Annotated in this window: 111 protein-coding genes (1 of these 111 running past the window's edge); 78 read left to right on the forward strand and 33 right to left on the reverse strand. The window is 69.9% G+C overall.

Annotated features, from left to right (window positions below; genetic code table 11):
• From rpoB to PKF00_RS25540, 42 genes are all read left to right on the forward strand, one after another.
• The coding region (rpoB, locus tag PKF00_RS25335; protein WP_271220137.1) for a DNA-directed RNA polymerase subunit beta at positions 1–1,694 on the forward strand (1,694 nt) is incomplete at its 5' end.
• Positions 1,695–1,721: 27 nt separating this feature from the next.
• On the forward strand, positions 1,722–5,609 hold the full coding sequence (locus PKF00_RS25340) for a DNA-directed RNA polymerase subunit beta' (RefSeq protein WP_271220138.1): 3,888 nt from the start codon (positions 1,722–1,724) through the stop codon (positions 5,607–5,609).
• Positions 5,610–6,177: 568 nt separating this feature from the next.
• Positions 6,178–6,549, forward strand: coding sequence for a 30S ribosomal protein S12 (rpsL, locus tag PKF00_RS25345; RefSeq protein WP_012887826.1), 372 nt, complete (start codon positions 6,178–6,180; stop codon positions 6,547–6,549).
• A 2-nt stretch (positions 6,550–6,551) separates the two neighbouring features.
• Positions 6,552–7,022, forward strand: a complete 471-nt coding sequence (rpsG, locus tag PKF00_RS25350) for a 30S ribosomal protein S7 (RefSeq protein ID WP_179819699.1) — start codon at positions 6,552–6,554, stop codon at positions 7,020–7,022.
• Between the two features lie 87 nt (positions 7,023–7,109).
• Positions 7,110–9,158, forward strand: coding sequence for an elongation factor G (gene fusA, locus PKF00_RS25355; RefSeq protein ID WP_425582354.1), 2,049 nt, complete (start codon positions 7,110–7,112; stop codon positions 9,156–9,158).
• Between the two features lie 229 nt (positions 9,159–9,387).
• Positions 9,388–10,581 (forward strand): elongation factor Tu, encoded by a 1,194-nt coding sequence (tuf, locus tag PKF00_RS25360; protein WP_271220140.1) that lies wholly within the window; start codon positions 9,388–9,390, stop codon positions 10,579–10,581.
• Positions 10,582–10,832: 251 nt separating this feature from the next.
• Complete coding sequence (gene rpsJ, locus PKF00_RS25365; RefSeq protein ID WP_012887830.1) at positions 10,833–11,141, forward strand: 30S ribosomal protein S10; 309 nt, start codon at positions 10,833–10,835, stop codon at positions 11,139–11,141.
• A gap of 14 nt (positions 11,142–11,155) precedes the next feature.
• Positions 11,156–11,809, forward strand: coding sequence for a 50S ribosomal protein L3 (gene rplC / locus PKF00_RS25370; protein ID WP_271220141.1), 654 nt, complete (start codon positions 11,156–11,158; stop codon positions 11,807–11,809).
• Positions 11,806–12,453 (forward strand): 50S ribosomal protein L4, encoded by a 648-nt coding sequence (gene rplD / locus PKF00_RS25375; RefSeq protein ID WP_271220142.1) that lies wholly within the window; start codon positions 11,806–11,808, stop codon positions 12,451–12,453. The genes rplC and rplD overlap by 4 nt, the downstream gene beginning before the upstream one ends.
• Entirely contained in the window at positions 12,453–12,755 is a 303-nt protein-coding gene (rplW, locus tag PKF00_RS25380) for a 50S ribosomal protein L23 (RefSeq protein WP_271220143.1), read from the forward strand. Before rplD ends, rplW begins: the two co-directional genes overlap by 1 nt.
• A 93-nt stretch (positions 12,756–12,848) precedes the next feature.
• Entirely contained in the window at positions 12,849–13,685 is an 837-nt protein-coding gene (gene rplB / locus PKF00_RS25385) for a 50S ribosomal protein L2 (protein ID WP_271220144.1), read from the forward strand.
• Positions 13,686–13,696: 11 nt separating this feature from the next.
• On the forward strand, positions 13,697–13,975 hold the full coding sequence (gene rpsS / locus PKF00_RS25390; protein WP_012887835.1) for a 30S ribosomal protein S19: 279 nt from the start codon (positions 13,697–13,699) through the stop codon (positions 13,973–13,975).
• A gap of 99 nt (positions 13,976–14,074) precedes the next feature.
• Positions 14,075–14,428, forward strand: a complete 354-nt coding sequence (rplV, locus tag PKF00_RS25395; RefSeq protein WP_012887836.1) for a 50S ribosomal protein L22 — start codon at positions 14,075–14,077, stop codon at positions 14,426–14,428.
• Complete coding sequence (rpsC, locus tag PKF00_RS25400) at positions 14,428–15,288, forward strand: 30S ribosomal protein S3 (protein ID WP_271220145.1); 861 nt, start codon at positions 14,428–14,430, stop codon at positions 15,286–15,288. The genes rplV and rpsC overlap by 1 nt, the downstream gene beginning before the upstream one ends.
• 2 nt (positions 15,289–15,290) lie before the next feature.
• Positions 15,291–15,710: a 50S ribosomal protein L16 gene (rplP, locus tag PKF00_RS25405; protein ID WP_184538242.1), complete on the forward strand. Its 420-nt coding sequence runs from the start codon at positions 15,291–15,293 to the stop codon at positions 15,708–15,710.
• Positions 15,710–15,946, forward strand: a complete 237-nt coding sequence (gene rpmC, locus PKF00_RS25410; protein ID WP_012887839.1) for a 50S ribosomal protein L29 — start codon at positions 15,710–15,712, stop codon at positions 15,944–15,946. The genes rplP and rpmC overlap by 1 nt, the downstream gene beginning before the upstream one ends.
• Complete coding sequence (gene rpsQ / locus PKF00_RS25415; protein WP_271220146.1) at positions 15,939–16,220, forward strand: 30S ribosomal protein S17; 282 nt, start codon at positions 15,939–15,941, stop codon at positions 16,218–16,220. Before rpmC ends, rpsQ begins: the two co-directional genes overlap by 8 nt.
• 267 nt (positions 16,221–16,487) lie before the next feature.
• Positions 16,488–16,856, forward strand: coding sequence for a 50S ribosomal protein L14 (rplN, locus tag PKF00_RS25420; RefSeq protein WP_012887841.1), 369 nt, complete (start codon positions 16,488–16,490; stop codon positions 16,854–16,856).
• Between the two features lie 8 nt (positions 16,857–16,864).
• Positions 16,865–17,161 carry a 50S ribosomal protein L24 gene (gene rplX, locus PKF00_RS25425; protein WP_271220331.1) on the forward strand — a complete coding sequence of 99 codons (297 nt, stop codon included), beginning with the start codon at positions 16,865–16,867 and terminating at the stop codon, positions 17,159–17,161.
• Complete coding sequence (gene rplE / locus PKF00_RS25430; RefSeq protein ID WP_271220147.1) at positions 17,161–17,742, forward strand: 50S ribosomal protein L5; 582 nt, start codon at positions 17,161–17,163, stop codon at positions 17,740–17,742. Before rplX ends, rplE begins: the two co-directional genes overlap by 1 nt.
• A 2-nt stretch (positions 17,743–17,744) precedes the next feature.
• Positions 17,745–17,930: a type Z 30S ribosomal protein S14 gene (locus tag PKF00_RS25435; RefSeq protein ID WP_012887844.1), complete on the forward strand. Its 186-nt coding sequence runs from the start codon at positions 17,745–17,747 to the stop codon at positions 17,928–17,930.
• 151 nt (positions 17,931–18,081) lie between these two features.
• Positions 18,082–18,480, forward strand: coding sequence for a 30S ribosomal protein S8 (gene rpsH, locus PKF00_RS25440; RefSeq protein WP_012887845.1), 399 nt, complete (start codon positions 18,082–18,084; stop codon positions 18,478–18,480).
• A gap of 17 nt (positions 18,481–18,497) precedes the next feature.
• Complete coding sequence (gene rplF / locus PKF00_RS25445; protein ID WP_271220148.1) at positions 18,498–19,040, forward strand: 50S ribosomal protein L6; 543 nt, start codon at positions 18,498–18,500, stop codon at positions 19,038–19,040.
• Positions 19,041–19,042: 2 nt separating this feature from the next.
• The gene (gene rplR / locus PKF00_RS25450; protein WP_271220149.1) at positions 19,043–19,426 is read left to right on the forward strand and encodes a 50S ribosomal protein L18; all 384 of its coding nucleotides are present in this window, start codon (positions 19,043–19,045) and stop codon (positions 19,424–19,426) included.
• 40 nt (positions 19,427–19,466) lie between these two features.
• A complete protein-coding gene (gene rpsE / locus PKF00_RS25455) occupies positions 19,467–20,099 on the forward strand; it encodes a 30S ribosomal protein S5 (RefSeq protein ID WP_271220150.1) in 633 nt (210 codons plus the stop codon).
• Positions 20,100–20,102: 3 nt separating this feature from the next.
• The gene (rpmD, locus tag PKF00_RS25460; protein WP_012887849.1) at positions 20,103–20,285 is read left to right on the forward strand and encodes a 50S ribosomal protein L30; all 183 of its coding nucleotides are present in this window, start codon (positions 20,103–20,105) and stop codon (positions 20,283–20,285) included.
• A 2-nt stretch (positions 20,286–20,287) separates the two neighbouring features.
• Positions 20,288–20,743, forward strand: a complete 456-nt coding sequence (gene rplO / locus PKF00_RS25465; RefSeq protein WP_271220151.1) for a 50S ribosomal protein L15 — start codon at positions 20,288–20,290, stop codon at positions 20,741–20,743.
• A gap of 194 nt (positions 20,744–20,937) precedes the next feature.
• Positions 20,938–22,254 (forward strand): preprotein translocase subunit SecY, encoded by a 1,317-nt coding sequence (gene secY / locus PKF00_RS25470; protein ID WP_271220152.1) that lies wholly within the window; start codon positions 20,938–20,940, stop codon positions 22,252–22,254.
• The gene (locus PKF00_RS25475) at positions 22,254–22,904 is read left to right on the forward strand and encodes an adenylate kinase (RefSeq protein ID WP_271220153.1); all 651 of its coding nucleotides are present in this window, start codon (positions 22,254–22,256) and stop codon (positions 22,902–22,904) included. The genes secY and PKF00_RS25475 overlap by 1 nt, the downstream gene beginning before the upstream one ends.
• A gap of 124 nt (positions 22,905–23,028) precedes the next feature.
• Positions 23,029–23,847, forward strand: a complete 819-nt coding sequence (map, locus tag PKF00_RS25480) for a type I methionyl aminopeptidase (protein ID WP_271220154.1) — start codon at positions 23,029–23,031, stop codon at positions 23,845–23,847.
• A gap of 36 nt (positions 23,848–23,883) precedes the next feature.
• The gene (locus PKF00_RS25485) at positions 23,884–24,330 is read left to right on the forward strand and encodes a DUF1707 SHOCT-like domain-containing protein (RefSeq protein WP_271220155.1); all 447 of its coding nucleotides are present in this window, start codon (positions 23,884–23,886) and stop codon (positions 24,328–24,330) included.
• Positions 24,331–24,436: 106 nt separating this feature from the next.
• Positions 24,437–24,913 (forward strand): hypothetical protein, encoded by a 477-nt coding sequence (locus tag PKF00_RS25490; RefSeq protein ID WP_271220156.1) that lies wholly within the window; start codon positions 24,437–24,439, stop codon positions 24,911–24,913.
• Positions 24,914–25,322: 409 nt separating this feature from the next.
• Positions 25,323–25,829 (forward strand): hypothetical protein, encoded by a 507-nt coding sequence (locus tag PKF00_RS25495; protein WP_271220157.1) that lies wholly within the window; start codon positions 25,323–25,325, stop codon positions 25,827–25,829.
• Positions 25,830–26,007: 178 nt separating this feature from the next.
• Positions 26,008–26,574: a class F sortase gene (locus PKF00_RS25500; protein ID WP_271220158.1), complete on the forward strand. Its 567-nt coding sequence runs from the start codon at positions 26,008–26,010 to the stop codon at positions 26,572–26,574.
• Between the two features lie 185 nt (positions 26,575–26,759).
• Positions 26,760–26,981 carry a translation initiation factor IF-1 gene (gene infA / locus PKF00_RS25505; protein WP_012887858.1) on the forward strand — a complete coding sequence of 74 codons (222 nt, stop codon included), beginning with the start codon at positions 26,760–26,762 and terminating at the stop codon, positions 26,979–26,981.
• 24 nt (positions 26,982–27,005) lie between these two features.
• Positions 27,006–27,119, forward strand: a complete 114-nt coding sequence (rpmJ, locus tag PKF00_RS25510; RefSeq protein WP_003956441.1) for a 50S ribosomal protein L36 — start codon at positions 27,006–27,008, stop codon at positions 27,117–27,119.
• Between the two features lie 210 nt (positions 27,120–27,329).
• Positions 27,330–27,710 carry a 30S ribosomal protein S13 gene (gene rpsM, locus PKF00_RS25515; RefSeq protein ID WP_271220159.1) on the forward strand — a complete coding sequence of 127 codons (381 nt, stop codon included), beginning with the start codon at positions 27,330–27,332 and terminating at the stop codon, positions 27,708–27,710.
• A 45-nt stretch (positions 27,711–27,755) separates the two neighbouring features.
• Positions 27,756–28,160: a 30S ribosomal protein S11 gene (gene rpsK / locus PKF00_RS25520; RefSeq protein ID WP_020542285.1), complete on the forward strand. Its 405-nt coding sequence runs from the start codon at positions 27,756–27,758 to the stop codon at positions 28,158–28,160.
• A 20-nt stretch (positions 28,161–28,180) separates the two neighbouring features.
• A complete protein-coding gene (gene rpsD, locus PKF00_RS25525; protein WP_030912875.1) occupies positions 28,181–28,807 on the forward strand; it encodes a 30S ribosomal protein S4 in 627 nt (208 codons plus the stop codon).
• 98 nt (positions 28,808–28,905) lie between these two features.
• Complete coding sequence (locus PKF00_RS25530; RefSeq protein WP_271220160.1) at positions 28,906–29,922, forward strand: DNA-directed RNA polymerase subunit alpha; 1,017 nt, start codon at positions 28,906–28,908, stop codon at positions 29,920–29,922.
• A gap of 85 nt (positions 29,923–30,007) precedes the next feature.
• Positions 30,008–30,541 (forward strand): 50S ribosomal protein L17, encoded by a 534-nt coding sequence (gene rplQ / locus PKF00_RS25535; protein WP_271220161.1) that lies wholly within the window; start codon positions 30,008–30,010, stop codon positions 30,539–30,541.
• 84 nt (positions 30,542–30,625) lie between these two features.
• Complete coding sequence (locus tag PKF00_RS25540; protein WP_271220162.1) at positions 30,626–31,690, forward strand: tRNA pseudouridine synthase A; 1,065 nt, start codon at positions 30,626–30,628, stop codon at positions 31,688–31,690.
• 133 nt (positions 31,691–31,823) lie between these two features.
• Here the strand turns inward: PKF00_RS25540 and PKF00_RS25545 are convergent, their stop codons facing one another.
• The 3 genes from PKF00_RS25545 to PKF00_RS25555 all read right to left on the reverse strand — a co-directional run bounded on the left by PKF00_RS25545 (position 31,824) and on the right by PKF00_RS25555 (position 37,470).
• Positions 31,824–33,614, reverse strand: a complete 1,791-nt coding sequence (locus PKF00_RS25545) for a hypothetical protein (RefSeq protein WP_271220163.1) — start codon at positions 33,612–33,614, stop codon at positions 31,824–31,826.
• A 1,664-nt stretch (positions 33,615–35,278) separates the two neighbouring features.
• On the reverse strand, positions 35,279–36,409 hold the full coding sequence (locus tag PKF00_RS25550; RefSeq protein WP_271220164.1) for a hypothetical protein: 1,131 nt from the start codon (positions 36,407–36,409) through the stop codon (positions 35,279–35,281).
• 323 nt (positions 36,410–36,732) lie between these two features.
• On the reverse strand, positions 36,733–37,470 hold the full coding sequence (locus PKF00_RS25555; RefSeq protein WP_271220165.1) for a CAP domain-containing protein: 738 nt from the start codon (positions 37,468–37,470) through the stop codon (positions 36,733–36,735).
• 419 nt (positions 37,471–37,889) lie between these two features.
• Here PKF00_RS25555 and rplM point away from each other — a divergent pair, with 419 nt between their 5' ends.
• From rplM to PKF00_RS25585, 6 genes are all read left to right on the forward strand, one after another.
• Positions 37,890–38,333 (forward strand): 50S ribosomal protein L13, encoded by a 444-nt coding sequence (gene rplM / locus PKF00_RS25560; RefSeq protein WP_271220166.1) that lies wholly within the window; start codon positions 37,890–37,892, stop codon positions 38,331–38,333.
• A gap of 69 nt (positions 38,334–38,402) precedes the next feature.
• The gene (gene rpsI, locus PKF00_RS25565; protein ID WP_271220167.1) at positions 38,403–38,924 is read left to right on the forward strand and encodes a 30S ribosomal protein S9; all 522 of its coding nucleotides are present in this window, start codon (positions 38,403–38,405) and stop codon (positions 38,922–38,924) included.
• Position 38,925: 1 nt separating this feature from the next.
• A complete protein-coding gene (glmM, locus tag PKF00_RS25570; protein ID WP_271220168.1) occupies positions 38,926–40,281 on the forward strand; it encodes a phosphoglucosamine mutase in 1,356 nt (451 codons plus the stop codon).
• 173 nt (positions 40,282–40,454) lie between these two features.
• Positions 40,455–41,447, forward strand: a complete 993-nt coding sequence (locus PKF00_RS25575; protein ID WP_271220169.1) for a fimbrial biogenesis chaperone — start codon at positions 40,455–40,457, stop codon at positions 41,445–41,447.
• Complete coding sequence (locus PKF00_RS25580) at positions 41,440–53,202, forward strand: DUF7927 domain-containing protein (RefSeq protein WP_271220170.1); 11,763 nt, start codon at positions 41,440–41,442, stop codon at positions 53,200–53,202. The genes PKF00_RS25575 and PKF00_RS25580 overlap by 8 nt, the downstream gene beginning before the upstream one ends.
• A gap of 109 nt (positions 53,203–53,311) precedes the next feature.
• Positions 53,312–53,977, forward strand: a complete 666-nt coding sequence (locus PKF00_RS25585; RefSeq protein ID WP_271220171.1) for a hypothetical protein — start codon at positions 53,312–53,314, stop codon at positions 53,975–53,977.
• A gap of 45 nt (positions 53,978–54,022) precedes the next feature.
• On the opposite strand, the gene PKF00_RS25590 is transcribed toward PKF00_RS25585, so the two are convergent.
• From PKF00_RS25590 to PKF00_RS25630, 9 genes are all read right to left on the reverse strand, one after another.
• Positions 54,023–54,487, reverse strand: coding sequence for a hypothetical protein (locus PKF00_RS25590; protein ID WP_271220172.1), 465 nt, complete (start codon positions 54,485–54,487; stop codon positions 54,023–54,025).
• Between the two features lie 2 nt (positions 54,488–54,489).
• Positions 54,490–55,842: an AAA family ATPase gene (locus PKF00_RS25595; protein WP_271220173.1), complete on the reverse strand. Its 1,353-nt coding sequence runs from the start codon at positions 55,840–55,842 to the stop codon at positions 54,490–54,492.
• Positions 55,843–55,897: 55 nt separating this feature from the next.
• Entirely contained in the window at positions 55,898–56,614 is a 717-nt protein-coding gene (locus tag PKF00_RS25600; RefSeq protein ID WP_271220174.1) for an ABC transporter permease, read from the reverse strand.
• Positions 56,615–56,617: 3 nt separating this feature from the next.
• Positions 56,618–57,532, reverse strand: coding sequence for an ABC transporter ATP-binding protein (locus PKF00_RS25605; RefSeq protein WP_271220175.1), 915 nt, complete (start codon positions 57,530–57,532; stop codon positions 56,618–56,620).
• A complete protein-coding gene (locus PKF00_RS25610; protein WP_271220176.1) occupies positions 57,529–58,407 on the reverse strand; it encodes an ABC transporter permease in 879 nt (292 codons plus the stop codon). Before PKF00_RS25610 ends, PKF00_RS25605 begins: the two co-directional genes overlap by 4 nt.
• Positions 58,400–59,275 carry an ABC transporter ATP-binding protein gene (locus PKF00_RS25615; RefSeq protein WP_425582348.1) on the reverse strand — a complete coding sequence of 292 codons (876 nt, stop codon included), beginning with the start codon at positions 59,273–59,275 and terminating at the stop codon, positions 58,400–58,402. Before PKF00_RS25615 ends, PKF00_RS25610 begins: the two co-directional genes overlap by 8 nt.
• A 286-nt stretch (positions 59,276–59,561) precedes the next feature.
• Entirely contained in the window at positions 59,562–60,056 is a 495-nt protein-coding gene (locus tag PKF00_RS25620; protein ID WP_271220178.1) for an RICIN domain-containing protein, read from the reverse strand.
• A 295-nt stretch (positions 60,057–60,351) separates the two neighbouring features.
• Positions 60,352–61,341, reverse strand: a complete 990-nt coding sequence (locus PKF00_RS25625; RefSeq protein WP_271220179.1) for a helix-turn-helix domain-containing protein — start codon at positions 61,339–61,341, stop codon at positions 60,352–60,354.
• Between the two features lie 349 nt (positions 61,342–61,690).
• Positions 61,691–62,680, reverse strand: coding sequence for a DUF389 domain-containing protein (locus PKF00_RS25630; protein WP_271220180.1), 990 nt, complete (start codon positions 62,678–62,680; stop codon positions 61,691–61,693).
• A gap of 155 nt (positions 62,681–62,835) precedes the next feature.
• On the opposite strand from PKF00_RS25630, the gene PKF00_RS25635 reads away from it, so the two are divergent.
• Positions 62,836–63,828: an NADP-dependent oxidoreductase gene (locus tag PKF00_RS25635; protein ID WP_271220181.1), complete on the forward strand. Its 993-nt coding sequence runs from the start codon at positions 62,836–62,838 to the stop codon at positions 63,826–63,828.
• A 122-nt stretch (positions 63,829–63,950) separates the two neighbouring features.
• Here the strand turns inward: PKF00_RS25635 and PKF00_RS25640 are convergent, their stop codons facing one another.
• On the reverse strand, positions 63,951–64,331 hold the full coding sequence (locus PKF00_RS25640) for a winged helix-turn-helix transcriptional regulator (RefSeq protein ID WP_271220182.1): 381 nt from the start codon (positions 64,329–64,331) through the stop codon (positions 63,951–63,953).
• A 142-nt stretch (positions 64,332–64,473) separates the two neighbouring features.
• Here PKF00_RS25640 and PKF00_RS25645 point away from each other — a divergent pair, with 142 nt between their 5' ends.
• Positions 64,474–64,881 (forward strand): RidA family protein, encoded by a 408-nt coding sequence (locus tag PKF00_RS25645; RefSeq protein WP_271220183.1) that lies wholly within the window; start codon positions 64,474–64,476, stop codon positions 64,879–64,881.
• 132 nt (positions 64,882–65,013) lie between these two features.
• Here PKF00_RS25645 and PKF00_RS25650 read toward each other — a convergent pair whose 3' ends face one another.
• The gene (locus tag PKF00_RS25650) at positions 65,014–65,748 is read right to left on the reverse strand and encodes a class I SAM-dependent methyltransferase (protein ID WP_271220184.1); all 735 of its coding nucleotides are present in this window, start codon (positions 65,746–65,748) and stop codon (positions 65,014–65,016) included.
• A gap of 303 nt (positions 65,749–66,051) precedes the next feature.
• Between PKF00_RS25650 and PKF00_RS25655 the strand changes: the two genes are divergently transcribed.
• Positions 66,052–66,969 (forward strand): hypothetical protein, encoded by a 918-nt coding sequence (locus tag PKF00_RS25655; RefSeq protein WP_271220185.1) that lies wholly within the window; start codon positions 66,052–66,054, stop codon positions 66,967–66,969.
• A gap of 68 nt (positions 66,970–67,037) precedes the next feature.
• Positions 67,038–67,640, forward strand: a complete 603-nt coding sequence (locus PKF00_RS25660; RefSeq protein WP_271220186.1) for a PadR family transcriptional regulator — start codon at positions 67,038–67,040, stop codon at positions 67,638–67,640.
• 36 nt (positions 67,641–67,676) lie between these two features.
• Here PKF00_RS25660 and coaA read toward each other — a convergent pair whose 3' ends face one another.
• Complete coding sequence (gene coaA, locus PKF00_RS25665; protein WP_271220187.1) at positions 67,677–68,609, reverse strand: type I pantothenate kinase; 933 nt, start codon at positions 68,607–68,609, stop codon at positions 67,677–67,679.
• Positions 68,610–68,751: 142 nt separating this feature from the next.
• On the opposite strand from coaA, the gene glmS reads away from it, so the two are divergent.
• On the forward strand, positions 68,752–70,596 hold the full coding sequence (gene glmS, locus PKF00_RS25670; RefSeq protein WP_271220188.1) for a glutamine--fructose-6-phosphate transaminase (isomerizing): 1,845 nt from the start codon (positions 68,752–68,754) through the stop codon (positions 70,594–70,596).
• Here glmS and PKF00_RS25675 read toward each other — a convergent pair.
• The 4 genes from PKF00_RS25675 to PKF00_RS25690 all read right to left on the reverse strand — a co-directional run bounded on the left by PKF00_RS25675 (position 70,583) and on the right by PKF00_RS25690 (position 74,345).
• A complete protein-coding gene (locus tag PKF00_RS25675) occupies positions 70,583–71,563 on the reverse strand; it encodes a hypothetical protein (RefSeq protein ID WP_271220189.1) in 981 nt (326 codons plus the stop codon). The two genes, glmS and PKF00_RS25675, sit on opposite strands and share 14 nt — an antisense overlap.
• A gap of 365 nt (positions 71,564–71,928) precedes the next feature.
• Complete coding sequence (locus PKF00_RS25680; protein ID WP_271220190.1) at positions 71,929–72,570, reverse strand: hypothetical protein; 642 nt, start codon at positions 72,568–72,570, stop codon at positions 71,929–71,931.
• A gap of 115 nt (positions 72,571–72,685) precedes the next feature.
• Entirely contained in the window at positions 72,686–74,089 is a 1,404-nt protein-coding gene (locus PKF00_RS25685) for a hypothetical protein (protein WP_271220191.1), read from the reverse strand.
• Positions 74,090–74,093: 4 nt separating this feature from the next.
• Positions 74,094–74,345, reverse strand: coding sequence for a hypothetical protein (locus tag PKF00_RS25690; protein ID WP_271220192.1), 252 nt, complete (start codon positions 74,343–74,345; stop codon positions 74,094–74,096).
• Between the two features lie 144 nt (positions 74,346–74,489).
• Here PKF00_RS25690 and PKF00_RS25695 point away from each other — a divergent pair, with 144 nt between their 5' ends.
• From PKF00_RS25695 to tsaD, 11 genes are all read left to right on the forward strand, one after another.
• Complete coding sequence (locus PKF00_RS25695) at positions 74,490–74,840, forward strand: holo-ACP synthase (RefSeq protein ID WP_271220193.1); 351 nt, start codon at positions 74,490–74,492, stop codon at positions 74,838–74,840.
• 303 nt (positions 74,841–75,143) lie between these two features.
• On the forward strand, positions 75,144–76,691 hold the full coding sequence (locus PKF00_RS25700; protein ID WP_271220194.1) for an NAD(P)H-hydrate dehydratase: 1,548 nt from the start codon (positions 75,144–75,146) through the stop codon (positions 76,689–76,691).
• Between the two features lie 84 nt (positions 76,692–76,775).
• Positions 76,776–77,891: an alanine racemase gene (alr, locus tag PKF00_RS25705; protein WP_271220195.1), complete on the forward strand. Its 1,116-nt coding sequence runs from the start codon at positions 76,776–76,778 to the stop codon at positions 77,889–77,891.
• A gap of 20 nt (positions 77,892–77,911) precedes the next feature.
• A complete protein-coding gene (locus tag PKF00_RS25710) occupies positions 77,912–79,078 on the forward strand; it encodes an alpha/beta fold hydrolase (RefSeq protein ID WP_271220196.1) in 1,167 nt (388 codons plus the stop codon).
• Positions 79,079–79,102: 24 nt separating this feature from the next.
• Positions 79,103–79,591, forward strand: a complete 489-nt coding sequence (gene tsaE, locus PKF00_RS25715; protein WP_344930566.1) for a tRNA (adenosine(37)-N6)-threonylcarbamoyltransferase complex ATPase subunit type 1 TsaE — start codon at positions 79,103–79,105, stop codon at positions 79,589–79,591.
• A gap of 169 nt (positions 79,592–79,760) precedes the next feature.
• Positions 79,761–80,423: a hypothetical protein gene (locus tag PKF00_RS25720; RefSeq protein ID WP_271220197.1), complete on the forward strand. Its 663-nt coding sequence runs from the start codon at positions 79,761–79,763 to the stop codon at positions 80,421–80,423.
• A gap of 6 nt (positions 80,424–80,429) precedes the next feature.
• Positions 80,430–80,981 (forward strand): class F sortase, encoded by a 552-nt coding sequence (locus PKF00_RS25725; RefSeq protein WP_271220198.1) that lies wholly within the window; start codon positions 80,430–80,432, stop codon positions 80,979–80,981.
• A 142-nt stretch (positions 80,982–81,123) separates the two neighbouring features.
• Positions 81,124–82,080, forward strand: coding sequence for an aminoglycoside phosphotransferase family protein (locus tag PKF00_RS25730; protein WP_271220199.1), 957 nt, complete (start codon positions 81,124–81,126; stop codon positions 82,078–82,080).
• A 30-nt stretch (positions 82,081–82,110) separates the two neighbouring features.
• Entirely contained in the window at positions 82,111–82,803 is a 693-nt protein-coding gene (gene tsaB / locus PKF00_RS25735) for a tRNA (adenosine(37)-N6)-threonylcarbamoyltransferase complex dimerization subunit type 1 TsaB (protein ID WP_271220200.1), read from the forward strand.
• Positions 82,800–83,252, forward strand: a complete 453-nt coding sequence (rimI, locus tag PKF00_RS25740; RefSeq protein WP_271220201.1) for a ribosomal protein S18-alanine N-acetyltransferase — start codon at positions 82,800–82,802, stop codon at positions 83,250–83,252. Before tsaB ends, rimI begins: the two co-directional genes overlap by 4 nt.
• Entirely contained in the window at positions 83,245–84,276 is a 1,032-nt protein-coding gene (gene tsaD / locus PKF00_RS25745; protein WP_271220202.1) for a tRNA (adenosine(37)-N6)-threonylcarbamoyltransferase complex transferase subunit TsaD, read from the forward strand. Before rimI ends, tsaD begins: the two co-directional genes overlap by 8 nt.
• 34 nt (positions 84,277–84,310) lie before the next feature.
• Here tsaD and PKF00_RS25750 read toward each other — a convergent pair whose 3' ends face one another.
• The gene (locus PKF00_RS25750; RefSeq protein ID WP_271220203.1) at positions 84,311–85,369 is read right to left on the reverse strand and encodes an alkene reductase; all 1,059 of its coding nucleotides are present in this window, start codon (positions 85,367–85,369) and stop codon (positions 84,311–84,313) included.
• A gap of 127 nt (positions 85,370–85,496) precedes the next feature.
• Between PKF00_RS25750 and PKF00_RS25755 the strand changes: the two genes are divergently transcribed.
• On the forward strand, positions 85,497–86,009 hold the full coding sequence (locus PKF00_RS25755) for a MarR family winged helix-turn-helix transcriptional regulator (protein WP_271220204.1): 513 nt from the start codon (positions 85,497–85,499) through the stop codon (positions 86,007–86,009).
• A 196-nt stretch (positions 86,010–86,205) separates the two neighbouring features.
• Here PKF00_RS25755 and PKF00_RS25760 read toward each other — a convergent pair whose 3' ends face one another.
• The 3 genes from PKF00_RS25760 to PKF00_RS25770 form a co-directional block, all read right to left on the reverse strand.
• Positions 86,206–87,564 (reverse strand): hypothetical protein, encoded by a 1,359-nt coding sequence (locus PKF00_RS25760; protein WP_271220205.1) that lies wholly within the window; start codon positions 87,562–87,564, stop codon positions 86,206–86,208.
• 190 nt (positions 87,565–87,754) lie between these two features.
• Positions 87,755–88,921, reverse strand: a complete 1,167-nt coding sequence (locus PKF00_RS25765) for a class I SAM-dependent methyltransferase (RefSeq protein ID WP_271220206.1) — start codon at positions 88,919–88,921, stop codon at positions 87,755–87,757.
• A 432-nt stretch (positions 88,922–89,353) separates the two neighbouring features.
• Positions 89,354–89,560, reverse strand: coding sequence for a hypothetical protein (locus tag PKF00_RS25770; protein ID WP_271220207.1), 207 nt, complete (start codon positions 89,558–89,560; stop codon positions 89,354–89,356).
• 87 nt (positions 89,561–89,647) lie between these two features.
• On the opposite strand from PKF00_RS25770, the gene PKF00_RS25775 reads away from it, so the two are divergent.
• Positions 89,648–89,863 carry a hypothetical protein gene (locus PKF00_RS25775; protein WP_271220208.1) on the forward strand — a complete coding sequence of 72 codons (216 nt, stop codon included), beginning with the start codon at positions 89,648–89,650 and terminating at the stop codon, positions 89,861–89,863.
• 61 nt (positions 89,864–89,924) lie between these two features.
• Here PKF00_RS25775 and PKF00_RS25780 read toward each other — a convergent pair whose 3' ends face one another.
• Complete coding sequence (locus PKF00_RS25780; RefSeq protein ID WP_271220209.1) at positions 89,925–90,563, reverse strand: Uma2 family endonuclease; 639 nt, start codon at positions 90,561–90,563, stop codon at positions 89,925–89,927.
• Between the two features lie 330 nt (positions 90,564–90,893).
• Here PKF00_RS25780 and groES point away from each other — a divergent pair, with 330 nt between their 5' ends.
• From groES to PKF00_RS25800, 4 genes are all read left to right on the forward strand, one after another.
• Positions 90,894–91,205, forward strand: a complete 312-nt coding sequence (groES, locus tag PKF00_RS25785) for a co-chaperone GroES (RefSeq protein WP_184712660.1) — start codon at positions 90,894–90,896, stop codon at positions 91,203–91,205.
• Positions 91,206–91,295: 90 nt separating this feature from the next.
• The gene (gene groL, locus PKF00_RS25790) at positions 91,296–92,921 is read left to right on the forward strand and encodes a chaperonin GroEL (protein ID WP_271220210.1); all 1,626 of its coding nucleotides are present in this window, start codon (positions 91,296–91,298) and stop codon (positions 92,919–92,921) included.
• Between the two features lie 274 nt (positions 92,922–93,195).
• Complete coding sequence (locus tag PKF00_RS25795) at positions 93,196–93,834, forward strand: sigma-70 family RNA polymerase sigma factor (RefSeq protein WP_271220211.1); 639 nt, start codon at positions 93,196–93,198, stop codon at positions 93,832–93,834.
• A 151-nt stretch (positions 93,835–93,985) separates the two neighbouring features.
• Positions 93,986–94,129 (forward strand): hypothetical protein, encoded by a 144-nt coding sequence (locus tag PKF00_RS25800; protein WP_271220212.1) that lies wholly within the window; start codon positions 93,986–93,988, stop codon positions 94,127–94,129.
• On the opposite strand, the gene PKF00_RS25805 is transcribed toward PKF00_RS25800, so the two are convergent.
• A complete protein-coding gene (locus tag PKF00_RS25805; RefSeq protein WP_271220213.1) occupies positions 94,090–94,467 on the reverse strand; it encodes a DUF5319 family protein in 378 nt (125 codons plus the stop codon). The two genes, PKF00_RS25800 and PKF00_RS25805, sit on opposite strands and share 40 nt — an antisense overlap.
• Before the next feature lie 73 nt (positions 94,468–94,540).
• Complete coding sequence (locus tag PKF00_RS25810; protein WP_271220214.1) at positions 94,541–95,542, reverse strand: helix-turn-helix transcriptional regulator; 1,002 nt, start codon at positions 95,540–95,542, stop codon at positions 94,541–94,543.
• A gap of 419 nt (positions 95,543–95,961) precedes the next feature.
• Between PKF00_RS25810 and guaB the strand changes: the two genes are divergently transcribed.
• Together guaB and PKF00_RS25820 are read left to right on the forward strand one after the other, a co-directional pair.
• Positions 95,962–97,443, forward strand: a complete 1,482-nt coding sequence (gene guaB, locus PKF00_RS25815) for an IMP dehydrogenase (RefSeq protein WP_271220215.1) — start codon at positions 95,962–95,964, stop codon at positions 97,441–97,443.
• 166 nt (positions 97,444–97,609) lie between these two features.
• The gene (locus tag PKF00_RS25820) at positions 97,610–98,725 is read left to right on the forward strand and encodes a GuaB3 family IMP dehydrogenase-related protein (RefSeq protein ID WP_271220216.1); all 1,116 of its coding nucleotides are present in this window, start codon (positions 97,610–97,612) and stop codon (positions 98,723–98,725) included.
• Positions 98,726–98,802: 77 nt separating this feature from the next.
• Here the strand turns inward: PKF00_RS25820 and thrS are convergent, their stop codons facing one another.
• The gene (gene thrS / locus PKF00_RS25825) at positions 98,803–100,131 is read right to left on the reverse strand and encodes a threonine--tRNA ligase (protein ID WP_271220217.1); all 1,329 of its coding nucleotides are present in this window, start codon (positions 100,129–100,131) and stop codon (positions 98,803–98,805) included.
• Positions 100,132–100,476: 345 nt separating this feature from the next.
• Between thrS and PKF00_RS25830 the strand changes: the two genes are divergently transcribed.
• A complete protein-coding gene (locus tag PKF00_RS25830; RefSeq protein WP_271220218.1) occupies positions 100,477–101,412 on the forward strand; it encodes a hypothetical protein in 936 nt (311 codons plus the stop codon).
• A gap of 95 nt (positions 101,413–101,507) precedes the next feature.
• Here the strand turns inward: PKF00_RS25830 and PKF00_RS25835 are convergent, their stop codons facing one another.
• From PKF00_RS25835 to PKF00_RS25850, 4 genes are read right to left on the reverse strand one after another with little or no spacing between them, the layout of a single operon-like run.
• Positions 101,508–102,332, reverse strand: coding sequence for a class II fructose-bisphosphate aldolase (locus PKF00_RS25835; protein ID WP_271220219.1), 825 nt, complete (start codon positions 102,330–102,332; stop codon positions 101,508–101,510).
• Positions 102,333–102,388: 56 nt separating this feature from the next.
• Positions 102,389–103,612: a 1-phosphofructokinase family hexose kinase gene (locus PKF00_RS25840; RefSeq protein WP_271220220.1), complete on the reverse strand. Its 1,224-nt coding sequence runs from the start codon at positions 103,610–103,612 to the stop codon at positions 102,389–102,391.
• Entirely contained in the window at positions 103,609–104,745 is a 1,137-nt protein-coding gene (gene nagA, locus PKF00_RS25845; protein WP_271220221.1) for an N-acetylglucosamine-6-phosphate deacetylase, read from the reverse strand. The genes PKF00_RS25840 and nagA overlap by 4 nt, the downstream gene beginning before the upstream one ends.
• A 36-nt stretch (positions 104,746–104,781) precedes the next feature.
• The gene (locus PKF00_RS25850; RefSeq protein ID WP_271220222.1) at positions 104,782–105,663 is read right to left on the reverse strand and encodes an SIS domain-containing protein; all 882 of its coding nucleotides are present in this window, start codon (positions 105,661–105,663) and stop codon (positions 104,782–104,784) included.
• 104 nt (positions 105,664–105,767) lie between these two features.
• Between PKF00_RS25850 and PKF00_RS25855 the strand changes: the two genes are divergently transcribed.
• Positions 105,768–106,538, forward strand: coding sequence for a DeoR/GlpR family DNA-binding transcription regulator (locus PKF00_RS25855; protein WP_271220223.1), 771 nt, complete (start codon positions 105,768–105,770; stop codon positions 106,536–106,538).
• Between the two features lie 73 nt (positions 106,539–106,611).
• Here the strand turns inward: PKF00_RS25855 and PKF00_RS25860 are convergent, their stop codons facing one another.
• Positions 106,612–107,871 (reverse strand): cytochrome P450, encoded by a 1,260-nt coding sequence (locus PKF00_RS25860; protein ID WP_271220224.1) that lies wholly within the window; start codon positions 107,869–107,871, stop codon positions 106,612–106,614.
• 1,064 nt (positions 107,872–108,935) lie between these two features.
• Between PKF00_RS25860 and PKF00_RS25865 the strand changes: the two genes are divergently transcribed.
• The 4 genes from PKF00_RS25865 (at position 108,936) to PKF00_RS25880 (ending at position 113,006) form a co-directional block, all read left to right on the forward strand.
• Entirely contained in the window at positions 108,936–109,463 is a 528-nt protein-coding gene (locus PKF00_RS25865) for a MarR family winged helix-turn-helix transcriptional regulator (RefSeq protein WP_271220225.1), read from the forward strand.
• 223 nt (positions 109,464–109,686) lie between these two features.
• Complete coding sequence (locus PKF00_RS25870; protein ID WP_271220226.1) at positions 109,687–110,466, forward strand: class I SAM-dependent methyltransferase; 780 nt, start codon at positions 109,687–109,689, stop codon at positions 110,464–110,466.
• Positions 110,467–110,666: 200 nt separating this feature from the next.
• Positions 110,667–111,779, forward strand: coding sequence for a hypothetical protein (locus PKF00_RS25875; protein ID WP_271220227.1), 1,113 nt, complete (start codon positions 110,667–110,669; stop codon positions 111,777–111,779).
• A 201-nt stretch (positions 111,780–111,980) separates the two neighbouring features.
• Entirely contained in the window at positions 111,981–113,006 is a 1,026-nt protein-coding gene (locus tag PKF00_RS25880; protein ID WP_271220228.1) for a hypothetical protein, read from the forward strand.
• Positions 113,007–113,317: 311 nt separating this feature from the next.
• On the opposite strand, the gene PKF00_RS25885 is transcribed toward PKF00_RS25880, so the two are convergent.
• Positions 113,318–113,540, reverse strand: partial view of a nuclear transport factor 2 family protein gene (locus tag PKF00_RS25885; protein ID WP_271220229.1) — the 3' portion only. 203 nt of this gene lie beyond the right edge of the window; only the last 223 of its 426 coding nucleotides appear in the window; its start codon lies beyond the right edge, outside the window; it ends in the stop codon at positions 113,318–113,320.

Genomic DNA, 113,540 nt, shown 5'->3' on the forward strand with positions numbered 1-113,540 from the left:
AGCGCCAGTCGGTGCCGCTGCTCAAGAGCGAGTCGCCGCTGGTCGGCACCGGCATGGAGTACCGCGCCGCGACCGACGCCGGTGACGTCATCACCGCCGACAAGGCCGGTGTGGTCGAGGAGGTCTCGGCCGACTACGTCACCGTGATGAACGACGACGGCACCCGCACCACCTACCGGGTGGCGAAGTTCAAGCGCTCCAACCAGGGCACCTGCTTCAACCAGAAGCCGATCGTGGCCGAGGGCGACCGCATCGAGGTCAACCAGGTGGTCGCCGACGGGCCGTGCACCGACAACGGTGAGATGGCGCTGGGCAAGAACCTGCTGGTGGCGTTCATGCCGTGGGAGGGCCACAACTACGAAGACGCGATCATCCTGTCCCAGCGGCTGGTGCAGGACGACGTGCTGTCCTCGATCCACATCGAGGAGCACGAGGTCGACGCCCGTGACACCAAGCTGGGCCCCGAGGAGATCACCCGGGACATCCCGAACGTGTCGGAGGAGGTGCTGGCCGATCTCGACGAGCGCGGCATCATCCGCATCGGCGCCGAGGTGGTGCCCGGCGACATCCTGGTCGGCAAGGTCACCCCGAAGGGCGAGACCGAGCTGACGCCGGAGGAGCGGCTGCTGCGTGCGATCTTCGGGGAGAAGGCCCGTGAGGTGCGCGACACCTCGCTGAAGGTGCCGCACGGCGAGCAGGGCAAGGTCATCGGGGTGCGGGTGTTCTCCCGCGAGGAGGGTGACGAGCTGCCGCCGGGGGTCAACGAGCTGGTGCGCGTGTACGTGGCGCAGAAGCGTAAGATCACCGACGGTGACAAGCTGGCCGGCCGGCACGGCAACAAGGGCGTCATCTCCAAGATCCTGCCGGTGGAGGACATGCCGTTCCTGGAGGACGGCACGCCGGTCGACATCATCCTCAACCCGCTGGGGGTGCCGGGCCGGATGAACGTCGGTCAGGTGCTGGAGACCCATCTGGGCTGGATCGCCGCCCGGGGCTGGGACATCTCCGGCATCGAGGAGGCCTGGGCCGAGCGGCTGCGTGACAAGGGCTTCGCCGAGGTCGACCCGCGCACCAACATGGCCACGCCGGTGTTCGACGGCGCCAACGAGGAAGAGATCATCGGGCTGCTCGACAACACGGTCCCCAACCGTGACGGGGATCGGCTGGTGCAGCGCAGCGGCAAGGCCCGCCTCTTCGACGGGCGCTCCGGTGAGCCGTTCCCGCACCCGATCTCGGTCGGCTACATCTACATCCTGAAGCTGCTCCACCTGGTCGACGACAAGATCCACGCTCGTTCGACCGGCCCGTACTCCATGATCACCCAGCAGCCGCTCGGCGGTAAGGCCCAGTTCGGCGGCCAGCGCTTCGGTGAGATGGAGGTGTGGGCGCTGGAGGCCTACGGCGCCGCCTACGCCCTCCAGGAGCTGCTGACGATCAAGTCCGACGACGTGCTGGGCCGGGTGAAGGTCTACGAGGCGATCGTCAAGGGCGAGAACATCCCCGAGCCGGGCATTCCCGAGTCCTTCAAGGTGCTCATCAAGGAAATGCAGTCGCTGTGCCTGAACGTCGAGGTGCTCTCCAGCGACGGCATGTCCATCGAGATGCGCGACACCGACGAGGACGTCTTCCGCGCCGCGGAGGAGCTCGGCATCGACCTGTCCCGGCGCGAGCCGAGCAGCGTCGAAGAGGTCTGATCTAGAAGCTGAGGAGGGGAATAACAAGTGCTGGACGTCAACTTCTTCGACGAGCTTCGGATCGGCCTCGCGACGGCTGACGACATCCGCCAGTGGTCGCACGGTGAGGTCAAGAAGCCCGAGACCATCAACTACCGGACCCTCAAGCCCGAGAAGGACGGACTCTTCTGCGAGAAGATCTTCGGTCCGACCCGGGACTGGGAGTGCTACTGCGGCAAGTACAAGCGCGTCCGCTTCAAGGGCATCATCTGTGAGCGCTGTGGCGTCGAGGTGACCCGCGCCAAGGTGCGTCGTGAGCGGATGGGCCACATCGAGCTGGCCGCGCCCGTCACGCACATCTGGTACTTCAAGGGCGTCCCGTCCCGTCTGGGATACCTGCTCGACCTGGCCCCGAAGGACCTCGAGAAGGTCATCTACTTCGCGGCCTACATGATCACGCACGTCGACAAGGAAATGCGCGAGCGTGACCTGCCGTCGCTCGAGGCGAAGATCTCGGTCGAGCGCCAGCACGTCGAGCAGCGCCGCGACGCCGACATCGAGGCCAGGCAGAAGAAGCTCGAGACCGACCTGGCCGAGCTCGAGGCCGCGGGCGCCAAGGGCGACCAGCGCCGCAAGGTCCGGGAGGGCGCCGAGCGCGAGATGCGTCAGCTCCGCGACCGGGCCCAGCGTGAGCTGGACCGCCTCGACGAGGTCTGGAGCCGCTTCAAGAACCTCAAGGTCCAGGACCTCGAGGGCGACGAGCTGCTCTACCGCGAGATGCGCGACCGCTTCGGCCGCTACTTCCGCGGCGGCATGGGCGCCCAGGCCATCCAGGAGCGTCTGACCAACTTCGACCTCGACCTCGAGGCCGAGAACCTCCGCGAGACGATCCGCAGCGGCAAGGGCCAGAAGAAGGCCCGCGCGCTCAAGCGTCTCAAGGTCGTCTCCGCGTTCCTGAACACCCGCAACTCGCCCAACGGCATGGTGCTGGACTGCATCCCGGTCATCCCGCCGGACCTGCGCCCCATGGTGCAGCTCGACGGTGGCCGGTTCGCGACCTCCGACCTGAACGACCTGTACCGCCGGGTGATCAACCGGAACAACCGCCTCAAGCGTCTTCTCGACCTCGGCGCGCCCGAGATCATCGTGAACAACGAGAAGCGGATGCTCCAGGAGGCCGTCGACGCCCTGTTCGACAACGGCCGCCGCGGCCGTCCGGTCACGGGCCCCGGCAACCGTCCCCTGAAGTCCCTCAGCGACATGCTGAAGGGCAAGCAGGGCCGGTTCCGCCAGAACCTCCTGGGCAAGCGAGTCGACTACTCCGGCCGTTCGGTCATCGTCGTCGGCCCGCAGCTGAAGCTGCACCAGTGCGGTCTGCCCAAGCAGATGGCGCTGGAGCTGTTCAAGCCGTTCGTGATGAAGCGCCTGGTCGACCTGAACCACGCGCAGAACATCAAGTCGGCCAAGCGGATGGTCGAGCGCGCGCGCCCGGTCGTGTGGGACGTCCTCGAAGAGGTCATCACCGAGCACCCCGTGCTGCTCAACCGCGCGCCGACGCTGCACCGCCTGGGCATCCAGGCCTTCGAGCCGCAGCTGGTCGAGGGCAAGGCCATCCAGATCCACCCGCTCGTCTGCACCGCGTTCAACGCGGACTTCGACGGTGACCAGATGGCCGTGCACCTGCCGCTGTCGGCGGAGGCGCAGGCCGAGGCCCGCATCCTGATGCTGTCGACCAACAACATCCTGAAGCCGGCCGACGGCAAGCCGGTGACCATGCCCACCCAGGACATGATCATCGGTCTGTACTCCCTGACCACCCTCAAGGACGACGACGAGAACGCCCCGGGTCAGGGCAGGGTCTTCGGCTCGGTCTCCGAGGCGCTCATGGCCTACGACCGGCGCGAGCTGGACATCCAGGCCAAGATCCAGATCCGGATGAAGGGCGACGTCCCGCCGCCTCGCGGCTGGGAGGGTCCCGAGGGCTGGGAGCAGGGCGACAGCTACCGGCTGGAGACCACGCTCGGCCGCTGCCTGTTCAATCAGACGCTGCCGGCGAACTACCCGTACGTGAACTCGCAGGTCGGCAAGAAGCAGCTGTCGGCCATCGTCAACGAGCTCGCCGAGAAGTACCCCAAGGTCGAGGTCGCGGCCGCGCTCGACGCCCTCAAGGACGCCGGCTTCTACTGGGCGACCAGGGCCGGTGTGACGATCTCCATCGAGGACGTCATCTCGCCGCCGAACAAGGCCACGATCATGGAGACGTACGAGCGCAGGGCCGACAAGGTCCAGCGCGAGTACGAGCGCGGTCTCATCACCGACGAGGAGCGCCGTCAGGAGCTCATCGAGATCTGGACGCACGCGACCAGTGACGTGACCGACGACATGCAGAAGGCGTTCCCGAAGACCAACCCGGTCTGGATGATGGTCCAGTCGGGCGCCCGAGGAAACCTGATGCAGGTCCGTCAGATCTCCGGCATCCGCGGTCTGGTGTCCAACACCAAGGGTGAGACGATCCCGCGTCCGATCAAGGCCTCGTTCCGCGAGGGCCTGTCGGTGCTGGAGTACTTCATCTCCACCCACGGACAGCGGAAGGGTCTGGCCGACACCGCGCTGCGGACCGCCGACTCGGGTTACCTGACCCGTCGTCTGGTGGACGTCGCGCAGGACGTCATCGTCCGCGAGATCGACTGCGGCACCGACCGCGCGGTCCCGCTGCACGTCGGCGAGCGCGACGCCCAGGGCAACCTGGTCAAGGCGGAGAACGCCGAGAGCAACGTGCACGGCCGCATCCTGGCCGAGGACGTCGAGGTGGACGGCAAGGTCATCGCGAGCTCGGGTGTCGACATCAGCGACATCCACGTCACCGCGCTGGTCGAGGCCGGGATCGAGACCGTCAGGACCCGCAGCGCCCTTGTCTGCGAGGCCAAGATCGGTGTCTGCGCCACCTGCTACGGCCGTTCGCTGGCGACCGGCAAGCTCGTGGACGTCGGCGAGGCGGTCGGCATCATCGCCGCCCAGTCGATCGGCGAGCCCGGCACCCAGCTGACGATGCGCACCTTCCACACCGGTGGTGTGGCGGGCGCGGACATCACCCACGGTCTGCCCCGTGTCCAGGAGCTCTTCGAGGCGCGCGTCCCCAAGGGCGTCGCCCCGATCAGCGAGGCCGAGGGCCGGGTGCGCATCGACGAGACCGACAAGACCCGGAAGATCGTGATCGTTCCGGACGACGGTTCCGAGGAGATCGCCTACCCGGTGTCCATGCGCTCGCGCATGCTGGTCTCCGATGGGCAGCGCGTCACGGTCGGCCAGCAGCTGATCGCCGGCGCCGTCAACCCCAACGAGGTGCTGCGCATCCTCGGCCCCAGGGCCGTGCAGCTGCACCTGGTGGCCGAGGTCCAGCAGGTCTACCGCTCGCAGGGTGTGTCGATCCACGACAAGCACATTGAGATCATCGTCAGGCAGATGCTCAAGCGCGTGAACGTGCTGGAGTCCGGCGACGCCGACATGCTGCCCGGTGAGCTCGTCGAGCGGCCGCGCTTCGAGCGGATCAACCGCGAGTGCGTGGCCGAGGGCGGCACCCCGGCCTCCGGTCGTCCGGTGCTGATGGGCATCACCAAGGCGTCGCTCGCCACCGAGTCCTGGCTGTCGGCGGCGTCCTTCCAGGAGACGACGCGAGTCCTCACCGACGCGGCGATCCACGCCAAGTCGGACTCGCTGCTCGGCCTCAAGGAGAACGTCATCATCGGAAAGCTCATCCCGGCCGGTACCGGCATGCCGCAGTACCGCAACATCCGGGTCGAGCCGACCGAGGAGGCGAAGGCCGCGATGTACACCGTCGGCGGTTACGACGGCTCCGCGGCCGACTACACCTTCGGCTCGGGCTCCGGCGAGGCCGTGCCGCTGGAGGAGTACGACTTCGGCCAGTACAACCGGTAGACGCCCGGCGAAGGTCGGCTGAACGACGAAGCCGGCCGGACAGGCACGACGACGGCGCCCGGTCTCCCGCGAGGGGGACCGGGCGCCGCCGTGTTCGGAGTTCTTTCCGCCGATCTTTCTTGACCGGAACGTTGCGGGGAAAGCCGCACGTCTATGCCGGGAACGGCCTGAGAAGTCCCTGAAGACGGGTAAACTCGTGCTGGACCCAACAGCGGTCGGCTGGAAATCGGCCGCGGAGTCGCGACACGAACACGGGCGCTCGCAACGGCGGCCCGAGAGCGCAACCGTTTTGACGTGTTGCGTTGGACTGGGTAATCTTTCCGTTCGTGCCCGTGGCTTCATGGGCTCTCATGCGTGCGTGCCGACAGGTTTCCCATCGGGGAGTTGGCAGGGGCGCCGCATGGCTTCCTCCACCGGAGCGGCCTGGCGGGGAGAGTGGCGCGACAAGTGCGCGACACGCCCGAGCGCGTGGGTCGGAGTGGATGGAAAAACCGCAGGTCATGACACCGGCAGCGCCTGCAAAAGCAACAAAATTTCGAATTACCGGCAAAGCACGAACGGAGACGCGGTGCCTACGATTCAGCAGCTGGTCCGCAAGGGCCGCCAGGACAAGGTCACCAAGACCAAGACCCCGGCGCTCAAGGCCAGCCCCCAGCGACGCGGCACCTGCATGCGCGTTTACACCACGACGCCCAAGAAGCCGAACTCCGCCCTCCGCAAGGTCGCGCGTGTCCGGCTCACCAACGGCATCGAGGTCACGGCCTACATCCCCGGTGTCGGCCACAACCTCCAGGAGCACTCCATCGTGCTCGTCCGCGGTGGTCGTGTGAAGGACCTGCCGGGTGTTCGCTACAAGATCATCCGTGGCTCGCTGGACACCCAGGGTGTCCGCAACCGCAAGCAGGCCCGTAGCCGTTACGGCGCGAAGAAGGAGAAGTAAGAATGCCTCGCAAGGGTTCTCCTGGCCGTCGTCAGCTCATGGCTGACCCGGTCCACAACTCGCCCCTGGTCACCGCGCTCATCAACAAGGTGCTCCTGGACGGCAAGCGCTCCATCGCCCAGTCCATCGTGTACGGCGCGCTCGAGGGCGCCAGGGAGAAGACCGGCAACGACCCGGTCGTCACCCTGAAGCGGGCCCTGGACAACGTCAAGCCGACCCTTGAGGTCCGCAGCCGCCGTGTCGGTGGCGCGACCTACCAGGTCCCGGTCGAGGTGCGCGCCGCGCGCAGCACCACCCTGGCCCTGCGTTGGCTGGTGCAGTACTCCCGCGCCCGCCGCGAGAAGACCATGACCGAGCGCCTCATGAACGAGCTGCTCGACGCCAGCAACGGCCTCGGCGCCAGCGTCAAGAAGCGCGAGGACACCCACAAGATGGCCGAGTCCAACAAGGCCTTCGCCCACTACCGCTGGTAACAGCGGGTTCGACGAGACGACGAGGACGCGAGAGAAGTGGCCACCACGACCGCTCTTGACCTGGCCAAGGTCCGAAACATCGGCATCATGGCCCACATCGACGCGGGCAAGACCACGACGACCGAGCGCATCCTGTTCTACACCGGTATCAACTACAAGATCGGTGAAGTCCACGAGGGCGCAGCCACGATGGACTGGATGGAGCAGGAGCAGGAGCGTGGTATCACCATCACCTCCGCTGCTACGACCTGCGAGTGGCTCGGCCACACGATCAACATCATCGACACCCCGGGTCACGTGGACTTCACGATCGAGGTGGAGCGCTCGCTCCGCGTCCTCGACGGTGCCGTCGCCGTGTTCGACGGCGTCGCCGGTGTGGAGCCCCAGTCCGAGACGGTGTGGCGTCAGGCCGACCGTTACGGCGTGCCCCGCATCTGCTTCGTCAACAAGATGGACCGTGTCGGCGCGGAGTTCCACCGCTGCGTCGACATGATGGTCAGCCGCCTGCACGCGACCCCCGCGGTCGTTCAGCTTCCCTGGGGCGTCGAGGCCGACTTCAAGGGCGTCATCGACCTGGTGAAGATGAAGGGCCTGCTCTGGAGCGCCGAGGCGGCCAAGGGCGAGATGTACGAGACCGTGGACATCCCGGCCGAGCACGCCGAGGCTGCCCGCGAGTGGCGTGACAAGCTCGTCGAGACCGTCGCGGAGAACGACGACGAGCTGATGGAGCTCTTCCTCGAGGGCGTCGAGCCCACCGAGGAGCAGCTGGTCGCGGCCATCCGCCGCGCGACGCTGGCCAGCGCCATCAACCCGGTCCTGACCGGCACCGCGTTCAAGAACAAGGGCGTTCAGCCCCTGCTCGACGCGATCGTGGCCTACCTCCCCGCCCCGACCGACATCCCGGCCTTCAAGGGTCACGCGGTCAACAACGAGGACGAGGTCATCGAGCGTCACGCGGACGTCAGCGAGCCGTTCGCCGCGCTGGCCTTCAAGATCATGAGCGACCAGCACCTGGGCCGTCTCACCTACATCCGCATCTACTCGGGCACGCTCGAGACCGGCACCGCCGTGGTCAACTCGGTGAAGGGCCGCAAGGAGCGGATCGGCAAGATCTACCAGATGCACGCCAACAAGCGCGAGGAGCGCTCGTCGGCGCACGCCGGTCAGATCGTCGCCGTCATGGGTCTGAAGGACACCACGACCGGTGACACGCTGGCCGACCCGTCCTCCCCGGTGGTCCTGGAGTCGATGAACTTCCCGGCGCCGGTCATCAACGTCGCGATCGAGCCCAAGACCAAGGGCGACCAGGAGAAGCTGGGCACCGCGATCCAGCGTCTGGCCGAGGAGGACCCGTCCTTCCAGGTCCGTCGTGACGAGGAGACCGGGCAGACGGTCATCTGGGGTATGGGCGAGCTCCACCTGGAGATCCTCGTCGACCGGATGCGCCGCGAGTTCAAGGTCGAGGCCAACGTCGGCCGCCCGCAGGTGGCCTACCGCGAGACCATCCGCCGCAAGGTGGAGAAGGTCGACTACGTCCACAAGAAGCAGACCGGTGGATCGGGTCAGTTCGCGAAGGTCATCATCGACATCGAGCCGCTGGGCGAAGGCAACGACGGCTACGAGTTCGAGAACAAGGTCTCCGGTGGCCGCATCCCGAGGGAGTACATCCCCTCGGTCGACGCCGGTGCCCAGGAGGCCGCGGAGTTCGGCGTTCTCGCCGGTTACCCCATGGTCGGGGTCAAGGTCACCCTGCAGGACGGCGCCTACCACGAGGTGGACTCGTCCGAAATGGCCTTCAAGATCGCTGGCTCGATGGCCTTCAAGGAGGCCGCGCGCAAGGCGGACGCCGTAATCCTGGAGCCGATGATGGCCGTCGAGGTCACCACGCCCGAGGACTACATGGGTGATGTCATCGGTGACCTCAACGGTCGCCGCGGGCAGATCCAGTCAATGGACGAGCGCGGTGGAAACCGCGTCGTCAACGCGCTCGTGCCGCTGTCTGAGATGTTCGGCTACGTGGGTGACCTCCGTAGCAAGACGCAGGGACGCGCGAGCTACAGCATGCAGTTCGACTCCTATGCGGAAGTGCCTCAGCACATCGCCAAGGAGATCGTCGCGAAGGTGCGGGGCGAGTAAGTCCGGCATCCGTTTCGGTGCGGGCGGCGAGGACATCGCCGCCCCGTCACCGAGGGGGTGCGGGGCGAGTGAGCCCGCTGTCCCTACCAGGGAGGACGGCGTCGTCGACGCCGTCCCCTCGTCGGAAGGGCGCGGGCGAAGCTGCTCACCGGCCGGTCCTCACGGGGGCCGCCCCCAAGCCCGAGTGAAAAGACGCAAGTCAAGTCAGAATCTCTAAGGAGACAGAGCAGTGGCCAAGGCCAAGTTCGAGCGGACCAAGCCGCACGTAAACATCGGCACCATTGGGCACATCGACCACGGCAAGACCACTCTGACCGCGGCGATCACCAAGGTGCTCCACGAGCGTTACCCGAACCTCAACGAGGCGACCCCGTTCGACAAGATCGACAAGGCGCCCGAGGAGAAGGCTCGTGGTATCACGATCTCCATCGCGCACGTCGAGTACCAGACCGAGCAGCGCCACTACGCCCACGTGGACTGCCCCGGTCACGCCGACTACGTGAAGAACATGATCACCGGTGCGGCTCAGATGGACGGCGCGATCCTCGTGGTCGCCGCCACCGACGGTCCGATGCCGCAGACCAAGGAGCACGTCCTCCTGGCCCGTCAGGTCGGCGTCCCCTACATCGTGGTCGCCCTGAACAAGGCCGACATGGTGGACGACGAGGAGATCCTGGAGCTCGTCGAGCTCGAGGTCCGTGAGCTTCTCTCGGCCCAGGAGTTCCCCGGCGACGACCTGCCGGTCGTTCGCGTCTCGGCGCTGAAGGCGCTCGAGGGCGACGAGAAGTGGGGCGACAGCATCATCGAGCTCATGACCGCGGTGGACGAGAACGTCCCGCAGCCGGCTCGTGAGACCGACAAGCCGTTCCTCATGCCGATCGAGGACGTCTTCTCGATCACCGGTCGTGGCACCGTCGTCACCGGCCGTATCGAGCGCGGTGTCGTCAAGGTCAACGAGACCGTCGACATCATCGGCATCAAGGACACCAAGACCACCACCACGGTCACCGGTGTCGAGATGTTCCGCAAGCTCCTCGACGAGGGCCAGGCCGGTGACAACGTCGGTCTGCTCCTGCGCGGCATCAAGCGTGAGGACGTCGAGCGCGGCCAGTGCATCATCAAGCCGGGCACGACCACCCCGCACACCGAGTTCGAGGCCCAGGTCTACATCCTGAGCAAGGACGAGGGCGGCCGCCACACGCCGTTCTTCAACAACTACCGCCCGCAGTTCTACTTCCGTACGACTGACGTGACCGGTGTTGTGAACCTGCCCGAGGGCACCGAGATGGTCATGCCCGGTGACAACACCGAGATGTCCGTCCAGCTCATCCAGCCCATCGCGATGGAGGACGGTCTCAAGTTCGCCATCCGCGAGGGTGGCCGCACCGTCGGTGCGGGTCGCGTTACCAAGATCATCAAGTAGTACGATCGCGGAGTGGCGGTCGGCCCTCGTCGCAGGGCCGACCGCCGCGCCACGAGGGGGCCGTGCCGTACGGCGCGTCTCCCAGCCCACGAACCGTGATCTCGCAGTTGGTTCGGCCGCACAGTGACCGAACTAACTGCCAGATCACGGAAGAAAGCGCAGATCGACAGCGTCTGCTCCGTGGGACACATATAGCGGCACCCTGCCGCACGTAACTTTTTCAGACGACAGCGAAGGACACCGAGGCCATTATGGCGGGACAGAAGATCCGCATCCGGCTCAAGGCCTATGACCACGAGGTCATCGACAGCTCGGCCAAGAAGATCGTTGAGACGGTCACGCGGACTGGTGCTAAGGTCGCGGGCCCGGTGCCGCTGCCGACCGAGAAGAACGTGTACTGCGTCATCCGCTCGCCGCACAAGTACAAGGACAGCCGCGAGCACTTTGAGATGCGCACGCACAAGCGGCTGATTGACATCATCGACCCGACGCCGAAGACGGTCGACTCGCTCATGCGACTCGACCTCCCCGCCGGCGTTGACATCTCGATCAAGCTCTGAGGGAACGCACTGACATGGCTAAGCAGATCAAGGGCGTCCTGGGCAAGAAGCTCGGCATGACCCAGGTCTTCGACGCGGACAACCGGATGGTCCCGGTGACCGTCGTCGAGGCTGGTCCGTGCGTCGTGACCCGCGTCCGCACTCCCGAGAAGGACGGCTACTCCGCCGTACAGCTCGGCTTCGGGCAGGTCGACCCGCGGAAGGTCAACAAGCCGCTCGGCGACTACCTGCGCAAGCACGACATCACTCCGCGCCGTTACTTCACGGAGATCCGTACCGACGACGCGAGCGACTACACCCTCGGCCAGGAAGTCCTGGCCGACACCTTCGAGGCCGGCCAGTTCGTCGACGTGACGGGCAAGAGCAAGGGCAAGGGCTTCGCCGGTGTCATGAAGCGTCACGGCTTCAAGGGTCTGGGCGCCTCGCACGGTACCCAGCGCAAGCACCGTTCGCCGGGTTCCATCGGTGGCTGCGCCACCCCGGGCCGCGTTTTCAAGGGCCTGCGCATGGCTGGTCGGATGGGTAACGTCCGTACCACCATCCAGAGCCTCAAGGTCCACGCCGTGGACGCCGAGAAGGGCCTCATCCTGATCAAGGGTGCGATCCCCGGCGCCAACGGCAGCCTGGTTCTCGTCCGCACCGCTGCCAAGAAGGGGGCTGCCAAGTGAGCACCATTGACGTCCTCGACGTGAGCGGCGCGAAGACCGGCACGGTCGACCTGCCCGGCGACATCTTCGGCGCCAAGGTCAACATCCCGCTGATCCACCAGGTCGTCGTGGCCCAGCTCGCCGCTCGTCGGCAGGGCACCCACAAGGCCAAGACCCGCGGTGAGATCAGCGGCGGCGGCAAGAAGCCGTACCGCCAGAAGGGCACCGGCCGGGCCCGCCAGGGTTCGACCCGCGCTCCGCAGTTCACCGGCGGTGGCACCGTCCACGGCCCGGTCCCGCGGGACTACAGCCAGAAGACGCCCAAGAAGATGAAGGCCGCCGCCCTGCGCGGCGCCCTGTCCGACAGGGCGAACGGCGGCCGCGTCCACGTGGTCAGCGGCCTGGTCACGGGGGAGACCCCCAGGACCAAGGCGGCTCTGGAGTCGCTGCGCAAGGTCACGCAGGCCCGCAGCGTCCTGGTCGTCGTCGACGAGGGTGACGAGCTCACCTGGATGAGCCTGCGCAACGCTCCCGAGGTCCACCTGCTGGACTCCGGGCAGCTGAACACCTACGACGTGCTCTGCTACGACGACGTCGTCTTCACTCAGGAGGCGTACGACCAGGTCGTCGCGCGTCTGAGCAAGAGCGGGAAGGAAGACGCCTGATGGAGAAGATCGCCGACCCGCGCGACATCATCATCAAGCCGGTTGTCTCCGAGAAGAGCTACGGCCTGATCGACGAGCACAACAAGTACACGTTCCTGGTGCGGAAGAACGCCAACAAGACGCAGGTCAAGATCGCGATTGAGCAGATCTTCGGCGTCAAGGTGGTCAGCGTCAACACCGTCAACCGCCAGGGCAAGCGCAAGCGGACCAAGTTCGGTTACGGCCAGCGCCCCAGCACCAAGCGCGCGATCGTGAGCCTGGTCGAGGGTGACCGTATCGACATCTTCGGCCAGGTTGGCTGACCCGCTCGCTGAAGTAAGTAACAGGGAGAACGCCCCCCGTCGTCAGACGGGGGGCATTCGACCGGATTAACCGACGAAGGATGAACGAAAAAGATGGGCATCCGTAAACTCAAGCCGACGACCCCGGGTCGCCGCGGCGCCAGCGTCTCGGACTTTGCCGAGATCACGCGCAGCACGCCCGAGAAGTCGCTGCTTGCCCCCTTGCACAGCAAGGGAGGGCGCAACGTCCACGGCCGGGTCACCACCCGCCACCAGGGCGGTGGCCACAAGCGCGCCTACCGGATCATCGACTTCCGGCGCCACGACAAGGACGGGATCCCGGCCAAGGTCGCTCACATCGAGTACGACCCCAACCGCACCTCCCGCATCGCTCTGCTGCACTACGCCGACGGGGAGAAGCGCTACATCCTCTGCCCGACCGGCCTCAAGCAGGGCGACAAGATCGAGAACGGCCCCACGGCCGACATCAAGCCGGGTAACTGCCTCCCGCTGCGCAACATCCCGACCGGTACCTTCATCCACGCGGTGGAGCTCCGTCCGGGTGGCGGCGCCAAGCTGGGCCGGTCCGCCGGTGCGCAGATCCAGCTGCTCGCCAAGGAGGGCCAGTACGCCACGCTGCGTATGCCCTCCGGCGAAATGCGCCAGGTCGACGTCCGCTGCCGGGCCTCCATCGGCCAGGTCGGCAACGCCGAGCAGGCCAACATCAACTGGGGTAAGGCCGGCCGTATGCGGTGGAAGGGCAAGCGCCCCACCGTCCGCGGTGTCGCGATGAACCCGGTCGACCACCCGCACGGTGGTGGTGAGGGTAAGACCTCCGGTGGTCGTCACCCCGTCAACCCCAAGGGCAAGCCCGAGGGTCGTACTCGTGCGGCGAACAAGGCCAGCGACCGGCTGATCATCCGTCGTCGGACCAAGCGGAAGAAGCGGTAGGAGCAGCCAAAATGCCACGTAGCCTTAAGAAGGGTCCCTTCGTGGACGACCACCTTCAGAAGAAGGTGGATGTCCAGAACGAGAAGGGCACCAAGAACGTCATCAAGACGTGGTCGCGGCGCTCCATGATCGTTCCCGACATGCTCGGTCACACGATCGCCGTTCACGACGGCCGCAAGCACGTCCCGGTGTTCGTCACCGAGTCGATGATCGGCCACAAGCTCGGTGAGTTCGCGCCCACGCGGACGTTCCGCAGCCACGTCAAGGAAGACCGCCGCAGCCGGCGGTAAGCGCCTTAGGGCGGGGAAGTCGAGCCGGAGACGGCCGGAAACGGTCGCACGGCGAGACGGGCCCGCTCGACACGAAGCAGAAGGTAAGAGGAGTAAGCGATGGAAGCCAGGGCTCAGGTGCGGTTCGCGCGCCACACGCCCATGAAGGCCCGCCGCGTGGTGGACCTCATTCGCGGGCTGCCCGCTTCGGAGGCGCAGGCCGTGCTGCAGTTCGCTCCCCAGTCGGCGAGCGAGACCGTGTACAAGGTGCTGTCCAGCGCCATTGCCAACGCGGAGCACAACTTCAAACTCGACCGCGACACGCTCTTCGTGAGCCGTGCGTGGGTCGACGAGGGCCCGACGCTGAAGCGGTTCCGTCCCCGCGCTCAGGGTCGCGCCTATCGGATCAACAAGCGGACGAGCCACATCACCGTGATCGTGGAGTCCCGCGAGCCGAAGGGGAGGACCCGCTAGTGGGTCAGAAGGTTAACCCGCACGGGTTCCGCCTCGGCATCACGACCGACTTCAAGAGCCGGTGGTACGCCGACAAGCTCTACAAGTCGTACGTCGCCGAGGACGTCGCCATCCGCCGCATGCTCAAGAAGGGCATGGAGCGGGCCGGCATCTCCAAGGTGGAGATCGAGCGGACCACCGACCGGGTTCAGGTCGACATCCACACCGCCCGTCCCGGCATCGTCATCGGCCGCCGCGGCGCCGAGGCCGACCGGATCCGCGGTGACCTCGAGAAGCTGACCAAGAAGCAGGTCCAGCTGAACATCCTCGAGGTCAAGAACCCCGAGATCGACGCTCAGCTCGTCGCCCAGGGCGTCGCCGAGCAGCTGTCCAGCCGTGTGTCGTTCCGTCGCGCCATGCGCAAGGCGATGCAGTCGGCCATGAAGAGCGGCGCCAAGGGCATCCGGGTGCAGTGCTCCGGCCGTCTGGGCGGCGCCGAGATGTCCCGCTCGGAGTTCTACCGCGAGGGCCGCGTGCCCCTGCACACGCTCCGTGCGGACATCGACTACGGCCTCTACGAGGCCCGCACCACCTTCGGCCGCATCGGCGTGAAGGTGTGGATCTACAAGGGTGAGGCCCCGACCAGCCGCGCCGAGCGTGAGGCGGCTGCCGCCGGTGCTCGCGCGGGCCAGCGTCGGGACCGCGACGACCGTCGTGGCGGCGCCGGCGGCGACCGTCCGCGTCGCGGTGGCGGCGCCGGTGGCGACCGTCCGCGTCGTGGCGGCGCAGGCCGTGGCGACCGCGCCCCCAGGAACGAGGCGGCCTCCCAGGCTGCCCCCGAGACCGGCCCGGCTGCGCAGCCGGGTGCTGAAGGGAGCTGACCATGCTGATCCCGCGCAGGGTCAAGCACCGCAAGCAGCACCGGCCCGACCGTCACGGCGCCGCCAAGGGTGGCACCAGGGTCGTGTTCGGAGAGTTCGGCATTCAGGCGCTTGAGCACTCCTACGTGACCAACCGCCAGATCGAGTCGGCTCGTATCGCGATGACCCGCCACATCAAGCGTGGTGGAAAGGTCTGGATCAACATCTACCCGGACCGTCCCCTCACCAAGAAGCCGGCCGAGACCCGCATGGGTTCCGGTAAGGGTTCGCCGGAGTGGTGGATCGCGAACGTCAAGCCCGGTCGCATCATGTTCGAGCTCTCGGGTGTCGCGGAGCCGGTGGCCCGCGAAGCCCTGCGTCGTGCGATGCACAAGCTCCCGATGAAGTGCCGGTTCGTTAAGCGTGAAGTGGGTGAGGCGTGATGGCTAAGGGCCTGACCGCCGGTGAGCTGCGGGTGGAGGACCAGGACACCCTGGTCCAGAAGCTGAAGGAAGCCAAGGAGGAGCTGTTCAACCTCCGCTTCCAGGCCGCGACCGGCCAGTTGGAGAGCCACGGGCGGCTGCGCGCCGTCCGCCGCGAGATCGCCCGTATCTACACCGTGATGCGCGAGCGGGAGCTCGGCATTGTGACGGTTGAGAAGGAGTCGATCGATGGCTGAGACAGCTGAGAGCACGAACAAGGCGCGTAACTACCGCAAGACCCGCGAGGGTCTGGTGGTCAGCGACAAGATGGACAAGACTGTCGTCGTCGCTGTCGAGGACCGCGTCAAGCACCCCCTGTACGGCAAGGTCATCCGTCGGACGACCAAGTACAAGGCGCACGACGAGGCCAACTCGTGCGGCGTCGGCGACCGCGTTCTCCTGATGGAGACCCGGCCGCTGTCGGCCAGCAAGCGCTGGCGGGTCGTCGAGATCCTCGAGCGGGCCAAGTAAGAAACGCGCCTCGTGGGGGGTGACCTGGTCGCCCCCCATGACGGTGTCCAAGGGGGCGGAGTTGATCTCCGCCCCGCCTGCGGCGGCGGTGGTGCGGAAAAGAGGGCCACGTCGGGCGCGGTGGGAGGGCGAGAGCCACGCCACCGGAGCGCGACGGGGAGGACTCGTCCGGACAGGGCTGTCGCCGGAGGAAAAAGACCACATCAGGTTCCGCAAGGCTTACCCGGGAGTCACGGGTGAGAACCGGCGAGACAAACAGGAGTTCAAGTGATTCAGCAGGAGTCGCGACTCAAGGTCGCCGACAACACGGGTGCGAAGGAAGTCCTTTGCATTCGTGTGCTCGGTGGCTCGGGTCGGCGCTACGCGGGAATCGGCGACATCATCGTCGCCACGGTCAAGGACGCCATTCCTGGCGGCACCGTGAAGAAGGGCGACGTCGTCAAGGCGGTCATCGTCCGCACTGTCAAGGAGCGCCGCAGGCCCGACGGCTCCTACATCCGCTTCGACGAGAACGCCGCCGTCATCATCAAGGACAGCGGTGACCCTCGTGGTACGCGTATCTTCGGTCCCGTCGGACGCGAGCTGCGTGACAAGAAGTTCATGCGCATCATCTCGCTCGCGCCGGAGGTGTTGTAATGCCGAAGCTGCATGTCAAGAAGGGCGACCTGGTCCTCGTCATCGCCGGCAAGGACAAGGGCGCCAAGGGTCGTGTGATCGCCGCTCTCCCGCGTGAGGACCGCGTGCTGGTCGAGGGCGTCAACATGATCAAGAAGCACTCCAAGGAGACCCACCAGGGCCCGCGCGGCGCCAAGACCGGCGGTGTGCAGACCATGGAGGCTCCCATCCACGTGAGCAACGTCAAGAAGCTCAAGGATGACGAGAAGCCTGCCAAGAAGGAGTCGGCGAAGGCCGCCTCTGACGAGTCGGGTGAGGACAACTGATGACCGCCAACACCACCGAGGCCGTCGAGACGCGGTCGCTTCCGCGCCTCAAGCAGCGCTACCGCGAAGAGATCGCCGCGAAGCTGCAGGAGCAGTTCGGTTTCGAGAACGTCATGCTGATCCCCACGATCACCAAGATCAAGGTGAACATGGGCGTCGGCGAGGCCGCGCGCGACTCGAAGCTCATCGACGGCGCCGTCCGTGACCTCACCGTGATCACCGGCCAGAAGCCGGCGGTCGTCCGGGCCCGCAAGTCCATCGCCCAGTTCAAGCTGCGTGAGGGCATGCCGATCGGCGCCCACGTCACGCTGCGCGGCGACCGCATGTGGGAGTTCCTCGACCGGCTGCTCTCGCTGGCGCTGCCCCGCATCCGTGACTTCCGCGGCCTGTCGCCCAAGCAGTTCGACGGCAACGGCAACTACACCTTCGGTCTCACCGAGCAGGTCATGTTCCACGAGATCGACCAGGACAAGGTCGACCGCCAGCGTGGCATGGACATCACGGTCGTGACCACCGCTAAGACCGACGACCAGGGCCGGGCGCTGCTCAAGCTTCTCGGCTTCCCCTTCAAGGAGGCCTGATCATGGCGAAGACGTCGCTCAAGGTCAAGGCTGCTCGTAAGGCCAAGTTCGAGGTCCGGGCGTACACTCGGTGCTCGCGCTGTGGTCGTCCCCGCGCCGTCTACAGGAAGTTCGGCCTGTGCCGCATCTGCTTCCGTGAGATGGCGCACCGGGGCGAGCTGCCCGGCATCACCAAGTCGAGCTGGTAGTTCCCCGCGCGGTTCGGTGGACACCTCGTGATCACCGGACCGCGCGGCGCCAGCCGCACACAGATAGTCGTATTCACCGGGCGCTGCCTCAGGCGCCCATGACCACACCGAAGGTCCCTTGTGGAAACCGCGGTGAGGAAGGCCACCGGCCATGACGATGACCGACCCGATCGCAGACATGCTCACGCGTCTGCGAAACGCGAACTCGGCGTACCACGACACCGTGGCCATGCCGTACTCGAAGATCAAGGCGCACATCGCCGAGATCCTCCAGCAGGAGGGTTACATTCAGGCCTGGAGCGTCGAGGACGCCAAGGTCGGAAAGAACCTCGTGGTGGAGCTCAAGTTCGGGCCGAGCCGTGAGCGTTCGCTGGCGGGCCTGCGCCGGGTTTCCAAGCCCGGTCTGCGGGTTTACGCGAAGAAGGACAACCTGCCCCGGGTCCTGGGCGGACTGGGCGTCGCGATCATCTCGACGTCCGGCGGCCTCATGACCGACAAGCAGGCCGGCAAGCGTGGAGTGGGCGGGGAAGTCCTCGCCTTCGTTTGGTAGAAGGGAGAAATCACAGCATGTCACGAATCGGACGGCTGCCCATCCCTGTACCGAACGGCGTGGACGTCGCCATCGACGGCCGGGATGTCACGGTCAAGGGCCCCAAGGGCACGCTCTCACACACGATCGCTGAGCCGATCGACGTCGCCAAGGGCGAGGACGGTGCCGTCACCGTCTCGCGTCCCAACGACGAGAACAAGGTCCGTGCGCTGCACGGGCTGTCCCGCACGCTGATCGCCAACATGGTGACCGGTGTGACCCAGGGCTACTCCAAGACCCTGGAGATCGTGGGCGTCGGTTACCGCGTTCAGGCCAAGAGCCCGACTCAGCTCGAGTTCGCTCTCGGCTTCAGCCACCCGGTGATCGTCAACGCCCCCGAGGGTGTCACCTTCCGCGTCGAGAAGCCGACCCTGTTCCACGTGGACGGCATCGACAAGCAGAAGGTCGGCGAGATCGCCGCGAACATCCGTAAGTTGCGCAAGCCCGACCCGTACAAGGGCAAGGGCGTGCGTTACCAGGGCGAGGTTATCCGCCGCAAGGTCGGAAAGGCTGGTAAGTAGGCATGGCTGGCAAGACTGCGTTCGGCAAGCACACGGCCGCCCGCGCCGTCTCGCGGGCCCGTCGCCACGGCCGAGTCCGCAAGAAGGTGGTCGGCACGACCGAGCGTCCGCGCCTGGTCGTCAACCGCTCCACGCGACACCTGTTCGTGCAGATCGTCGACGACTCCCAGGGCCACACGCTGGTGAGCGCCTCCACCATGGACGCCTCCCTGCGCACCGCGCCGGGCGCCAAGACCGACAAGGCGAAGCAGGTCGGCGAGCTTCTCGCTCAGCGGGCCAAGGCCGCCGGGATCACCGCGGTCGTGTTCGACCGTGGCGGAAACCGCTACGCGGGTCGCCTGGCGGCCCTCGCGGACAGCGCCCGCGAAGGCGGGCTGGAGTTCTGATGGCCCGTCCTAACAAGAGCAACGAGAAGAGGAACCACTGATGGCTGGAGCTCCGCGTCGCGGTGGCGCCGCCGGTGGCGAGCGGCGTGACGGTCGTCGTGACGATCGCCGCGGTGGCAACGCTGACAAGGGCGTCTCGTACATCGAGCGCGTTGTGAAGATCAACCGAGTGGCCAAGGTCGTGAAGGGTGGTCGTCGCTTCAGCTTCACCGCCCTCGTCATCGTCGGTGACGGCAACGGCATGGTCGGCGTCGGCTACGGCAAGGCCAAGGAAGTCCCCGCGGCCATCGCCAAGGGCGTCGAAGAGGCCAAGAAGCACTTCTTCAGGGTGCCCCGCATCCAGGGCACCATCCCGCACATCGTGCAGGGCGAGGAGGCCGCGGGCGTGGTCTTCCTCCGTCCGGCGTCGCCCGGTACCGGTGTCATCGCCGGTGGTCCGGTGCGCGCCGTGCTGGAGTGCGCCGGCATCCACGACGTGCTGTCCAAGTCGCTCGGCTCGGACAACCCGATCAACATCGTGCACGCCACCGTGGCCGCTCTGAAGGGCCTCAGCCGCCCCGAGGAGATCGCGGCCCGTCGTGGCCTGCCGATCGAGGACGTCGCCCCCAAGGCGATGCTCAAGGCTCGCGCCGAGGGTCTCGCCGAGGCCGCGGCCGCCAAGGCGGTGAGCTAACCGATGGCACGCCTGAAGATCACGCAGGTCCGCTCGAAGATCGGCGGCAAGCAGAACCAGCGTGACTCGCTGCGTTCGCTCGGTCTGAAGCGAATCGGCGACGTCGTCGTCAAGGAGGACCGCCCGGAGATCCGCGGCATGGTCACCGTGGTGACGCACCTCGTCACCGTGGAAGAGGTCGACTAGACATGGCAGAAAACACCCCGCTCCGCATCCACCACCTGCGTCCGGCTCCCGGCGCCAACAAGGCCAAGATCCGCAAGGGTCGCGGCGAGGCGTCCAAGGGCAAGACCGCCGGTCGTGGCACCAAGGGCACGACGGCCAGGAACAAGGTTCCCCTCGGTTTCGAGGGTGGCCAGGTTCCGCTCCAGCGCCGCCTGCCCAAGATGAAGGGCTTCTCCAACGCCCTGTTCAAGACGACCTACCAGGTCGTCAACCTGGACAGGCTCGGCGAGCTGTTCCCCGAGGGTGGCGACGTCACCGTCGAGACGCTGGTCGCCAAGGGCGCGGTCCGCAAGAACCAGCTCGTGAAGGTCCTGGGAACCGGTGACATCTCCGTGACGTTGAACGTGCAGGCGCACGCCTTCTCCGCCAGCGCCAAGGAGAAGATCGCCGCCGCCGGGGGCTCCGTCTCCGAGCTGTAGGCGAGAAGCTGTATACACGAATGAAATACGCGGCGCGGGGGCTCATTATGGGCCCCCGCGCCCGTAGTGCGTTAGAGTTCGCTGGACAGTGGGACTAACTCATTTCCGTGAGCTCGCTGACTAGAGATAGCAAAGATGGACCACCCCCGCACCATCGCTGACCGACCTCGCCTTTCAGGCGCGCAGGAGGGACCGTGCTGACCGCGTTTACCCGAGCGTTCCGTACGCCGGACCTGCGCAATAAGTTGCTCTTCACGCTGGGCATCATCGCGCTGTTCCGACTGGGTTCGGTGCTTCCGACCCCGGGTGTGCATACGGAGAACATCAGCCGCTGTCTCAACCAGGCGCAGGCCGGAGACGCGGGCAACATCTATGGAATGGTGCAGCTGTTCAGCGGTGGCGCCCTGCTGAAGCTGTCGGTGTTCGCACTCGGCATCATGCCGTACATCACCGCGAGCATCATTCTTCAGCTCCTGGTCGTGGTGATCCCACGCCTCGAAGCCCTCAAGAAGGAGGGCCAGGCGGGCCAGACCAAGATCACACAGTATACGCGTTACCTGACGATCGGCCTGGCGATCCTCCAGTCGACCGCCTTCATCGCCCTCGCGCGCACCGGGCAGCTGTTCCCGCAGTGCCGTGAGGACATCCTGCTCGACAAGAACAACGTCTTCCTGATCATCACCATGGTGCTCACGATGACCGCGGGCACCGCCGTCATCATGTGGCTGGGCGAGCTCGTCACCGACCGCGGCGTCGGCAACGGCATGTCCATCCTCATCTTCACCCAGGTGATCGCGGTCTTCCCGGTCGAGCTGATGACCATCGCCCGCACCAAGGGCCTGTTCGTCTTCAGTGTGGTAATCATCACAGGAATCGCGATGATCGCCCTGGTCGTCATGGTCGAGCAGGCCCAGCGCCGGGTGCCCGTCCAGTACGCCAAGCGCATGGTCGGACGCCGGATGTACGGCGGCACCTCGACCTACATCCCGCTGAAGGTGAACCAGGCGGGCATCATCCCGGTGATCTTCGCCTCGTCGCTTCTGTACCTTCCGCAGCTGGTCACGACCCTTTTCAGCAACTCCCAGGAGGAGCCGAACGCGGTCGTGCAGTGGATCCAGCAGAACCTGGTCACGGGCGACACCCCGGCCTACATGATCACCTTCTTCCTGTTGATCGTCTTCTTCGCCTACTTCTACGTGTCCATTACCTTCAACCCCGTTGAAGTCGCCGACAACATGAAGAAGTACGGTGGGTTCATCCCGGGCATCCGCCCGGGCCGGCCGACGGCTGAGTACTTGAATTACGTGCTCACGCGACTCACCGCTCCTGGTGCGCTCTATCTGGGGCTGATCTCCATGGTGCCGATCGTCGCGCTCGCCCTCGTCGGCGCGAGTCAGAACTTCCCGTTCGGAGGGACGAGCATTCTCATCATGGTTGGTGTCGGCCTTGACACCGTGAAGCAGATCGAGAGCCAGCTCCAGCAGCGCAACTACGAAGGCTTCCTGAAGTAGTGCGTCTCGTCCTGGTCGGGCCCCCCGGAGCGGGTAAGGGGACACAGGCCCAGTTCATCGCATCGAACCTGTCCATCCCGAAGATTTCGACAGGTGACATCTTCCGTGCCAACGTCTCGGGCGGCACGGAGCTCGGCAAGCTTGCCAAGGAGTACATGGACCGTGGCGACCTCGTGCCCGACGAGGTCACCATCGCGATGGTCCGTGACCGTCTCTCCGAGAGCGACGCGCAGGACGGCTTCCTGCTCGACGGCTTCCCCAGGAACGTGCCCCAGGCCGAGATCCTGAAGAAGATGCTCGAAGAGTTCGGTGTCACGCTGGACATCGTCCTGGAGCTCGTCGTCGACGACGAGGAGGTCGTGCGCAGGCTCGCCGGTCGCAGGACCTGCAGCCAGTGCGGGCGCATCTGGCACGTCGACTTCGACGACAAGAAGGACGACATCTGCGACGCCTGCGGCGGAGCGCTCTACCAGCGCGACGACGACAAGGAAGACACCGTCCGGCACCGCCTCGAGGTCTACCAGGAGCAGACCGCTCCGCTGGTGTCCTTCTACGCCCAGGAGCGCATCCTGGTCGGGGTGGACGCGACCGGTCCCGTGGAAGAGGTGACCCAGCGAGCGATGGAGGCCCTGCGCCCCTTCGCCGGCTAGGGACAGATGTCTTTCCGGCACGCCATCCATGGCATCTCCATGGGTGGCGTGCTGTCGTTTAGGGCACAATCGGGGGAATTGGGGTCCCCATGTTGCCCGTTGAATCACCCCAGGGGGTGCGCACGTGTTCAAGAAGAACAAGCACGGAATCCAGATCAAGACGCCCGAGCAACTGGAGAAGATGCGGGCGGCGGGCCTGGTGGTCGGCCGGACCCTGCAACTGCTCCGCGAGAGCGTGCGGCCGGGCATGACGCCGCTCGACCTCGACGGGATCGCCGAGAAGGCCATCCGGGACGAGGGCGCGATCCCCTCCTTCAAGGGGTACCAGGGTTTCCCCGCGACGATCTGCGCGTCCGTGAACCACGAGGTGGTCCACGGCATTCCGAGCAGCAGGCGCGCGCTGCAGGAGGGCGACGTCATCTCCATCGACTGCGGCGCCATCCTGGACGGCTGGCACGGCGACTCGGCCATCACGGTCCCCGTCGGCGAGGTCGACCCCCGGCTGACCGAGTTGATGCGGGTCACCGAGGAGGCCATGTGGCGGGGCATCGCCGCGCTCACGGTCGGCCGCCACCTGTCCGACATCGGTCACGAGGTGGAGAAGTACGTCCGCTCCCAGGGGCGGTACGGCATCCCCCAGGAGTACGGCGGGCACGGCATCGGCACCGAGATGCACATGGATCCGTGGGTCGCCAACCACGGCAAGCCGGGCAGGGGGCCGCGCTTCGAGCCCGGCATGTGTTTCGCCGTCGAGCCGATGGTGAACCTCGGCACCGACAGGACCAAGGTGCTCGCCGACGAGTGGACGGTCGTCACCGTCGACGGCAAGGCGTCAGCGCACTTCGAGCACAGCGTTGCGGTGACACATAATGGACCTTGGGTACTGACCGCCCTTGATGGGGGTAAAGAGCGGCTTACCGGACTGTTGGGAGACGCGGGCTAGCGCACGCTGCCCGCCGACGAGCGGATGGGGTCGGCGATGGCGCCTGGGCCGGAGATGCGGGCCTCCGACGGAGACCGGGACAAGATCGCGGGGGTCCTGCGAGAGCACTACGCCCAGGGCAGGCTGAACTCCGAGGAGTTCGACGAGCGCCTCGAGCAGCTCTACTCCAGCAAAACCTACGGCGAGTTGGCGAGGCTCACCTCCGACCTTCCCGACGTCGACCTCCGGCGGCTGCCCGAGACCTCGCCCGAGCCCTCCGACTGGCGGATGAAGGGGCGCAGGACGCAGCGCAGGGGCGTGGCGGCGATGTGGGCCACCTGGGCCACGGCCAGCGGCGTCAACTGGGCGATCTGGCTCATCCTCGGCGTCACCGACGGCTTCGACTTCCCCTATCCCTGGCCGCTGTGGGTGATGGGGCCGTGGGGCGTGGTGCTGCTGCTCACCACCTTCGTCACCGGCGTGAGCGACAAGTCGAACCGGTAATAGTGCACTCTGGGCGTTGAGTGTGTATTCCTCCACAGAGGTAAGGGGCGAATCTTCCTAACGTGAGCGGTGTCCGGAACGCCGGACATCCTTACCAGGAGGAAACATGAGCAAGATCCGCACTCTTCTCGTGGGCACCGCTCTCGCCGGTTCGCTCGCCGCGGGCCTCACCGCCACCCCCGCCCAGGCCGCGACCGGAGCCGCGCAGGGGAGCGCGATCTCGGCCCAGGGGGCGCAGGGGTTCACCAAGCACTTCTTCGGCCCCTACTACTCGCGTTTCGGCGGCGGCGAGAGCTTCGGCGGGCGCTCCTCCTTCAAGGGGTACTGGTACAACGACCACGGTCGCTACTGGTTCTTCGGCGACCTGACCGACCGGGACCACGACCGCGAGTACAGCTACGTGTGGTTCAAGTGGCACGACAACTCCGGCAGCCACGTCAAGGTCTACAAGACCTTCGGCGGCCTGCACTTCGACAGGTTCGGCGGCTTCCGCAAGAGCAACGGCTTCGACGACTTCAAGATCCGCGTCTGCGAGGGCGACGGCAAGTTCGACGACTGCGGCTCCTGGGGCGACGCCTTCTGATCGCGCCGCCTTCTGATTGCGCCGCCTGCGGCGTCGCGGGCCCTGCTTATTTGCGACGCCTGGCGGCGTCGCGGGCTTGGGCGCTTTCGGGTCGGTGTCTTCCCTCGTCACTCCGTCGCTTCGCTCCTGCGTTCCTCAGTCCAGACACCGACGCGCCCAAGCCGACAACCAGTCCCACCCGGTGGAGATGAGCCGGGTCCCTGGTAGGACACCGGCGGGGCCGGGGGTGAGGAGCGCAGGCGGGGTCCCGGCGCCGTTCGCGCGTTGTGAGAAGTCCTTCGACGACCAGGTCACAGGTCATCGGAGGGCTTTTCGCGTTGTGTCAGATCTTTACCGTCGGCGCCAGTTGGGGCAGGTGGGGCAGGGTAGATCATCGGTGTCTGGGCACGCCGTGCGGTGGGGGTGGGTGATGGGCCTCAGGCGAGACCCCGTGGCGTCGGCCGGAGTCCTGGCGGGCGTCGCGGCGACGTTCGCGTTCGCGGGTGGAGCCGCCTGGACCGGGGACGTGCGGGTGACGCCGTCGACGGTCCGCCCCGGACAGTCCGTGGACATCTCGGCCGACACCTGCGTCGCCCCGGCGACCGCCTACTCGGCGGCGTTCAGCGCGACCTCGGCGCGGCTGAGGGAACGCGCCGACACGATGCGCGGCACCGCCCGCATCAGCTCCCACGCCGCGCCGGGCACCTACGCCATCACCGTCCGCTGCGTCAGGGGCGGCCCGTACAACGGCACCTTCGTCGTCGACGACCTCCATCCGACGACCGCTCCCGACACCGGGGGAGGCGGCCTCGCGACGGGGGTCTCCGACGGAGCCGCGCGCACGGCCTGGCTCTTCGCGGCGCTGGCCATGGTCGTCACGGCGCTGGGGGCGGGGCTCGCGCTGACACGCGGGCGTCGCGGGTGGGGCGATCACTAGACCTCCGTGCCCGCAGGGGACCGCTCGCGCGGATCATCGGCGGGACCGCGCTTCCTGCGGGCACGGATCCATCCTGTTCGCCCGCGCCCTGGTGTGCCTCACCCTGGTCGCGGGCTGCGGCGCACCGCCCCCGAGGGCGTCAGGAGGCGCTTCCGGCGAGCAGGGGCGAGAACGCCCTGTGGGCGCCGACGCGGGCGTCTCGCCGGACCTCGCGGGACTCGGTGGCCCGGGCTGGCCCGCGCCGCTCTCGCGGGACCTGGGCCGCGCGGAGCCGACGCGTGTCGTGATCCCCCGCATCGGGGTGAACGCCCCGCTCGTGGTGCTCGGGATCGAGGACGACGGCGGGCTCGCCGTGCCGCCCCTCGACCACGCCGACGCCGCGGGCTGGTACGGCCTCGGCCCGACCCCGGGGGAGCGCGGTTCCGCGGTCGTCGTCGGCCACCTCGACACCCGGACGGGGCCCGCGGTCTTCGCCAGGCTCGGCGAGCTCGAGGCGGGGGACTCCGTCGGGGTGGTCCGCGCCGACGGCACCGTGGCCGTCTTCGTGGTCGAGCGTCTTGAGCAGGCTCCCAAGGACCGCTTCCCCGCCGACCGGGTGTACGGTCCGACCGACGGGCGGCGGCTCAGGCTCGTCACCTGTGGCGGCAGCTTCGACCAGGCGAGACGGTCCTACGACGACAACGTGATCGTCCACGCGCTGTACCGGGCGGGGTATCTCGTCTCGGATCTGCGGTATTCTGAGTAGCGGTTGTGTCAAGGTGCCGGCCGTCTGTTTCGCATTCTCTCGCCCGGTGCCGTACACTCCTTCTTCGGTTCACTATGACCATTGCGCATCGGCGGTGTCGCAACCGCCGCTCTCATCGAAGCGCTGGGTCGCGGCTGCTTAGTGTTCCGAAGCCTCAGACGACCGATCAGTGAAACGCGAGGGACATGGCCAAGAAAGACGGCGCCATCGAGATCGAGGGCACTGTGGTTGAGTCGCTCCCGAACGCGATGTTCCGGGTGCAGCTCGATAACGGCCATAAGGTCCTGGCCCACATCAGCGGGCGGATGCGGATGCACTACATCCGAATCCTTCCTGACGACAGGGTTGTCGTCGAACTGAGCCCCTACGACCTCAGTCGTGGGCGGATCGTCTACCGATACAAATAAGCGTCTGAGGGACGAATAAGGACTATGAAGGTCAAGCCGAGCGTCAAGAAGATCTGCGACAAGTGCAAGGTGATCCGCCGGCACGGTCGCGTCATGGTGATCTGCGACAACCTGCGCCACAAGCAGCGTCAGGGCTAGTCACAGCAAACAGGTCCGCAAGGAGTCCGCACATCGGTGGCGGACTCGACCTATGTCGGGCCACAAAGTAATCGCGCTCCACACCTGCGCAGGCGGCCTCGGCCGTACCCCGCAGGAGACCCCCGGTCGGAGGCCGGGGCCCTCACCCCGGGCATGGGGAGGGGACGTGAGGCGTAGGACCTCCGCCACAACGAAGGAGAATGCCCGACCATGGCTCGCCTGGTTGGCGTCGACCTCCCCCGCGACAAGCGGCTGGAGATCGCTCTCACCTACATTTACGGAATCGGCCGCACCCGCGCGCTCGAGACCCTCAAGGCCACCGGCGTGAACGGCGACCTGCGGGTCCACCAGCTCACGGACGAAGAGCTGGTGCCGCTGCGCGACTACATCGAGGCCAACTTCAAGATCGAAGGTGACCTCCGTCGCGAGGTCCAGGCCGACATCCGTCGCAAGATCGAGATTCAGTGCTACCAGGGCATCCGGCACCGCCGTGGCCTTCCCGTGCACGGTCAGCGCACGCAGACCAACGCGCGTACCCGCAAGGGCAAGAAGAAGACCGTGGCCGGCAAGAAGAAGCCCGGTAAGAAGTAGTCCGCGTAGCCGCAGGACCGAAGACCTCAGGAGTGAAGGCAAACAATGCCTCCTAAGAGCCGCCAGGGTGCCCCGAAGAAGGTGCGCCGCAAGGAAAAGAAGAACGTCGCTCACGGGCACGCCCACATCAAGAGCACGTTCAACAACACGATCGTCTCGATCACCGACCCGAACGGGAACGTGATCTCCTGGGCCAGCGCGGGCCACGTCGGGTTCAAGGGCTCCCGTAAGTCCACCCCGTTCGCCGCGCAGATGGCCGCGGAGAACGCCGCCCGCCGCGCCATGGAGCACGGCATGCGCAAGGTCGACGTCTTCGTCAAGGGCCCCGGCTCCGGCCGTGAGACCGCGATCCGTTCGCTTCAGGCGACCGGCCTCGAGGTTGGCTCCATCCAGGATGTCACCCCCGTGCCGCACAACGGCTGCCGTCCGCCCAAGCGCCGTCGCGTCTGACGCCCAGGAGAAGATAGAAAATGGCTCGTTACACGGGTGCGGACTGCAAGCTCTGCCGCAGGGAGAAGACCAAGCTCTTCCTCAAGGGCAAGAAGTGCGAGTCCGCGAAGTGCCCCATCGAGATCCGTCCTTACCCGCCGGGTGAGCACGGCCGCGGCCGTCCCAAGGAGTCTGAGTACCAGCTCCAGCTTCGTGAGAAGCAGAAGACCCGCCGCATCTACGGCGTCCTCGAGAAGCAGTTCCACAACTACTACGAGGAAGCCAACCGCAAGACCGGCAAGACCGGCGAGAACCTCCTCCAGATCCTGGAGAGCCGTCTCGACAACGTGGTCTACCGCGCCGGTTTCGCCGAGTCCCGCGACGCCGCCCGCCAGCAGGTGCGCCACGGCCACATCCTGGTGAACGGCAAGAAGGTCGACATCCCGTCGTACCGCGTGCGCGAGCACGACATCGTCGAGGTCCGCGAGAAGTCGCGCAACCTTCTGCCCTACGAGGTCGCCCGTGCGACCGCGGGTGACAAGACCTACCCGGCGTGGCTGGGTGTCGTCCCCGACGCCCTGCGCGTCCTGGTCCACCAGCTCCCGGTCCGTCAGCAGATCGACACCCAGGTCCAGGAGCAGCTGATCGTCGAGCTCTACTCCAAGTAGTGGCTCTAGCGGGTGCCGTGCGGTTCGCCGTACGGCACCTATGCTGTTGTTCGAGCGACGTCAAATAGCGGGCGTCGCCATGCAATGGGAGATCCCACATGCTGATCGCTCAGCGTCCCACCCTCCTCGAGGAGTCCATCGAGGAGACCCGGTCCAAGTTCATCATCGAGCCGCTGGAGCCGGGCTTCGGCTACACCATCGGCAACTCGCTGCGCCGCACGCTGCTGTCGTCCATTCCGGGCGCGGCGGTGACCAGCATCCGCATCGAGGGTGTGCTGCACGAGTTCTCGACCGTTCCGGGCGTCAAGGAGGATGTCACCGACATCATCCTGAACCTCAAGGAACTGGTCGTCTCCTCCGAGCACGACGAGCCCGTGGTCATGTACCTGCGCAAGCAGGGCCCCGGTGACGTCACCGCCGCCGACATCGCGCCTCCGGCCGGTGTCGAGGTGCACAACCCCGAGCTGCGCATCGCCACGCTGAACGGCAAGGCGAAGCTCGAGATGGAGCTGACCGTCGAGCGCGGTCGCGGTTACGTCTCCGCCGCGCAGAACAAGCAGCCCGGCCAGGAGATCGGCCGTATTCCGATCGACTCCATCTACTCGCCGGTCCTCAAGGTCACCTACAAGGTCGAGGCGACCCGTGTCGAGCAGCGCACCGACTTCGACCGTCTGATCCTGGACGTCGAGACCAAGCCGTGCATGAAGCCCCGCGACGCGGTGGCCTCCGCGGGCAAGACCCTCGTCGAGCTGTTCGGCCTGGCCAGGGAGCTCAACGTCGAGGCCGAGGGCATCGACATCGGCCCGTCGCCGACGGACGCGGCCCTGGCCGCCGACCTGGCGCTGCCGATCGAGGAGCTGAACCTCACCGTCCGCTCCTACAACTGCCTCAAGCGCGAGGGCATCCACACCGTGGGTGAGCTCGTGGCCCGCAGCGAGCAGGACCTTCTCGACATAAGGAACTTCGGCGCGAAGTCCATCGAAGAGGTCAAGCAGAAGCTGCACGAGATGACGCTCGCGCTCAAGGACTCCCCGCCCGGATTCGACCCGAGCGCGGTGGCCGGCGGCGGTTACGACGACGACGACAGCGCCTACGTCGAGACCGAGCAGTACTGATTTTCACTGACGGGGATCCACGGATCCCCGGCCTGACCGCGGTACCTCGTACGGCCGCGGCGGGTTAACTCTCAAGGAGAACGCAATGCCCAGGCCCACCAAGGGTCCCCGCCTCGGCGGCAGCCCGGCTCACGAGCGGCTGATCCTGGCGAACCTCGCCACCCAGCTGTTCCAGCACGGCCGGATCAAGACCACCGAGGCGAAGGCCAAGCGCCTGCGCCCGCTGGCGGAGAAGCTGATCACCAAGGCGAAGAAGGGCGACATGCACAACCGTCGCCAGGTGCTGACGGTCGTCCGTGACAAGGGCGTCGTCCACCACCTCTTCACCGAGATCGCGCCGACCTTCGCCGAGCGTCCCGGTGGCTACACCCGCATCACGAAGATCGGCCTCCGCAAGGGCGACGCCGCCCCCATGGCCGTCATCGAGCTGGTGTCCGAGCCGCTGAACACGGTCACCACCACCCGCCAGGCCCCGGCCGCCGCCGCTCCCGCCGCCACGGAGGAGCCGAAGGCCGAGGAGACCGCGGAGGTCGCCGAGGAGCAGGAGGCCCCCGAGGCCGCCGCCGAGGAGACCACCGAGGTCGCCGAGGAGACCGAGGCCAAGAAGGACAACGCCTGATCTTCTCAGGCCCTGTGAACGGGCCCGGCACCCCTTCGCGGGAGGTGCCGGGCCCGTTCTCGTTCTCTCGGGAGGGACGACATCGTGGTACGGCTGCGCCTTGACCTCGCCTACGACGGCACCGACTTCTCCGGCTGGGCCAAGCAGCCGGGACGCAGAACGGTCCAGGGGGAGATCGAGGAGGCGCTCGGCAAGATCTTCAGGCTTCCGGAACCGCCCGCGCTGACCGTGGCGGGACGGACCGACGCGGGCGTCCACGCCCGGGGCCAGGTGGCCCACGTGGACCTGGAGGCCGACGCGTTCGGCGTGCTGGAGATCAGGCGTCGCAGGGGAGGGTCCCTCGGTCAGGCCCCGGCCGTCGAGACCTCTTACCGTGGGACCTCCGCCGGTGACACCTCCCCCGGCGAGACCTCTTCCCGCGAGGCCTCGGTCGGCGGCACCTCCCTGGGCGAGACCTCTCCCCACGGGGCCTTGGCCGTCGAGGCCCCTCCCGGGGGCGTCCTCGCCGGTGGCCCCGCCGACGCCCCCTCGGAGGCCGGAACGCCGCAGGGCGTCGCCGAGCGCCTTCCGCTCCTTCTCAAACGGCTCGCCGGGATCCTGCCCCCCGACGTCAGGGTCCACCGCGTCACGACGGCCCCCGAGGGCTTCGACGCCCGCTTCTCGGCCATGTCACGGCGGTACGCCTACCGGGTCTGCGACGCGCAGGGCGGGGGCGACCCGCTCCGCCGCCACGAGGTCGTCTGGTATCCCCGTCCGCTCGACCTCGACAGGCTGAACGCGGCCGCCGCCGCGCTGCTGGGCGAGCACGACTTCGCCGCGTTCTGCAAGAAACGCGAGGGCGCGACCACGATCCGCGAGCTTCAGCGGCTCGACTGGGTCAGGGAGGGAGACCTCCTGGTGGCGACGGTGGTGGCCGACGCCTTCTGCCACTCGATGGTCAGGGCGCTCGTCGGGTCGCTGCTCCCGGTCGGGGAGGGCCGTCTGCCGGTGGACTGGCCGGGGCAGGTGCTGACGCGGGCCGTACGGGACTCGGGGGTGCACGTCGCGCCCGCGCACGGCCTCTGTCTGGAGGAGGTGCGCTACCCGGAGGGCGCGGAACTGGCCCGGCGGGCCGCGGAGACCCGCCGGGTGCGCACGCTCGGCGTCTGAGGAGCGCGCTTGCCGGGCGGGACGGTGAGGCCGGGGCCGCCCGCGAGGGCGTTCGGTCCGGCCTGTCGCCGACGCTCGTCCGGGAGGGGCCTCACGTGGCAGGTGTCAGGCCCCCCGGCGCGCGACTCTCGGGTCAGCCCGTCACGCGGCGTTCGACGACCTTGGCGGTCTCGTCCCTGAAGGCGCCGCTGACCTTGCCGAGGGTCTTCTCCTTCGCCGTCGGGGTGTGGCCGTCGCTGAAGGTGGCGTAGCTGAAGACGATGTAGCGGCCCCACACCAGGCCCGCCGCGTAGCCGCCCGCGATGTGGACGCGTTCGGCCCCGCTGCCCGGAGTCCCCTGCAGGCCCCTGAACCACAGGTTGCTGCCCAGGTTCTTGGCCCGGTCGACCTCCACGGCCGACTGCAGGCTGGGCATGACCGCGATTCCCGTGGTCACGGCGTACTTCCGCTTGCTGTCGACGTACGTGGCCCGCAGCACCCTGCGGCAGTCCTGGCCGGTCAGCGTGCTGGCGAACCTGCCCGCGGCCGCCTCGTCGCACTTCTGGGTGACGTCGGTCTTGACCCGGACGAACGTGCCTCCGGCCAGGGTCACCTTCTTGGTGAAGGCGTCCTCCACCGTCATCTTGCCCGGGTCGGTCTTCTCGGAGTTGAGGATCTCCGTGTTGACCGGGTCGGGCTCGGGGAGGCTTCCCGGGTCCTCCGTGGGGTCGATGGCCTCGGAAGTGGGGATCGGGGCCTCCGCGCTGGCCGACCTCTTCGCGCTGAACGACTGGTAGGCGAAGAAGGCGCCGGTGCCGGTGCCGCCGACCACGAGTGTCACCACGGCCGCGATCAGGATGGTGTTGCCCCGCTTACGGGGCGGTGGGGCGGCGGGGGCGGGCGGCAGCTCGTGCACCACCGCCGACGGCGGGGTGAACGGACCACGCGGCACCACCTCGCCGGACGTGGCGGGGGGAGCGGGCAGGGGCTGGGTTCTTCTCCCTACGGCGGGCGGGAACGGTGAGGAGACCACCGGTATGCCTCCGGGCGGGGTCGGCTGGTCGCCCGACTCGGGAAGGGACGAGGGGGCGTCGGGCTCGGCGGGGCGTGAGAGGAAGGCGGGAGGGGCCGGGAGGCGCTGCGTCGTCTCGGAGAGCGGCGCGGAGGCGTGCGTGACCTGCTCGGCGGAGGACGCGGGCGTCGGGGAGGACGCTTCCTGCGCGACAGGCGTGGAGCCGCCCTGCTGGGCGGCCTCCGGCGGGTGTCCCGCGCCCTGCGTGGGCCCTTCGCCCGAGGGGTGACCCGTTCCCGGCGAAGGCGGGGCCGCCGGGCCATGAGGGTGTCCGAGGTCGGGGGAGGAAGCCGGGGCGTGTTCCTGGCCGGCTGACGGCGCGGGGGCCGGGTGGCGCCCCGGGGCGTGCGCCTGCGCCTGCCCGCTCTCCGCGGACGGCACGGGAGCGGGGCCGTACGCGCCCGGTTCCACGGGCGACGTCACGTCGGCGGTGTGCACGGCTCTTTCCGACGGGGGCGCGGACGGGGCGTACCCGGCCGAGGAGGCCGCAGAGGAGGTTGCGGTGTGCGCGCCGGGCTCGGAGGCCCGCGCGAGGTCGGCCCGCTCCTGAGGAGCCGGTACGGCGGGTCCGTTCGCACGGACGTTGACGGTGTTCTCCGCCGGAGCGTCGTCGTGGACCGTGGACGGCGGCCAGACGGGGACGTCGCCGGATTCGCCGGGCCTGCCCGTCGTCTCCTCCCCGTCGGACCAGACCGGTTCCCCGGTGGCCGCGGGCCACTGGGGAGCGCTGTGCGCGTCTGGCCCAGAGGACGGCCACACCTGCATGCCCGCCGCGGCCGCGGTGAAGGCCGGGGGCGGCTGCCACGGCGGCGCCCCCGGGACGATCGGCGCCGTGGACGGCGGGGTGTCGGGCTGGAGGGGGCCTGCGGGCACGGGACGGTCCGCGCCGGTGGACGGGATCGCCCACGGCGGCGTTCCCGAGGGCCCGTCGTGGACGGGCCGGGCTTCCGAGGGGCCGCCGGGAACGGGCGGAGCACCCCACGCCGGTCCTGGCTGCCCGGTGGGCAGGGGCGGGGCGTTCCATCCTGGCCCGGAGGGGACGCCGGGTCCGGAGGGGACGCCGGGTCCGGACGAGGTCCACGGCGGCTGGGCCGACGGGTCGCCGGAGGATTCGCTCCACGGCGGCGCGGTCTGCCCCGCAGGGGCAGGAGGAACCCACGGCGGCGGACCCTGTCCCTGAGGGATGGGCGGGACCCACGGCGGAGAAGCCTGTCCCTCGGGGACGGGGGCGCCCCATGACGGCGGAGCCTGTCCTTCGGGGGCGGCCCACGGCGGCGGAGCCGACGGGTCGGCCGGGGAGGTCGATCCGTTCCACGGCGGCACGGCCGGTCCGTCCGCCGGAGAAGGCGTCGAAGGAGGAGGGCCCGACGGCTTCTCACCGCTCCGGGAAGGCGCTTCGTGGCCGAGGCCCGCGGAGGCGGGCCACGACGCCCCTGGAGGCATGGGAGGCGGCGGGGAGTCCGTCCAGGACGGTCCTGCCGACCCCTGCGGGACCGGTGAGGCAGGGAGGGGGAGCTGCCCGGCGGGTTCGCCCTGGGCGGGCGGTGTGTTCCACCCCGGCCCCGAAGGCTCGCCGGGCGCGGGGGAGCCGGCCCACGGGGGCGCGCCCTGCCCTTCGGGCGTGGTGGGGCCGGTCCACGGCTGTGTGGGCGGTTCGCCGGGTGCGGGGGAGCCGGTCCACGGAGGCGGGGCCGGGGCGTCGGCCAGGGGAGGGGGAGTCCAGGGCGGCGCGGAGGGGATGTCGGGGGTGGGAGAACCGCTCCACGGCTGTGCGGGAGGGCCGTCAGGCACGGGGGAGCCGGTCCACGGGGGCGGGGCCGGTTGTCCGTGGGGGGCGGGGCCGCCTGGCCCCGGCCGGCCGGGGCCGGAAGTCGGGGGGCCGCCGGTCCACGGCGGACTCGGCTCGCCGGGGGCGGGGGTGTCGGACCACGAGATGACGGCGGGCACCACATGGGGGCTGTCGGCCCATCCCTGTGCCCGGGGCTCCGTCGGCGCGGAGGAGCCGGGCCACTGCCCGGGCGGTGATCCCGGTCCCTGCCCCGCTCCGTGCCCCGCTCCGTGCTGTGCCCCGGACGGCGACCCGGTCTGCTGTGCCCCGGGCGGCGAGCCCGGCTGTGTTCCGTACGGCGCTCCTGACGGCGATCCGGGTGACGCGCCGGGCCGGGGCGCGCCCGGCCACGGGGCGGGAGGATCGTCTTCCGGGTCGGAGAACCAGTCGTAGGGCGCGCCGTCGTCACCGGGCACCATCCACGGCTGGGCCGCCCCCGGCGCGGGCTCCGGCCATGCCGGAAGATCATAGAACCGGTCGTCACCTGTGATATCGGTCCGCGGCACGTGCGGCGAAGGCTGGCCGAAACTCGGCGGCGGCGTCGCCGGTGCGGCCGAACCGTCGGCTTCGCGTTCGTGCTCGGACCCGGATTCCTGGCCACGCATACGTGGAAGCGTAGCGATAGCCGGAGATCGTCACGTGGGTATGGGCGTTCCTGGCCGTATCGCCCGCCAGTTTTATCCTGGGAAACCCCCGCTTGAACCTTTGGTCAGGGCCGCTTACCCGTCAGTGAACGCGACTCGAGGGCGGGGGTGACGGTCGCGTCCACAGCCCCGAAAGCCGCCTGGTTCAGCTGTTTGACCTCGCTCTTCTTCGGCAGGTGCCCGTCCTTGTACTGGAACCAGACCATCACGACGTAGTGCCCGTGCCGCCACCCGCCCGCGAACGCCTCGCCCGAGCCGAGAGATTTGGTGACCTTGTCCTTACCTGGCAGCGCCTTGAGGTATTCCTTCCGGGACTTGCCGGCTCCGGCGGAGACGACCTTGGCCGCCGCGGCCGACGTCTTGAGGTTGGCGACGCCCACGGTTCCGATGATCTTCCCGGAGGCGTCGCGGAAGCTGGCCCGCAGCAGCTGGGTGCACTTGCCGGAGGCGAGCGCCTTCTGGAGCTTGTCGCCGACCACCGCGTCCTTGCACTTCTTGTCGGTCCTGCGGACGGTCATCAGATAGCTCTGACCCTTGTAGGACACCTTCTTGCGCTTGAACATCTCACCCAGCGTCAGCGGGTGGGGGTCGGTCGCGCGGGAGGCGGCGAACCCGAACTTGCCGCCGGGGCTCTGCGGGACGACGGGGGGGGCGGACGCCTGCGCCGGCGCGCTGGCCGTACCGGACGGCGAGGAGCCCTCCGACTTCACGAGCGCGGCCAGGCCGAATCCCGCGGCGACGAGCACGCCGAGCGCGCCCGCCACGATGAGGAGCGGCCGCCGGGAGCGCGGGCCCTCGTCGTACGGGCTCCACATCGCCCGCCGCGGCTCCTCCGGCGGCGCGGGCGGTCTGGCCGCCTCGGAGGGATCGGCGGCCCGCCCCGGGGCGGCGCTCTCGGGGGCGCGGCCGTACGGCGCGGACTCGAAGGAGCCCCGCTCCTGCGGGGGGCGGCCGTGCTGCGCGGACCCGGGGAAGGAGCCCTGCGCCTGCGGACTGTGGCCGTACGGCGCGGACTCGAAGGAGCCCTGTGGCTGCGGACTGTGGCCGTACGGCGCGGAGGCGGGGAAGGAGCCCTGCGCCTGCGGGGTGTGGCCCTGTGCTGCGGAGTCGAACCAGCGCTCGCCCTGCGCGGGTGGCACCTGCCCGTCCGGCTGGACGTACGGCTGGCGGCGCGGCGGCTCCCCCGGAAAACCCATGGGCAGAGACTATCTCTGTTCGTCGCGACGCCTGGCGGCGTTGGTCCGGACACCGACGCGCCCAAACCTGTTTGTTTGCAACGCCTGGCGGCGTCGCGGGCTTGGGCGCTTCCGGGTCGGTGTCTTCCCTCGTCACTCCGTCGCTGCGCTCCTGCTGTCTCACTGCGACGCTGCGCGTCGCGGGCCTGGGCGCCCCCGGGTCGGCGTCTTCCCCTCGTCACTCCGTCGCTACGCTCCTGCGTTCCTCAGTCCGGACACCGACGCGCCCAAGCCAGGCCTCAGTCCAGACACCGACGCGCCCAAGCCTGTTCACGGGTGATCGCTCAGGAGTAGCCGAAGTCCTGGGTCCACCAGGGGCCGCCCGGGCCGCCCATCACGCCGACGCCGGTCGCGGTCAGCGCGCAGTTGAGGATGTTGCCCCGGTGGCTGCTGCTCGTCAGCCAGCCGCGCACCGCCTGGGTCGCCGTGGCGAAGCCCCGCCCGATGTTCTCCGCGCCTCCGTTGCGGTAGCCCGTGGCCTCCATGCGCTGCCAGGGCGACCTGCCGTCCGGGGAGCTGTGGGAGAACAGGTCGCTGGCGGCCATCTCCGCGGAGTGGGCCCTGGCCGAGTGGACCAGCCGCCTGTCGATCCGGAACGGCGCGCAGCCCGACCGCTTCCGCTCGATGTTGACGAGCCGGACGAACTCGCTCTCCAGCGAGCTCAGGGGGGAGGCGGAGGTGCCGGCGTCCTGGCGGCCCCCGCTGTAGCCCTGGGTCTCCCCGCCGATGATGTAGCGGGGGCCGTTGTCGGCGCTGAGGTCGTCGACCGAGTGGCGGCGGGGCCGGGTGGCCTGGGGGCTGGGACGCGTGCTCGGGGTCGCGGGGGCGGCGGTCGGGCGGACGACCCTGCCGAGGGAGGGACGGCGGTCGGAGCCCTCGTTCCTGGTCGTGACGGTCTGCGTGGGCTTGGCGGGCCCGGCGTTGTTGAGGTAGATCTGGTTGGGCGCCTCCTCGTCGCGGGTTCCGCGGCCGATGAGATACCCGAGGAGCAGCACCGTCATCAGACACGCGAACAGCCCCATGCGGCGCAGGCTGGTCCGATGGGTGTCTCTGAGGTGAGTGGGCTGCCACATTCCGCTGCCAAAGATAGAGATGTTTGTGGTGGGGAAGAAGAGAATGTCGAGAACGTGTCGGAACCGTTCTGTGAAGGTTGGGAGCGGGCGAGGCGTGGCGGTCCCCTGACGGTCTCCGCTGCCGGTAAACTGCTCGGGGACACCGGTGGAGAGCCGCGTCTTTTTGACCCGCGCTCACTTCCGTCGGTATGCTCCTAGTTCGTTGTGTGCGAATTGGTCTCCTCCGCAGACCGATGCGCGGCGCGTCCGGCGTCATCTCCTGAGTCATGGGAGACGGAAGGTCCGGGCTGTCGTGTGCCCGCACCTACCGACCATGTTGCTGTCATCTCCGACAGCGCCGAAGACGCGAGCAAAGAAGGCATACGACCGTGCGCACGTACACACCCAAGCCTGCCGAAGTCGAGCGTCAGTGGCACATCATCGACGCCACCGACATCGTGCTTGGCCGGCTGGCCAGCCACGTCGCGATCCTGCTTCGCGGTAAGCACAAGCCGATCTTCGCCAACCACGTCGACACCGGTGACTTCGTCGTCATCATCAACGCCGACAAGGTCGCCCTGACCGGCAACAAGCTTGAGCAGAAGAAGGCGTACCGTCACTCGGGCTACCCCGGTGGTCTGCGTTCGGTGACCTACGGCGAGCTCATGGAGAAGCGTCCGGACCGCGCCATCGAGAAGGCCGTCAAGGGCATGCTCCCCAAGAACGCCCTCGGCCGGAAGATGATCAAGAAGCTCAAGGTCTACGCGGGCTCTGAGCACCCGCACCAGGCCCAGCAGCCGGTGCCCTTCGAGCTCACCCAGATCGCCCAGTAGCCACCAGCTGCTTATCGCCAGCAGCGTTGGCCGACGGCCGACGCCGAGTAGGAAAGTAAGAGGAGAACCGTGGCTGAGCCCACCGGTGTCGAGACGCCCGTCGAGGGCGAGCAGGAAACGTATTCCGCGGAGGAGTTCCCCTCCGAGTACACCTCCGAGTCCACTGCCAGCGGCGAGGCCGCCGTCCGTAAGCCCGTCACCACGGGCAACTCCTACGGCACGGGTCGTCGCAAGGAGGCCGTCGCCCGCGTGCGCATCGTGCCGGGCACCGGCAAGTGGACGATCAACGGTCGTCCGCTCGACGTCTACTTCCCGAACAAGGTCCACCAGCAGATCGTCAACGAGCCTTTCGTGACGCTCGGCGCCGAGGACCAGTTCGACGTCATCGCCCGCATCGACGGCGGCGGCGTGACCGGCCAGGCCGGTGCCCTGCGCATGGGCCTCGCCCGCGCGCTCGCCATCCTGGACGTCGAGGTCAACCGCGCCCCGCTGAAGAAGGCCGGCTTCCTGACCCGTGACGCCCGCGCCACCGAGCGCAAGAAGTACGGTCTCAAGAAGGCCCGCAAGGCTCCGCAGTACAGCAAGCGTTAAGTTGGGGCGCCTTTTCGGCACCGACGGGGTACGTGGGGTCGCAGGGAGCGACCTCACGGCCGAGCTCGCCATGGACCTGTCCGTGGCGGCCGCTCATGTCCTCGGCGATGCCGGGGCGTTCAATGCCAGCGTCGGGCGGCGAGGCCGCCCGGTCGCCGTCGTGGGCCGGGACCCGCGGGCTTCAGGAGAGTTCCTGGAGGCTGCCGTGGTCGCCGGCCTTGCGTCGTCTGGCGTGGATGTTCTCCGGCTCGGCGTGCTGCCCACCCCGGCGGTCGCATACCTGACCACGGCTCTCGGAGCCGACATGGGCGTGATGATCTCCGCCTCCCACAACCCCGCCCCGGACAACGGGATCAAGTTCCTCACCCGAGGCGGCTACAAGCTGCCCGACACGGTGGAGAACGAGATCGAGCAGCGGCTCGACGAGAAGTGGGAGCGCCCTGTCGGCGCTTCGGTCGGCCGCGTGCGCGAGGCGTACGGCGAAGCAGACCGTTACGTCTCCCATGTGCTGTCCACCGTCTCCGGTCGTCTGGACGGCCTGAACGTCGTCCTCGACTGCGCGAACGGAGCCGCCCACATGGTGGCCCCCGAGGCGCTGAGGAGGGCGGGGGCCACGGTCGAGACCATCGGCGCCCGTCCGGACGGTCTCAACATCAACGCCGGGTGCGGCTCGACCCACCTGGACAAACTCCAGCAGGTCGTGATCTCCCGCGGCGCGGACGTCGGGATCGCCTACGACGGGGACGCCGACCGCTGCCTCGCGGTCTCGCACACCGGCGAGGTGATCGACGGCGACCAGATCATGGCGGTGCTCGCCACGGCGATGCACGCCGAGGGGAAGCTGGCGGGCTCGACCGTGGCCGCCACGGTCATGTCCAACCTGGGCTTCAAGATCGCGATGCGGAACGCCGGCATCGACGTGATCGAGACCGCCGTCGGCGACCGCTACGTGCTGGAGGCCATGAGGGCCGGGGGCTACAACCTCGGTGGGGAGCAGTCGGGCCACGTGCTGCTGCTCGACCACGCCACCACCGGTGACGGCCTGCTGACCTCGCTCCACCTGCTGTCGGTCGTCGCCCGCGAGGGCAGGTCGCTGGCGGAGCTGGCCTCGGTGATGACCCGGCTGCCGCAGATCCTGGTCAACGTCAAAGATGTGGACCGTGCTAAAGCCTCGGTTCCCGAGCTGTCCGCGGCGGTCGCCGCGGTCGAGTCGGAGCTCGGGGAGACGGGGCGGGTGCTGATCCGTCCCAGCGGGACCGAACCCATGATCCGCGTCATGGTCGAGGCCTCCTCCGCCGAGCAGGCCGAACGGATGGCGGGCCACCTGGCCGAGGTCGTCCGCACCGCCTGCGTCTGAAGGCGGTTCTCCGCCGCCCGGCGTGCCTCGCACGCCGGGCCGTCGGCGTACCCGATTACCCCGTTGACGCCACGCCGAACCTTCGCATTCGTTGACACTCCAGGTAGTTGATCAGAAACTCTCAGTGATCGTCGTGAGGCTTCCTGCTGGGAGGGACGCCGCTGGGAGTGGATGTGGAGTCATGGCGTCCGGAGGTGATCCGCCGCAGCCGGTTCACGGGTGTGGTCGGTTCCTGGCTGGTCGCCGTGTGCCTGTCCTGGGCGGCGGCGCAGGACGTCGATGCGGCTCCCGCTCCCGAACCGGGTTTCTCCCTGTCGGTGAGCCCGACCAAGCTCGTCGTCCCCCCGGAGCAGCTCGATGCCGAGCAGACGTTCCGGGTCACGAACGGCGGGGACGCGCCGGTCGACGTCCACGTCGACAGGTCGGACTTCACGGCGGACGACAGCGGCGCGCTGGTCCTGCGGGAGCGGGCGCCCTACTCGGCGTCGACCTGGATCACCGCGGTCCCCGAGCGACTCAGGCTGCCTCCCGGGACGACCGGGGAGGTCAGGGTCAGGATCGCCGTCCCCGGCCATCCGGAACCCGGTGACCACCACGTCGCCCTGGTCTTCAAGGCGGTCGCCGGGCAGCGAAGCGGCACCGTCACGATCAATCGGGGAATCGGCGTGCCTTTGTACATCGGTGTTCCCGGCCACGCCGACGACTCGGCCGAGGTGACGGACCTGCGCGCGCCCGGCTTCGTGACGGGAGGGCCCGTGCCTCTCACCGCGGGCGTCCGCAACACGGGAACGGCGCACCGCGACTTCCGCGCGGTCGACCGGCTGAACGCGTCGATCGACGGGACCGCCGTCCCGTTCCCCGGGTTCACCGGGACCGCTGTCCCGTTCCCCGGGTTCACCGTGACGCGCGGCGCGACCCGCGAGGTCACCGCGCTGTGGGACCCGCCGCTGATGTGCGTCTGCCAGGCGACGGTCGCGGTCGCGGACGGTTCCGCCCGAGCCGTGACAAGGACGATCGTGGTGTTCCCCGTCCATCTCCTCGCGGCCCTTCTCGCCGCGCTCGCGCTGGCGTTCCTGCTCGTCCGCTCGGCACTGCGCGGCCACAGAGCCCGCCTCCTCGCCCTCGCGGGCGTGACGGGTCCTGCCCACGGAGGCGGCGATGACTGACGGAGCCCGCCGGGGAACGAGGCCGGCGAGCGGCCGCGGAGAGGCGGGACCGGCGCGTCCCGGCAGGCATGCGGCCAGGAGGGAACGGACGCCCAGGGGCGGCAGGACGGTCGCCCGGGTCCTGGTCCTCGCCCTGTCGGTCTCCACACTGACCGGGACCTCGGGTACGCCGACGCCCGCGTCCGCGGCCGGGACCACCGTGTTCGACCAGACGTTCCGCAACAACACCGCCGACGGCACCGGCAGCGTGGTGCTGCCCGCGCTGCCGAGCGGCCTGGGCGGGTCGAACACGGCGTGCCTGACAGCCTCGGGCAACACCAGCACCGGCGTGCTGAGGAGCTGCAGCAGCACGAACGACACGACGGGCTCCGGGAAGCTGCGGCTGACGAACGCGACGACCAACAAGCTGGGCGGGGTCTTCGGCGCGACCAGCGTGCCGACCGCGCAGGGGTTGGACGTGACGTTCAACACCTACCAGTACGGCGGGAACGGGGCGGACGGCATCGCCTTCGTGCTGGCGGCGGTCGACCCGACCAACCCGGTCTCCCCGGCCAACATCGGTCCGACGGGCGGCTCACTCGGCTACTCCGCGGCGGGCACCAGCGGTTTCAACGGCCTGGCCTACGGCTACCTCGGCGTCGGCCTCGACGTCTACGGCAACTTCAGCAACAGCTCCTACCAGGGCACCGGCTGCACCAACCCCGCCTACATCAGCACGAGCGGCACGGTGCCGGGCCAGGTCGTCGTCAGAGGGCCAGGACAGGGTCTCGCCGGCTACTGCGCGCTCAACAGCACCGCCACCTCCACATCCTCCTCCGCGCTCTCGCTGCGGGCGAGCACCCGCAGGTCGGTGCCGGTCGAGGTCGCCATCAACCCCAGCACCGTGGTCATCACCACCCCTTCAGGGCTGTCGGTCCCCGCGAAGAGCTACCGGGTGTCGGTCACCCCGATCGGCGGCACGGCCAGGACGCTGCAGGGCTCGCTCCCCTCGGTGACGTCCGGACTCTTCCCGTCGAGCTGGCTCGACGCCTCCGGGGTCCCCAAGCAGCTCGCGTTCGGCTGGGTGGCCTCGACCGGAGGGTCGACCGACTTCCACGAGATCGACAACGTCGCCGTCACCACGCTCAACGCGGTTCCCGAGCTGAGCGTCGCGCAGACCAGCTACAACGCCACGACGCCGGCGGCGGGCGACCCGGTGACCTACACCGTCACGGCCGGCGTGGGCAGCGCGGTCAGCGAGACCTCCCCGATCTCGGTCACCGAGACCCTGCCCGCGGGGGTGGTGCCCGTGGGCGCGTACGGCACGGGCTGGGTCTGCGCCGCCCCCTCGGGGCAGTCCGTCACCTGCACCAACGGCAACACCCCCTTCGCGGCGGGCTCCTCGCTGCCGCCGATCACCGTGGTCGGCATCGTCACCGGCGGCAGCGTCACGCCGACGCTGATCCGCACCTCGTCGGTCGCCACGGCGTCGGCGAGCGACGCCAACCCCGGCTACTCGTCGTCGACGACCGCGGGCACCCTGCCGAGCACGCCCAGCGGCATCACGCTGAGCTCGACCACGGGCTCGATCTCCGGGGGCAACACCGTCACCGTGAGCGGGTCGAACATCGGCAACGCCACCGCCATCGAGATCGGCACCGTCGCCGAGCAGCAGGCGGGCACCCCCGTGGTGCTGCTGCCCTGCGCCACCGGCGTCACCACCGGCTGCTTCACGATCAACGGCAACGGCACGCTCACCATCCCGTCGATGCCCTCCCGGGCCAGCAACACGGCGGTCAGGGTCACCGTCGTCACCCAGGGACTCGCCGCCTACGCCGCCTACACCTACGCCAGCTCGCCCGCCGCCCCCACAGCCCCCACGGCGACCGCCGGGGTGACCGGCGCCACGGTGACCTGGACCGCGCCGAGCGGCAACGGCAGCGCCATCACGAGCTACGTCGTCACGCCGTACAAGGACGGCGTGGCCCAGACGCCGATCACCTACGACGCCTCCGCGACCACGCGGACGCTGACCGGGCTGACCGCGGGCTCCTCCTACACCTTCACCGTGACCGCGGTGAACGCCTTCGGCACCGGTACGGCCAGTCCGGCGTCCACGGCCGTCGTCCCCTACAACGTGCCGGGCAAGCCGACGATCACCACGGTCACCGCGGGCGACGCCACGGCGACGATGACCTGGACCGCGCCGGGCAACAACGGCAGCGCCATCACCGGCTACGTCGTCACGCCGTACCTCAACGGCGTCGCGCAGACGCCCCAGACGTTCAGCGGCACGGCGACCACCCAGACCCTCACCGGGCTCACCCCGGGCGCGACCTACACCTTCACCGTCGCCGCCCAGAACGCCGCGGGCACCGGCGCCGCCTCCGCCCCGTCCGCCTCGGTCGTCCCCAACGCCCTGCCGAGCCTGAACCTCCCCGCCCCGCCGGCGGGAGAGGTCGGGGCGGCCTACGGCGTCACGCTGGCGGTGACCGGCGGCACGTCGCCGTACACCTGGTCGATCAGCGGCGGAACGCTTCCGGCGGGGCTGACGCTCAACGCCTCGACGGGCGTGCTGTCCGGCACGCCGACCGCCTCGGGCACCTACTCCTTCACCGTGAAGGTGACCGACGCCGTCAACCAGAGCGCCACCCAGGCGGTCACCCTCACCATCGCGCCCCCGCCGTCGTTCTCCTTCTCCGCCCCACCGGCGGGGGAGGTCGGGGTGGCCTACGGCGTCACGCTGGCGGTGACCGGCGGCACCGCGCCGTACACCTGGTCGGTCGCGGCGGGCACCCTGCCGCCGGGGCTGACGCTCAACGCCTCGACGGGCGTGCTGTCCGGCACGCCGACCGCCTCGGGCACCTACTCCTTCACGGCGAAGGTGACCGACGCCCTGAACCAGACCGCGACCAGGACCGTCACCGTCACCGTCGCGGCCCAGCCGTCGTTCTCCTTCTCCGCCCCGCCCGCGGCCCAGGTCGGGGTGGCCTACAGCGTGCCGTTGACGGTGACCGGCGGCACCGCGCCGCTCACCTGGTCGATTCCCGCAGGCAGTCTGCCGCCGGGGCTGACGCTCAACGCCTCGACGGGCGTGCTGTCCGGCACGCCGACCACGACGGGCAGTCACCCGTTCACGGTCCAGGTGACCGACGCCAACGGCCAGACGGCCACCAGGTCGGTGACGCTCGTCGTCACCGCGGGCCCGCTGGTCATCGTCAAGACCGCCGACGTCTCGGCCGTCGCGCCCGGCGGCACGGTCAACTACACGATCACCGTGAACAACACCGGGGCGAGCGCGTTCACCGGTGTGACGCTGACCGATCCGCTGACCGGCGTCCTGGACGACGCCGTCTACAACGCGGACGCGACGGCGACCTCGGGAACGGTGTCGTACACCGGCCCGAACCTGACCTGGACCGGCAACGTCGCGGCGGGCGCGACCGTGACCGTCACCTACTCCGTCAAGGTGGCCAACCCGGACACCGGCAACAAGGTGCTGGCCGGCACCGTGACCTCCCCGACGCTCGGCAGCACCTGCCCGTCCGGCGGCGCGGACGCCCGGTGCACCGCCACGGTGACCGTCTCCGGGCTGTCCATCGTCAAGAGCGCGGGCGTCTCGACCACGACCCCGGGCTCGACGGTTCCCTTCACCGTCACCGTCACCAACAACGGCCAGACGGCCTACACCGGCGCGACGTTCGCCGACGCGCTGGCCGGGGTGCTCGACGACGCGACCTACAACGGCGACGCGGTCGCGACAGCGGGAAGCGTCTCACTCAGCGGCTCCACCCTGACCTGGACGGGCAACCTCGCGGTCGGCGCGACGGCGACCGTCACCTACTCCGTCACGGTCAAGGACCCCGACACCGGAGACAGGAACCTGTCCGGCGCCGTCTCCTCGACCACCCAGGGAAACACCTGCCCGGTCGGCAACCCGGGCGCGCAGTGCGCCGCGGCCGTCACCGTCCTCATCCCCGCCCTGACGATCACCAGCAGCGCGGACGCGGCCACCACGACGCCGGGATCGACCGTGCGCTACACGGTCACGGCGGCCAACACCGGCCAGACGGCCTACACCGGCACCGGCTTCACGCTTCCCCTGGCGGGCGTGCTGGACGACGCGACCTACAACGGGGACGCCGTCGCCACCTCGGGCGGCGTCGCCGTCGTCGACTCCACCCTGACCTGGACGGGCAACCTCGCGGTCGGCGCGACGGCGACCGTCGCCTACTCGGTCACGGTGAAGGACCCGGACCCCGGAGACAAGGTCCTCAACAGCTCCGTCACCTCGACCGCGGCGGGGAACAACTGCCGCGCCGCGAACCCGGCCCCCGCCTGCTCGACGAGCGTCCCGGTCCTGGTGCCCGCGCTGACGATCACCAAGACGGCAGACCTGTCGTCCGTGACGCCCGGGGCGACCGTGCGCTACACGGTCACGGCCACCAACTCGGGCCAGACGGCCTACACCGGCGCGACGTTCGCCGACGCGCTGGCCGGGGTGCTGGACGACGCGACCTACAACGGCGACGCGACCGCGACGACCGGGGGCCTCTCGCTCAGCGGCTCCACCCTGACCTGGACGGGCAACCTCGCGGTCGGCGCGACCGCGACCGTCGCCTACTCCGTCACGGTGAACGACCCGGACACCGGGGACAGGGCGCTGACCGGCGCCGTCACCTCGGCCACCTCGGGCAGCACCTGCCCGGTCGGCGGCACGAACACCCGCTGCGCCAGCGACGTGCTCGTCCTGATCCCTCGGCTGCAGATCACCAACGCCACGACCGTCACCACGACCACGCCCGGCGGGGTCGTGCCGTACACCGTCACGCTGACCAACACCGGGCAGACCGACCACAACGGCGTCAGCGCCTCGCTCAACGTCGCGGGCGCGGTCGACGACGCGAGCTACAACGGCGACCTCACGGCCAGTGCGGGCAGCGTCTCCCTGGGGCCGAACGGAACACTGGTGTGGACCGGGAACGTGGCGATCGGGGAGACGGTCACCGTGACCGGGTCGGTCACGGTGAACAACCCGGACACCGGCGACAAAGTCCTGACCACCGCCGTGACGTCCACCGCGCCGGGCAGCACCTGTCCGATCACCGGCACGGGCCCCGGATGCTCGACCAGTGTGACCGTGCTCGTCCCGGCCCTGACCGTCGTCACCACCGCGGACCGGCAGACGGTCACCCCCGGTGAGACCGTCACCTACACGGTCACGGCCTCCAACACCGGGCAGACGCCGTACACCGGCGCCACGCTCACCGACCAGCTCGCCCTGGTTCTGACCGACGCGGTCTACAACGGGGACGTCACGACGACCACCGGCACGGTGACCCTCTCCGGGACGAACCTGACGTGGACCGGCGACCTGGCGGTGGGCGCGACCGCCACGATCACCTTCTCGGTGACGGTCCGCGACCCCGACCCCGGCGACAAGCAGATGGTCAACACGGCGGTCTCGAGTGCGCCCGGCAGCACCTGCCCGCCCGGCGGAGCCGACGCCAGGTGCTCGACGACCGTGACCGTCCTCGTGCCGGCCCTGACCGTCACCAAGAGCGCCGACGTCTCCACGACGGCGCCGGGATCCGTCGTCCGCTACTCGGTCGCCGTCGCCGACTCCGGGCAGACGCCGTACACCGGAGCCACGGTCACCGACGCGCTGGCGGGGGTGCTGGACGACGCGGTCTACAACGGGGACGCCACCGCGACCGGCGGCGCGGTCGCCTTCGACGGCTCGAACCTGACGTGGACGGGCGACCTCGCGGCCGGCGCGACCGCCACGATCACCTACTCGGTGACGGTCCGCGACCCCGACCCCGGGGACGCGCTGCTCACCGGGGCGGCCGTCTCGACCGTCAGGGGAAGCAACTGCCCGGCGGGCGGCACCGACACCAGGTGCTCGGCCACCGTCCCCGTCGCCCGGCTGGTCCTCGCCCAGAGCTACGTCGACTCCACCGCGACCCCAGGCTCGGTGGTGCGCCTCAACGCCACCTTCACCAACACCGGACAGGTTCCCTTCACGGGAATCAGCGTCTTCAGCCCGACGGCGGGCACCGTCGACGACGCCATCCCCGTCGGCGACCAGACCGCCTCCTCCGGAAGCCTGGTGCTCGACGCCAACAGGATCACCTGGACGGGGAGCATCCCGGTCGGCGGCGTCGTCACGGTCACCGGCACGCTGACCGTGAAGAACCCGCCCACCGGAGACAGGGTCCTCACCGGCACCCTGATCTCCGACGCGCCCGGCAACAGCTGTCCTCCGAACGGCGACGACCCACGCTGTACGGCCCGGCTCACCGTGGTGGTCCCCGGCCTGACGATCACGAAGGCCGCCGACACGTCCGTCACCACACCGGGGAGCACGGTCGGCCACACCGTCACGGTCACCAACTCGGGGCAGACGCCGTACACCGGAGCCACGGTCACCGACGCGCTGGCGGGCGTCCTGGACGACGCGGTCTACAACGGGGACGCCGCGGCGACCGTCGGCGCGGTGGCCCTCGCGGGGTCGAACCTGACCTGGACCGGCGATCTGCCGGTCGGGGCGAGCGCGGTGATCACCTACTCGGTGACGGTCCGCGATCCCGACCCGGGAGACAAGTCGCTGGTGGACAGCGTCACCTCGACCGACACCGGCTCCAACTGCACTCCGGCGAGCGGTGATCCGCGCTGCTCCACGACCGTCACCGTGCTGACCCCGGCTCTGACGATCAGGAAGACGGCCGGCTCCGCGACCGCGGTGCCCGGAGCCGTCGTCACCTACACGGTCACGGCTGCGAACACCGGCCAGACGGCCTACACGGGGGCGACGCTCACCGACGCGCTGGCCGACGTGCTGGACGAGGCGACCTACAACGGGGACGCCGTCGCGGGCACCGGCACGGTGACCCTCACCGGCACGAACCTGACCTGGACCGGTGACCTGGCGGTCGGCGAGAGCGTGACCGTCACCTACTCGGTCACCGTGAACAACCCCGTGACCGGGAACCTGACGCTGACCGGCCCCGTCTCCTCCGCGGTCCGGGGCAGCACCTGCCCGGCGGGCAACACCGACCCGCGCTGCGCGGTCACCGTCAGGGTCGTCGAAGCGGCCACGCTGACGTTCGGCACGTCGGCGAACGTCAGCTCGGCGGCGCGGGGTCAGACGGTCGCCTACACCGTCACGGTCACCAACTCGGGCCTCACGCCGTACCCCGGCGCGACGTTCGTCGACGCGCTGGCCGGGGTGCTGGACGACGCGACCTACAACGGGGACGCCGCCGCCGACGTCGGCACGGTGAACCTCACCGGCACGGACCTGACATGGACCGGCACCGTCCCGGCGAGCGGGACGGCCACCGTCACCTACTCGGTGACGGTGAACGCCCCGGACACCGGGAACGAGATCCTCGCGACCACCCTGACGTCGGCCTCGGTCGGCGGCAACTGCCCGGCCGGCGGCGCCGACCCACGCTGCTCCACCACCGTGACGGTCTCCAGCCTGGAGATCGTCAGCTCCGCCGACACGCTCTTCACCAAACCGGGAGGCGCGGTTCGCTTCACCGGTGTGATCACCAACACCGGCACGACCCCGTACTACGGGATCACCGTCGTCTTCGAGGGACCCGACGTCGTCGACGACGCCTTCCCCACCGGTGACAGCACGGCCACCTCGGGGACCCTGGGCTTCGGAGCCACCGGCCTCGAATGGACGGGAGACGTTCCGGTGGGCGGCAGCGTCACGGTGTCCAGTGGTTTCGTCGTGCAGAACCCCGACCTCGGCAACCACGTCCTCACCACCGTCGTCTCCTCCTCCGCGCCTGGGAACAACTGCCCCTCGGCAAGCGCCGACCCCGCCTGCGCGACCAGCGTCACCGTCCTCACCCCGGCCCTGACGATCGCCAAGGCCGCGAGCACAAACGTGACGGTCCCCGGAGGCACGGTGGGCTACACGATCACCGTGACCAACAGCGGGCAGACCCCCTACACCGGAGCCGCCGTCACCGACTCACTGGCCGGTCTGCTCGACGACGCCGTCTACAACGGCGACGCGACCGCGACCTCGGGCGCCGTCGGCCTCACCGATCAGACACTGACCTGGACCGGGAACCTCGCCGTCGCAGAAAGCGTCACCGTCACCTATTCGATCACCACGAACGATCCCGACACCGGCGACAAGCTTCTCGCCAACTCGGCCGTCTCCACCGACGAGGGCAGCACCTGCCCGCCCGCCAGCGGCAACACGGCGTGCACCGCGCGGGTCGTCGTCCTCACCCGGGCACTGACGCTCGTCAAGAGCGCGAACACCACGTCCGTCACGCCAGGGGGGACGGTCTCCTACACGGTCAGGGTCACCAACTCGGGCCAGGTCCCCTACCCCGCGGCGACGTTCGCCGACGCGCTGGCCGGCGTGCTGGACGACGCGACGTACAACGGGGACGCCGCCGCCGACGTCGGCACGGTGAGCCTCACCGGCACGGACCTGACCTGGACCGGGAGTCTCGCCCCCGGTCAGGCGGCCGTCGTCACCTACAGCGTCAGGGCGAACGACCCCGGCACCGGTGACCGGCGGCTGACCGACGCCGTGACCTCGACCACCCCCGGCAGCACCTGTCCTGTGGGCGGGGCCGATCCGCGCTGCACCCAGACGATCCTCCTGTCACGGGTGACGATCGTGAACGCGGCCGACGTCACCGTCACCCTTCCGACCGGGGTGGTGCGCCAGACCGTCACGATCACCAACAGCGGGCAGACGCCGTACTCCGCGACCAGTGTGGACGTCGACCTCACCGGCGTCCTCGACGACGCCGCCTACAACGGTGACGCGGCGGCCACCGCGGGCGGCGTCACCAGGGTGCCCGAGACCGGCACGCTGACGTGGACAGGCGCCCTCGCGGTCGGCGAGACCGTCACCGTCACCTACTCGGTGACGGTGAACAACCCCGACGCCGGAGACAGGCTCCTGACCACCGTGGTCACCTCACCCGCCGCGGGGAACAACTGCCCCGTCGGCGGCTCCGCGCCCGCGTGCACGACCGTCGTCACCGCGCTGACGCCCGGCCTGACCTTCCTCAAGGCCGCGAACACCGGCACGGTCACACCCGGAGGCACGGTCACCTACACGACCACGGTCACCAACACCGGCCAGACCCCGTACACCGGCGCGACGTTCACCGACCAGCTGGCCCAGGTGCTCTCGGACGCCGTCTACGGCGGGGACGCCGTCGCGAGCAGCGGAACGCTGGACTTCGACGGCACGAACCTGACCTGGACCGGCGACCTCGCGGTCGGCGAGTCCGTGACCGTCAACTACACGGTGACGGTCCGCGACCCCGATCCCGGCGACAAGCGGATGGTCAACACGGTCGTCTCGGACACGCTGGGCAGCACCTGCCCCACCGGCGCGACGGACCCGTCGTGCTCGGTGCCGGTCACCGTGCTCGTCCCCGCCCTGTCGATCGTCAGGAGCGCCGACACCGTCACCACCACACCGGGCGCGAAGGTCGGTTACACGATCACGATCGCCAACACCGGGCAGACGCCGTACGCGGGGGCGGTCGTCACCGACTCCCTGGCGCTGGTCCTGGACGACGCGGTCTACGACGGGAACGCGACCGCCGACCTGGGAAGTGTGATGTTCACCGGCCTCGGCCTGACCTGGACGGGCGACCTGGCGGCCGGGGAGAGCGCGACCGTCACCTACTCCGTCACCGTGCGCGACCCCAACCCCGGAGACAACTTCCTCGTCGCCTTCGTCGTCTCCGGTGAGGCGGGCAGCACCTGCCCCGAGGACGGCGCCAATCCCGCCTGCGCCTCCACGGTGCTCGTCCTGACCCCCGCGCTCGCCGTCTCGACCACGGCGGACACGGCGACCGCGACCCCGGGCGACACCGTACGGTTCACGATCGCGATCACCAACACCGGGCAGACACCGTACGCGGGGGCGGTCGTCACCGACTCCCTGGCGCTGGTCCTGGACGACGCGGTCTACGACGGGAACGCGACCGCCGACCTGGGAAGCGTGATGTTCACCGGGGCCGACCTGACCTGGACGGGCGACCTGGAGATCGGCGCGACCGCGACCGTCACCTACTCCGTCACCGTGCGCGACCCCGACCCGGGGGACAAGGCGATCAGGAGCGTCGTCACCTCGCCCGCCAGGGGAAGCACCTGCCCCACAGGGGACGCGAGCCCCGCCTGTTCCGCGACCGTCACCGTCCTGATCCCCGGCCTGGCCATCGCCAAGACGGCGGACGCGGCCACCGCCACCCCGGGAGGCACGATCGGTTACACGATCACCGTCACCAACACCGGGCAGACGGCGTACACCGCCGCGTCCCTCACCGACCCGCTCGCGGGGGCGCTCGACGACGCGGTCCACACCGGGGACGCCGTCGCGAGCACCGGCACGGTCGACTTCGACGGCACGGACCTGACGTGGACCGGAGCCCTCGCCGTCGGCGCGACCGCGACCGTCACCTACTCCCTCGCGGTGCGGGATCCCGACACCGGCGACAAGGTCATCTCCGGGGGCGTGGTCTCCGCCTCTCCCGGAAGCACCTGTCCGGCGGGGAGCACGAACCCCGCGTGCACGACGCTCGTGCGCGTGCTGGTGCCACAGTTGACGATCACGAAGACCGCCGACACCGTGACCGTCGCCGCGGGGAAGGTCGTCCACTACACGGTGACGCTCGCCAACACCGGCGAGACCTCCTACACCGGCGCGACGTTCGTCGACCCGCTGGCCGACGTGCTGGACGACGCCTCCTACGGAAACGACGCGACGGCGACCACGGGGACCGTCGTCTACGCCGACGACGCCCTGACCTGGACCGGGAACCTGGCGGTCGGCGCCACCGCGACGGTCGCCTACTCGGTCGTCGCCCGCTACCCCGCGCCGGGCGACCGGGCCCTGACCGGCGCCGTGGTCTCCCCCTCCCAGGGAAGCACCTGCCCCGCGGGCGGCTCGGACCCGCGCTGCGCCACGACCGTCACCGTCCTCGTCCCCGCCCTCACCGTCACCGTGGCGGCGGACAACAGCGGCGACGTCGTCGCGGGCGGTCAGGTCCGGTACACGATCACGGCCACGAACACCGGGGAGGTTCCCTACGCCGCCGCCACGGTCACCGGCCTGCTGGCCGGGGTGCTCGACGACGCCGTGTACTCCGGCGACGCGACCGCGACGGTCGGCGTCGTCGGCTTCGGCGGCGACACCCTGACCTGGACGGGGGCGCTTCCCGTCGACGCGGCCGTGGTCATCACCTTCACCGTCGCGGTCAGGGACGAGGCCCCCGGCGGAGACGCCGTCCTCGACAGCCGGGTCGTCTCGCCGACGATCGGCGGCACCTGTCCGGCGGGCGGCGCCGATCCCCGCTGCTCCGTCCTGACCTCCGTGACGGCGGTGACCATCACCCTCACCGACCTGACCGGCGACTTCACCCTGACCGGGAGCCCGGACACGACCGTGCGGCGCGACGAGGCCGTGACGATGACGGTCACGACCGACAGCCCCGACGGTTACAACGTCACCGTGCTGGCCAGGTCGCCGGAGCTCACCACGACGCTGTCCGGAGAGGTGTTCTCCCTCCCGATCGGCAGCCTGCGCGTGCGCGAGCACGGCACCACGACGTTCTCGCCCCTGTCACCCGGCGTGCCGGTGCTCGTCCACCGGCAGTCCGACCCGTCAGCGCCCGGAGGCGACGCCATCAGCAACGACTACGAGGTCGACATCCCGTTCGTCCCGGCGTCCCGCTACTCGGCGACGCTCGACTACGTCGCCACGACCAACTGACCCGCCACCTGACCCGTCGCCTGGTCCGCCACTGCCGCGAGCCGGAACCCGCCGACGTCCCATGACACCCCTCCGGCATCCGAAACGAACAACGAGAAGGAGACAAGCCATGGCAGGAACACCGTCCACCGGCGTCACGAGACGCGCCGCCGCGCTCTGCGGGCTCGGCACGGCCATGGTCGTGGCGCTCGCCACCCCCTCGTCGGCGGCGTCGGGAGGCCGCGTGGGGGCGGCGGGTCCCGTGAAGGCGGCCGAGCCCGTCCCCAAGCTCAGCATCGCCGTCGACAACGGGCGGACGACGGCCAAGGAGGGGGACCGGCTGACCTACACCATCACCGTCGACAACGTCGGCACGACCGACGTCGACGACCTCCGTCTCGTCCAGACCATGCCCGCGGGCCTGAAGTTCGTCTCGGCAGACGGCCACGGCACGGCCAAGGAGGGACAGGTCGCCTGGACCGTGGACCTGCCCGCGGGCAAGAACGCCACCTTCCACACCAAGGCCCAGGTGCTGGCCACCCCGCAGGACCTGTTGCGCCTGGCGACCGTCGCCTGCGCGAGCACCGAGAGCGGGGGCAGGCCCATCGTCTGCGCCGCCCACTCCGACCAGCTGCCCGCGGGCGCGGCGGCCGAGGCCGCCGGTCGGTCGGCCTCCTCCGACGCCGACCGTCCGTGGTACATCCCCACCGGAGCGGCGCTGCTGGCCGTGGCGGTGCTGGGGGTGTGGGCCTTCCGGCGCGGGAAGTTCCCCTTCCAGCCCCGTAAGACGCCCTGAGGAACCCCCGTGGCACGGCCCGCACCGCGTGCCGCGCCACGGGGCTCATGAATGGGATCGGAGCTGTGTGTCCAGAGTCCAGATGCCGACTTCCACGTTGACGACCCTGGTGCGGTAGAGCTCCCGCTCGGTCAGGATGCAGAGGTCTCCCAGCCCCAACTTGGCCATCACGTGGTCGGAGAAGGGCATCCCCGTCCCCGCTCCCGCAAGCAGCGAACGCAGGAACCCCTCACCCCATTCGACGGTGTGGAGCACCCAAGGGGCCTGGCCGGCGATGACGAGCTCCAGCAGAGCGCGCAGCCTGTCGGCGTGGTCTCTGCGGACTCGGCCGTCGGGGAGTTGAGCGATATGGTTGCCGGTCTCTATGACCGTGGTGACCGGCAGGACGAGATCACACCCTTTTTTCTCGTCCAGCTCGCGTAGCACGCTCTTCCGGTCCTGGTTCTTTCCGGGAACGTCCAGGATGTTGCAGAGCACCGACGTGTCGACGAACTCCACCCTGCGTGCCATGCCTAGCCGATTCCCATGAGACGGTCGAACTCGGTGAAGTCACGCGCCTGGGCGGGCTCCTGCTTCAGAAGGCCGGAGGTGACGATCGAGCCGAGATCACCCTGAGCCATCAAGCTGGGATACCCGTCCATATCGGGGAGTGGCTGGAGATGGGAAAGGCCGGTCTCGCGGTCGCGTGAACAGACGACGACGTTCTTGTGGTCTTCCGCCTCCAGAGCCGAGAGCAGGGCGGGACTGTGCGTCGTGAAGATCACTTGTGAGGCGGCTTTCTGTGTGGCCTGCTTGACCAGACCAAGTATCTGGGCGGCCTGGGAGGGATGCAGGCCGTTCTCCAACTCCTCGATCACCAGAGCGGGAGATCTTCTGTCTCCTTCCGCGCTCCGGGCGCCGAGGTCGAGATCCTGTCCTTGCCGGAGCAGGCTCGTGGCGATGGCCGCGAACCTCAGCAGACCGTCGCTCATCTCCCTGGCGGGTGTGACGGCACCGTCCTCGCGGAGCGCGAGCATCACGTCGTTGAGCGGGGAACGGATGACCTCGATGTCCGTCACCTCGTGTTCGACGAGACTCTGCACATGGCAGACCAACTGCCGGAAGCGTTCGGGGTCGTGCCTCTCCATGTGGTCGATCACGGCGGAGAGGTTCTCGGCCGTCCTGCGCAGCCGAATGTCCCGGCTGGGAACGTACTGCCGCATGAGATGGGGGACGGGGTCCAGATGGAAGACCCCGCGAAGCGTCTCCAGGACGTCCTGCGCGGCGGTGACGACGCGCCGCTCAGCCTCGGTCTCCCCGGCGAGCCGGAGCGGGAGCTGGCTGGTGAGAAGGCGATCGGAGCGGAACGAGCTCCTGGGGTCTCGTCCTCGACGGCCGTTGTACCAGGTGGCGTCGATGGTGCCCGATTCCGGATTCGTCTCGGATGTCCTGATGAGATCGTGAAGAATCTGGCGTACGGGGTCACGGGTCGATCGGCGTTTTCCTGACAGGCCGACCAGACGCTCGCTGACGATCTCGGGTTCCGGGCGGACCTGGACCGTGACGTCGAGTTTTATGGCGAAATAGCTGTCACCGAGTCGATCGGGCGCCAAGACGGTGCATCCCAGCTGGAACCGGTCCGCCCCGTGCGGAGGGCACCCCTCGACGCCTCCCCGCAGCGGCCCCTCGTCACCCCGCCTGCTGTCCAGCGCGTCGACGATGTCCGCACCGGTCGCCAGACGGGACAGCACTTCAAGACCGTCGAGAGCGTTGGACTTTCCGCTGCTGTTGCGGCCGATGAGCGTCGTCATGCCGCCCAGAGGAAGAGTCGCCTCGCTGAAGGTCTTGAACTCGGTGAGGCGCAGCTCGGTCAGGCGAGGCTTCATATCTGAACCGTACATGTGCACCCCCTCACCAGGGGGTGCACATGACGTCGAGGGCCTACTCGTCGCCGGTCAGGGAGAAGCTCCGCAGGCGCTGGCCCGCCCAGACGACCGCGCCGACCGTGACGACCAGCAGGGCGGTGACGGCGAAGCCGAGTGTGAGCTCGCTGGACAGGAACGACGACGAGGACACCTGGTCGGCGATCGTCTGCGCCCACTGCTGGATGGAGAACCTGCGGGCGCCGGGGACGAAGTTGCCGACCACGCCCTCCCAGATGAGCGCGTAGGCGATGCCGATCGTCACCGCGTGCCGGGTCAGGATGCCCAGCAGCATGAACAACGCCGCGTACGCGAGGCCGCCGACGAGGGCGCCGAGGGCGAAGCCGTACGCGATGCCGGACTCGAGGTTGATCAGCAGGTAGGCCGCGACGAAGGTCGGCACGGCGGCGAACAGCGCGAGCATCGAGGCGGCGACGAGGAACTTGGTCTGCGCGATGACCGGGCGGGAGATCGGCTTGGCCAGCAGGTGGACGATCGTGCCGTCGTCGATCTCGGGGGCGATCACACCTGTCCCCGCGATCAGGCCCAGCAGGGGCAGTATCGCGCCGAGGGCGAACTTCTGCATGAACTCGACCGTGATCAGCTCGCTCCCGCCGCTGACGATCCGCAGGAGCACGGCCAGAGCGATCAGCACCACCGGCAGCAGGACCAGCAGCCAGATCCTTCTGCGGCCGAGCAGCGCGCGGTAGGAGATTCCGGCGATGACAGCGTTCATTGGTCAGCTGCTCCTGTTGATCAAGTAGGAGAAGACGCTCTCCAGGTCTTCGTCGGCGGGGGAGATCTGCCAGACCCGCACGTTCGTGTCCCTGGCGACCCTGGGCAGCAGCCAGGTGAACCGCCGGAAGTCGACGGCCTGCACCTCCAGGCCCGTCTCCGTCAGCGCGACCGAGCTGGAGGAGCCGTCGGCGATCAGCGCCGACGCCAGGCGGCGGTCGTCGCTGGAGCGGACCCGGAACACGTGGGGCCTGTCGGTCATCCTGCGGCGGATCTCGCGGAAGTCGCCCGAGGCGGCGTGCCGGCCCGCGACCAGGACCTCGATGTGCTGGGCGACCCGCTCGACCTCCTCCAGGATGTGCGAGCTGAACAGGATGGTCTTGCCCGCCGCGCCCATGTCGCTGACCAGGTCCATCAGGTGCATGCGCTGGCGCGGGTCCATGCCGTTGAACGGCTCGTCGAGCAGGAGCACCTGCGGGTCGTGCACGAGCGCGGCGGCGACCTTGATCCGCTGTCGCATGCCCTTGGAGTAGGTCTCGATCCTGCGTTCCCCCGCGGCCTCCATCTCGACCGTGGCGATCGCCTTGCGCGCCGCGTCCTCGGGGTGGGGCAGCTGGTGGAGTCTGGCGCTGGACAGCACGAACTGCCAGCCGGTGAGGAAGCCGTAGGCGGCCTCGCGCTCGGGGACCAGGCCGATCGAACGGTAGATCTCGTGGTTGCGCCAGATCTTCACGCCGTCGAGGGTGACGGTGCCGCCCGACGGGGCGAGGAACCCGGCCATCATGTGCAGCAGGGTGGACTTGCCCGCGCCGTTCGGGCCGAGCAGGCCGGTGACGCCGGGGCCGATGGTCATCGTGACGTCGTTGACGGCCACCACGTTGCCGTACCAGCGGGAGACCTGGGCCAGTTCGATGTTCATCGTGCGGCCGCCTTCCGGTAACGCATGATCAGGGCAATCACGGACAGGGCGATCAGCACGGCCACGATCAGGAGCTGCAGCACGACGCTCGTCCCGTCGGGGTAGGCGACGGGCGCGGAGGGGGCCGCGTCGAAGAGCCCGACCTGGACCGCGGCGTCGACCAGGAAGAACGGGTTGATCATCAGGGCCCAGCCGGAGGCGGTGTAGTTGTTCACCGAGTCCATCGTCGCCGAGACGATGGTCGAGACGGCCGAGGTCAGCAGGTAGAACGCGATGACCGAGGCTACGCCGAGGCCGCGCCTCGGGGTGAAGGAGGCGATCGCCACGCCGAGGCAGGCCAGCAGGATCGCGTAGACCGCCGCCCCGGCCATGGAGGTCAGGTAGCCGCCGGTGTGGGGCGGTCCCTCCAGGTCGATGACCAGCTCGCCGACGTAGAGCACGGTGAGCGGCACGGCCAGCAGCAGGAACATCGCCACGATCATCGCCGCGAGCTTCGCGCCGACGTAGTCCCACAGCGTCACGGGGCGCGACAGGTACAGCGGCAGCACCCGGAAGCGCAGGTCGGGCGCGACGATGTACGGCGACTGCGCGGCCAGGAAGATCGCCAGCACGGCCTGCATGGTGACGCCGTAGGAGGTGTAGGTCATCCCCGGCTGCTTGAGCAAGGCCATGATCGCGATGGAGACGACCGCGGGCAGCATCATGACGCCCACGATCAGGAACGGGACGATCTTCGCCCTGGCCGTGCGGCCGAGACCGAAGATCCCGCGCAGGCTGTGCACGAGCAGGGCGGCGGTGGCGTGACCCCGGCCGAGCCGTGCCCCGCCGTAGTGGCGGTATCCGATGTCGTGGATGACACCCGTGGGCTCAGACATCGGCGGGCTCCCTGTCCACGGGCTCTTTGAAGACGTCCTCGATGCGCTGGCGGCCCTGCTCCATGCGGACCAGGCAGAGGTTGAGATCGCAGACCACGTCGCGGAGCGTGTCGAAGGTCTCCGGCGCGCGGACGTGGACCAGGAGCATCCGGCCGTGGCGGGTGACGCTCTCACCCAGCTCGGTCAGGCGGTCGGCCAGCGCCTCCTGTCCTTCCTCGACCTCGACCGTGACGGTCTGGGTGGTCTGGGTGAAGTCGGCGATCGACGAGGAGCGCAGCAGCTTGCCGCCGTCGATCACGATGACGTGGTCGCACACCCGCTCCAGCTCTCCCAGCAGGTGGGAGGTGACCAGCACGCTGATGCCGAACTCGGTGCCGATCCTGCGGATCAGCCCCAGCATCTCGTCGCGGCCCTGCGGGTCCAGGCCGTTGGTCGGCTCGTCCAGGAAGACCAGGCGCGGGTCGTGCACCAGGGCCTGGGCCAGCTTGACCCGCTGCTTCATGCCGGTCGAGTAGCCGCCCATCACGCGGTAGCGCTCCTCGTAGAGGCCCACGTGACGCAGCACGTCGGCGGCGCGCTCCCTGGCGGCGGTGCGCGGCAGGCCCGACATCTGCCCCATGTGCACGGTGAACTCCGTGGCGGACAGGTCGGGGGGCAGGCAGTCGTGCTCGGGCATGTAGCCCACGACCCGGCGGATCTCCGCGCCCTGGGTCATCGCGTTCATGCCGAGCACCTGCGCGCTCCCCGCGGAGGGGGCGAGCAGACCCAGCAGGATCTTGATCAGGGTGGACTTGCCCGCACCGTTGGCGCCGACCAGGCCGGTGACGCCGGGGCCGACGGTCACGGTGAGCTGGTCGAGTGCCGTCACCCGAGGAAAGTGTCTGGTTAGTCCCTCGGTGGCGAGGATAGTCATGCTCGGACCCTACCTATCGGGTGGCGAGAATTCCTCCACCATGCGAAGGAGGCGCGCATCGTCCGAAAGACCGGTCAGCCCGGGGAACGCGTCGGGCTGACCGGGAACGGGCTGACGCCGGACGCCGTGTCCACCGGCTTCTACCGGCGGGTCATGGCGGCATCGCGCGCGACGCCGGAGGGCCGGGCAGCCCCCGGCGTTCGACCCGCGAATTCGCGCCCGGCGTCACGAAAGACCGTGGCTAGAACTTCGGGCTCCAGTTCTGGTTGTTTCCCCCGTTCGCCGAAAGGGTGTAAACCTTTCCGGCCCGGTTGCTGTCCAACATCATGCCTGTCGCCTCGTTCTGGAGTGTCCAGCGGTGCCCGGGATTCTGTCTGGTGTACCAGAGTTGGTTCTCCCCTCCGTTGCACGGCAGGGTGTAAACCTTTCCGGCTCCGTTGCTGTCGAGGCACCGCCCCGTGGCGGCGTCCCTGATGGTGTCAGCCCAGGGGCCAGGGTAGAACTTGAAGTTCCAGACCTGGTACTGCCCTCCGTTGCATCCGATGGCGTAGACGTCTCCGGCGTGATTGCTGTCGAGGCACAGCCCCGTTTCCCAGTTGCGCAGGATCACTGTGTCGTCCGCGTGGGCCGGAGCGGCGGCGAGGACCGCGGATGTGACCAGCACACTCGCGAATAAAGCGCGGCGGGCTTTCTGCTTTATCCCGCCTTGGCGGGGCGCGTCTTCCGTGTTGAGCATGGCCGTCTCCTTTTTGGTGAAGATTTCGGCTCACAAGGCCGGTACGCCTGGTGTCGGCCGGCTCGGCGGGGTGGATCTGTGAATCCGTTGTTTCTTACAGGCCGCTGCTTTCCCGGACCAGGCTTGAAACCAGTGTGTTGGTTTGTGTCTGGGATGTCGTTGACGGTTTCTGCAGTCATTGTTGATGGTTTCTGCGCCGCCCCGCGGCAGGTGCGGAACGTGGGCGCTCCCGGGGGCGTGCCATTTCCGTCCCCGCTCCGCGGGCGGCCGGTCGTGACCGTGCTCATGGGCGTGCTCACGGGTGTGCCGGGGGCCGCCCGCGTGACGAGCGGTAGTCGGCCGGGGAGACGCCGTAGGCGGTGCGGAAGATGCGGCTGAAGTGGGCGTTGCTGGCGAAGCCCCAGCGGGCGGCGATGACGTGGATCGGGTGGGGGCTCAAGGCGGGGTCGGCCAGGTCGTGGCGGCAGCGTTCCAGACGCTGCTGGCGGATCCAGGCGGCCACGGTCAGGCCGTGCTCCTGGTCCTGGAAGAGCTGGTACAGGCGGCGGACGGAGATCTGATGGGCGGCGGCGACGGTCTCGGCGCACAGCGTCGGATCGCCGAGGTTGTGCTCGATGAAGGTGTGGATACGCCTTCGCAGTATCTGCTGATGGGTCTCGAGCGGCAGGGCGGCGACGTCGAGGTGGTGGGCGCACACGGCGGTGAACAGATCCACGGTGATGGCCGACAGGCGGGTGGCGTCGGCGGCGGTGTAGCTGGAGGCGTGCCGCAGCAGTTCCTCCAGGTGATGGCGGAGCAGGGCGCCGACGCCGTCGTGGGCGGACAGGCGGGTGGAGGTGAGAGAGGCGAGTCTGCCGTCCGGCAGCGGCAGCGCGGCTTTGGGGATCTGCAGGACGATGCCGGCGAAACTGCCGGTGCCGTCGGCGGTGATCTGGCCGTGAAAGGGGTGCGAGTTGTCGTAGAACACCATTTCCCGAGGGCCCGCGGTGGTTTGCCTGCCGAACTGGGTGATCTGTTTGGCGCCGCGCCGGGAAAGCGCCAGGCAGTACGTCTCAGGGGCGAAATGCTGGATCAGCGTGGAAACATGGTGTGACTGCAGGGACGGGGAGGTCATCGAGTACACCTGCGTCGGGCCGAGGTCGAGCACGCGCAAGGTGGTGCGGAGGTCGTCCTCGTGATCACCGCGCACCAGGGTGGGCGCCAGGGGCTGGGAAGCCGTCTCCAGGAGCCGGGCGCTCTGGTCGGGTGCGGGCGGGTTCTCGCTGCGGAACACCGTCTCGATCATCGCCGGTTTCCCGTGACGTGTTCCGTACCTGCCGGAAAAGGTGTTATCGGTCTCCCGTATTCGCTGATGCACACGAAACAATCCTTTCGCGTCTTAGGCGGTGCGGTTTTTCCCTCACTGCTTGGACACGAATGAACGGTGGATTGTTCGGAGAGCCGGGCGGCGAACACGAGCCCACCGCGGACCGGCGCGCGTTCCAACGGCGCGGGAAAGTCCGCTCGGGCCCGAGGCGGGCGTCTGGAGGAAAGGCCGGAGGGCGGAGAACCGGGGCGCGGTGTGTCACCCGGTGGCCGTGTCCGGTGTGTTTTTCCCGGTCCCCGCGCGGCAGGCTCTCCTGCGGGGCGGTCGTTCAGGTGAGGCGGTCGTTCCCGTGCCCGCGGGGTCCGGGGCGGCCGTTCCCGCGGGGCGACACGGGGAGCCGTACGCCGAACCTCGACCAGTAGGCCCGCTGGAGGAAGAGCGTCAGCGTTCCGGCGATGATCATGCCCGCGATGTTCACCGCGAGCTGCGCGACCGAAGCCGCCATCTCGTCCCAGCGGGTCAGTGCGGCGGCGACCGCGAAGTATCCGGCGGCGGGCACGGTGGTGACCGAGATGAAGACGCCCACCAGGGCCGACGACTTGCCCGCGGTGACCGACAGCACCCCGGCCGCGCCCGCGAGCAGGGCCACGATGAACGACCACTTGTCGGGCTTGACGATGAACTCGATCTCCTCGTGCCCGGTCAGGCTGGACGGGGTGATCCAGCCGAGCCCCCGGGAGACCAGGGCGCAGGCGAAGGTGATCGCGATGGCGAGGGAGAAGCCGACGGCCAGCGTGCGCAGGGCCTGGCCGATCAGCCCTCTTTCGCGGCGGAGCAGGCCGAAGCAGATGGCCGCGATCGCGCCGAACTCCGGCCCCAGGACCATCGCGCCGACGATGAGGATGGGGGAGTTGGCGATCACTCCGATCCCCGCGATCTGCGTGGCGATCGCCAGGAACGTGAGGAACGCCCAAGTGATTTTGGAGTCGTCGGCGACCCTTTTGGCGAGCTCCGCCCAGATCACGGCGTCGTCCCCCTCGCCGGGAGCCTCCTCCGCGGCGCGGTCGGCCGCGTCCGAGAGGGCCAAGTCGACCTGTTCGGCCGCGATGGAGCCCTCCGTGCTCAGGCCGAGGTGCCGGAGGTGCTCGATCACCTCGTTGGCGGCCTCCCGTACGACGTCGCACTGGACCAGGTCGCCCGCGGGGGAGCGGGCGACCCCGGGCAGCACGACGAGGTTGGTCACGCCGACGGCGTCGTCGAGCAGTCGCAGCACGTCCTGGGTGCGCTCGGGCGGACTGATCACGCGTAGATGCAGCACGGGCCAACCCTAGGCCTTCGGGTCCGCCGCCCCGGACCTCGCGGTCCTTCCGCTTGAATGCGGAGCGGCGCTCCGTATATTATTCGGAGCGCCGCTCCGAATAATATCGAGGTGACTCACGGCGACCGTCGCCACTGACGATCCGAGGAGAGACGATGCCCGAGACGACGATGAAGGCCATCCGGGTGCACGAGTTCGGCGGACCCGAGGTGCTGCGCTACGAGGACGTCCCGATTCCGGAGCCGGGACCGGGCGACGTCCTGGTCCGGGTCCACGCGGCCTGCCTGAATCCGCCTGACCGGTACTTCCGTGAGGGGTTCAGGACCATCCCCGAGGCCGTGCGGAAACAGGCGCGCCTGGACGAGCTGATCATGCCGTTCACCCCCGGCTCGGACATCTCAGGCGTCGTCGCCGCCGTCGGGCCGGGGGTCGCCGAATGGCGGGAGGGCGACGCCGTCTTCGGCGCGGTGCGCTTCCCGCGGCTCAACGACGGCGGGAGGGGCTACGCGGAGTACACGACCTCGCCCGCCTCGCACCTCGCGCGCAAGCCCGCCGCCGTCGACCACGTGAGCGCGGCCGCCGTCCCGATGTCGGGGCTGACCGCCTACCAGTACCTCTTCGACCACGTGAGGCTGGAGAGGGGCGGGACCGTCCTCGTCAACGGCGCCGCGGGCGGAGTCGGCCACTTCGTCGTGCAGCTCGCCAAGACCAGGGACGCGCACGTCATCGGCGTCGCCTCGGGCCGCCATGAGACGTTCCTGCGTGAGCTGGGCGTCGACCGGTTCGTCGACTACACCGCCACCGCCCCCGAGGAGGTGATACGCGACGTCGACCTCCTCGTCGACACGGTCGGCGGTCCGGACGCCCACCGGTTCCTGCCGGTGCTCAAGCGCGGCGGTGTGATCAGCCCCGTCTTCTACGGCGACTACCACCGTGAGCGCGCCGCCGAACTGGGCATCGCCTTCGTCGCGGGCCAGGTCCGCTCCGACGGGGCCCAGATGGCCGAGCTGGCGAACCTGATCGACGCCGGACGCCTGCGCGTCGGCGTCGACAGCGTCTTCCCGCTCGCCGACGCGGCGAAGGCCCACGAGCGCGCGGAGCGGGGACACATCCAGGGCAAGATCGTCCTGCGCGTCGCCGAGGACTGAGGGGCCGAGGACTGAGGGGCTGAGGACTGAGGGGCTGAGGGCTGAGGGGCTGAGGGCTGAGGGGCTGAGGACTGAGGGGGCCGAGGGCTCCGGTCGGCGGCTTCGCGCGGGCGCTTCGCCCGTCAGGCGTCGAAGCGGCGGCGGGAGGCCTCGATGTGAGCGAGGTGCCGGTGGGTCCAGTCGCACATTCCGTGGACCGTCTCCCGGAGGGCCTGGCCCGGCTCGGTGAGGGTGTAGTCGACCCGCGGCGGCACGGTGGGGTGCACGTTCCGCTCGACCAGGCCGTTGCGCTCCAGCATGCGCAGGTTCTGGGTGAGCATCTTGTGGCTTATGCCCTCGATCGCGTTGCGCACCTCGCCGAAGCGCAGGGTGCGTTCCCCCAGAGCCTCGATGATCAGGAGCGCCCACTTGTTGGCGACGTCCGAGAAGATCTCCCGCGCCAAGGAGTCCGCGCGCGTCAGGTCCGCTTCCTCGGGCGAGTCCCTGAACTGCTTGGTCACCATAAGGTTCCCCAGTCACTGAAAAGTGCGTTCTTCCATGTCAGTGCTCACTCTCCTAAAGTTCCCAAGTAACCACAAGAGAGCAAAGACGTCTTGGTTCGAGGAAAGCGAGCCCACGGGCTCCCGCGACACGGAGGCAGGCGACATGGCCGTCACCCTGGTCAACCCCGGCGGACTACCGGAGATCGACGCCTACCGGCAGGTGTCGATCGCGACCGGGTCGAAGCTGGTCTCCGTCGCCGGGCAGGTCGCCTGGGACGCCGACGGGGTCACGGTCGGCGAAGGCGATCTCGCCGCCCAGGTCGAGCAGTGCTACCTCAACATCGGCACCGCCCTGGCCGAGGTCGGTGCCTCCTTCGACGACGTGGTGAAACTGACCGTCTACGTCGTCGACTGGACTCCCGACAAGATGTCCCCGTTCCTGGAGGGGGTCACTCGGGCGGCCTCGAAGCTGGGGGTCGTCCCGGTGCCGCCGGGCACGCTGCTGGGCGTCGCGGCCCTGGCCGCACCCGACCACCTGGTCGAGGTCGAAGCCACCGCGGTCATCGACTGAACAGGCGTTCCCCGCCCAGAGCCTGTTCCCGCCCCGGGTCTCGAACGGCGTCTCGAACCGGTTCGCTCACCCGGGCGTTCGCCGGACGTCGAGGCGGCCTTCCGTTCTGCGACGGAAGGCCGAAGCACAGGCTCAGACGCGTTCGTACACGGAGACGTGCTGACGGCTCGCCGCGGTGAACGGGCCGCGGTCCCAGTCGTCGTAGCGCTCCCGCAACCGCATCCCGGCCAGTCGCGCCATCAGGTCCAACTCGCTCGGCCAGCAGTACCGCAGCCGCAACGGCCGCAGCTTCGTCCCTCGCACGTCGAACGTCACCCGCTGGTAGGTGACGGTCTGCTCGACCGGGTCGTGCGTCTGGAACTCCATGTCCACCGAGGCCTCGGTCAGGGCACGGGTCGCGACCAGCTGGTGGCGGTCGAACTCGGTCAGGTCCTGGACGAAGCACTCGATGACGAACAGCCCGCCCGGCGCGAGGACCTTCGCGACGTTGCGGAAGCAGTCGATCTGGCGTTCCTGGCTCGGCAGGTTGAACAGCGTGTTGTACACCAGGTAGGCCAGCTGGAAGGGGCCCGTCACCTCCACGTCCGCCATGTCGCCGACGACCGTGGGAATCGCCTCGCCGCCGGGTTTCGCGCGCATCCGCTCGACCATCGCCGCCGAGCCCTCGATCCCCTCCACCGCCACCCCGCGCCGGGCGAGCGGCACCGCGACCCGTCCGGTGCCGATGGCCAGCTCCAGCACCCGCCCCCCTTCGGGAACGAGCCCGGCCAGGAACTCGACGGCAGGTCCCGGATCCAGGGGGTGCCGCTCGTCGTACTCGTGCGCGTAATGATCGCCGAAGAACGCCGGATCACCGTATCCACTCATACCGGCCACCCAAACAAGCCCCGCTCATCCGGTGCCACCGGTTTTCCGGCCCGAGGTCGTCACCCAGATCATGGGCGCCAGCAGGCGGGCGGAGGCCCTGGGCGCGCGTCCTGCACCACCTGCAGGCCTGACCGTCGTCCTGTGAGCGTGGCCTCTGGCGCATGAGGTGACGCGGGGGCCGGTGCTCGCGCAGGAGCCCCGGGCGGAATCAGGGTCATCCCTGATGGATCGTGGCCGTCATATTCATCATCCTCGACTAGTCACCAACGACTATATGACGCCGATCACGCTCTGGAGAGCCACATGACCTCCTCTCTTCCCGATACGGCCCGCGATGTCCCGGCGCGGGGACGCACGGACGCGCCTCACTTCGAGATCACCCGGAAGGTCCGGGTGACGCTGCTGATCCATGCGGCGTTGGCGCTGGTCGCGACGGTGGTCACGGTGCCGATCCCGGTCAGGTTCCCGCAGCTTCGCGTGCCTGTCTGGATCGCGATCGCGGTCGTCGCAGCCGGCTTGGCCGTGCTGCCCGAGGTGCGCCGGCGGCTCGCCCGCCGGCCGATGCTGACAGGCGGCTGGCTGCTGGTCGTGCTGACCACGGTCCAGGCGTTCGTCGTGGGCGACCTGCTCGCCCTGCTCGGACTGTGGCTGGCGGTCCCCGCGCTGGCGCTGATGGCAGGGCGGTTACGGACGCGGGCACGCAAGGCACTGGTGGCCGCGCACGTCATCGCCTCCGGCGGGTGGGTGGGCATCGCGATCGTCATGGTGACCATGTCCGTCATCGCGCTGACCAGTACGGACGCCGGCAGCGTGGCGGCGACGTACCGGTTGATGGAGATCTTCGACCTGACGCTGCTGCCATGGGCGAATTTCGCGGCCACCCTGTCCGGGGTCGCGCTGGGCCTGACCACCAAATGGGGACTGATCAGGTACTACTGGGTGGCGATCAAACTGGTGATCGGCATCGGCGTCCTGGTGCTGGCGTTCGGTTTCCTGCACGACGCGCTTGAGGCCTCGGCGGAGGCCGCCGCCCAGGTCGCCGCCGGAGGCGCGACCGCGCACGACTTCGGCCTGGTGCAGGGCGCCGTGTTCTGGGGCTTCGTGTTCGGCCTGGTCAACCTGCTCGCCGCGATGCTGCTGTCGTTGTACAAGCCGGGCGGCAAGACCAGGCGAGGCCTGCGGACCACCGCACGCCCCCGCGGCGCCGCCGACCACCGCTGATCGTCGTCGGCTCCGCCCGGCACACTCGACGGGTCAGATCGGTTCGGGTCACCGTTGAGAATGAGTGCATGGTCAACGGACGCCGCGCGGTCAACAACCCCCTCGCCCTGGCCGTGCTCGCCTATCTGATGGAACGTCCGATGCATCCATACGAGCTGGGCAAACTGCTCAAACAGCGCCAGTTGCACAAGAGCGTCAACTACAAGCACAGTTCGCTGTACGCGGTGGTCGAGCAGCTCAACCGCGTCGGCTACATCGAGCCGCAGCAGACCCTGCGTGACACCCGGCGTCCGGAACGCACCCTGTACACCCTCACCCCGGCGGGCCAGGAGGAGCTGCGCGCGTGGATGCGGGACCTGATAGCGGCGCCGGTCAAGGAGTTCCGGGGGTTCGAGGCGGCCCTGGCCCTGGTCGTCGTCCTGCCTCCGGCGGAGGTGGCCGAGCTGCTCCAGCAGCGGGAGCAGGCCCTGGAGGCGGAGGCCGAGCGGCTTGACGCGAAGATCCAGGCCCCCCTGGCGCCGGACATGGACCGGGTGTTCCGCATCGAGGACGAGTACCAGCTCGCGCTGGTCGAGGCCGAGCTGGTGTTCATCCGGCGGTTCCGCGAGCGGATCATCGTGGCCGGCGACCCCGAGTTCGGCCGCTTCTGGCGCACCTTCCACTCGACATAGCGCCCCCGGGGGCCGCTCGACACGGCGCTCCGGGGGTCAGATGCGGCGCAGCCGTACGCGGCGGATGGAGTGGTCGCCGCCCTTGCGCAGGACCAGGCCCGCGCGGCCTCGGGTCGGGGCGATGTTCTCCACCAGGTTGCGTTCGTTGATGTCGCGCCAGACGTCCTTGGCGAACGTGGTCGCCTCCTCGTGGGACATCTCGGCGAGGTGCCTGAAGTAGGACTTGGGGTCCTCGAAGGCCGTACGGCGCAGCTTGTGGAAGCGGTCGACGTACCAGTCGCGGATGTGCTCGATCTTGGCGTCCACGTAGATGGAGAAGTCGAAGTAGTCGTTGACGGCGAGCGCGGTCGGCGGGGCGGGCTGCAGGACGTTGAGGCCCTCGACGATGAGGATGTCGGGCCTGCGCACGGTCTGGGTCGCGCCGGGGACGATGTCGTACTCGAGATGGCTGTAGACAGGGGCGCTGACCTCGGGCAGACCGGCCTTGACGTCGGCGACGAACCGCACCAGGGCCCGCCGGTCGTAGCTCTCGGGGAAGCCCTTCCTGTGCATGATGTCGCGCTCGGTGAGCACCGCGTTCGGGTACAGGAAGCTGTCGGTCGTGATCAGGTCGACCCTGGGGTGCTCCGGCCACCGGGCCAGCAGCGTGTGCAGCAGCCTGGCCGTGGTCGACTTGCCGACCGCGACGCTGCCCGCGATGCCCAGGATGTACGGCGAGGGCTCCTGCCCCGCCCCGAGGAAGGTGTTGACCGCCGCGCTGCGCTGCCTGGCCCCGGTGAAGTGCAGGTTGAGCAGCCGGGTGAGCGGCAGGTAGATGTCGGTGACCTCGGCCAGGTCGATCGGGTCGTCAACGCCGCGCAACTCCTCCAGTTCGTCCTCGGTGAGCGTCAGCGGCGTGTTCTTGCGAAGCTCGCCCCACTGCGCCCGGCTCAGCTCGACGTACGGCGTCGCGTCCAACCCGTTGGCCATAGTCCCGAAGCCTACTGATCGGTCAAAAGTGCTTCTCAGTGGGGACGGCATTGCCCGATGCCGGGCAGGAATCTTGGGCTCCCGGGCACGTTCTCCATAGGCTCGATGGTCGGTCTTTCCCATGGACAAGAGGGGGGTTCCCATGTGCGGAATCGTGGGGTACGTCGGCGGGCGGCAGGCCGTCGACGTGGTCGTCGAGGGGCTGGGACGGCTGGAGTACCGGGGGTACGACTCGTCGGGGATCGCGCTCGTCGGGCCCGGCGGGGAGCTCGAGGTGCAGAAGCGGGCGGGCAAGCTGGCCAACCTGCGCTCCGTGCTGGCCGAGGGGCCCGCGTCGTTCGCGACGACGGGCATCGGGCACACCAGATGGGCCACCCACGGCGCGCCGACCGACCGCAACGCCCATCCGCACACCGACTGCGACGAGCGGATCGCGGTCATCCACAACGGCATCATCGAGAACTTCGCCGAGCTGCGGGCCGAGTTGGAGACCGACGGCCACAAGCTCGTCTCGGAGACCGACACGGAGGTGGTGGCGCACCTGCTTGAGGGGTTCGCCGAGCTGGGGCTGGCCGAGGCGATGCGCCGTACGTGCAAGCGCCTGAAGGGGGCGTTCACGCTGCTGGCCGTCTCGGTCGACGAGCCGGGCGTGGTGGTCGGCGCCAGGCGCAACTCCCCGCTGGTGGTCGGGCGGGGGGACGGGGAGAACTTCCTCGGCTCGGACGTGGCGGCCTTCATCGCCTACACGCGGGAGGCGATCGAGCTCGGCCAGGACCAGGTGGTCAGGCTGCGGGCCTCCGAGATCACGATCACCGACTTCGACGGCGTCCCCTCTCCGACGCGCAACTACCACGTGAACTGGGACGCCTCGGCCGCGGAGAAGGGCGGCTACGACCACTTCATGCTCAAGGAGATCGCCGAGCAGCCGCGCGCGGTCGCGGACACGCTGCTGGGCAGGGTCGGGGCGGACGGGCTGCTGACGCTGGACGAGATGCGGCTGTCCGACCAGGAACTGCGGGACATCAACAAGATCATCGTGGTCGCCTGCGGGACTTCCTACCATGCCGGACTTATCGCGAAATATGCCATCGAGCACTGGGCGGGGATCCCATGCGAGGTCGAGCTGGCCAGCGAGTTCCGGTACCGCGACCCGATCCTCACCCGCGACACGCTGGTCGTCGTGATCAGCCAGTCCGGCGAGACGATGGACACGCTGATGGCCGTACGGCACGCCCGCGAGCAACGGTCCCGGGTGCTGGCCATCTGCAACGTGAACGGTTCCACGATCCCGCGGGAGTCCGACGCCGTCCTCTACACCCACGCGGGCCCGGAGGTCGCCGTCGCCTCGACCAAGGCCTTCCTCACCCAGCTCGTGGCCTGCTATCTCGTGGCGCTCTACTTCGCCCAGGTCAGAGGGACCAAGTTCGGCGACGAGATCTCCCAGATCATCGCCGAGCTGGCCGAGACGCCGTCCCGGATCGAGGAGGTGCTCGAGACGATGGAGCCGGTCCGCGAGCTGGCCCGCTCGCTGGCCGACGAGCGCTGCGTGCTCTTCCTGGGCCGTCACGTGGGTTTCCCCGTCGCCCTCGAAGGGGCGCTGAAGCTCAAGGAACTGGCGTACATGCACGCGGAGGGCTTCGCGGCGGGTGAGCTCAAGCACGGACCGATCGCGCTGATCGACGAGGGGCTTCCCGTCGTGGTCGTCGTGCCGTCCCCCCTGGGCCAGCGCGTGACCCACGAGAAGATCGTCTCCAACATCCAGGAGATCCGCGCCAGGGGGGCCAAGACCATCGTCATCGCGGAGGAGGGCGACAGCACGGTCGAGCCCTACGCCGACGCGCTGATCCGCGTTCCCGCCGTGCCGACCCTGCTCCAGCCGCTGGTGGCCACGGTTCCGCTGCAGGTCTTCGCCTGCGAACTGGCGACGGCCAAGGGGCACGACGTCGACCAGCCCCGCAATCTGGCCAAGTCCGTCACGGTCGAGTAGGAGGCGTCTTCGCCGCGTCGGCCGGCGGGGACGACGCGGGGGAGGGATCTCGCGTCGCGTCGGCCGGCGGGGGAGAGGGCGTCTGCGTCGCGTCGGTCGGTGCGTCGGTCGGTGCGTCGGTCGGTGCGTCGGTCGGTGCGGGAGAAGGGGGCGGAGTCGTGCTCGGAGCCGCCCCCACGGTGATCGACCACGGCCGGGTGCCGGTGACGAAGGCGGCGACGCACAGGGCCGGCCACAGAACGGTCGTCAGCGGATCGGCCCAGCCGGGCAGGAACGGCAGCCCGTGCCAGGCGAGCGCGAAGACCGCGTTGCCCGTGGCCAGCACGTGGGCGGAGCGGGACCGGGTGGCGAGCACCGCCGCGACCACGTCGACGGGGGCGGCCGGGAGGGGGCGCACCCTGAGCGATCGGACCATGAGCAGCGAGCCGACCGAGACGGCGGCGCCCAGGACCGTCCACACCAGCCCGGGCGACGGCCGTCCCGACAGGACGGTCTCGCCGAGGCCGGCCAGCACGCTCACCGCGCTCAGGATGACTCCGGCGGCGAGGAAACGGGACGCCAGGGGCGAGACGAGCCGGGGCGCAGCGCCCACCGCCGCGCCGGGGCCCGACGCCTGCCGGGACCCCAGGACCACCTCCGCGCCGAGCACACCCAGGAACCAGCCGGTGAACGGGCCGAGCGGCGACTCCTGCAGTATCCACAGGCCGGACATGGAGATCGCTTCGGGGAAGCCCCGGCCGTAGAGGCCGTAGAAGGCGGCGTAGGGGAAGGCGATCCCGGCCGTCAGCGCGGCGGAGCGCCACATGCGGGTGAGCCGCAGGTAGTGCCGGACGACCGGCTCGTTGCCCGGGGTGACCGTCAGCGCCTGGCGTCCGGTGAACAGGCCGACGCGATGCGGGTGCACCTCGCCGGACCAGCGCAGGGCCGCGACGACCGTCAGCACGACGGCGATGGCTGACGCGACCACGTTCACATCCTGTGCCGAGAAGATCTTGGGGCCCCCACCATAGTGCTCCGCTCCGGGATGTTCACCGGGTCGGGCCGCCCGGCCGCGTCGCCGCTCGCCGTACCGGCGCTGTAGGCGGGGGCGGTGAGGGGACGCCGGGACGGGGGCGGCGTGTCGCCGTGTTTCCGCCTGTCCTCGCGGCGGAGGAAATGTCCACAGCCTGTGGATAACGTCTATGGATTACTGAAGCACAAAAAGGGGAAAGAGGGAAAATCTGGAGTGAACCGGCTCGGCCGCGGTGCCCATTCTTCCGTGAGACAGGCGGCGCGTCTTCCCGAACGGTGAATGCGGTGCACGACTTGTACGGCGAGCGCGGAGAGACGTCCTCAGGGGTGCGCCTCGGTCGCGGCGGGGACGGTCGCGGCGGGGACGGTCGCGGCGGGGACGGGCGCGAAGGACGCGAGCGCGTCGACCAGCACCCGCTCGTCGAGCGTGGTCCGCGCGACGAGATGTGTGGCCACCAGCACGAAGACGCTGCGCGAACCGCCAGGGGACCAGTCCGCCGTCTCGGTGGCGAGAACCAGCTGGCGAAGGTCGTGCCCCGCCGCGTGTGTGAGCGCCTCCCTCAGGGCGACGGGGGGCCGTTCCTGTGTGAGGAGACCTTCCCCGGAGCTCGGCCGTTCGGAGGCGCCGGAGGGGCGTTCGGGGGCGAGGGCGGGGGAGAGGGGCCTCTGGGGGCGGGCGATGGCGTCATCCGCGACGAGCGGCTCGACGATCGTCTCGGCGCCCGCGTCCCGCAGTGTCCGCTCGGCGACCGCGCCGACTGTGACCTCCTTCGGCAGGCGCTCGCCGAGCACGACGAGGTTGGCGCAGAAGCCGCCGATCGGGGGGCCGAGGAAGGCGACCAGTGCGCCGGGGGGTTCCACCATCACCCAGCCTTCGGGCGGCCGGACCACGAACGGGCTCAGGCCGGGGAACGCCGCGTTGGGCCACCGGAGTGCCGGTCCCGTCGCCTCTACCCTTTTCATGCATATCTCGCAATCTGTTTTCTTTTTGTGAAACTACATGATCTCTCATGGTCTCTGTTATTTTTGTGGGGGTTTCGGGGGGTTTATGTCTCCTTCGTGAGAACCTCCGGCCTTCTCACGAGAAGAGTCCTCCAAGTGACTTGACGGCCTTGCCCGCCGCCTCGAGTCCGTCCTTCGCGTGATGGGCGATCTCGGGCACGTCGACCTCCCCGCCCACCCTCACCTTGAACCCGAGCCCGAGGGCCGCCCCGAGACTCGCCGAGAACTTGAGCTTGCCTCCGTCGTAACCGGCCTGCATGCCGACCGATCCGCCGATCCCGGCCTGGCCCTCCATCCCCGCGGTCTGTTCGAAGCCCAGGGCGCCCAGCTTCTGCTCGATCCCGGCCTTCACCCCCGCGAACGCCTCGGCCTCGGCGCGCCCCTCGAAGCCGTGAGGGCCGCCGTGCAGGCCGAGGCCCCCGGACACCTCCGCGCCTCCAGCCCGGACGTCCACCTCCGTCCTCGCCTCGGCCGGGCCCACGTGCAGCTTGGCGTGCGCCTTCGCCTTCAGGGCGTACGCCTCGGCCGCGAAGTCGGCGGCGACGCCGTACCCGCCTCCCACCGCGCCGACGCCCCCGCTCGCCTTGTAGGAGGCGTGCCCGAGCGCGTACTCGGCCCCCAGCTCACCGGAGCGTCCCTTGGTCCTGGTCTCACCGCCCAGCAGCGACGCGTCCTTCTCGGCCGAGCCGTACAGGAGCGAGAACAGGGGCGTGCGCGGGGAGAGACCGTTGCGGGCGAGCCTACGGCGCTCCTGCGCTGACAGGCCCGCTCCCTTGGTACGGCGTCGCCCCAGGTCGCGTGGGTCCCTGCTGAACACCTCGTCCTGAAGCCTCGGCCCGAACAGGACGTTCGTCGCACCGGATCCGGGAGCGCCTGGGGGCGAGGGCGGCGCCACCGAGGGCAGGGCCAGGGCCGCGCCCGCGCCGCGGCACGCGACGGCGAGGGCGCGCACCGCCCGTTCACGGGCCCGCTCGGCCTCCTCGTGCCGGTGCGCGGCCCTGCGGACGGCCTGCTCCGCCTCCTCGACCTCGTGCTCGGCGCGCACCAGGGCGGACCTGTCGACGGGAGCGGGGACCGCGCCGGCTGCGGTGGCCAGCGCCGCCGCCTTCTCCTGCCGCACGACCCCGGCCTGCTCCGCGGCGAGTTCGCGTCCGGCCTCCGCGAGTCTGTGCCTCGCGTCCTCGAGGACCTTGCGCGCCTCCTGCTCGGCCTCGACGGGCCCGGCGACGCGGTGGAGGGCGTCCGCGACCTCCTCGTGGGCGGTTCTGGCGAGGAGGAAAGCCTCGTGCAGTGCGGTGAGGACGGCCTGGAAGCGTTCCCCCGCCGGGCCGACGAGCACCCCCGCCGTTCCGGCCAGACCGTTCCTCGCGGTCAGCAGTCGTCGCGCGCCCCCGTCGAGCGCGTGCGCCCGCGCTCCGGCGTCGCGGGAGGCCCTGCGCAGGTCGTCGGCGACGGCGGGGTCGGCCGCTCTGTCGGGCATCGGGTCACCCTCCGGCGAGCCGGAAGGCCAGCGCGGTCAGATCGGTCTGCCTGGCGGTCCGTTCGGCGACCTCGCCGAGCACCCTGAGGCAGGCGCTCCAGCGGACGTCGAACTCCCGCACCGCGGCGTCGGCGGCGGCGTCGCCGGTCGGGGCGCTCGGGGCGCACGGGAAGGAGGTCGTCCCCGCCGCGTCGCGCAGACCGGCGACGACGGTCGCCAGCCCCGTGGGGTCGGCCGCGATGCGATGTGCGTTCATGGCTCCAGAGGCTAGGAGCGCGGGCCCGCCCCGCCTATGGGAAAGGTTTCCCATCGCGCCCATCACCGGTCGTGCTGGGGTGCCGGGGCGGCGGGGCTTTTCGCCTGTGGTGAGGGGACGTGGTCGCAGGACTAACCTGGAGCCGTGATCGTGGGCATCGGGGTCGACGTCGTGGACGTGGCCCGGTTCGAGGCGACGCTGGAGCGGACCCCCGCCCTGCGGGCGCGGCTGTTCACCGAGACCGAGCGGGCTCTGGCCGTCCAGTCCCTGGCCGCGCGGTTCGCGGCGAAGGAGGCGGTCGCCAAGGCGCTCGGCGCGCCGCCCGGCCTGGCCCACCTGGACGCCGAGGTGCGCAACGGCGAGTACGGCAAGCCGGAGCTGCACGTCAGCGGCCGGGTCGCGGAGGTCGCCGCGACCCTCGGCGTGACCCGGTGGCACGTCTCGCTGACCCACGACGGAGGCATGGCCGTCGCCTACGTGATCGCCGAAGGTTGATCGCCCAGCGCGACGAGCGGAAAAGGTGCCGGGTCGCACGCCGTTCACAGGCGCCGACCACGCCCGCGCCGGCACTCGCCGCACCGGCGCGGTGGAACGTCCGACAGGGTGAGGGTGTGGCGGTGGGGCTCACCGGTCGTGCGGGGGTCGGTGGAACGTCCGACACGGTGAGGGTGTGTGAGGGCGGCGGTGGGGTGTCGGTTGTGCGGGGGTCGGTGGAACGTCCGACACGGTGAGGGTGTGTGAGGGCGTCGGTTGTGCCGGGGCATGTGCGGGTGATCGGCGGGGGATAGCGTCGGACCCATGTTGAGCGCATACACCTCCGATCAGATCAGGGCGGCAGAGGCGACTCTGATGGCGAAGCTGCCCGAAGGCACGCTCATGGACCGGGCCGCCACCGGGCTCGCCGTGGCCTGCGCCGCGATGCTCGACGGCGTGTACGGCTCGCGCGTCGTGCTGCTGGTCGGCTCGGGCGACAACGGGGGCGACGCCCTGTACGCCGGAGCGCGTCTGGCCGCCAGGGGGGCCAGGGTCGAGGCGGTCCTCGCCGGGGCCCGGGTCCACGAGGCCGGGCTGGCCGCCCTGCGGCGGGCGGGGGGCCGCGTCACGGACATCCGCGCCGCCGCGTCCGCGAACGGCGGGGACGCCGCGCGTCTCGCGGCCGTGTCCGGGGATGGGTGGGAGACGGCGGTGCGCGCGCTTCTCCAGGCGGCGGACCTCGTCGTGGACGGCCTGGTCGGCATCGGCGGCGCCGGGGCGCTGCGCGAGCCGTACGCCACCCTCGTGGGGCTGACCCACGACGCGCCCTGCGAGGTGGTCGCGGTCGACGTGCCGAGCGGGGTCGACGCCGCCGGCGGGCGGGTGGAGGGAAACGCGGTCAGGGCGGACGTCACGATCACCTTCGGCGCGTACAAGGTCGGGCTGCTCGTGGCCCCCGGCGCCCAGTACGCGGGACGGGTCGAGCTTGTCGACATCGGGCTCGGGCCGTACGTCCCCGAGCCGGAGGCGACCGCGCTGACCGGCGCGGACGTGGCGCCCCTGCTGCCGAGGCCGGACGCGCGCTCGGACAAGTACAGCAGGGGCGTGGTCGGCGTGGCCGCGGGAAGCCACCGCTACACCGGAGCCGCGGTGCTGGCCGTCGGCGGGGCGGTCAGGGCGGGGGCGGGCATGGTCCGCTACGCGGGAGTCGCGGAACCCGTCGCGCAGGTGCGCGCCCGCTGGCCGGAAGCCGTGATCACGGAGCTGGAGCCGGGGCAGGGGGTCGACGAGGTCGGCCGGGTGCAGGCGTGGGTGCTCGGCCCCGGCCTCGGCACCGACTCCGAGGCCCTGGCGCTCGCCCGTTCGGTGCTGGCGAGCGACGTCCCCGTGCTCGTCGACGCCGACGCGCTGACGCTGGTCTCCCAGGACAGGTCGCTGCTTCGCCGCGCCGCGCCGACGTTGGTCACCCCGCACGCGGGGGAGCTGTCGCGCCTGCTGGGGACGCCCAGGGCCACGATCGAGGCCGACGGTCTGGAGCACGCGCGGCGGGCCGCGTCCGAGCTGGGCGTGACGGTGCTGCTCAAGGGCTCCACCACGCTGGTCGCCGAGGAGGGACTGCCGGTCAGGGTCAACCTCACCGGAAGCCCGTGGCTGGCCACCGCGGGCACCGGCGACGTCCTGGCCGGGATCGCGGGCACGCTTCTCGCCGCCGGGCTCAGCGCGTACGACGCGGCCTCCTGCGCCGCCCACCTGCACGGAATCGCGGGCGGAGACGGCCCGCTGTCCGCCTGGGACGTCCTGGAGGCGGTCCCCGACGTCATGAGGTCGGTCACCGGCCGCCACCGGGGCGGCAGTCGCGCCAAGCGCCGCTGACCAGGGCGCGATCGCGGCCTCCGGAGCATGGCGTCGGCACGGGTGAGAGCTCTGAGCTGCGAGACTGGGGAAATGAGTTTTTCGATGACCCCAGCGGAGGCGCGGGTTGACCTCTCGGCGATCAGGGAGAACGTGGCGCTTCTCAGAGAGCGCTCTCCCGGTGCCGAGACCATGGCCGTGCTCAAGGCCGACGCCTACGGGCACGGCCTGGTCGCCTCCGCCGGAGCCTGCCTCGAGGGGGGCGCGACCCGGTTCGGCACCGCCTACATCCGCGAGGCGCTGAAGTTGCGGGCCGGGGGAGTCACCGCGCCGGTCCTCTCGTGGATCATTCCGCCCGGCGAGCCGCTCGACGAGGCGATCGCCCAGGACGTGGAGCTGTCGGCGGGGGCCGAGTGGCTGGTGGACGCGATCGCCGAGGCGGCCGGCCGTACGGGCAGGACCGCCAGGGTGCACCTGAAGGTGGACACCGGCTTCTCGCGGGGCGGCGCGCCGATCGCCGACTGGCGCGCGCTTGTGGACCGTGCCATGTCCCGGCAGGCCGAGGGGACGATCGAGATCGTCGGGCTCTGGTCGCACCTCGCCTGCGCCGACATCCCGGGGCATCCCGCCACCGAGACGCAGCTGGGCGTCTTCGACGAGGCGCTGGCCATCGCGGAGAAGGCGGGCGCGGCGGGGTCGCACGTGATCCGGCACATCGCCAACTCCGCGGCGACGCTGCTGCTGCCGCACGCGCGCTACGACATGGTCCGTCCCGGTCTCGCGGTCTTCGGCCTGAGCCCCGTGCCGGAGCTCGGGGACTTCGGGCTCCGTCCCGCGATGACGCTGACGGCGCGGATCGCGCTGGCCAGGAGGGTGGCGGCGGGGTCCGGCGTGTCCTACGGGCACCTGTACGTCACCGAGCGCGAGACCACGCTCGGCCTGGTCCCTCTCGGATACGCCGACGGCGTCCTGCGGCACGCGACCGACAGGGTCGAGGTGCTGGCCGGGGGCCGCAGGCGGCGGATCGCCGGGCGGGTCTGCATGGACCAGTTCATGATCGACGTGGGAGACGACCCGCTGGCCGAGGGCGACGAGGTGATCCTGTTCGGCGACGGGGCACAGGGTGAGCCGACCGCGCAGGAATGGGCGGATTCCCTTGGCACGATCACCCATGAGATCGTGACCAGGATCGGTTCGCGGGTTCCACGCGTTCACCGGTGAGAGGCATCTCAGGGGGGCGAATGAGCACTACTGCACGGCGCAAGGTCGGCATCGCGGGAGCCATCGTCGGCGCGGCGTCCGCCGGCGTGGCCGCGGCGGCCCTCGCCAAGCGGTACGCCGTCGGCCGCATCAGGCTCCGTCCCGACCTGGAGATGAGCGAGCCGCTGGGCGAGCTGCGCGGCAGGCAGGCCACGGTCACCACCTCGGACGGCGTCTCCCTCTACGCGGAGGTCGACGGCCCGGAGGACGCCCCGCTGACCGTGGTCCTGTGCCACGGCTACACCCTCAACCTGGACTCCTGGCACTACCAGCGGCGCGACCTGCGCGACTCCTACCGCCTGGTGCTGTGGGACCAGCGTTCCCACGGGCGTTCGCCCCGCACCGCCACGGAGGACTCCGTGATCGACCGCCTCGGCGACGACCTGGCCGAGGTGATCGAGGCGCTGGTGCCGGGCCCGTGCGTGGTGGTCGGCCACTCCATGGGCGGCATGACGATCATGGCGCTCGCGGACCGGAGGCCTGAGCTGTTCGGTGAGCGGATCAGGGGCGTCGCGCTGATCTCCACCTCGGCGGGCAAGCTGGCCGAGATCTCCCTGGGGCTGCCCGCCCTGCTGTCGAAGGCGGTGCACAAGGTCACGCCGGGCACGGTGTCCATCCTGAGCCGGGGCGGCGCGCTGGTCGACAAGGGGCGCCAGGCGGGCAACGACGTGGCCTTCCTGATCCTGCGTCACCTGGGCTTCGGCGACCCCAAGAACGTCAGCCCCACGGTGGTCGACTTCGCCGAGTCGATGATCCGCTCCACGCCGTTCGAGGTGATCGCCGACTTCTACCCCGCGCTGATGTCGCACGACAAGCTGAGCGCGCTGGGCGTCCTGGACGACGTGCCCACCTCCATCATCGTCGGCGACAAGGACTGGCTGACGCCGGTCGAGCACAGCAGGGCGATGGCCGCGGCGCTGCCGCGCGCCCAGCTCACCGAGGTGCCCGGCACCTCGCACCTGATCCAGCTCGAACGTCCGACCGTCGTCAACGACGCGCTGAGGGACCTGCTCAAGCGGGCGACGACCGAGGCGACCGGGTCCGCGACGGAGCCGGCGGAGCCTTCGGAGAGACTGGCGGAAGGACCGGTGGAAGGATCGGCGGCGGAGCCTTCCGCGGGTCCCGTGGAGGGGCCGGCGGAGCAGTGAGACATCGGCAGGAGTGACACAGCAGTGAGAGTCGTGGCAACCGCGGAGAAGATGCGGGAACTGGGCGTGGAGCTGGCCGGGCTGCTGCGCCCCGGAGATCTGGCGGTGTTGTCCGGGCCGCTCGGGGCGGGCAAGACGACCCTGGTCCAGGGGATCGCCGACGGGCTGAAGGTGCGCGGGCCCATCACCTCCCCGACCTTCGTCATCGCCAGGGTGCACCCCTCCCTGGCGGGCGGTCCCGCGCTGGTGCACGTCGACGCCTATCGGCTCGGCGGCGACCTGGAGGTCGACGACCTGGACCTGGACGCCTCGCTTGAGGACTCGGTGACGGTCGTGGAGTGGGGCGAGGGGCTGGTCGAGGGGCTCGCCGACGACCGCCTGGAGATCCGCATCGAGCGCGGCGGTTCCGGTCACGCCGGTGGGCCCGGCGAATCGGATGAGGCGGGCGAGTCGGGTGAGGAACGGACGGTACGGCTGCGCGGGATCGGCCCCCGCTGGGAGGGCGTTGTCTGATTCACCCCCGTAGGCAGGAGAATCCTGGCACGCTGGCAGTACGCCCCACTTGATATAGATCATCAAGCTCGAAGATCGACTCTTGCGGGTATGCCCATGTTTAATGGGAAACAGGCGGGAAGTTGTGCGGGCGAGGGTCGTCGGCCGGACTGCGGAGTGGAGTGCGACGGTGCCAAGGGTCAGACGTGTCGCGGTTCTAGGAGTCATCGCCCTTTTCGGAGTGGCCGGATGCACGGCCCAGGCCAACTCGGGCAGCACGGGGGAGAGCGCATCCCCCGCAGCCGCCCAGCAGACAGCGAGCAGCCGTCAGGACATCGAGGTCCAGCTCCAGCCCGCCCGCGCGAAGGCGGGCCAGCGGGTGTGGGTGCTGGCCAACTGCCCGATCCCCGAGGGCGGTCCCGAGCACCGGGGCACCGCCTCCTCCGAGGCCTTCCGGGGCCCGGTGACGCTCGACCCCATCCTGGCGACCCCCAGTCCGTCGGCCACGGCGAGCAGCACCCCGACGGCACGCCCCTGGGTCCGCGGCCAGGCGACCGTCGCCACCGGCGCGAAGGCCGGAGTCTACGACGTCAACACCAGGTGTGAGGGGACCAACGACACCGGCAAGGCCAGCCTCAGGGTCGTGGCCGACGCCAAGCCGACCTCCGAGCCCGGCTCCAAGCCGACCCGTACGGTCATCACCACCCACGGCCCCGGCACGGGCGGCGGAGGCACCGCGGCGGGCGGTCCGCACGACGAGTCGGGCATGCCGTTCGGCGTGACCGGGACACTGCTGGTGGTGGCCTTGGCGGGCGGAGCCGGGCTCGTGGTCATGCGTCGCCGCCGCTCGTAGTCCTCGATGGCCGGATCCCCCCGCTGGTCACGGATCATCGTGGCCGGCCTCGTCACCGGCGCCGTCATGGTCGCCGTCAACAAGGGCGGCGACGGCGACTCGCCGTCGTCGCGCCCCTCGGTCGTGCCCAGCCGCATCGACATCCCGTCCCTGGGCGTCAAGGCGCCCCTGATGAGGCTCGGGGTGAAGGACGGCCAGATCGAGCTTCCGCCGCTCGACGAACCGGACACGGCGGGGTGGCTGAAGGAGAGCGCGGTGCCCGGCGACCCGGGATCCGCGGTGATCCTCGGGCACGTCGACACCAAGACCGACCCCGCCGTCTTCTACAAGCTCAAGCAGATGCGCGCGGGGCAGGTCATCAAGGTCTCGCGGAGCGACGGCAAGATCGCCCAGTACCGGGTCGACTCCGTCGAGCAGGTGAGCAAGGACCGCTTCCCCGCGGACAAGATCTACCTCGAGGACGGCCTGCGGCTCATCACCTGCGGCGGGAACTTCGACTGGGACAAGCACGAGTACCGCGACAACGTCATCGTCTACGCGACCCTCGTCAAGACCTGACCCACCGGTCACCAGGCCCCTCCCGGCCCGCCCGGTGACCGGACTCCTCCCGGCCACCGTCCCGCGACCGGGTCCCGCCCGGCACCGGAGGCCGGGCGAAAACCGGTCGCCGGGGGAGACGGCCCTGGGAGATCATGCTGCGATGAGCGAAGTCAGCGCGCCTCCCGCCGCCGGAGTGCGCCTGCCGTGGCAGGCCGTCCCCTCATGGATCCACGAGGCCGTGGAGGGACGTCTCGGCGCTCCCGTGGTCGAGGCCGTGACCCAGACCGGCGGGTTCTCCCCGGGCGCCGCCGTGCGGCTGCTGCTGGCCGACGGCCGCCGCGCCTTCGTCAAGGCGATCGGCCCCGAGCCCAACCCGCACTCCGCCGACTTCTACCGCGCCGAGGCGCGGATCTCCGCCGCGCTGCCCGCCGAGGTGCCCGCTCCCCGGCTGCTCGCCTCCTTCGACGCGGACGGCTGGGTCGCGCTGCTCTTCGAGGACGTGGACGGGCGGACGCCCGCCGTGCCGTGGGACGCCGACGAGCTGGCCCTGGTCGTCGAGGCGGTGGTACGGCTCGCGGAGACCCTCACCCCCTCCCCGCTGGCCGCGTCGCCCGCGGCCCAGGCGCTCAAGGGGATGTTCGAGGGATGGCGGTCGCTGGCGGCGGCGCGCGAGGCCGGGGACGACCTCGCCGGGCTCGACCCCTGGGCGGTGCGCAACCTCGACGCGCTGGCCGCTCTGGAGAGCGGGTGGGCGTGGGCGACAGAGGGCGCGACGCTGGTCCACGGCGACATACGGGCCGACAACCTGCTGCTCACCGCGGACGGCGTCAGGGTCGTCGACTGGCCGTGGGCCTTCCTCGGCCCGTCCTGGTTCGATCTGCTCGCGATGCTGCCCAGCGTGCGGATGCAGGGCGGGCCGCCGCCTCAGGAGATCTTCGACCGGATGGCCCCCGACGCCGACCCCGAGGCCGTGACCGTCGTCCTGGCGGGGCTGGCCGGCTTCTTCGTCTGGCAGGGCCGCCAGCCCGACCTGCCGGGTCTGCCGACGCTCAGGGCGTTCCAGCGGGCCCAGGGAGAGGCCGCGCTCGGCTGGCTGCGGACCCGGATGGACCCTTGACCGTCGCGGGACGGGCTAGGCTAACTGTTCGTGCTGGTCCTGGCCTTTGATACCGCAACCCCCGCCGTCACCGCAGCGTTGCACGACGGCGAGAGGGTTCTCGCGGAGGCGACGACGGTTGACGCGCGTCGCCACGGTGAGCTGCTCGTGCCCACGATCGAGACCGTCCTGCGAGAGGCGGGGGTCGCGCTCGCCGACGTCACCACCGTCGTCGCGGGCACGGGCCCCGGCCCCTACACCGGGCTGAGAGTCGGCCTGGTGACCGCCCAGGCCCTGGCGGCCTCGCTGGGCGTCCCGGCGTACGGCGTCTGCACGCTCGACGCCGTCGCCTACGGCAGCGGGCTGGCCGAGCCGTTCCTGGTCGCCACCGACGCGCGGCGCAAGGAGGTCTTCTGGGGCCACTACGAGGACCGGCGGACCCGCCTGTCCGGGCCCTCGGTGGACAAACCCCAGGACCTGCCGCAGGACCTGCCGCTCGTCGGCGCGGGAGCGCGGATGTACGCCGAGGTCGTCGGCGCCTCCCGCCTGCTGGACGCGCCCGAGTACCCCTTCGCGGGCGCGCTGGCGGCGCTGGCGGCCGAGCAGCTCGGGCAGCTCGGCGAGCAGGACGTCAGGGAGGTGGTCGAGAGCGGCACGCACCCCGTGCTGAGCCTGCCCCACCCGATCTACCTGCGCCGTCCCGACGCCCAGGTGCCCTCGGCGCCGAAGAAGGTCTCCACATGACCGCGACGTTGCGGCAGATGACCATGGACGACCTGCCCGCGGTGATGAAGATCGAGCGGGACACCTTTCCCCTCGACGCCTGGAGCGAGGGGATGCTCAGGGGCGAGCTGGACGACCAGCCGAGGACCAGGCACTACGTGGTCGCCCTCGTCGGCGAGGAGATCGTGGGCTACGCCGGGCTCTTCGCGGCGGGCGACCAGGCAGACGTGCAGACCATCGCCGTCTCCGAGACCCACCGGCGGGCGGGGATCGGCGGTGCGATGCTGGCCGAGCTGCTGGCCGAGGCCGTACGGCGGGGCGCACAGTCGATCTTCCTCGAGGTGCGCGCGGACAACCCCGAGGCCCAGGCGGTCTACGACCGGTTCGGGTTCGGGCGGATCGGTGTGCGCCGCCGATACTACGAGGACGGCACCGACGCGATCATGATGAAGAAGGACCTCAATGCGTGACGAACCCCTGGTGCTGGGCATCGAGACCTCCTGCGACGAGACAGGCGTCGGCATCGTCAGGGGCCACACCCTGCTGGCCAACACGATCGCCTCCAGCGTCGAGCAGCACGCCCGTTTCGGCGGGGTGGTGCCCGAGGTGGCCTCCCGCGCGCACCTGGAGGCCATGACTCCGACGATCGAGCGGGCGCTGGACCAGGCCGGCCTGCGCTTCACCGACGTCGACGCGATCGCGGTGACCGCGGGACCGGGCCTGGCGGGCGCCCTGCTCGTCGGCGTCGCCGCCGCCAAGGCCTACTCACTGGGACTTGGCGTGCCCCTGTACGGCGTGAACCACCTGGCCGCCCACGTCGCCGTGGACCAGCTCGAACACGGCGCCCTGCCCAAGCCCTGCATCGCGATGCTGGTCTCCGGCGGGCACTCCTCCCTGCTGCTGGTGCCCGACGTCGCCAGGGAGGTCATCCCGCTCGGCTCGACCGTCGACGACGCGGCGGGGGAGGCGTTCGACAAGGTCGCGCGGGTGCTCGGCCTGCCCTTCCCCGGCGGCCCCCACATCGACCGGGTGGCGGGGGACGGCTCCGGCACGGCCATCGCCTTCCCACGCGGCAAGTACGACGACGGGACGCTCGACTTCTCCTTCTCCGGGCTGAAGACCGCCGTGGCCCGCTGGGTCGAGGCCAGGCAGCGCTCCGGCGAGTCGATTCACGTGCCCGACGTGGCGGCCTCCTTCCAGGAGGCGGTGGTCGACGTGCTGACCCGCAAGGCGCTGCGGGCGTGCGAGGAGCACGGTGTGCGAGACCTGCTGATCGGCGGCGGCGTGGCGGCCAACTCCCGGCTGCGGGCCCTGGCCCAGGAACGATGCGACGCCGCGGGTGTGCGGCTGCGCGTCCCCCGTCCCGGACTGTGCACCGACAACGGGGCGATGGTGGCCGCGCTGGGCTCCGACCTGGTCGCGGCCGGAGTCGCCCCCTCACTCCTGGACATCCCCGCCGACTCCTCGCTTCCGATCACCACCATCCACGTGTGAGCGGGGCACCGCCGTCCACGGGTGAGCGGGGCTTCTACGCCGGGTGCAGGGCGAGCGTCGGGTAGTCGGTGTAGCCGGTGTGGTCGCCGCCGAAGGCCTTGTCGAAGTCGGCCTCGTTGAGCGGCGCGCCGAGGCGCAGACGCACCGGCAGGTCGGGGTTGGCCAGGAACGCCCTGCCCAGCGAGACCAGGTCGGCGCCCTGGCCGAGCCAGTGGGCCACGGCGGCGGCGGGCTCGCCCCTGGTGGGGTCGTTGACGACGAGCGTGTGCGGCCAGAGCGAGCGGATCCGTCCGTCGAGCTCGGCCGAGCCGCCCGCAAGGTGATGCAGGTAGACCAGGTCCAGCTCGGAGAGCTCGGCCAGCAGCGCCGGGTAGACCTCGTGCGCGTCGTCCTCGGCCAGGTCCTGGACGCCGGTGGCGGGGGAGATCCTGATGCCGACCCGGGAGGGGCCGATCGCCTCCGCGACCGCCTTCGCGGTCTCGACGGCGAAGCGGATCCGGCCCTCGACGGATCCGCCGAACCGGTCGTCGCGCAGGTTGGCGTTCTGCGACAGGAACTGGTGGATGAGGTAGCCGTTCGCACCGTGCAGTTCGACCCCGTCGAATCCGGCGTCGACGGCGCGGCGGGCGGCGTCGGCGAAGTCCCCGATGGTCGCCTCGACCTCCTCGGTGGACAGCGCGACGGGGGTGGGGATGTCCTGCATGCCGTTCGGGGTGAAGATCTGCGTCGTCGGCCCCACGGCGGACGGCGCGACGGGCAGGGCGCCGGCGTTGTCCGGGTGGCCGACCCGGCCCGCGTGCATCAGCTGCGCGAAGATCCGGCCGCCCGAGGAGTGGACGGCGTCGGTGACCTCGCGCCATCCGGCCACCTGCTCGTCGGTGTGCAGGCCCGGGGTGTCCATGTATCCCTTGCCCGCCGGGCTCGGCTGCACTCCCTCGCTGATGATCAGGCCCGCTGAGGCCCGCTGCGCGTAGTACAGCGCGGTCAGCGAGGAGGGGATCCCGTCGACGTAGGCGCGTGAGCGGGTCATGGGAGCCATGACCAGGCGGTTGGGCAGCTCGAGTCGGCCGAGCTTGAACGGCGAGAACGGCATGTCATGTCCTTACGAGATCGACTTGGTCGGCTAACTTGGGCGACCAACTTGGTCGACCAATGGCTAGTTCTACAACTTGGGCGGCCAACTTGCAAGCGGTAGGCTGGATCCCGAACGGAGGCTTGAGATGACGGTTTCACGGCTTGACGAAGGGCTGGAGGAGGTCGAGGCCTGTGGAAGGTCCAACGACACCCTGAACTGCATGATCGTCCAGGCCACGCGCGGTCACCGCACGCTGCTCGCCAGTCTCCTCGCGGAGATCGACCTGTACCCCGGCCAGGAACGCGCGCTGGCCGTGATCTGGGAGAACGGCCCGCAGCCGCAGAACGCGCTGGCCAAGATCATCGGCATCGACATGTCCACGATGACCAAGACCCTGCAGCGTCTCGAGCGCAGCGGGTTCATCAGCCGCACCCCCAGCCCGGCCAACCGTCGTGTCAGCATCGTGAGCACGACCCCGAAGGGAGACGCGCTGCGCCCCGAGGTCGACCGCGTCCTGACGGAGGTGCACCGGAGGATGACCCACGGCCTGACCCCCGAACAGGCCGACGAGCTGACCTCCCTGCTGAACGTGGTCAGAGGCAACCTGTGCCGCGAGGTGATGGCGAACGACCCGGAGCAGCACCACGGCCTCTGCTGAGCGGTCGCCGACGAGAGGCCGCCGCCCGTCAGGGGACTCGCGCACGCCGCCTCGGGGCCGGTCGTGACGCCGGTCCGGGGCCGGTCGCGGGGCCGGTCCGCAGTTGGTCGCGGGCCGCTCGCGGGGCCCACGGCGTACGGCCGCGACGGCTCCCGTATGGCTCCTGCACAGCTTTCGTGCGGCTCCCGTGCGGGGATCAGTCCTTGTCGTTGCGGGTGGGACGCAGAAGCGCCTCGGCGAGCGCCAGCATGGTCTCCTCGAGCGCGCCGAGACGGCGGGTGAGGTCGGCGCGGGCGGGCTCCATGATCCGGGTCAGGGCCTCGGCGAGCTGCTCGCGGTCGGGCTGGGCACGGAGCATGTCGGCCAGGGGGACGAGGGAGGAACGGGCCTGGGCGAGGCGGTCGTCCAGCGAGTCGAAGCGCTTGGCCTGGTCGTCGGCCTGGGCGGTGAGGAGCGTGTCGATGTTCCGGTGGGCGTCGCCGATGTCCATGACCGCCGCCAGCCTTCCAAGACGCTCCGCGACCGCCGTGACGCGCTCGTCCACGCCTCCGAGGTGCTCCGCGACCTCCGCGACGCGTTCGTCCACGCCTCCGAGGTGCTCCGCGACCGCCGTGACATGCTCGTCCACGCCTCCGAGGTGCTCCGCGACCGCCGTGACGCGCTCGTCCACGTTTTCGAGACGCTCCGAGGCCCGCTCGGCGCGGCCGTCCAGCGCGCGCAGGCGGGAGTCGACGACCTCGATCCGGCCGGTGACCCGGCCCTCGACGTCGTCGAGGCGCTCGTCGAGCGTGTCGAACCGTCCCTCGTGGCGGACGGCGACCTCGCCGAGGCGGGCGTCGACCGAGGCCACGCGGACGCCCGTCGCGGACGCCCGCTCGTCGAGGGCGGCCAGACGCTCGTCGATCCCGCGGAGGCTCGCGGTCAGCTCGGGCATCCCCGCCTCGAGCCGCGCCGCGCGCTGGGACAGCTCGCCCAGCGCCTTGTCCAGGCGGGTGAACCGGACCGCCGCCGCCTCCATGCTCGTCTGGATGTGGCCCAGACGCCTGGCGACGTCCCCGACCAGGTCGCCCGTCCCCCGCGCGTCGTCGACGATCGTCCCGAGGCGGACGAGCGTCTCCTCGACGTTCTCACCCACGGCTCCGACGTCGGCCCACAGGCTCGGCAGCTCGGCGAGGGGGACGACCCGCCGTCGCACCGACTCGACGCCCTCGCCGACGGACTGGACGCGCTCGCCGACGGCGTCCACGTGGTCGCGGACCGCCTCGACGTGCTGGGCGAGGCCCTCCGCCCACGCGGGAGGGCGGGCGGAGATGTCGTCGAGACGGCCGTTGACGGACTCCAGCGTGCCGTTGAGCCCGCCCAGCTCGCGCTCCCTGACCTCCCGCAGCAGCCACTCCATGCCCTCGAGACGCTGACGGATCTCGTCCAGCACCGCGCCCTGGGTGCGCTGCTCGTACACGTGGTCCTGGGCGGCGCGGGCCAGGAGCTCGCGCATCCGGTCGGAGATGGCGGTCTGGCTGCCTGCCTGGAGCAGGGTGTGGTCGGAGTGATCCACAGAAAGCTCCTTCACTCGCCGACGGTCGGCCGCGCGGTGGGATCGGTACGGCATGCTGAGGAACGCGGTCGAACCGCAGGCGGGGCGAACTCCCGCCCGGCAACCCTAGCCTCTGGATCAAGGGTTTTCCGTGCCGAATTTAAAAGATCGCGATTGCCGGTGAATTGCGCTGATATACCGTTTTGCCAGTTCAGGAGGGTGTGCAGATCAGGGCGAACGGCCTTTCTGCGATCCGGGTGAGAATGACGACCGCGGATTCGCCGCCGGAAAGCCGCAGGTCCTTTCTCAGGCGTTCGACGTCGACCGCGGAACCCCGTTTTTTGATCGTCGCGTTCCCGACCCCGCGCTCGCGCAACGCCGCTCGCAGCCGCTTGAGTGAGAACGGCAGCACCTCGTGGACCTCGTACCGCGACGCCCACGGCGTCCGCGCCGCGACGTCCCCGGTGATGTAGGCGATGCGCGGGTCGATCAGGCGGCCGCCGACCTCGGCGGCCACCTCCGCGACGAGGTGGGCCCGGATCGCCGCGCCGTCAGGCTCGTGGACGTAACGTCCGACGGCGCCGCACTCCGCCTCGCCGAGCGCGGGATCGGGTGTCATCGTCTCGCCGGACGGCAGCATCGTGGCCCTGCGTTCCGCCTCGCCCGCCAGCCCGCCGCACCAGATCACGGCCTCCTTGACCTCGCCCCGGTGCGAGACCCACTCGGCCTCCGCGTCCTCGGGGAGGAACTCGTAGCCGATGCCGGGAGCGACCTTCAGGCACGCGGCCCGCGCCTTCGCAGCCATTTCGAGCACCTCGGGCCAGGGAGGCGAGTAAGCCGTCGGGTCGAAGGTCCTGCCCCGCGCGGTACGGCGGGCGGGGTCGGCGAACAGGACGTCATAGGCGCGGGGGTCGACCGTCGAGGCGTCCGCCGCGCGGACGGAGACCCGGTCGCCGAATCCCAGGGCGTCGGCGTTCGCCTGGGCGATCGCGGCGGTGAGCGGGTCGGCGTCCACGGCCTCGACCACGCACCCCGCCCTGGCCAGGGCGAGGACGTCCCCGCCGATGCCGCAGCAGACGTCGGCGACCCGGGAGCCCGGCGCGATGCGCCGCGCGCGGTGGTCGGCCACCTCGCGGCGCGTCGACTGCTCGAGGCCGGCCTGGGTGAAGTACATCAGGGCGGCGTCCGCGCCGAACTTCTCGACCGCGCGCCGCCTGAGCGTGGCCTGGGTGAACGCGGCCGAGGTCAGGTCGGCGTCGTAGGTCCTCCTGAGCCGCGTCACCGCCGCGACCGGGTCGTCGCCCGCGATCTCGGCCGCCGCCTCCAGGGCTTCCTGGCCCCTGGGCGTCAACAACTCCCGGAATGCGTCAAGCTCCACGCCACCCGACGCTACCGCCTCGGGTCGGCGGGCGGTCCGGAGCGCGAGGCGCGACGGGCGGGAACAGGCAGGCGCGGCGGGCGGGCGCGGATGGACACGGCGGGCGGGCGCGGGCGGAGAGGAAACGCTCCCGCCGCCACCCGGATCGACGCGAGGAGGCCATTCCGCCCCATGGGAGTACGAGAAGGGATCCCATGGGAGTACGAGAGGAGAAGGGAAACTCCGGCCCGCGAGGAAAGCGTGTTGACCGGTAATGCCCTGGCCGGACAGAAACCAGAGGATCTTGTGGATGAACAATGAAAGAAGCGTTTATCCGCAGGGCTTCATGCATATCGCGTCACACGATCACGAGTGGAGAGGTCGCGATGTCCGTCGAGGAGAGCGCGGCGCCCCCGGTCACACCCGCATGGGAGCCGTCCGGTTCCTCGTCGCCTACGCGCTTCCCGAAGAGGGAGAGGGGGACGCCGAACTCGGGCTGGTCTCCTGCGACGATCTCGCATGCCCGAGACCGAAGGCCGTCAAGCTCCCTTCGGCGCCCTCGTTGGCCACCGGTTCCCTGTCCCGGCCGCTCGACATCGCGGTGCCCCCGGACGGCAGGGTGGTGATCGCCTTCTTGGCCCGCAGGGCCCGCTCCGTCACGACGGTGTCCTGCGGCGCCTCCGACTGCCGGGAGACGACCAGGGCCGGATCCTCGTCGCGACCTACGCGGACAGCCCCTCCGGCGAGGTGGACCTCGTCCTCGTCGCCTGCCGAGCCACCGGGCGCGGCGACCGCTCCTCGGTCAGGATCGCGACCACGGAGGTCTTTCCCGGCCCCGTCGACCTGCGGGTCGGGGCCGACGGACGGCCTCGCGTGCTGTGGGCGGACGCCCACGACGACCTGAGGTCCGGCAGCGTCCTGAGGTTGCTCACCTGCGCCGAACCTCGATGCGGCGTCAAATGAGCGCGCCTGTTCCCGCCGCCGCCTCCGGGCCCTCGAACCGCCGGAACGCGTGGCCGTCGCCTCAGCGCAGCAGGCCACCCAGATCGAGGTCAATGGGGAAGGGGGTCTGGAGCGAGATCTTGTCGTGGTAGATCCCGGTGGGGACGTACAGGTGCGTCGCGGGATCGAGCTCGTAGATGTACAGGACCGGCTTGCCGTTCTCCGCCTCGACACGCCAGAAGTTCGGGATCCCGGCCTCCGCGTAACGTCCGGGCTTGACCTCCCGATCCCGGAACTCGGACTCGGGGGAGACCACCTCCACGATCAGGTGGACTTCGCCAGGGGTGTAGGAGGTGCGGTCGTGCTCTTGGTCCAGGGCGGCGTCGATGAGAAGCACATCGGGACAGGGGCGCTGTCGCGGGCCGAGCACGACGTCCATCTGGGTGGCCACCGCGAGGTGGTCGGGCACCTGGTCCTCGAAGCTGCTCGCCAGCCTGCGGATCATGACATCGTGGAAACGCTTCTGGGGGGACGTGAAGATGAGGGCTCCATCGACGAGTTCGACGTGCTTGAAGAAGTCCGGCTCGCCGTGGGGGCCTTCCTGGGGAAGCCGGTCGAGGTCGTCGGCCGTCCACCCGCCCGGCGGGGGGTAGGGCCAGTTGGCGAGCGGGTCGCCGGCCTCGCGCAGCGTGCTCGTTTCCTCGCTCATCGTGCTGGTCACGTCGTTCACCGTAGCGTCGCTCCCGTCACCGTGTGTGGTCATCGGGTCACATTCCCCTTGGTGCTCGCTCATCTCCTCGTATGTTCCCCGAAGTGGGGCGCGGTGTCGCCCGGAAGCGCGGGAACCGCCGCGCGACGGAGGGTTTGACGTTCGCGTACGGCGCACGGGGGCGGTTCGTGTTGACTGTCAAGGCCACCTTGCATACTGTTCCGTATTGGCACTCTCCCGGTGAGAGTGCCAGATACATGCGACGAGGCAGGTCTGACACCCGCGACGGCAGACCGCTGGTCGCCTCTTCTAGATCATTCAAATCTGAAGGGGAGGTCCGACGTGACGACCGCCACCAAGGTTCCCGTTAAGCCGCTCGGCGACCGCATTGTGGTCCAGCCGCTCGAGGCCGAGCAGACCACTGCTTCCGGCCTCGTCATCCCGGACACCGCCAAGGAGAAGCCGCAGGAGGGCAAGGTCCTCGCGGTTGGCCCCGGCAACTGGGACGAGGACGGCGACAAGCGGATTCCGCTCGACGTCAAGGAGGGCGACGTTGTCCTCTACAGCAAGTACGGCGGCACCGAGGTGAAGTACGGCGGCGAGGAGTACCTCGTGCTCTCCGCTCGCGACGTGCTCGCCATCATCGAGAAGTAATCCACGCTTCACAAAGATGACGTATCGAGCCCCGGGTCGCGAGAGCGCCCGGGGCTTTGATGCGCCGACGTACTTTTAGAGAGGATTAGCATGCCGAAGATCCTGTCGTTCGAGGAGGACGCGCGCCGCGCTCTTGAGCGCGGTGTGAACGCTCTCGCCGACGCAGTCAAGGTGACCCTCGGCCCGCGTGGCCGCAACGTCGTCATCGACAAGAAGTTCGGTGCGCCGACCATCACCAACGACGGTGTCACCATCGCGCGTGAGGTCGAGCTGGACAAGCCGTACGAGAACCTCGGCGCTCAGCTGGCCAAGGAAGTCGCCACCAAGACCAACGACATCGCCGGTGACGGCACGACCACCGCGACCGTCCTCGCCCAGGCGATGGTCCGCGAGGGTCTGCGCAACGTCGCGGCGGGCGCCCAGCCGTTGTCCCTCAAGCGCGGCATCGACATCGCGGCCAGGGCCGTCAGCGACAGGCTGATCGAGTCCGCCAGGCCGGTCGAGGACAAGAAGGAGATCGCCCACGTGGCGACGATCTCCGCGCAGGACGCCAAGATCGGCGAGCTGATCGCCGAGGCGTTCGACAAGGTGGGCAAGGACGGTGTCATCACCGTCGAGGAGTCCAACACCATGGGCCTCGAGCTGGAGTTCACCGAGGGCCTCCAGTTCGACAAGGGTTACCTGTCGCCCTACATGGTCACCGACCAGGAGCGCATGGAGGCGGTTCTCGAGGACCCCTACATCCTGATCAACCAGAACAAGGTCTCCTCGGTCGCGGACTTCCTGCCGCTGCTGGAGAAGGTCGCCCAGACCAAGAAGGCGCTGCTGGTCATCGCCGAGGACGTCGAGGGCGAGGCCCTGGCGGTCCTGGTCACGAACAAGATCCGTGGCACCTTCACCTCGGTCGCGGTCAAGGCGCCGGGCTTCGGTGACCGCCGCAAGGCCATGCTGCAGGACATCGCCATCCTCACCGGCGGCGAGGTCGTCAGCGAGGAGGTCGGCCTCAAGCTCGAGCACGTCGGCCTCGAGGTGCTCGGCACCGCCCGTCGCGTCGTGATCACCAAGGACAGCACCACCGTCGTCGACGGCGCCGGTGACGCGCAGGCGATCGCCGACCGCGTCAAGGAGATCAAGCTCGCCATCGAGCAGTCCGACTCCGACTGGGACCGCGAGAAGCTCCAGGAGCGTCTGGCGAAGCTCTCCGGCGGCGTCTGCGTGCTGAAGGTCGGCGCGGCCACCGAGGTGGAGCTCAAGGAGAAGAAGCACCGTCTCGAGGACGCCATCTCCGCGACGCGCGCCGCGATCGAGGAGGGCATCGTCTCCGGCGGTGGCTCCGCGCTCGTCCACGTCTCCAAGGCCCTCGACGACCTGGGCCTGACCGGCGACGAGGCGACCGGTGTCGCGGTCGTCCGCAAGGCGCTCATCGAGCCCGCCCGCTGGATCGCGGAGAACGCCGGCCTCGAGGGCTACGTCGTGACGACCAAGGTCGCCGAGCTCCCCGTGGGCCAGGGCCTCAACGCCGCCACCGGCGAGTACGTCGACCTGGTCGCCCAGGGCGTCATCGACCCGGTCAAGGTCACCCGCTCGGCCGTCCAGAACGCCGCCTCCATCGCCGGCATGCTGCTGACGACCGAGGCCCTCGTGGTGGACAAGCCCGAGGAGGAGGCTCCGGCCGCGGCCGGCGGCCACGGCCACGGGCACGGCCACGGCCACTGATCCCCACAGGTCCGTACGGCTCGCGTCTCCCCGGAGACGCGAGCCGTTTGCGTTTTCCGGTAAACCGAAACAGGTCTCAAAGCGTCATGGGGTGATGGGGCGGAGGAGTAAAGTTTCTCCTAACCAATGGCCGACATATTCGGCAATGAAGCGAAATATTTCTTCACGACCAAAGGCTTACTGTGGTCGGGTGATTACATACCGTTATCTCCGTCTCAATGTGACCAATCCGTAGCCGTTTGCCATGACGACAGGTCCGACCGGGGCGGGCATCATGCCTAACGTGACCGAGGGATGCGTCGCCGACGCCAAAAGTGGGGTAAGGCTTGCGACGAGATCTGAGGGGATTGCCCACCGGGATGATCTCAAGGATCTGACGAGCCTCGCCGTTCAGGGAGATCGCACCGCGATCGAATCCCTGATCGCGCAGCTACGACCAATGGTCGTCCGTTATTGTCGTGCGCGTCTTGGCCGGGTTTCCGGTCAGTACCACATCGCGGACGACGTGGCCCAGGAAGTGTGCATCGCGGTGCTGTCCGCCCTGCCTCGTTACCGTGACATGGGGCGGCCTTTCGCGTCCTTCGTCTTCGGTATCGCCTCCCACAAGGTGGCCGACGCGCTGCGCAGCTCGGTGCGCTCCGCCGTGCCCACCCAGGACCTCCCCGACGGGCCCGACGAGGGCCCGGGGCCCGAGGAGACCGTGGTCCGCTACATCGAGGCGGAGCACGCCCGCAGGCTGCTGTCCAGGCTCCCCGACAACCAGCGGGAGCTGCTCATGCTCCGAGTGGTGTCGGGGCTGTCCGCCGAGGAGACGGGTAATGTACTGGGCATGTCACCAGGTGCGGTTCGCGTCGCCCAGCACAGGGCGCTGGCCCGGTTGCGCGCGATGGCGGAGCTGGAGTCGATAGCTTGACCGGCGAGCAGTCGAGCCGGGTCCCGCGGCGCCGGCACGCCGCGCCGAACAGGTCTCGCCGGACCGGCGAGGCCTCCGAACGGGCGCGCCCATGACAGCGGTCCATCCTCGGCGCCCGACCCGGAGATACGGGCCTGAGGAAGACCCCGCCGTGACCGCGACGGACACGGTGCTCGAGGCGCTGTCACTGAGGAGGCCCGTCTCCTCCTCCGACGCCGCCGTCGCCCTGCTGGCCGCACTGGTCGACGACGTCGATCAGCGGTGCTCCTCGGTGTCGATCACGCCGTCGACGTAACCTCTGGCGTACTCCCAGGTGACGTAGTCGGTCGGGTCGGGCTGGTAGGCGGGTTCGTGGACCTGCGGCTGGCCGTTCTCGATCATCTGGCGCAGGTTGCCGCGCAGGAGCTCCCAGTCGAAGTAGTGCTGCTCGCCGCACTCGGGGCAGTCGAGCACCAGGCCGAGCACGCCCTGTGGCTCCAGGAGGGAGCGGAAGACCTCCACGTCGGCGAGGTCCGTCATGGCCTCGTCGCGTTCGGCCGAGGTCAGCGGCTGGGACGCGTCCGCCTCGCCCAGCGCCGCCGCCGGGTCGTCGGGATCGTCCGCGAACGGGTCGCGAGGGACATCGTCGAGCACGATCCCACCTTATGGCCTTGATGTGTCAAACAGCCCCCGAACCGCATGAGCCGGGCGAGGCCGCCCGCCCCGCCTACCGCGTCAGCCAGCCGCGCCTGGCCGCCTCGGCGCCGGCCTGGAACCGTGACTGCGCGCCCAGCTCGGCCATGGCGTCGGCGAACCGGGCGCGGACCGTCCGCACCGAGATCCCCAGCTGCCGGGCGATCATCTCGTCGCAGACCCCCTGGGCCGCCAGGCGCAGCACCTGGGTCACCCCGTCGCAGCCGTGCGTCCACGGCAGCGGCGCCGCGCGGGCCCACAACTCCTCGAACAGCGAGCGCAGCGCCGCGACCACGACGGCTGTCCTGACCAGGTGGAAGTTGTAGGCGTTCTCCGCCAGCGCGCCGCCCCACCTGGCGGGCATGCCCGCGGCCTCCGTCCCGGCGACCAGGAACCAGCTCGGCACCGCGTCGAGGGTGCGGATCCTGGCCCCCGCCCGCTGGAACTGGTCCAGCTTGTCCCGTAGGCCGGGTATCTCCAGCGTGTGGACCGGGATGATGCTCCTGGAGGCCAGCAGGCCGTCGTTCTGGGCGCCGATCCACTGGTCGGCGTACCGGTGCGCGAAGTCGCTCATCGTCCGCCGGTCGGGGATGACCGACAGCAGCTCGAGCGGCGGCGCCTGCACGGCCATGCCGATCACGCTCTCGTAGAGTTCGTCGGCCCCGCCGACCAGGTCCACCGAGAACTGGCCGGTCTGGTAGTCGCGGCCCGCGTCGTACTGGTGGATGAAGTCGCGGATCGACCCGACCACGGTGTCGATCGTCCGGCTCTCCTCGGCGAGCCGGTCGAGGCGGTCGGCGACCAGGTGGCCGAGGGCCGTCGCGGGGTGCCTGGCGAGGTACTCCCCGCCCTGTTCGTCGACCACGCCCAGCTTCACGAGCGTCGCCAACTCGCGGCTCAGCGGCTCCGGCGCGCCGTTCGTGGCCTCGGCCAGCTCGGCGCAGGTGGCGCGGTGCAGGCGCAGCACCGCGTTGTACAGGGAGATCTGGGTCGAGGTGAAGCCCAGGCTTTGCAGGGGCGGTGTGTCGGTACGCATCGGCTACAGGCTCCTGAGGTGACACGACGTCCCGTGAGGATAACGTCCCTAATCACCTCTGTCCGGGCGTTGGCCCTACTGGCCCACCGAGGGTGCAACTTCGTGCAATTGCACGTTTGTACATTGCGGATGAACGGACTGTGACGCAAACTTTACGCAGCGTCGGCAAGCGGCGCGGGTGCGATGGCCGTTCGGACGCGGAGGGGGGTCCGGCGGCGTGCCGCCTCCCACGCCGCCTGCCGGTGACCGGGGGACCGAGCGGGTCACCGACCGCTCGGTTCCCCACCTTTCCCCAAGTTTCCCCGGTGTTCCCCAAGTTTCCCCGGTGTCCTCCAGGTTTGGAGCCAGACTCTAAACTGTGACCCGGGGGGCCGGCGCCTTTCCCCATCTCTGAGAGCGCCGCGGCAGGAGGGTTGCAGATGGCAAAGTTCACCGAGGCCGGGCTCACGTTCGACGACGTGCTCCTGGTGCCCGCCTATTCGGACCTGCAGCCGGGTGAGGCCGACACCAGCGCGCGCCTGTCGCGGGGCATCACCCTGCGGATCCCGCTCATCTCCGCTGCGATGGACACGGTCACCGAGGCCCGGATGGCGGTGGCGATGGCCCGCCAGGGCGGCATCGGCATCCTGCACCGCAACCTCTCCATCGAGGACCAGGCGCAGCAGGCCGACCTCGTCAAGCGTTCAGAGGCCGGGATGGTCACCAACCCGGTCACCTGCTCGCCGGAGGACACCCTCGCCGACGTCGAGCGCCTGTGCGCCACCTACCGGATCTCCGGCGTCCCGGTGACCGACGAGACCGGCGTGCTGGTCGGCATCGTCACCAACCGCGACATGCGCTTCGAGACCGACCACAGCCGCCCCGTGCGCGAGGTCATGACCCAGATGCCGCTGGTCACCGCGCCGGTCGGAGTCTCCAGGGACGACGCGTTCGCGCTGCTCAGGCAGAACAAGATCGAGAAGCTTCCGCTGGTCGACGCGGGCGGACGGCTCCGCGGGCTCATCACCGTCAAGGACTTCACCAAGAGCGAGCAGTACCCCCTGGCCACCAAGGACGCCGACGGCAGGCTCGTCGTCGGGGCGGCCATCGGCGTCGGGGAGGACGCGGAGAAGCGCGCGGCGGCCCTGATCGACGCCGGGGTCGACGTCATCATCGTGGACGTCGCGCACGGCCACTCCAAGGGCCTCGCCGACATGATCTTCAAGCTCAAGGCCAACAGCGGGGTCGAGGTCATCGGCGGCAACATCGCCACCCGCTCGGGAGCCCAGATGCTGGTCGACGCCGGGGCCGACGCGGTCAAGGTCGGCGTCGGACCGGGCTCCATCTGCACCACCCGCGTGGTCGCGGGCGTCGGCGCCCCGCAGGTGACGGCCATCCACGAGGCCTCGCTCGCCGCGGGCCCCGCGGGGGTCCCGGTGATCGGCGACGGCGGCCTCCAGTACTCCGGCGACATCGTCAAGGCCATCGCGGCCGGCGCGGACACGGTCATGCTGGGTTCGCTCCTGGCGGGCTGCGAGGAGTCGCCGGGTGAGCTGATCTTCATCAACGGCAAGCAGTTCAAGTCCTACCGGGGGATGGGCTCGCTCGGCGCGGTCCGCAACCGCGAGCGCGGCGGCGCCTCCTTCAGCAAGGACCGCTACGCCCAGGCCGACGTCGGCAGCGAGGACAGGTTCATCCCCGAGGGCATCGAGGGGCAGGTGCCCTACCGCGGCCCGGTCGCCGCGGTCGCCCACCAGCTCGTCGGCGGCCTGCGTCAGGGCATGTGGTACGCCGGGTGCCGCACGGTCGAGGAGATGCACACCAGGTGCGAGCTCATGCCGATCACCGCGGCCGGTCTCAAGGAGAGCCACCCGCACGACATCCAGATGACGGTCGAAGCCCCGAACTACCACCGTCGATAGAGTCCTGGGAGTCCTGCCCCGGGCACCGAGGGCGAACGGCGCGGGACCCGCGACAGGTTCGGCGCGCGGACGGGCCGCACCGGCCCGCCCGCGCCCGCAACGGCACGGTACGGCTCGCGTCCAGGTGGCGTGCGCCGTACACGCATGAAATGGGAAAGACAGACATATGACTCAGGTGGAGATCGGTCGCGGCAAGAACGGCCGCCGTGCCTACGCGCTCGACGAGATCGGCATCGTCCCGTCCCGTCGCACCCGCGACCCGGAGGAGGTCTCGATCGCCTGGCAGATCGACGCCTACCGGTTCGAGCTGCCCGTCGTGGTGAGCCCGATGGACAGTGTGGTCTCGCCGAAGACCGCGATCGAGGTCGGCAGGCTCGGCGGTCTGGCCGTGCTGGACCTCGAAGGGCTGTGGACCCGCTACGAGGACCCGACGTCGCTGCTGGGCGAGGTGGCCGAGCTCAAGGGTGAGGCCGCGACGAAGAGGCTCCAGGACATCTACAACGCGCCGATCAGGGAGGACCTGATCGGCCGCCGCATCGAGGAGATCCGCGCGGCCGGGGTGACCACGGCGGTGCGCCTGTCCCCGCAGCGCACGGTCCAGTACCACAAGGCCGTCATCGACGCGGGCGTCGACATCTTCGTGATCCGCGGCACCACGGTCTCCGCCGAGCACGTCTCGGGGCGGGCCGAGCCGCTGAACCTCAAGCAGTTCATCTACGAGCTCGACGTCCCGGTGATCGTCGGCGGCTGCGCCACCTACACCGCGGCGCTGCACCTGATGCGGACCGGCGCGGCCGGCGTCCTCGTCGGCTTCGGCGGCGGCGCCTCCCACACCACCCGCACCGTGCTGGGCGTGGTCGTGCCGATGGCCACCGCGATCTCCGACGTGGCCGCGGCCCGCCGCGACTACATGGACGAGTCCGGCGGACGCTACGTGCACGTCATCGCCGACGGCGGCATGGGCACCTCGGGCGACATCGCCAAGGCGATCGCCTGCGGCGCCGACGCGGTCATGGTCGGCTCGCCGCTCGCCAGGGCCGTGGAGGCCCCGGGGCGCGGCTTCCACTGGGGCTCCGAGGCGCAGCACCCCGAGCTGCCCAGGGGCAAGCGGGTCGAGTTCGGCACGGTCGGCACGCTGGAGCAGATCCTGCACGGCCCGTCCTCCGTCGCCGACGGCTCGATGAACCTGATGGGCGCGCTCAAGCGCACGATGGCGACCGCCGGATACTCCGACCTGAAGGAGTTCCAGCGGGTGGAGGTGGTCGTCGCCCCCCAGGGCTGACCCCACCCCGGACGCCCGGCGAAACCCGGGCGTCCCATCAGAGGTCTTCCCGCTCCCGCGCGCCGGCCACGCCGCCGCTACGAGGCGGCGGCGTCCCACAGGTCGGCGCTGTGGGCGTCGACGAGAGCGCGGACGCGGGCGAGGACGTCGTCGGCGGGCCGCGGGGCGAGGCGGCGGCCGTCGCGCAGGCGCAGGGCGACGTGGTCGTCGGCGGCCTCCTTCGCGCCGACGACGGCCTGGTAGGGCACGAGACGGGCCTGTCTGACGCGGGCTCCCAGGCTGCCGCGTTCCGGCCCGGCGACCTCGGCCCGCAGTCCGAGGTCGACGCATCGGCGGGCGAGCGCCTCGGCGTTCGGCAGCTCGGCTTCGGAGACCGGGAGGATCTCCACCTGGACGGGGGCGAGCCAGGCGGGGAAGGCGCCGCCGTGCTGCTCGATGAGATGGGCGACGGCTCGCTCCACGCTGCCGATGACGCTGCGGTGGACCATGACCGGCCGGTGTCTCGCGCCGTCCGCGCCGATGTAGTGCAGGTCGAACTGTTCGGGCTGGTGGAAGTCGACCTGGACGGTGGACAGGGTGGACTCCCGCCCCGCGGCGTCGGCGACCTGGACATCGATCTTGGGGCCGTAGAACGCGGCCTCTCCCTCGACCGCCTCGTAGGGCAGGCCGGAGCGGTCGAGGACATCGGTCAGCAGGGCGGTGGACCGCCGCCACATCTCGGGGGCGACGACGTACTTCCCGCCGGGGCCGGGCAGGGAGAGCCGGTAGCGGGCCGGGGCGACGCCGAGCGCCTCGTACGCCCGGCGGATCATCTCCAGGGCCGCCCACGCCTCGTCGGCGACCTGGTCCGGGGTGCAGAAGATGTGCGCGTCGTTGAGCTGGATGGCCCGGACGCGGGTCAGCCCGCCGAGCACGCCCGACAGCTCGGAGCGGTACATGCCGCCCAGCTCGGCCATGCGCAGCGGCAGTTCGCGGTGGCTGTGGGAGCGGGAGCGGTAGATCAGCGCGTGGTGGGGACACAGGCTCGGCCGTAGGACGACCTGTTCCGCCCCCAGGCTCATCGGGGGGAACATGTCGTCGCTGTAGTGCGACCAGTGCCCGGAGATCTCGTACAGCTCCCGCTTGCCCAGCACCGGCGAGTACACGTGCCGGTAGCCCGCCCGCCGTTCGGCGGCGCGGACGTACTCCTCCAGGGCGTGCCGTACGGCCGCGCCGTCGGGCAGCCAGTACGGCAGGCCCGCGCCGATCAGCGGGTCGGTGTCGAACAGGTCCAGCTCGCGGCCGAGCTTGCGGTGGTCGTGCATCGCGGTCTCCTCGCGGACATCGGGCGAGTGACCGCAAGACGAAGCCCCGGGGCACTCGCCCCGGGGCTTCGGACTAGGACATCTGTCAGCGCGCCGGGACACTCTCCGGCGTCGTCGTCACAGCGGCGCGCTTCATGGCGGTAACGGTAGCAAAGCCAATGATGTTCGCGCAGTCGCTCTTCGACGGGGACGCGGAGCCTCCGGCGGGGGAGCGCGGAGCCGCGGCCCTTCGCGCGGGGCTCCGCCGGCTGGGCTCCGCGCGCCGGATGCCCTCCGGAGCGGGGGTTTCCACATGATCGCCTGCTGGGAGAGTGTGCTTTCCGCGCCAGGAACCGGCTTTCCGCGCCGGGCTCACACGCCCGCGCGAGGTTGAGGACAGGTCACAAAATTGACACTGTAGGGGTTGGTAAAAGTGACGTATGCCGGAAAATCTGTGAACATTCGCATGTGTCGGATGATCGTGAGCTGCGGGTTGCTCTTCGAGAAGGCCCGTTCCACGTCGCGCTCCGCGCCGCGGTCGAGGCGAGGGGGCTGACGCTCGACCGTCTCCGCCACCGCCTGGAGGAGCGCGGGTTGCGGGTCGGGATGACGAGCCTGAGCTACTGGCAGCAGGGACTGCGCCGCCCCGAGCGGCCCGAGTCGCTGCGTGCCGTCCGCGCTCTGGAGGAGATCCTCATCCTCCCGCCGCGCTCGCTGATGGGGCTGCTCGGCCCGCCCCGCCCCCGGGGCAGGAAGCAGGGCGCAGGGGGTCCGCAGGGGCCGGTGTCCTACTCCGCGATCCTGGAGCCCTCCCGCGCCCTCTCCGCGCTGCTGCACGACCTCGACGGGGTCGCCGACGACAGGCGGCTGCACATCACCGGGATGTACGAGACGCTGCACATCGGGGCGGACCGCAGCATCGTGCGCCGTGAGACGCTGCAGGTGATGCGGGCCCAGGAGGAGGCGACCGACCGCCACATCATCGTCTACCGGGGCGACCTGGGATGCGACGTGGAACGGGTGCGGATCAGGGCGCTGGAGGACTGCCGGGTCGGCAGGGTCAGACGGGACGGGCCGACCGCGCTCGTGGCGGCCGAGCTGTTGTTCGACCGGGCGCTGCGGATCGGGGAGACCCAGGTGATCCGTTACGAGCTCGCCGACCCGAGCGGGGTCGAGACCACCGAGTACGAACGGGGTTTCCGCTTCCCCGCGGGCCAGTACACGCTCAGGGTGAGTTTCGCCGCCTCGGCGCTGCCGGTCGGAATCCACCGCTTCGCCCGCCACGATCACGGCGCCCCCGAGCACGACCACGGCGAGCTCGCCCTCAACGCCCACCACGCGGTCCATCTGGTGGCCGACTCGCTCCAGCCAGGCCTGATCGGGATCCGCTGGGACTGGCCGTGACAGACGGCCCGGCGCCCGCCGTGCACTCTCGGCACCGGCGAGGACCGGCGCAGGACCGGTGGGCGCTCGGCCGGGTTTCCGGCAGTGGGACGCGGTCAGCCGGACAGGACTCCGAGGAGCCGGGTGACCTCGGCGGCGACGGCCGTACGGGCCGCTCCGAGATACTTGCGGGAGTCCACGACCCTCTCGTCGGCCGCCAGGTAGTCGCGAACCGCCCCGGTGAAGGTCTTGTTGAGGTGGGTGGCGATGTTGATCTTCTTCATGCCGTGCCGTACGGCGGCGCGCAGGGTCTCGTCCGGCACGCCCGAGGAGCCGTGGAGCACCAGCGGCACCGGGACCGCGGCGCGCAGGGCGGCGATCAGCTCCAGGTCGAGCACGGCGTCCCTGGTCGTCATGGCGTGTGAGCTGCCGACGGCCACGGCCAGCGCGTCCACGCCCGTCCTGGCGACGTAGTCCACCGCCTCGCCCGGTTTGGTCCGTGCCCCGGGCGCGTGCACCCCGTCCTTGCCGCCGACCTCGCCGAGCTCGGCCTCGACCCACAGACCCCGGCTGTGGCACAGGGCGGCGACCTCGGCGGTGAGGGCCACGTTCTCCTCGTCCGGCAGCGCGGAGGCGTCGAACATCACCGAGCCGAATCCCAGCTCGACGGCCTCCTCGACGAGCGCGCGGTCCGTGGCGTGGTCGAGGTGCACGGCCACGGGCACGGAGGCCGCGGCCGCGACCGCCAGCGACGCGGCCGCGACCGGCGCCAGCGCGCCGTGGAAGCGCACGCAGTTCTCGCTGATCTGCAGCACGACGGACACGCCCGCCGCCTCCGCCCCGGCGACGATCGCCTCCGCGTGCTCCAGCTGGATGACGTTGAACGCGCCGACGCCCGCGGGAGCGTCGCGGACGATGTCGCCGATGCCGACGAGGGGCATGGTCTGCCTCCGTTTTCTGTGGGATCTCTGGCCGGGTTCGCGAGAACGCGGAACGCCTACGCGCGCGCGGGCTCCACCCGGATCTCTGGGTGGACGTCCCGGAAGACGTCCGCGTCGAAGTCGCCCGCGACCGGCGCGGCGACCGCGGCGGCGCCCAGGGCCGCGGCCCTGCGCAGCCGCTCGGGCCAGGGCGTCCCCTCGACGAGGCCGAGTGCCAGCCCCGCGACCAGGGCGTCGCCCGCGCCTGTCGGGTTGCCCTCCACCCGGTACGGCATGACGGCCCGCCACGAGCCCTCCCGGGTCACCGCCAGCAGCCCGTCGGCTCCGAGGGAGACCACCACCGCCCCGGCCCCCGAGCGCCGGAGCGCCGCGGCTCCCCGCAGGGCCTCGCCGACGCCGTCGGAACCGGCGGCCCCACGACGGTCCCGGGGACGGCCGGCGCCCTCGGGATTCGCGAGGTCCTCGGGGTTCGCGCGGTCCGCTGGAGCCCGGAGGCCCTCGGGGGCCTCGTGGGCGAGGGCGCGGGCGAGCTCCTCGGCGTTGGGTTTGACGATCTCGGGACGGCCCGCGGGGGCGTGCCTGAGCGGTTCGCCGTCGGCGTCCACGATCGCGGGGACGCCGCGGGCGCGGGCCCGGGCGGCGAGGTCGGCGTAGAGGCCGACGGGCGCTCCCGTGGGAAGGCTGCCCGAGATCACGACCGCGGCGACCCGTTCGAGCCGTGCCTCGTAGTCGCGCAGGAAGGCCTCGAGCTCCGTCTGGGTCACCAGGGGGCCGGGTTCGTTGAACAGCGCGGTGCGGTGCCGTACGGGCCGCCCGTCACCGTCACCGGCACCGATCCCCCCACCGGCGCCGGCGCCGGCGCGGGCACCGGAGCCGTCGCCGGAAGGCGTCGCACCGGCGGCGGGAGCCGTACCCGGCGTCTGGAGGGGCGGGGCGGGCACGGCGGAGACGGGGCCGAGGTCGTGGACGGCCAGGGTGGCGCGTGACGCGGCGGCGATCGGGGTGAGGGCGGCGGGCAGGCCCGCGGCGGCGAGGTCGGCCGCCGCCGCCTCCCCGTTCGGGCCGCCCGCCAGGCCCGTGACGAGAACGTCGTGGCCGAGGGCGGCGAGCACCCTGGCCACGTTCACCCCCTTGCCGCCCGCCCTGCGGTGCACGGTCCGCACCCGGTTGACGCCGTCCCAGTCGACGTCGCCGGTCACGTAGGTGACGTCGAGGGCGAGGTTCAGCGTGACGGTCAGGATCGTGCCGCGAGCGGCGGGCGGAGGGGGTGTCGAGGTCATCGGGGTTCCGTGATCCAGTTTCCGTGCCTCATGACGCCGGAGACCTCCAGGCCGTCGGTGAGCACCACCAGGTCGGCCTGCTTGCCGACGGAGACGGAGCCGAGACGGTCGGCCAGGCCGAGCGCCCTGGCGGGGGTGAGCGAGGTGACCTCGGCCGCCTCGGTGAGGGAGAGGCCGAGCTGTTGCACGGCGCGCCTGAACGCCACGTCCATGGTGAGCGTGCTGCCCGCGATGGAGTCGCCTCCGGCCAGCCGGGCGACGCCGTCGACGACGTTGACCTTCATCGGGCCGAGCCCGTAGACGCCGTCGCCCATGCCCGCCGCGGCCATCGCGTCGGTGATCAGCGCGGTCCTGCCGGGGCCCGCGACGTCGTAGGCGAGACGCAACATCGCCGGATGCACGTGCACGCCGTCGTTGACCAGCTCGATCGTGACGCGCTCGTCCTCGAGCAGCGCGGCGACCGGTCCCGGCTCGCGATGGTGCAGCGACGGCATCGCGTTGTAGAGGTGCGTGGCGACGCTGCCGCCCGCGTCGATGCCCTGGATGGTCTGCTCGTAGGAGGCGTCGCTGTGGCCGAGGGCGGCGATCACGCCGTTCGCAACCGCCTCCCTGATGGTGTCCAGCGCGCCGGGCAGTTCGGCGGCGATGGTGAGCATCCGCACGTGGCCGCGTCCCGCCTTGAGCAGCTCGGCGAACTCCTGGGAGGAGGGCTCCCTCAGGAAGGCGGGGTTGTGCGCGCCGCAGCGGGCCTTGGAGATGTAGGGGCCCTCGAAGTGGATCCCGGCCAGCACGCCGTCGTCGCACAGGTCGGCCAGTGCGGAGGTCGCCCTGGACAGGGCGTTCTGGGACGCGGTGACCAGGCTGGCGACGATCGTGGTCGTGCCGTGCCTGGCGTGCAGGTCGGCGACCCGGCTCGCCTCGTCCGGATCGCCGGTCGGGAAGGAGCCGCCCGCTCCGCCGTGGGTGTGCATGTCGACGAAGCCCGGCACCACGTACCGGCCCCCGAGGCCGAGACCCGGTCCCGGAGCGGAACCCTGGCCGATGTGGGTGATGCGACCGTCTTCGATGGTGAGCCAGCCCTCGTGAACACCTTCGGGGGTCACAATGCGGGCGTCGGCGAGTGTGATGCTCATGTCCCCATCCTTCCCGGTTCGCCTCGGGATCAATGATCAGGAGGGGAGGATGACCGACCTGGTGAGATGGAGCGGTTCGTCGGGGTTGAGCCCCTGCGCGTGCGCCCGCGCGACGGCCACCCGCTGGACTGTGATCAACTCGGCCATCGGGTCGAGGGAGCTCTCCAGGAACGATCCACCGGTGGCCTCGACCTCCTCGCGCAGCCCCCGTGGGCTCTCGCCGAGCATCCAGGTGATCCGGTTCGGGCCCGCGATGCTGATCGGGCCGTGGCGGTACTCCATCGCCGGGTAGGACTCGGTCCACGCCCTGCAGGCCTCACGCATCTTCAGGCCCGCCTCCAGCGCCAGGCCGTACGACCAGCCCCTGCCGAGGAAGGTGAACTGCTCGGCGGCCAGCGTCCGCGCGGGAAGCGGAGCGGAGACCGCCCGTTCGGCGTCGGCGACCGCGCCGGTCAGGTCCTCGCCGAGGTGGGCGCGGAGCAGGGCGAGCTGCGTGGTGGCGAACCGGGTCTGCACGACCGACCTCTCGTCGGCGAAGTCGAGCATCACGATCTCGTCGGCGGCGGTCATGACGGGGGTCCCGGGGGAGGCGGTGATCGCGGTCGTCCTCGTGCCCGCCTTCCTCAGCGCCTCCAGGGCTTCCAGCACCTCGGTCGTCGTGCCCGACCTGGTCAGCGCGAGCACCCGGTCGTACGGACGTCCCGAGGGGAACTCGGAGGCGGCGAAGGCGTCGGTCGCGCCGTGCCCGGCCCGCTCGCGGAGCACCGCGTACGCCTGGGCGACGAACCACGACGTGCCGCAGCCGATGACGGCGACCCGCTCACCCCGCCGGGGAAGCGCGTCCGCCGGCGTCTCGCTGACCGCGCGACGCCAGCAGTCCGGCTGGGACGCGATCTCGGCTTCGGTGTGCGTGGTCACGACGCGCCTCCTCGAGAAGATTCGTTTATGAGTGATTTATAGCAGAAATGAGCAAGATTGTGCAGATGTGGGTTTTGATCGCGCGCTGTGCCAGGCTGTTGACCGTGAGCCGATATGAGCGCTGGAACGCGATCCTCGAACTGCTCTCGCAGGAGGGGCGCCTGTCTGTGGAGCGGGCCGCCGAGGCGCTGACCGTCTCCACCGCCACGATCCGCCGTGACTTCGACCAGCTGGCCCAGCAGCAGATGCTCATGCGCACACGCGGCGGCGCCGTCGCCCAGAGCGTGAGCTACGACCTGCCGCTGCGCTACAAGACGGCGCGTCACGCCGACGAGAAGCAACGGATCGCGGAGGCCGCCGCGGAACTGGTCGCGCCGGGCGCCATCGTCGGCATGAACGGCGGCACGACCACCTCCGAGGTGGCGCGGGCCCTGGCGATCCGGGCCGACCCCGAGCTGGGCTTCACCGTCGTCACCAACGCCCTGAACATCGCCGCGGAGCTGACGGTGCGTCAGCACGTGAAGATCGTGCTGACGGGCGGGGTGGCGAGACCGCAGTCCTACGAGCTGATCGGCCCGCTGGCGTCCGGCGTGCTGGAGCAGGTCACGCTCGACATCGCGTTCATGGGAGTGGACGCGATCGACGCGGAGGCGGGCGCGTTCGCCCACCACGAGGGCGAGGCCAGCGTCAACAGCCTGTTGATCGGCAGAGCCGCCCAGGTAGTCGCGGTCGCGGACTCCTCCAAGGTCGGAAGCAGGGCCTTCGCCAGGATCTGCCCGATCGGCGCGGTCGGCACCCTGATCACCGACGAGGGCCTCGCGGACGAGGACGCCGCCCGGTTCGCCGACGCGGGCGTGAAGGTGGTCCGCGCGTAGGCGGGCGTGAAGGCGGTCCGCGTGTGGGCGGGGGCGAGGGCGAGGCGGCCGCGTCTGAGCCGGTGGTTCCCTGTCAGCGGGCCGTGACCCGTACGGGGAACCTCTTGACGCCGTTGACGAAGTTGCTGCGGACGTAGGTGACCTCGCCCGCCCGCTCGATGCTCTCGAGCCGCGGCAGCAGCGTCTCGAACATCAGCCGCATCTCCATCCTGGCCAGGCTGTTGCCCAGGCAGAAGTGCGGGCTGCCCTTGCCGAAGGCGAGGTGGTCGTTGGGGGTGCGGGTGACGTCGAGTTCGTACGGCTTCGCGAACACCTCCTCGTCGCGGTTGCCGGAGGCGAACCACATCACGACCTTGTCGCCCGCCCTGACACGGCGGCCGTGAAGCTCCACGTCGCGGGTCGCCGTCCTGCGGAAGTGGTACACCGGGCTCGCCCAGCGCAGCAGCTCCTCGACCGCGGCGGGGATCAGCTCGGGCCTGTCCCGCAGCAGGGCGAGCTGGTCGGGATTGTCGATCAACGCCAGCATCGAGTGACTGATCGCGTGCCGGGTCGTCTCGTTCCCCGCCACGACGAGGAGCAGGAAGTAGTTGTCGAACTCGGTCGCGGTGAGCGGCTCGCCGTCCTGGGGGACGCGGTTCACCAGCTTGCTGACCAGGTCGTCGCCGTCGCCGCCGCGTCGCCGGCGGGCGAGCTCCCGGCCGTACTCGAACACCTCGAGCGCGCTCGGCGACCGGAACGGCAGGTGTTTGTACTTCTCGCTCTCCGCGTCGGACAACAGGACGTCGGCGTAGTCGGGGTCGTTGTTGCCGATCATCTTGTTGCCCCAGTCGATCAGCTGACCGGTGTGGTCCTCGGGCACGTCCAGCATGCGGGCCAGCACCTGGATCGGGAAGTCGGCGCTGATCTCGCGGACGAAGTCGAACTCCCGCTTGTGCAGTGCCGCGTCGACCGTGGCGCGGGTCAGACCGCGCAGGAACTCCTCGTACCTCTGCAACGCTCTGGCCCCGAAGTCACGCTGGAGCAGCCTGCGCAGCGCGCGGTGCCGTACGCCGTCGGATTCGAGCATGGAACGCCGGATCTTGATGAGGTCGTCGTCGACCTCCTCCAGGTTGACGAACCGCGTTGAGGTGAACGTCTCGGCGTCCCGGTCGACGGCGACGATGTCCTCGTGTCGGGTGATCGACCAGAATCCCGCGTTCGGCGCCGGTTCCGGGTTCCAGTGGACCGGATCCTCGCGGCGGAGCAGGTCGAAACGCTCCCAGGCCCGGTTCCGCTCGAAGGCGTCGAGGTCGGTGAGGTCGACGCCGGTGAGGTCGAGAGGGCTGCTGACCATTGCGGTTCTCCTGCTTCTGACGACTTCCGGCGGTGTCCGGAGGCTTCTGACGGCTTCTGACGGTCAGGGGCGGTGGGCGTCGAGGGTGTCGCCGAGGATTCCACGGGAGCGTCTCGGCCTCGCTGGTGTCGTAGCCATACCCTTTCGAGGCCGTCGTCAGGGGCGGCCGTGTCCGGGAAGCGGGAGCGGCACGTCCGACGGTCCGTCGCCGCGCCTCTCAATTCATTTGAATCCGTACGATAATCGGGTCATGGGACGCCGACAAGACCGGTTGGCCGACACATAATGTTTGAGTCCAAATGACTTGTCGCCCCTGTTTTCCCGTGATGTCGTGGAGGGGTTCTCCGTTGCCCGGGATGCAGATTGCGCCGTCGGCGAGCGGTTTGGCGACCGCCTTGACCGGCGCGCGCGTGCCGCCATACTGTTTGGATCCGAACAAGCCTTTCGATTTCCATGGTCGTCGTCGCGTTCACGAGGAATGCGTGAGCGTCGCACTCATGGCGGAAGCGATTTCGCGCCGACCGCCGGATGGGGGTGTCGAGCCGTCCCGACGGAACCGCGGCCGCACGTTTCAGGGAGCGGCGTGCGGATTCTCGTCGGCCTGAACAGATGTCAGGGCCACGGTCGGTGCGCTTTCGCCGCGTCGGCCGTCTTCGCCCTCGACGACGGGGGAGGCCGACCTTCCGCCTCGGGGCGGCCGACGGCCGCGTCTTCGCGGAACCCGGCGAGACGCCGCGCGAGGGGGCCGAGGAGGCGGCCGACGCCCGCCCGCCGTGGGTGAGCGCCCCGAGGGGTGATCCCGCGACGTCCGTCGCCGATCCGGCCGCGGTCGCCGACGCGCCGACGGGAGATCCGCGCGTCATGACCTGGTTTCCAAATGTGTTTTATCGTCAAATGATCACGCTGCGGGCGGAATCGGTCACTGTCCATAACCTCACAGCCGTTTGTGGCCGACCCATCGTCTAGGATCGGCAAGGTCTGAGCAATTAAGACATCTCCGCCGACCGGCCCGGAAAGCCGGTCGAGCGGTCTCCCCCGGCACGGTCGACCCTGAGGAGCTGTTTGTGAGCGGCGCGCACACCCTGCGGCAGACCGAAGAAGCCGTGTCGGGGAAGCTCGAGGGCCTGGAGCTGGATTTCCGGGCGATGACCGCGATATCAAACCTCTACCGGGTCGCCTCGTCCATCCGGAATCACTTCGAGCAGACGGTGCTCAAGGAAGCGGATCTCACCTGGACCGCCTTCGTGGTGCTGTGGGTCGTGTGGATCTGGGAATCGATAGAGAACCGTCATGTCGCCGCCGAGGCCGGCATCACAAAGGGCACCCTGACCGGGGTCGCGCAGACACTCGAAAATCGTGGGCTGATCGTTCGGGATATCCCCGCGAGTGACCGCAGGCGCACTGTTTTCTCCCTCACTCCGCAGGGAGAGAAACTCATGACCACGCTCTTTCCCGAGTTCAACCGGGAAGAGCAGTTCGTGCTCGACGGACTCGGCGACCGGCGATTGACCGAACTGGGCGGCATGCTGCGGCACATCCTGAAGCACCTGGAGAACGCGGGCCCCGACCGGAGGTCCTCCCGCAACTCCTAGAGCGGCGTCGCGGGGACGGGTGGTCACGGCGCAGGCCCCGGACCCGGGGGCGGGGCCGGTCGCCCCGCCCGGGGCCGAGATCGAGGCGACCGCGCCCCTCGTCCTCACGGCCGCCCGCGGGCAGGATCGCCGCGGGGATTCTTTGCCGTTTCCGGCCGGGAGATTTTCCTGACCGTCGGCGGACGCCGGGGACGCGGTCCGGTCACGCTCCTAAATTGGGGCCATGACAAAGCGTGCTTACACGACACGCCGGAGATCAAGCCTCGCCTACCAATTGGTCTACGCGCTGCGCAACCCGCAGAAGGTGTGGCCCTATCTGAAGCGTGTGAGGCGTGACGCGAAGCTCCGGGCGACCACCCGGGACCATGTCTCCTACTATCGCGAGGTGATGCGCTCGGACATAGCGGAGAAAAGCCCGGAGGCCGCGGTCGGCAGCCACAGCAGGAAAAGCTGGTTGCGCATCGGGAAAATGCAGTTCGACTATCTGATCGACCACGGGCTCACGCCACAGGACCGCGTGCTGGACATCGGCTGCGGGAACCTCAGGCTCGGCTGGCGGCTCATCGGATATCTCGAACCCGGCAACTACTACGGCATCGACATCTCACCCGAGATCCTGCTGGCCGCCGCCAACACGCTTTCCAAGAACGGCCTGCGGGACAAGGTTCCGCACCTCGGTCTGGTGAAGGACCTTACCTTCGACATGCTTCCCGACGCCTATTTCACGGTCGTCAACGCGCACAGCGTTTTCTCCCACAGCCCGATCGGGGTGATCGACGAGTGCATGCGGCACGTGGGCCGGATCATGCGTGAGGACGGCTTTTTCGACTTCACCTTCGACCGCACGGAGAAGGACGAGCACCATGTGCTCAGAGAGGATTTCTACTACCGGACGGAAACGCTCGTCGACCTCGCCGCCCGGCACGGCCTCAAAGCCACGTTCATGGACGACTGGGAGCGGCTCCCGCACAAGCAGTCCAAGATCCGCGTCACCCACGGCTGACGAAGCCCGCGTGCCCGGGCTTCCGATGTTCCGAGCGCGTCCGGGGCGGTCACCCGGAAGACTGCCCCCATGACTTCTGTACGGCCTGACGCCCTCTCCCGTACGGTCCCGGCACGAACCGCCGATTCCGTGCCCCGCACCGGGGCCGCCGACGGGTGAATCCGGTGCGGTCGTGCTCCGTCGTGCGTCACGATGAGGCGATGAGCGATCCTTCCGGGTTCGACGGAGACCGGGCCGAGTTCGACGGGGACCGGCCTGAGCTCGACGCGGGCCGTTCACAGGGCGATGCCGTTCGGCCCGAGGCGGGCGCAGGTCGGACCGGAGCGGGCATGGATCGGCCCGAGGCGGAGGCGGCCGGTCCCTGGCTTGGCCGGATACTTCGCGAGGGGGCGACGCCGGGGATGTTGGAGGCGTTGGCCGAGGGGTTGTCGCCGGCGGATCTGCAGACGTTGCTGCTGGCCGTCTACCGGCGTCGTGCCGCCGCCGTCACGCCCGGCGGCCTGCTCCGGCAGTACGAGCACAACCGTTTCGTCGCGCCTTCGCCGGTCGACGCGGGCGAGCTGGCACGTCTGGACGTCCTCGTCCACGAGTGCTTCGCCCGGCACGGCTTCACCGCTCTCGCGCTGTCGCCGGTCGCTCCGCTGGGCGTCAACTCCGTCGTGGCGACCGTCAGCCAGGACAAGGCGCTGACGACGGTCCGCAACACCGAGGTCGTCGCGGACGCGACCAACGTCCTGGCCCTGGAATGCGCGGTCCGTCGCGGGGGGCTGCTGCGGGCCGACACCCGCTCCAGGCAGCGGGTACGGCTCGCCGCCACGCACCGGGTCCTGCGCGCGCAGGTGTTCGGACCCGGCATGACGGCGCACTTCAAGCTGATGGGGCTGTGCACCGCCGGTCGTGACGAGGGCTCGTTCAGGTTCGAGACGGAGGCCCTCGTCGAGCACGTCGGCGTGCACCTCGATGTCGTCGAGAGGGCCCGCGCACTCAGCCGTCACACCTCGGCGGTGTGCGTGTCCTTCACCGACCTGAGCGGAGGACGGCACCGCGAGGCGCTGCGTGAGCACGTCCTGGACCGCCTGGCCGCGAGACACCCCGGCGTCGCCTTCGTCTTCGACGACGACCGTGCGACAGGCCGCGGCTACTACACCGGGGTCTCTTTCGGGATCGACGTCACCACCCCGGAGGGGGAGCCCGTCAACATCGGCGACGGCGGATTCACCACCTGGACCGCCGCTCTCCTCAGCAACGCCAAGGAACGCCTGCTCATCAGCGGTCTTGGCCTCGAACGCCTGTGCGCTCTCGCCGCGCGCTGAACGGCGCCCAGAGCCCGAAGGCCCCAGGAGCGTCCGGCGTCCGAAGCCCTCAGGGGGCATTCATCCGGCGTCCGAAGCTCTCAGGGGGGCATCCGTCCGGCGTCCGAAGCTCTCAGGGGGGCACCCAAAGGTGCGTCGCTCCGTCCCAGGTCATCCTTGTGGGTGACGTGCGCCGTCATCCGTCTGGCTAAGGTGCTGCGCATGCGTGCTCTCGGATGGACGTTGGCGGTGGCGGGGCTGGTGCTGGCGGGTTGCGGCGGCGGGGGCGACCCGGGGCAGGACGGCGGGTTGCGGCAGGTGATGGCGCGCCTGGACGCGAGCGGGCCCGCGGCCGAATATCTCGAGTACGGCGACATGGCGCACTGGCGGAGCCTCGGCGTGGTCACCGAGAAGGGTCCCGGCCAGGACCGGCGCTGGCGGGTCGCCGTCACAGCGGGTTTCGGCGACTTCGGTGTGAACGGGACCAGGATCGCCGAGTCGACCGGTCTCAACGTGTTCGCCGCGGATCAGGGGGCGGTCTTCGGAGTCCCGCCGAAAAGCGCGATCCGTGTCGAGGGCAATCTGGACTCCGGCGACATCCGCGGCAAGCTGACCGCCCTGGGAGCCAAGCCCCGCGAGATCGGCGGGCAGGAAGGACTCTCCTTCGACGAGGACAACAAGATCAACCTGAGTGGGCCGCAGACCAAGCTCGGCCTGATCAACCAGTTCAATCAGGTCGTGGTGACGGACTCCGCGCTGGTGGCGGGCGCCGCGGCCGGACCGGTCGCCGCCGCTCTGGGCGACGGACCCTCCCTCGCGGACAGCCCGGATCACGCGGCGGTCGCCGACTGCCTCGGCGACGTCGTCTCCGCGATCGTCATGGCTCCCGCACAGCCGGGAGGGGTGACCCTGTACGGCGTCGGCCTGCGCAGGCCCGCGGGCACGGCCGACAAGGCCGTCAACGTGGTGTGCGTGCTGCCGCGGATCGCAGGGGTCGGCAAGACGTTCAAGGACAGGTTCACCACGACCGCGAAGCTCGGCGGCAAGCCGCTGGGAGACCTGGTCGAGGCGGTCGCGCATGACGACGTGAAGTCGGGCGAGCGCACGGTGCACCGCGCCGTCATGACCGTCAAGCCCGACGGCCCGGTCATGCTGGCCAACCAGTTCCTGGTGCGCGGCGAGCTGGCGGCGCTCGCCGACCCCGCCGCCCCCGCGAACCCGCTCGATCTCGTGAAGCCCACCTCGTAGCCGAACAGCCCCGGCGTCGCCTCCCCGCGCGCACCGGGCACACCCGTGTCGGGCCCCGCTCTGGTCCGCACGACCAGCCCGAAGTGACTTTCTGTAACGTCTTGGGATCGCCGCACAGCGGTTACGGAGGAGTGGGACCGGACTTGGACGGTGTCCCGCTCAGTCGGCCCAGCCGACCGGCGGGACAGCCCGTCAAGGCGGGGTTTCGCGGGTCAGGGAGCACCCGCGCCGCCACCGTCTGGACGCCCGCCGAGCCGGCTGCTTGCCTGCCGGCTCGGCGCCCAGGCGTGCCCTGACTGAGAACGGCGTGGTCAGCCGCGCTTGGCGGGCGGCCAGCCGTGACCCCAGCCGCCCTGGACCATGGTCTGGAACGCCCACCCGTTCTCGGTGCGCACCAGCAGGTCGGCGTAGTGCATGCGGTGCTCCTGGCCCTCGATCGTCATCGTCGCCTCGGTCTCCACGACCGCCAGGTTCGGGGTGAGAAGGCGCGGGGTGCGCGTCGAGCGCAGGTCGAGCCCGGCGGTGCCGCCCCCC

This window comes from Streptosporangium carneum, from assembly GCF_027922005.1.
Taxonomy (GTDB): domain Bacteria; phylum Actinomycetota; class Actinomycetes; order Streptosporangiales; family Streptosporangiaceae; genus Streptosporangium; species Streptosporangium carneum.

What these genes read in the sequence shown, in the direction of transcription:
- glmS (WP_271220188.1), top strand. Translation starts at nt 68,752, where the DNA reads ATGTGCGGAATCGTGGGGTACGTCGGCGGGCGGCAGGCCGTCGACGTG.
- rpsE (WP_271220150.1), top strand. Translation starts at nt 19,467, where the DNA reads ATGGCTGGAGCTCCGCGTCGCGGTGGCGCCGCCGGTGGCGAGCGGCGT.
- PKF00_RS25810 (WP_271220214.1), bottom strand. Translation starts at nt 95,542, where the DNA reads ATGCGTACCGACACACCGCCCCTGCAAAGCCTGGGCTTCACCTCGACC.
- rplF (WP_271220148.1), top strand. Translation starts at nt 18,498, where the DNA reads ATGTCACGAATCGGACGGCTGCCCATCCCTGTACCGAACGGCGTGGAC.
- PKF00_RS25495 (WP_271220157.1), top strand. Translation starts at nt 25,323, where the DNA reads ATGGGCCTCAGGCGAGACCCCGTGGCGTCGGCCGGAGTCCTGGCGGGC.
- PKF00_RS25835 (WP_271220219.1), bottom strand. Translation starts at nt 102,332, where the DNA reads ATGCCCCTCGTCGGCATCGGCGACATCGTCCGCGACGCTCCCGCGGGC.
- rplW (WP_271220143.1), top strand. Translation starts at nt 12,453, where the DNA reads ATGGAGAAGATCGCCGACCCGCGCGACATCATCATCAAGCCGGTTGTC.
- PKF00_RS25870 (WP_271220226.1), top strand. Translation starts at nt 109,687, where the DNA reads ATGACAAAGCGTGCTTACACGACACGCCGGAGATCAAGCCTCGCCTAC.
- PKF00_RS25680 (WP_271220190.1), bottom strand. Translation starts at nt 72,570, where the DNA reads ATGAAAAGGGTAGAGGCGACGGGACCGGCACTCCGGTGGCCCAACGCG.
- rimI (WP_271220201.1), top strand. Translation starts at nt 82,800, where the DNA reads ATGACCGCGACGTTGCGGCAGATGACCATGGACGACCTGCCCGCGGTG.
- rplC (WP_271220141.1), top strand. Translation starts at nt 11,156, where the DNA reads ATGGCTAAGCAGATCAAGGGCGTCCTGGGCAAGAAGCTCGGCATGACC.
- guaB (WP_271220215.1), top strand. Translation starts at nt 95,962, where the DNA reads ATGGCAAAGTTCACCGAGGCCGGGCTCACGTTCGACGACGTGCTCCTG.
- PKF00_RS25580 (WP_271220170.1), top strand. Translation starts at nt 41,440, where the DNA reads ATGACTGACGGAGCCCGCCGGGGAACGAGGCCGGCGAGCGGCCGCGGA.
- rplP (WP_184538242.1), top strand. Translation starts at nt 15,291, where the DNA reads ATGCTGATCCCGCGCAGGGTCAAGCACCGCAAGCAGCACCGGCCCGAC.
- rpsS (WP_012887835.1), top strand. Translation starts at nt 13,697, where the DNA reads ATGCCACGTAGCCTTAAGAAGGGTCCCTTCGTGGACGACCACCTTCAG.
- PKF00_RS25650 (WP_271220184.1), bottom strand. Translation starts at nt 65,748, where the DNA reads ATGAGTGGATACGGTGATCCGGCGTTCTTCGGCGATCATTACGCGCAC.
- tsaD (WP_271220202.1), top strand. Translation starts at nt 83,245, where the DNA reads ATGCGTGACGAACCCCTGGTGCTGGGCATCGAGACCTCCTGCGACGAG.
- rpmD (WP_012887849.1), top strand. Translation starts at nt 20,103, where the DNA reads ATGGCACGCCTGAAGATCACGCAGGTCCGCTCGAAGATCGGCGGCAAG.
- rplR (WP_271220149.1), top strand. Translation starts at nt 19,043, where the DNA reads ATGGCTGGCAAGACTGCGTTCGGCAAGCACACGGCCGCCCGCGCCGTC.
- PKF00_RS25600 (WP_271220174.1), bottom strand. Translation starts at nt 56,614, where the DNA reads ATGAACGCTGTCATCGCCGGAATCTCCTACCGCGCGCTGCTCGGCCGC.
- rplE (WP_271220147.1), top strand. Translation starts at nt 17,161, where the DNA reads ATGACCGCCAACACCACCGAGGCCGTCGAGACGCGGTCGCTTCCGCGC.
- PKF00_RS25530 (WP_271220160.1), top strand. Translation starts at nt 28,906, where the DNA reads ATGCTGATCGCTCAGCGTCCCACCCTCCTCGAGGAGTCCATCGAGGAG.
- coaA (WP_271220187.1), bottom strand. Translation starts at nt 68,609, where the DNA reads ATGGCCAACGGGTTGGACGCGACGCCGTACGTCGAGCTGAGCCGGGCG.
- PKF00_RS25490 (WP_271220156.1), top strand. Translation starts at nt 24,437, where the DNA reads ATGAGCAAGATCCGCACTCTTCTCGTGGGCACCGCTCTCGCCGGTTCG.
- PKF00_RS25750 (WP_271220203.1), bottom strand. Translation starts at nt 85,369, where the DNA reads ATGCCGTTCTCGCCGTTCAAGCTCGGCCGACTCGAGCTGCCCAACCGC.
- PKF00_RS25635 (WP_271220181.1), top strand. Translation starts at nt 62,836, where the DNA reads ATGCCCGAGACGACGATGAAGGCCATCCGGGTGCACGAGTTCGGCGGA.
- rpsJ (WP_012887830.1), top strand. Translation starts at nt 10,833, where the DNA reads ATGGCGGGACAGAAGATCCGCATCCGGCTCAAGGCCTATGACCACGAG.
- PKF00_RS25590 (WP_271220172.1), bottom strand. Translation starts at nt 54,487, where the DNA reads ATGGCACGCAGGGTGGAGTTCGTCGACACGTCGGTGCTCTGCAACATC.
- PKF00_RS25660 (WP_271220186.1), top strand. Translation starts at nt 67,038, where the DNA reads ATGGTCAACGGACGCCGCGCGGTCAACAACCCCCTCGCCCTGGCCGTG.
- PKF00_RS25730 (WP_271220199.1), top strand. Translation starts at nt 81,124, where the DNA reads ATGAGCGAAGTCAGCGCGCCTCCCGCCGCCGGAGTGCGCCTGCCGTGG.
- PKF00_RS25655 (WP_271220185.1), top strand. Translation starts at nt 66,052, where the DNA reads ATGACCTCCTCTCTTCCCGATACGGCCCGCGATGTCCCGGCGCGGGGA.
- rpsD (WP_030912875.1), top strand. Translation starts at nt 28,181, where the DNA reads ATGGCTCGTTACACGGGTGCGGACTGCAAGCTCTGCCGCAGGGAGAAG.
- PKF00_RS25620 (WP_271220178.1), bottom strand. Translation starts at nt 60,056, where the DNA reads ATGCTCAACACGGAAGACGCGCCCCGCCAAGGCGGGATAAAGCAGAAA.
- PKF00_RS25625 (WP_271220179.1), bottom strand. Translation starts at nt 61,341, where the DNA reads ATGATCGAGACGGTGTTCCGCAGCGAGAACCCGCCCGCACCCGACCAG.
- PKF00_RS25710 (WP_271220196.1), top strand. Translation starts at nt 77,912, where the DNA reads ATGAGCACTACTGCACGGCGCAAGGTCGGCATCGCGGGAGCCATCGTC.
- rpmJ (WP_003956441.1), top strand. Translation starts at nt 27,006, where the DNA reads ATGAAGGTCAAGCCGAGCGTCAAGAAGATCTGCGACAAGTGCAAGGTG.
- rpmC (WP_012887839.1), top strand. Translation starts at nt 15,710, where the DNA reads ATGGCTAAGGGCCTGACCGCCGGTGAGCTGCGGGTGGAGGACCAGGAC.
- PKF00_RS25880 (WP_271220228.1), top strand. Translation starts at nt 111,981, where the DNA reads ATGCGTGCTCTCGGATGGACGTTGGCGGTGGCGGGGCTGGTGCTGGCG.
- PKF00_RS25555 (WP_271220165.1), bottom strand. Translation starts at nt 37,470, where the DNA reads ATGGGGCTGTTCGCGTGTCTGATGACGGTGCTGCTCCTCGGGTATCTC.
- alr (WP_271220195.1), top strand. Translation starts at nt 76,776, where the DNA reads ATGACCCCAGCGGAGGCGCGGGTTGACCTCTCGGCGATCAGGGAGAAC.
- groL (WP_271220210.1), top strand. Translation starts at nt 91,296, where the DNA reads ATGCCGAAGATCCTGTCGTTCGAGGAGGACGCGCGCCGCGCTCTTGAG.
- rpsG (WP_179819699.1), top strand. Translation starts at nt 6,552, where the DNA reads ATGCCTCGCAAGGGTTCTCCTGGCCGTCGTCAGCTCATGGCTGACCCG.
- PKF00_RS25700 (WP_271220194.1), top strand. Translation starts at nt 75,144, where the DNA reads ATGTTGAGCGCATACACCTCCGATCAGATCAGGGCGGCAGAGGCGACT.
- PKF00_RS25725 (WP_271220198.1), top strand. Translation starts at nt 80,430, where the DNA reads ATGGCCGGATCCCCCCGCTGGTCACGGATCATCGTGGCCGGCCTCGTC.
- PKF00_RS25875 (WP_271220227.1), top strand. Translation starts at nt 110,667, where the DNA reads ATGAGCGATCCTTCCGGGTTCGACGGAGACCGGGCCGAGTTCGACGGG.
- rpsM (WP_271220159.1), top strand. Translation starts at nt 27,330, where the DNA reads ATGGCTCGCCTGGTTGGCGTCGACCTCCCCCGCGACAAGCGGCTGGAG.
- rpsK (WP_020542285.1), top strand. Translation starts at nt 27,756, where the DNA reads ATGCCTCCTAAGAGCCGCCAGGGTGCCCCGAAGAAGGTGCGCCGCAAG.
- infA (WP_012887858.1), top strand. Translation starts at nt 26,760, where the DNA reads ATGGCCAAGAAAGACGGCGCCATCGAGATCGAGGGCACTGTGGTTGAG.
- rpsH (WP_012887845.1), top strand. Translation starts at nt 18,082, where the DNA reads ATGACGATGACCGACCCGATCGCAGACATGCTCACGCGTCTGCGAAAC.
- PKF00_RS25435 (WP_012887844.1), top strand. Translation starts at nt 17,745, where the DNA reads ATGGCGAAGACGTCGCTCAAGGTCAAGGCTGCTCGTAAGGCCAAGTTC.
- PKF00_RS25840 (WP_271220220.1), bottom strand. Translation starts at nt 103,612, where the DNA reads ATGACCTCGACACCCCCTCCGCCCGCCGCTCGCGGCACGATCCTGACC.
- rplQ (WP_271220161.1), top strand. Translation starts at nt 30,008, where the DNA reads ATGCCCAGGCCCACCAAGGGTCCCCGCCTCGGCGGCAGCCCGGCTCAC.
- PKF00_RS25485 (WP_271220155.1), top strand. Translation starts at nt 23,884, where the DNA reads ATGGCGCCTGGGCCGGAGATGCGGGCCTCCGACGGAGACCGGGACAAG.
- PKF00_RS25605 (WP_271220175.1), bottom strand. Translation starts at nt 57,532, where the DNA reads ATGAACATCGAACTGGCCCAGGTCTCCCGCTGGTACGGCAACGTGGTG.
- rpsQ (WP_271220146.1), top strand. Translation starts at nt 15,939, where the DNA reads ATGGCTGAGACAGCTGAGAGCACGAACAAGGCGCGTAACTACCGCAAG.
- PKF00_RS25690 (WP_271220192.1), bottom strand. Translation starts at nt 74,345, where the DNA reads ATGAACGCACATCGCATCGCGGCCGACCCCACGGGGCTGGCGACCGTC.
- rplV (WP_012887836.1), top strand. Translation starts at nt 14,075, where the DNA reads ATGGAAGCCAGGGCTCAGGTGCGGTTCGCGCGCCACACGCCCATGAAG.
- nagA (WP_271220221.1), bottom strand. Translation starts at nt 104,745, where the DNA reads ATGAGCATCACACTCGCCGACGCCCGCATTGTGACCCCCGAAGGTGTT.
- PKF00_RS25595 (WP_271220173.1), bottom strand. Translation starts at nt 55,842, where the DNA reads ATGAAGCCTCGCCTGACCGAGCTGCGCCTCACCGAGTTCAAGACCTTC.
- PKF00_RS25795 (WP_271220211.1), top strand. Translation starts at nt 93,196, where the DNA reads ATGCCTAACGTGACCGAGGGATGCGTCGCCGACGCCAAAAGTGGGGTA.
- PKF00_RS25755 (WP_271220204.1), top strand. Translation starts at nt 85,497, where the DNA reads ATGACGGTTTCACGGCTTGACGAAGGGCTGGAGGAGGTCGAGGCCTGT.
- PKF00_RS25645 (WP_271220183.1), top strand. Translation starts at nt 64,474, where the DNA reads ATGGCCGTCACCCTGGTCAACCCCGGCGGACTACCGGAGATCGACGCC.
- PKF00_RS25820 (WP_271220216.1), top strand. Translation starts at nt 97,610, where the DNA reads ATGACTCAGGTGGAGATCGGTCGCGGCAAGAACGGCCGCCGTGCCTAC.
- PKF00_RS25860 (WP_271220224.1), bottom strand. Translation starts at nt 107,871, where the DNA reads ATGGTCAGCAGCCCTCTCGACCTCACCGGCGTCGACCTCACCGACCTC.
- PKF00_RS25685 (WP_271220191.1), bottom strand. Translation starts at nt 74,089, where the DNA reads ATGCCCGACAGAGCGGCCGACCCCGCCGTCGCCGACGACCTGCGCAGG.
- PKF00_RS25610 (WP_271220176.1), bottom strand. Translation starts at nt 58,407, where the DNA reads ATGTCTGAGCCCACGGGTGTCATCCACGACATCGGATACCGCCACTAC.
- rplB (WP_271220144.1), top strand. Translation starts at nt 12,849, where the DNA reads ATGGGCATCCGTAAACTCAAGCCGACGACCCCGGGTCGCCGCGGCGCC.
- PKF00_RS25550 (WP_271220164.1), bottom strand. Translation starts at nt 36,409, where the DNA reads ATGGGTTTTCCGGGGGAGCCGCCGCGCCGCCAGCCGTACGTCCAGCCG.
- fusA (WP_425582354.1), top strand. Translation starts at nt 7,110, where the DNA reads ATGGCCCACATCGACGCGGGCAAGACCACGACGACCGAGCGCATCCTG.
- PKF00_RS25640 (WP_271220182.1), bottom strand. Translation starts at nt 64,331, where the DNA reads ATGGTGACCAAGCAGTTCAGGGACTCGCCCGAGGAAGCGGACCTGACG.
- rplO (WP_271220151.1), top strand. Translation starts at nt 20,288, where the DNA reads ATGGCAGAAAACACCCCGCTCCGCATCCACCACCTGCGTCCGGCTCCC.
- PKF00_RS25585 (WP_271220171.1), top strand. Translation starts at nt 53,312, where the DNA reads ATGGCAGGAACACCGTCCACCGGCGTCACGAGACGCGCCGCCGCGCTC.